Here is a 111,815-nt window from a genome sequence, read left to right on the forward strand (position 1 = left end):
CCAGGCGCGGACGTACAAGCCCTGCGCCGTGGGGCACTGGCGCAGGGCATGAGCAGCCTGCGCATGGCCGGCATCGAGAAAGTGAAGGCCGGGCTGACCACGATGACGGAGGTGTTGCGGGTCACGCCAGGGGATTCAGAAACAAATCCTTTGTTTGTTGGGCCATGAAACCGTCCTTATCCGTGACCAGACCGTTACAATCGGCCTAATGTCATTCACTGACACCTTCAGATAGGGAATCGCTATGCAGATCGGAACCGTACTGCTTCTTTTCGTGGGCTTGGCCATCGCCATCCTGTTCATGGGGTTCAAAGTGGTGCCCCAGGGCTACCAATGGACCGTCGAGCGTTTCGGCCGCTACACCAACACCCTCAAGCCCGGCCTGAATATCATCATCCCGGTCATGGACCGCATCGGTCGCAAGATCAACGTGATGGAAAGCGTGCTGGATATCCCGCCTCAAGAAGTCATCACCGCCGACAATGCCACCGTGCAGATCGATGCCGTGTGCTTCTTCCAGGTGGTCAACACCGCCCAGGCCGCCTATGAGGTCAACAACCTCGAACATGCTATCCGCAACCTGCTGCAGACCAATATCCGTACCGTACTCGGCTCCATGGAACTGGACGCCATGCTGAGCCAGCGTGACGGCATCAACGAAAAACTCCTGCGCACCGTGGATGAAGCCACTGCGCCATGGGGCATCAAGATCACCCGTATCGAGATCAAGGATATCAGCCCGCCTGCCGACCTGATGGCCGCCATGTCCGGCCAAATGAAAGCCGAACGGATCAAGCGTGCACAGATCCTCGAAGCCGAAGGCCTGCGGGCGTCGGCGATCCTGACAGCGGAAGGCAAAAAGCAGGCGCAAATCCTTGAAGCCGAAGGCAGCCGCCAGGCAGCGTTCCTGGAATCCGAGGCCCGCGAGCGCCAGGCCGAAGCCGAAGCGCGGGCGACACAAGTGGTGTCCGAAGCCATTGCGTCGGGCAACGTGCAAGCGGTGAACTACTTCGTCGCGCAAAAATACATCGACGCCCTGGGCAAACTCGCCTCGGCCAACAACAGCAAGGTCATCCTGATGCCGCTGGAAGCCAGCCAGGTGATTGGCGCCGTGGGCGGTATCGGCGAAATCGTCAAGGCAACCTTCGGCAACCAGAAAGGCTGAGGCCAACACCATGTGGGACTTTTTGCTGCATTTGTCGTTTTGGGACTGGTTAGCCCTGGGCACCGTGCTGTTGATTCTCGAGGTGTTCGGTGCCGGAGGCTACCTGCTCTGGATGGGCATCGCCGCCGCAGCCGTGGGCGTGATCAAGTTCCTGTTCCCGCCGCTGGGGCTGGAATGGCAACTGCTGCTGTTTGCGGTGTTGTCGATACTGACCGCCGTGTACTGGTGGAAACGCCAACGCAGCAGTGCCAAGGCCAGCGATCAACCGGGGTTGAACGAGCGCGGTTCAGAGTTGGTCGGGCGCACTTTCGTGGTGCATCAAGCCATTGTGGATGGCCGCGGCAAGGTCAAAGTCGGCGATGGCGTGTGGATGGTCACCGGTGCAGACGCCCCCGTGGGCGCTCAAGTCCGCGTGGTTGGGCAGGATGGGGTGATTTTAAAGGTTGAAACTGTTTAGTCAGTGATGGAACTGGATCGGGTTAACTACAATCAAAACGTACAGATAACCCACCGGAGTCACCCATCATGCGTCTCAAATATGCTGTCGCAACCCTCGCTGTGCTTTCCCTACCTGTCGGCTCAGCCATGGCCGATAGCTTCTGGCGTAATGTCATCTCGTCGGGCGCCACCACTGGCTCGACTTACCTGACGTTCAAGGACCACAAGCTGGTGGTCGCCGCCCAGGACGACGCAGGCAGCTTCGTCGCCAGCGACGGCGGCATTCGCGGCCCGTACCTGGAAGCGGCCATGCAGAAGGTCCGCGCCGACAACCCTGGCCTCCAAGCCACCGACATGGAACTGGCTAACGCCATCCTGGCGAAGAATGCTGTAACCGAGTAACAACTGCCCTCATAAAAAATGCCGCTTTTTCAAGCGGCATTTTTTTGCCTGCTGCATGACGAATCGTTCATGGATGACAGGCTATATTCAGTCTCAGCGTGCAACCATGCCCTACTGACACGTCTATTTTTCATTGCCTACCTGAAACGGATGCCTTCTTCGTCATGAGCCAACAGCCCTTCCTGCCGTTTTCCAAACCGACCATTGATGAAGCCACCATCGCGGCGGTCGGCGATGTTCTGCGTTCCGGCTGGATCACCAGCGGGCCAAAGGTGCAGGCGTTCGAAGCACAGTTGTCAGACTATTTTGGCGGACGTCCGGTGCGCACCTTCAACTCGGGCACCTGCACCATGGAGATCGCCTTGCGCATCGCCGGGATCGGGCCTGGGGATGAAGTCATCACCACACCAATCTCCTGGGTTGCCACGGCCAACGTGATTCTCGAAGTGGGTGCCACTCCCGTCTTCGCCGACATCGACCCGGTGACGCGCAATATCGACCTGGCCCAGGTGGAAGCCGCCATTACTCCGCGCACCAAGGCGATCATCCCGGTCTACCTGGCCGGCTTGCCCCTGGATATGCCGATGCTCTACGCGCTGGCCAACAAGTACAACCTGCGCATTGTCGAAGATGCTGCCCAGGCCCTGGGGTCCAGCTGGGATGGAGAACGCATCGGCGCAACTGGCGACTTCGTGTCCTTCAGCTTCCAGGCGAACAAGAACATCACGTCGTCCGAAGGCGGCTGCCTGGTGTTGAACAATGCCGAGGAGGCCCGTCTGGCAGAGAAGTACCGCCTGCAAGGCGTCACCCGCAGCGGCTTCGATGGCCTGGATGTGGATGTGCTGGGTGGCAAGTTCAACATGACCGACATTGCCGCCGCCATCGGCCTGGGGCAATTTGCGCACATCGAGAAGATCACCGCCCATCGTCAGAATCTGGCACGGCACTACTTCAAATGCTTCGGCAGCAATTTCGAAGCCCAATACGGCGCGCAACTGCCGCCGGCCGACTTCGAAAACAGCAACTGGCACCTGTTCCAACTGGTATTGCCGGAGCGCCAGGATGGCCTGCCAGCCCGTGCGACGTTCATGGAGCAGATGCAGGCCCACGGCGTGGGTATCGGCTATCACTACCCGCCGATCCACCTGCTGAGCCTCTATCGGGCACAGGGTTTCAAGGAAGGCATGTTCCCGGTGGCCGAACGTGTTGGGCGTTTGATCGTGTCGTTGCCGATGTTCACGGCGATGACGGAGGCGGATGTGGAGCGGGCTGTAGCGGCGGTTAAAGCCGTACTGAAAAAAGACTGATCACAACAAATCAGCTGTGGGAGCTGGCTTGCCTGCGATGCTGGCACCTCGGTGTATCGGTGATACCCAGGTGATCCAATCGCAGGCGAGCCAGCTCCCACATTGAGGTGTGCTGTTGCAGCTGTTGCGTTTATTCGCCGATGACGGCTTTGTAGCCGGCGGCATCCAGCAGTTTGTCCAGCTCGGCCTTGTCGCTTGGCTTGAGCTTGAAGATCCAGGCGCCGTACGGGTCAGAGTTCAACAGCTCAGGACTGCCACCCAATTCTTCGTTGACGGCAAGTACTTCGCCCGCAATCGGCGAGTAAATATCCGAAGCGGCCTTGACCGACTCCACCACGCCCGCCTGGTCTTGAGCGGCAAACACCTTGCCCACTTCGGTCAGTTCAACAAACACCACATCACCCAAAGCTTCCTGTGCATGGTCGGAGATCCCGACGGTCACGGTGCCGTCAGCTTCCAGACGGGCCCATTCGTGACTTTCGGCAAAACGCAGGTCGGCAGGGATATTGCTCATAGTCTGTGTCCTCAAGATGAAATGTCAGCGGCCATTGGCCTGCCGGAATTGGTTAGATCAGGGTTTTGCCATGACGCACGAAGGTCGGCTTGACCACTCGAACCGGATACCACTTGCCGCGGATTTCCACTTCGGCCCGGTCGGCAGTCGCCGTCGGCACACGCGCCAGCGCAATGGATTTGCTTAGCGTAGGCGAGAAACTACCACTGGTGATCTCTCCTTCGCCAACATTGGCGATACGAACCACTTGGTGAGCACGCAGCACACCACGCTCTTCAAGGACGAGCCCGACCAGTTTGAACTGCACGCCGGCTGCTTTTTCTGCTTCCAGCGCAGCGCGGCCAATGAAGTTACGCTCGACAGGTTCCCAGGCGATGCTCCAGGCCATGTTGGCCGCCAGCGGCGAGACGGCCTGGTGAATATCCTGGCCATACAGGTTCATGCCGGCCTCCAGGCGCAAGGTATCGCGCGCACCGAGGCCGATGGGGGAAATGCCAGCGCCCACCAGGTCGTTGAAAAAGCCCGGTGCCTGATCGGCCGGCAGCACGATTTCGAGGCCGTCTTCGCCGGTATAGCCGGTGCGGGCGATATACCAGTCGCCATCGGCCCGGCCTTCGAACGGTTTGAGCTGATGGATCAGGATGCCACGGGACTGGGTCACCAGTTCGGCGATTTTCTGCCGGGCGTGGGGGCCTTGGATGGCGAGCATGGCCAACTCGGAGCGCTCATGCAGTTGCACTGAGTAGCTGCCCAGTTGCGCCTGCATCCAGGCCATGTCCTGATCGCGCGTGGCGGCGTTGACCACCAGGCGGTAACCGGTTTCGGTGCGGTAGACGATCATGTCGTCCACCACCCCGCCCTGCTCGTTGAGCATGGCGCTGTATAACGCACGGCCACAGCCGTGCAGTCGGTCGACATCATTGGCCAGCAGGTACTGGAGCCATTCCTTGGCCTGGGGGCCGGTGACATCGATCACGGTCATATGAGATACATCGAAGACCCCGCAGTCGCGTCGCACCTGGTGGTGTTCTTCAACTTGCGAGCCGTAATGCAAAGGCATATCCCAACCGCCAAAATCGACCATTTTCGCGCCGAGGGCGAGATGCAGGTCATACAGAGGCGTACGCTGTCCCATGGGTTTCTCCTTCCGGGCTTGGCGAAGGCGCGCAGAGCTGCCACGTGCGCCGAACACCTTGTACTACAAGGCCCGCAGCCACATACAGCAGGTCGATCCGAAAGACGGAGCGCACCGAATGCCGCGCATTGTAGCCTCAAGCCGTAGGACTGGCACCTAACCGATTTGCCGAGCCGAGCGACGAATCAGCCCGATGACCGGCAACAAGCCGACCAGCACAAGGGTCAGCGCCGGCAAAGACGCCCGTGCCCATTCGCCTTCACTGGTCATTTCAAAGATGCGGACCGCCAGGGTGTCCCAGCCAAACGGGCGCATCAGCAAGGTGGCCGGCATTTCCTTGAGCACATCCACGAACACCAGCAGCGCTGCGCTCAACGCGCCCGGCAGCAATAACGGCAGATACACTTTGCAAAACAGTCGTGGGCCGCTCACCCCAAGGCTGCGTGCCGCTTCGGGCAAAGACGGTCGGATTCGCGCCAGGCTGTTTTCCAGCGGCCCGTAAGCCACCGCCAGGAACCGCACCAGGTACGCCAGCACCAGTGCCGACAGGCTGCCCAGCAGCAAAGGCTTGCCCGCCCCGCCCAGCCAGCCGGAGAGCGGCACCACCAGCTCGCGGTCCAGATAGCTGAACGCCAGCATGATCGACACCGCCAGCACCGAGCCTGGCAAGGCATAGCCGACATTGGCCAGGCTGATACCAGAGCGAATCGCCCGGGTGGGCGCCAGACGGTTGGCAAAGGCCAGTATCAGCGCGACGCTAACGGTGATCAGGGCTGCGATACCGCCCAGGTAGAGGGTATGCACGATCAGCCCGGTGTAACGTTCATCTAGGTCGAAGCGGCCACGCTGCCAGAACCACGCCACCAGTTGCAGCATCGGAATCACGAACGCACAGGCGAAGACCAGGCCGCACCACGCACTGGCCGCCACGGCTTTGAACCCGCGCAAGTGGTACAACGCCTTGCCCCGCGGGCGCTCATTGCTCGGTCGACTGGCCCCGCGCGCACGTCGCTCGCCATACAGCACCAACATCACTACCAGCAGCAGCAGACTCGCCAGTTGCGCGGCACTGGACAGGCTGAAAAAGCCGTACCAGGTTTTATAGATAGCGGTGGTGAAGGTGTCGAAATTGAACACCGAGACCGCGCCAAAATCCGCGAGTGTCTCCATCAACGCCAAGGCCACACCAGCACCAATCGCTGGCCGCGCCATTGGCAATGCCACACGCCAGAACGCTTGCCATGGCGATTGCCCCAGCACCCGCGCCGCTTCCATCAAGCCTTTGCCCTGGGCCAGGAACGCGCTGCGCGCCAGCAGGTAGACATAGGGGTAGAACACCAGCACCAACACAATGACCACGCCGCTGGTAGAGCGTACCCGCGGCAAACGCAGCCCGGTGCCGAACCACTCGCGCAGCAGGGTTTGCACCGGACCGGCGAAATCCAGCAGGCCCACGAACACAAAGGCCAGCACATAGGCAGGGATTGCAAAGGGCAACATCAGTGCCCAATCGAGCCAGCGCCGCCCGGGGAACTCGCACAGGCTGGTCAGCCAGGCCAGGCTGACGCCCAGCAGCGTCACGCCCAGGCCGACACCGAGCACCAGGGTCAAGGTGTTGCCCAGCAAGCGGGGCATCTGAGTGTCCCAGAGGTGCGACCAGATCTGCGGGTCGATGCTTTGCCAGGACAGCAGCAGCACGCTCAGCGGCAACAGCACCAGGGCGGCGACGCTGAAAACCGGCAGGTACCAGCGACGTTGGGCGGGGTGGGCCAAGGAAAAGCTCTCAGAAAAATAAAGATGTTGAAGCGGCCACTAACCAATGTGGGAGCTGGCTTGCCTGCGATACAAGCACCCCGGTGTATCAGTGATACCGACGTGATGCAATCGCGGGCAAGCCAGCTCCCACAGTCGAGCGGCGCAGCTTCAGTTCCAGCCAGCGCGATCCATCAGGCGAATCGCTTCGGCCTGGCGCTTGCCTGCCACTTCCACTGGCAAGGTATCGGCCACGAACTTGCCCCAGGTCGCCACTTCCGCCGATGGCGGTACCGCCGGGTTGGCCGGGAACTCCTGGTTGACGTCGGCGAAGATCTTCTGCGCCTCAGGCGTGGTCATCCACTCCACCAGCGCCTTGGCCGCTTCCGGGTGTGGTGCGTGCTGGGTCAGGCCGATGCCGGAGAGGTTCACATGCACGCCGCGGTCGCCCTGGTTCGGCCAGAACAACTTCACTGCCAGGTCTGGCTTCTGCTTGTGCAGGCGACCGTAGTAATAGGTGTTGACGATACCCACGTCGCACTGCCCGGCGTTGATCGCCTCCAGCACGGCGATGTCATCGGAGAACACGTCGGTGGAGAGGTTATTCACCCAACCCTTGATGATTTCTTCGGTCTTGGCCGCGCCATGGGTCTCGATCAACGTGGCGGTCAGCGACTGGTTGTAGACTTTTTTCGCCGTGCGCAGGCACAGCCGGCCTTCCCACTGCTTGTCGGCCAGGGCTTCGTAGGTGGTCAGGTCGCCCGGTTTTACCCGGTCGGTGGAATAGGCGATCGTTCGCGCCCGCAGGCTCAAACCGGTCCAGGCGTGGGCCGATGAGCGATATTGCAGAGGAATGTTCTTGTCAATCACAGGAGAGGTGAACGGTTGCAGGATGCCCATCTGCTCTGCCTGCCAGAGGTTGCCGGCGTCAACGGTGAGCAGCAGGTCGGCGGTGGCGTTCTCGCCCTCGGCCTTGATGCGCTGCATCAACGGGGCTTCCTTGTCGGTGATGAACTTGACCTGTACGCCGGTCTTTTTGGTGTAGGCGTCGAACACAGGCTTGATCAGTTCGTCGATACGCGAGGAGTAGACCACGACTTCGTCGGCCGCCTGCACGGTGGTGCTGCCGATCAGGGTGAGTGCCAGGGCAGTCAGGAGGCGCTTGGGTGCCAACATGGGTGCGGTCTCTCATTTGCAAATGGAGGGCAAATGATAAGGACTCACATTTGGTAACGCTTGGTGGAGGCGTTACCAGATGTTGCACAGCCAGAATATGCGCCGGAGCTGACGGCCTCATCGCGGGCAAGCCCGGCTCCCACAGAGGGTTGTATTGTCAGTTCAGGGTTTGGCGAGTTCGGGGAGATCGCCAGTCAATCCGAGTGCCTGGCGCACAAACACGGCTTTGGCTTCGGGCATCTGGTCGACGATTTTCAAACCCGCGTTGCGCAACCAGCGCAGCGGCAGTTGATCGGCCTGGAACAAGCGCTCAAAGCCTTCCATCGCCGCCATCAGCGCCAGGTTATGGGGCATGCGGCGCCGCTCGTAACGGCTCAGCACTTTCACATCGGCCAGGCGCTCGCCGCGCTCGGTCGCCGCCAACAGCACTTCGGCCAGCACGGCTGCATCGAGGAAACCCAGGTTGACGCCCTGCCCCGCCAACGGGTGGATGACGTGAGCGGCGTCGCCGATCAATGCCAGGCCTTCGGCCACATAGCGTTTGGCATGGCGCTGGCGCAACGGTACGCACACACGCGGGTCAGCACTGAGCACGGTGCCCAGGCGCCCCTCGAAAGCACGCTCCAGCTCACGGCAGAAGCCTTCGTCATCCAGCGCCATCAAACGCTCGGATTCGGCGGGCGTGGTCGACCAGACTATCGAACACCAGTCTTCCTGCCCATCGCGCACCAGCGGCAGGAACGCCAGCGGACCGGTGTCGGTGAAGCGTTGCCACGCGGTACGCTGGTGCGGCTGACTGCTGCGCACGCTGGTGACGATGGCGTTATGCAGGTAATCCCATTCACGGGTAGGTGTACCGGTCAGGCGGCGTACGGCGGAGTTGGCACCGTCGGCAGCCACCACCAGCGGCGCGCGCAGCTTGCGGCCGTCGGCCAGGGTCAGCAACCAGTCATCGCCGGAGCGGCGCATCTGTTCCAGGCGCGCACTGGCCAGCAGGCCGAGGTCGCAGTCATGCAGGCGATCGAGCAAGGCATCCTGCACCACGCGGTTCTCGACGATATGCCCAAGCACCTCGGCATGCACACTGGCCGCCGAGAAGTGGATCTGCCCGGTGCCGCTGCCGTCCCATACCTGCATTTCGCCATAGGGGCTGGCACGCCGCTCTACGATACCGTCCCACACGCCCAGGCGCTCAAGAATGCGCTGGCTGGCCGCCGACAACGCGCTCACCCGCGGTTCAAACGCCGCAGCCGGGTCAAATGGCTTGACGCTCAACGGGCTGCCGTCGAGCAGCAGTACTTGCAAGCCACTGCCCTGCAACGCCAGCGCCAGGGCGCTTCCGACCATTCCGGCCCCGACAATCAGCACATCTGCGCGCATGTCCATATTCAAGCCTGTCTCGCTGGCGGCTTGCGCCGCACATAAAGGGTTTTGTCGACCCGCGCCACCAGAGTGCCGGAGCCGTCATGAATCTCGACTTTGAGGTGGGGCAGATATTTCTCGCCACCTTCAGTCTGGCGCCGGATCTGATCGAGCAAAGCGTCGTCGATGGAGAATTCGGCATACACCGGGCCTTTGCCCGGCGAGATGAAGTCGATACTCGCAGCCTTGTCCCACACGATGTAGTCGCGGCCCAGGTTCTCGATCAACAGCAACATGTAGAACGGATCGACCATCGAATACAGGCTGCCGCCAAATTGCGTACCGACGTAATTGCGGTTGTACCAACCCAGGCCCATGCGCACCTTGGCATGTCGGAAATCGGCACTCAATGCCTGCACCCGCACCCCGGCGCCGAGGTACGGCGGGTACAGGGTGAGGAACCAGCGCAACAGCCGCGCCTTGCCCACGCGTTGGGTTAGCCACTTACGCATCGGAACGCGTACCCAGGCCCATGGCCTGACGGGCGAACCAGCGTTTGGCCGGTGGTAACAGGTCGAGGCCAAGCAAGCCCATATTGCGGCCCAGCGCCATCAACGGTTGGGCACTGCCAAACAGGCGCGTGACCTGGTCGGAGAAGCCTACGGTGAGTTGCTGGTCCAGGCGCTGGCGCTCGCGATAGCCTTGCAAGGTCGCCAGGTCACCCGGCACAGCAGGCCCGGCCAATAGGGCTTCGGCCAAGGCATTGGCATCGCGCAGGGACAGGTTGAACCCCTGCCCGGCAATCGGGTGCAGGCTGTGGGCGGCATTGCCGAGGACCACCAGGTGCGAACGCACTTGCTCTTCGGCTTCCACCAGGGTCAACGGGTACAGGTGGCGGGCGCCCACTTGCTTGAGGGTGCCCAGGCGATACCCGAACACACCCTGAAGTTCGCTCAGGAAGCTACGCTCGTCGAGGCTGGCCAAGCGCTGGGCGTCCATGCCGATGCGGGTCCAGACCAGCGCGCAACGGTTGTCCGGCAGCGGCAGCAAGGCCATGGGGCCTTCATCGGTAAAGCGCTCGAACGCCTCGCCATTGTGCGCTTCGCTCGGCGTGATGTTGGCGATCAGCGCGCTCTGGTTGTAGGGCCGGGTTTTCACGCCGATGCCCAGCTGCTCACGCAAGCCGGAACGGCCGCCATCGGCCAGTACCGCAAGGTCGCATTCCAGCACGGTTTCATCGTTGAGGGTCAGGCGATAGCCATCGGGCAGAGGCTCCATGCGCGTGACTTCTGCCGGGCAACGCCAGCTCACCACGTCCTTGTCCAAGCCTTGCCACAGGCATTGGCCGAGCCAGGCGTTTTCCACCACATAACCCAGGGCTGGCACGCCCTCCTCCATCGCGGACAAACGCGCGGTGGAGAAGCGCCCACGGTCCGATACATGGATCTGCTTGATCGGCTCCGCCCGTCGGGAAATGGCCTGCCACAGGCCCAGACGCTGGTAAATCTGGCGCGCGCCAAACGACAGCGCGGAAGATCGCGCATCGTAGCTCGGCTGGTAGCTGTCGCCCGGTGCAAAGGGTTCGATCAGTACGATCTTCCAACCCCGAGCCTTGGCCCCGGCCTGCAATGCCAGGGCCAGGCTGGCCCCCACCAGGCCGCCGCCGACAATCGCCAGGTTGACCCGGCTCATCGGGCAGCCGCCATCAACGCTTCGATCTCGGCAACGGTCTTGGGCACACCGCCGGTCAGGATTTCACAGCCTTGCTTGGTCACTACCACGTCGTCCTCGATGCGCACGCCAATGCCACGCCATTTCTTTGCCACAGTCTGGTTGTCCGGGGAAATATAGATACCCGGCTCCACGGTCAAGGCCATGCCCACTTCCAGCACGCGCCATTCACCGCCCACTTTGTACTCGCCCACATCATGCACATCCATGCCCAGCCAGTGGCCGGCACGGTGCATGTAGAAGGCGCGGTAGGCTTCGCTGGCGATCAGTTCGTCAACGTCACCTTGCAACAACCCCAGCTTCACCAGGCCGGCGGTGATGACCTGCACGGTCGCCTCGTGGGCCTGGTTCCAATGTTTGTTCGGCGCGATCTGCTTGAAGGCGGCTTCCTGGGAGGCCAGCACAATCTCGTAGATCGCCTTTTGCTCGGGCGAAAACTTGCCGTTGACCGGCCAGGTACGGGTGATATCGCTGGCGTAGCAATCGATCTCACACCCGGCGTCGATCAGCACCAGGTCGCCGTCCTTGAGCACCGCGTCATTCTGCTGGTAATGCAGGATGCAGCTGTTGCGCCCAGCAGCGACGATGGAGCCATAGGCCGGCATCTTCGCGCCGCCTTTGCGAAACTCGTAATCCAGCTCGGCTTCCAGGCTGAACTCATGCAGGCCGGCACGACTGGCCTGCATCGCCCGCACATGGGCCGCACAGGAGATTCGCGCCGCCTCGCGCATCACCTTCACTTCTGCCGCCGATTTATACAGGCGCATATCGTGGAGCAAATGATCCAGGGCAACGAATTCGTTCGGCGGCTGGGCGCCCAGGTGTGCTTTGGAACGGATCACGTTGATCCACTCCATCACGTGCCGGTCGAACTCGGCATTGCTGCCCATGGCCGAGTACACGCGGTCGCGACCTTCGATCAGGCCGGGCAGGATGTCGTCGATATCGGTAATGGGGAAGGCGTCATCCGCGCCAAAGTCGCGAATCGCGCCCTCGGTGCCCGCACGCAGGCCGTCCCACAATTCGCGCTCGGCATTGCGCTCGCGGCAGAACAGCACGTACTCGCCGTGCTGGCGACCGGGCATCAGCACGATCACCGCTTCGGGCTCGGGGAAACCGCTCAGGTACTGGAAATCGCTGTCCTGGCGGTAAACATGCTCGACATCGCGGTTGCGGATGGCCACGGCGGCGGCCGGCAGGATCGCGATGCTGTTGGGTTCCATCTGCGCCATGAGCGCCTTGCGGCGCCGGGTGTATTCCGCTTTGGGGATATGGATCATGGGCAGATGGGTGTCCTTTCTCAGTGCAACGACGGCTTGGGAGCAGCGGGCTCAGCGGACTTGCGGGTCTCGGTGAACAGCAGCAGCGGCGCGACGCGCAGGTACTCCATGACTTCCATGTAGTCGCCTTCGCCGTCTTCGGATTCTTCCAGGGCATCTTGCACCTGGGAGATGGCCGCCAGGTCCTGCAGCACTTCCTTGGCGTCGGTGCTCAGCTCCAGGCCGCCGGCATTCACGCCGAAACCGTGGAGGAAACCCTGGCACCATTGGCCCAGCGCGGCAGCGCGATCGGCCAGCGGGGCGTCGTCGGTGGGCAGCAGCAGGACCACGGTGACGTCATCACCGGTCAGTTCGCCCTTGACCATTTCTTGCAGGCCGATCAATGCGTTGCGCACATTGTCGGTGGGTTCGGTTTCCAGCAGCTCGGCCACATCGGCCAGCCAGTTGTCGGCATCAAAGCCGACACCGGTGCAACTGCGGCCCAACAGCACGCCGTGCAGTTCAGCAGGCGAGCATGGATGGCCGCTGGCGCTCAGCAGTTTGGAAAAAGCATCGTACGGGGAGTTCTGAATGGGCATGGTGAGCTAGGCGCCAGACGGCGCAATGTCTAGAATGGAGCGCTGTATCCTAGCACCGGCAGACGCACCAAGACTATCGAGGGCGTCAGATCGTTTATCCTGCAGTTGCCATTCATCAGACAAATCCAGTGGAACCCAATGGAAGACACCGACCTGCAAGCGCTGATGGCCAGACTCGAACTGCTAATTGATCGGGTCGAGCAACTTAAGAGTCAAAACGGACTCCTATTAGCTCAGGAAAAGACCTGGCGCGAGGAACGCGCTCACCTCATTGAAAAAAACGAAATCGCCCGGCGTAAGGTCGAATCGATGATTTCGCGCCTGAAGGCCCTGGAGCAAGACTCATGAGTTCAAGCAATAGCGTTACCGTGCAGATCCTCGACAAAGAATATTCGATCATCTGCCCCCAGGAAGAACGCAGCAACCTGGTGAGCGCTGCCCGCTACCTGGACGGCAAGATGCGCGAAATCCGCAGCAGCGGCAAAGTGATCGGCGCCGACCGCATCGCCGTGATGGCCGCGCTGAATATCACCCATGACCTGCTGCATAAGCAGGAGCGCCCTGACGTACAGGCCAGCGGCTCGACGCGCGAGCAGGTGCGTGACCTGCTCGATCGCGTGGATCTGGTGCTTTCCACCGATTCAGACACACCCAAGGGCTGATTGCCGAGCAGGTTTAAGGTATACTCGCCCCACTCCCTGGCGTGTTTGCCAGTCGGCGATGTCCCTGAGCCGATTCGCACTACCCTGGAAGTTGCACGTTGGGCTGGTGTGCATGTCCGCTAGACGGAAAGCCTTAAAGCCTACTGCTTCTTCCACCTTGAACTTTCGGGTTCAAGGGCTAAGTCGACAGCGGCTCTGTCGGGGAGCCTGAATTCCCAAACTCAATGCCAGTCCCCGGACTGGCATTGTTTTATGAGCCGAAAAATCATGACCGAACCTGCGCCGCTTTCCCGTCCGCAACTTCGACGCATGTTGCGCAAGGCCCGCCGCGCGCTCACGCCAAGCGAGCAGCGCCAGGCCGCTCAGGGTCTGTACCGGCAACTGGCACAGCACCCGCTGTTTCGCCGGGCCAAACATATCTCTTTATATCTGCCCACGGACGGTGAAATCGATCCGCGCCTGCTGCTGCGTGCGGCCCAGCGTCGCGGCAAAGCCACTTACCTGCCGGTGCTCAGCGCCTGGCCGCGCACCAAGATGGTGTTCCAGCGCGTACGCCCTGGGGATAGGTTGTTGCCCAACCGCTTTCGCATCCTTGAGCCACGGGTCAATGCCCATCACCAGCGCCAAGTCTGGGCGCTGGACCTGGTATTGTTGCCGTTGGTGGGGTTCGATGATTTGGGTGGGCGCCTGGGCATGGGCGGCGGGTTCTACGATCGCAGCCTGGCCTATCTTGCCCGCCGCCAGAGCTGGCGCAAGCCAACGCTGCTGGGGCTGGCCCATGAATGCCAGAAAGTCGAACGCCTGGCGCAGGCAAGCTGGGATGTGCCGTTGGCGGGGACGGTGACTGATAAGCAGTGGTATGTCGCACAAACGCCGCTGGAAACAGCGGCGCCTTGGTGAATGCTTGAGTTAACGCTTGAACGGTTGTGGCTGCTGCTGAGCCAGTTCAACCGGTGCATCGGTCTTGTTCGACCACAGGCTCTGGGCATAACCGGTGGTCACGACGCCCAGACCAAACAAAATAACCAAAATCCATAGTAAATCCGGCTTACGTTGCATCGATTGCCCCCCTTTCAGGCACCTCGTACACGATGACAACAACGTTCCAAAGTAGTCCGTTGCAGCTGCGTCAAGCTTAAAAGCGCGCATTCTGCGGTAACGTGAACCAACACGCAAACCTTGACGCCAACCGACTGTCGGTTTGTCATGCAATTGCCCGACAACTTACCCAATGCCCTTTTCAGGAGCCCAACCATGGCCTACTGGCTGATGAAATCCGAGCCCGACGAACTCTCCATCAACGGCCTGGAAAAGCTCGGCGAAGCGCGCTGGGACGGGGTACGCAACTATCAGGCGCGCAACTTTTTGCGCGCCATGGCCGTGGGCGACGAGTTTTTTTTCTATCACTCCAGTTGCCCGGAGCCAGGGATTGCCGGCATCGGCAAAATCATCCGGGCCGCCTATCCGGACCCCACTGCGCTGGAACCAGAAAGCCACTATTTCGACGCCAAGGCCACCCCGGAGAAAAACCCGTGGAGCGCGATCGATGTCGCACATGTGCAAACCTTCTCCAAGGTGCTGGGGCTCGGCTATCTAAAACAGCAAACTGCACTGGCTGAAATGCCGCTGGTGCAAAAGGGCAGTCGGCTTTCGGTCATGGCGGTCACACCGGAGCAGTGGGCAGCGGTCCTCCAGTTGCTTTAATTGAAACTGGCTTCTTGCGGTGCCTGTCAGGGCCTCTTCGCGGGCAAGCCCGCTCCCACACTGGAAATGCGAACCCCTCTGGGAGCGGGCTTGCCCGCGATAGTCGCGCAGCGACTTACTGGATGATCAGGTTGTTGAACAGCAGGTCTTCTACCACTGGCTTGCCGGTTTCATCATTCATCACCTGCTGCGTTTGCTTCAACGCTTCCTGACGCAGCTTTTCCTTGCCTTCCACACTGCTCATGGTCTCGTTGGTCTGCTGGGTAAACAGCGCCACCAGTTGGTTGCGAATCAACGGGTCGTTGGCCTTGACCAACTTCGCCGCCTCATCACCGGTCACGCGCAGTGCAATGTCGGCCTTGTAGACCTTGAGCTTGGCGGTGCCATCCAGGCCGTAATTGCCCACGAACGGCGGGCTCAGGCTGATATAGCTGACCTTCGGCGCCTCGCCCTCTTTGGCCTCTTCGGCCTGGGCTGCCATCGGCAAGGTCAGGGCCAGCATCAACAGGATCCACGCTTTCACAGTTCATTCCTCGAATTCGGTTGCCGGGTAGCATAACGCTAGCAAGGCTGAGCACAAGCTTATGGGGGCTTATCAGGCGCGGGCATGCTCGTTGACCCACGGGCGTACCCTCCTACACTTATCGGCCACGACGCCAAAAGGAATAGTCCGATGAAAGCTGTGCTGTGCAAAGCCTTCGGCCCCGCCGAAACCCTGGTGCTGGAAGAGATCGCCGGCCCCGCGATCAAGAAGAACGAAATCCTGTTGGACGTGCACGCGGCCGGGGTGAATTTCCCGGACACGCTGATCATCGAAGGCAAATACCAGTTCAAGCCGCCCTTTCCGTTCTCACCCGGTGGTGAAGCGGCAGGCGTGGTCAGTGAAGTGGGTGAGAAAGTCAGCCATCTGAAAGTCGGTGACCGTGTGATGGCGCTGACCGGCTGGGGCAGCTTTGCCGAGCAGGTCGCGGTGCCCGGCTATAACGTGCTGCCGATCCCGCCGAGCATGGATTTCAACACCGCCGCCGCCTTCAGCATGACCTACGGCACCTCCATGCATGCGCTGAAACAACGCGCCAACCTGCAACCTGGCGAGACCCTGCTGGTGCTTGGCGCGTCCGGCGGCGTGGGCCTGGCCGCCGTGGAGATCGGCAAGGCCATGGGCGCCCGGGTGATTGCCGCCGCCAGCAGCGCCGACAAGCTCGCAGTGGCCAAGGCGGCCGGCGCCGATGAGCTGATCAACTACAGCGAAGCCAGCCTCAAGGATGAGGTCAAGCGCCTGACCGATGGCAATGGCGCTGACGTGATTTACGACCCGGTGGGGGGTGACCTGTTTGACCAGGCCATTCGTTCGATCGCCTGGAATGGGCGCCTGTTGGTGGTGGGTTTCGCCAGCGGGCGTATTCCTGAACTGCCGGTGAACCTGGCGTTGCTCAAGGGCGCAGCGGTGGTCGGGGTGTTCTGGGGTTCGTTTGCCCAGCGCCAACCGCAGGACAATGCAGCGAATTTCCAGCAGCTGTTCACCTGGTATGGCGAGGGCAAGCTCAAGCCGTTGGTGTCGCAGGTGTATCCGCTGGAACAGGCCGCCCAGGCGATCAATGATCTGGGACAGCGCAAGGCGGTGGGTAAAATAGTTGTCCAAACCCGATAACACACCTGAAATGCAATCCATGTGGGAGCTGGCTTGCCTGCGATAGCGGTGGGTCAGCTGCTACAGATGAAGCTGAAAGACCGTCATCGCAGGCAAGCCAGCTCCCACAGTAGTTACTTCGCGGTCTTAGGACCTAACCACGACCATCACTTATCTATAGGCGACATGTTCGTAAAAGAACATGCAATTGCTCTCGTTTCCTGTGTTTGCGGATAAGAGGCGATGCTATTTTCGGTAACGAAACTGTAACATTCGCATCCGCAGTCAAAACAAGAAATTTGGAGCTCTTGAATGTTTGCTTTCTTTCGTCCTGCCGCACACCAGGCGCCCCTGCCTGAAGAAAAAATAGACAGTACCTACCGACGGCTGCGCTGGCAGATCTTCGCGGGTATTTTCTTTGGTTACGCCGGCTACTACCTGCTGCGTAAAAACTTCTCCCTGGCCATGCCCTACCTGATCGACGAGGGTTACACCCGTGGTGAACTGGGCCTGGCAATGTCGGCGATCGCGATTGCCTACGGTTTGTCCAAGTTCCTGATGGGCCTGGTGTCCGACCGCTCCAACCCACGTTACTTCCTGCCCTTCGGCCTGCTGGTTTCGGCGGGGGTGATGTTCATTTTCGGTTTCGCGCCTTGGGCAACGTCCAGCGTGACCATGATGTTCATTTTGCTGTTCATCAACGGCTGGGCCCAGGGCATGGGCTGGCCGCCAAGTGGGCGGACCATGGTGCACTGGTGGTCGCAGAAAGAACGCGGCGGCGTGGTGTCCGTGTGGAACGTGGCGCATAACGTCGGCGGTGGCTTGATCGGCCCGCTGTTCCTGCTGGGCATGGCGTGGTTCAACGACTGGCATGCGGCGTTCTACGTGCCGGCCACCGTGGCCCTGGCGGTGGCGGCGTTTGCCTTCATCACCATGCGCGACACCCCGCAATCGGTGGGCCTGCCGCCTATCGAGCAGTACAAGAACGACTATCCGGAAGGTTACGACGCCAGCCACGAAGACGAATTCAGCGCCAAGGAAATCTTCGTCAAGTACGTGCTGCGCAACAAAATGCTCTGGTACATCGCCTTCGCCAACGTGTTCGTCTATCTGTTGCGTTACGGCGTACTGGACTGGGCGCCGACCTACTTGAAAGAAGCCAAGCACTTCACGGTCGATAAGTCGTCCTGGGCGTACTTCTTCTACGAGTGGGCAGGTATCCCGGGTACGCTGCTATGCGGCTGGATGTCGGACAAGATCTTCCGTGGCAACCGCGGCCTGACCGGCATCGTGTTCATGGCCCTGGTGACAGTGGCAACCCTGGTTTACTGGCTCAACCCGCCGGGCAACCCGATGATCGACATGATTGCGCTGTTCTCCATCGGCTTCCTGATCTACGGCCCGGTGATGCTGATCGGCCTGCAGGCACTGGAACTGGCTCCGAAGAAGGCCGCCGGTACCGCAGCAGGCTTCACCGGCTTGTTCGGTTACCTGGGCGGTTCGGTAGCGGCAAGTGCCGCCATGGGCTATACGGTTGACCATTTCGGCTGGGACGGCGGCTTTGTACTGCTGATCAGCGCCTGCGTACTGGCGATCGCGTTCCTGATCCCTACGCTGTGGCACACCAACAGTGTCAGCTCGGCGCGTTAACCGCCCAGGCAATCCTTGGCACAACGCTTGAGCCGCGCCTCCAGGTTTTTATCTGGCATGGCGTGGCTACGCAGGGCGTTCACGGTCTGCTCGACATAATCGCGAGTCGTACCGTAACGCCCGCAAGCGCTTTGCAGTACATGATTAAGCACGATATCGGGCAAGTTGCCGGCATAGCTGGGCAAATGCCGCTCCAACACAAACCCCAACGCCTGCACGGTGGTGCCATCTTCCAATCGGCAACTGAGCCAGTGCGGCCGGTACGAGGGGTAAGGCATCTCACGCTGCCACAGGGCGTAAAGCGAGGCCTCCAACTGGTCCTCCGGCAAGCGGTAGGCAAACCCGCTGCAGGAACCACCGCGATCCAACCCAAACACCAGCCCCGGCAGCTCCGGCGTACCGCGATGCTCGTGTGACCACAAATACAAGCCACGGTGATAACCGTGAACCCGTGCACGCACCCGCTCGGTCGACGAGCATTCAGGGCGCCAGATCAGCGAACCATACGCAAACAGCCACACCGGCCCACCCTTGTGCCGAGCCATGGTGGCTTGCATCGAGCTCATCAATTGTTCGTGAGTGAGTTGCGGCCCCAGATCGAGCCGCGGAGGGTAAGCCAATTGCAGAAGATCGGTTTCAATGGCGGTCATGGCGAAAAGCGGTGCGCCTCCTGTGTGTTACCAGTTGTAAGCGACTTTACCGTAATAGAACGCGCCGCTGTAACCGTACGGCGAAAAAGTGCTGTAGGCGAGGTTGCCGCCGCTGCTGGCGAAGGCGTTAACCTTCTCCGGGTACTTATCGGTGACGTTGTCGCCACCCAGGGTGAAGGTCCAGTTCTTCAACTTGTAATCCGCTGACAGGTCCAGCACCCAGGCGGCCTTGAAGGTCTGATCGTTGACCTTGTCCGTCTGATAACTGGTGAACTCACCATAGCGCACCAGGTTAGTGTGCAGCGCCCAATTACCGAAGGTGAAGTCATTGCCCAGGCTCAGCTTGTGCTGGGGCGTGGTATCGCCCAGCAAACCGATACGCTCGCGGCGGTCCACCCGCACCAGGTTGGCCCCCAGGCTGTCGAGAATCGCGGGGTTGGCTTTCACGTCGGTGACTTTGGTGTGGTTGTAGTTGTAGCCCACGGTACTGTTCCAGCGAATGCCGTTATCGAGCTGGTAGCGATAGTTGGCTACCAGATCGACGCCATCGGTGCTGGTGTCCGTGGCGTTGGTAAAGTAACGGGCCGTGGTGTAGTTGATATTGCCGACGCCATTGGCTTGCAGGTAGGCCACCGTGGCCGGGTTGAGATTGAGGTTGGACGACAGGCTGATGCGGTCGCGGATGTCGATGCGGTACACATCGAGCGTGACGGTCAGGTCATCGGCCGGCTCGAGCACCAGGCCGAGGCTGTAGTTGCGCGACTTTTCGGCCTTGAGGTCTTCGGCACCCAGCAGGCGCGCGACCTGACTGTTGGCCGGGAAAGTGCCGGCTTCCTGGATGGTGCTACCGATCAACTGCGATGAGGTGTAGGCAAAATTCTGCTGGGCCAGGGACGGCGCACGGAAACCGTTGGAGATGCTGCCGCGCAAGGCCACCTGGGGGGTGAAGTCATAGCGGGCCGACAGCGAGCCGCTGACGTTGGAACCAAAGTCACTGTAATCCTCATGGCGCACGGCAGCCGAGGCGCTGAGCTTTTCGGTGAAGTTGGTTTCCAGGTCCAGGTACTGCGCCCAGTTATGCCGCGTGCTGGTACCGGCATCGGCATCGCGGAAACCACCCAGGCCGGAGCTGCCGGTCTGGTAATAGGACGCGGGCTCGCCCGCCTCGATTTCATAGCCCTGATGCAGGTACTCACCGCCGAACGCCACAGAGACCGGATACGGCAGAAAGCCCACATCGAATTCACGGGACAGGTCCAGGCTGACTTGCTTCTGATCGTTGCTCAGTGTGCCGTTATTGAATTTACGCGGCGTCGCCAGGCCCAGTGAGGTGTTGATGGTTTCAGTCCCCAGTTCGTACTGGTTCTTGCCGTAGTTGGCCGACAAGTCGTAATGCCAGTCGTAGGCCAGCAGGCCGCGCAAGCCCACCACCAGCGAGGTGTCTTCCAGGTTGCCTTTGATCAGTGGCAGGTAGCCGTTGGGGTTGAGCGCCTTGATGTTGTTGGACGCGTTGCTTGCCCGGTAGAAGGCTGCCGTTTCACCGCGCCGCTTGCTGTAGCCACCGAAGGTGTAGAACTCGGCGGCGTCGTTGAAGGCATACTCCGAGTTGAACTGGAATTTGCCTTCATTGGTGGCCGGCTCACCTTGGCGGAACACACGCTGGCCGTAAGTAGTAGAGCCGATGCTGCCGGGGCGGTAGTCGTTGCCGGCGCGGTTGGTGTAATCGTTGTCGGCGCCTTCGGCAGACAGGTTGATAAAGCCATTGTCGCCCAATGCCAGGCCCGTATTACCGCTGACATTACGCTGGATGCCGTCACCCTTTTTGTACTCGCCAAACTTGCTGGAAACCGAGCCGCCATGGTCGGCGTGCTTGAGGATCACGTTGATCACCCCGGCGATCGCATCGGAGCCGTAACGGGCAGAAGCGCCGTCGCGCAGCACCTCGATATGGTCCACCGCCGACAGCGGGATGGCATTCAAGTCTGCCGGAGCCGAACCGCGCCCAACCGCACCGCCCAGATTGACGAAGGCACTGGTATGGCGACGCTTGCCGTTGACCAGTACCAATACCTGGTCCGGCGACAAGCCGCGCAACTGCGCCGGACGCACGAGTTCGGCGCCGTCCACCAGGCTTGGTCGGGGGAAGTTGATCGACGGAATCAGGCGCGCTAATACGGCACCCAGCTCATCGGAGCCGGTGCTGCGCAGGGTTTCACCGGAGATTACGTCGATTGGCGACAGCGATGCACTGGCGGTGCGCTCTTGGGCGCGGGTGCCGGTGACGATCACGGTGTCGAGTTTAGGTGCATCAACCGCAGAAGTTTCGTCTGCCAGAACTGGATTGAATTCCACAACGGTCAGCAAATTTGCCGACAAAATCGCCGTGTATAGCGCGTGTTTCCTGTAGCTGCCCATACCGCTCCCCTTTGAATCAAAAATAGAACTGCAATGCGCGAAGTTCGTACGATCGATCCGGCTGGCGGGCGGTGGCGGTCAGTATCTGGTTATGGTCGATGAAGTCGGTAGTCCGTTGCGATATAGCTTAAAGATATTCATCAACCAGAATAAATACCTTAAAAGAATAAGAAAAAGCATAAGCACACTCGCCCATTCGTCAGGATCCACGCGGCTAATCCCGGTACTTTCAGCCCCGGTTCAGCCTGGGCGGGTGCCAAGCCGTCAAACTGACGCGCCTATAACGACCCACTTAGCCGCTCATCAAACCGACTACCGAGGTCGCCCATGAAAAAATTCCGATTGCCTGGCCTGCTATTGCTTGCCCAGGCCACCACAGCACTGGCTAGCGAAACGCCAACGGTCACTGACGACAAAGGCTTCTGGTACGCCCAGACCAGCATCTACACCCGGCACTTTGCACCCGACCCGCAACACAACAACAAGCAGGACTTGATCGGCCTGGAGCGCAATGAGGCGTCGGGCCTGGTGTATGGCGGGGTGACCTTTCGCAACTCGTTCCGCCAACGCTCGTACTACGCCTATGCGGGCAAGCGCTATGACATGGCCGACTATCCGGTGTATGCGAAGTTGACCGGCGGGCTGATCCAGGGCTATCGCGGCGAGTATCGCGACAAGATCCCATTGAATCGTTTTGGCGTAGCGCCAGTGATCATTCCATCGGTGGGAACGCATTACGGGCCGGTGGCGGCTGAGCTGGTATTGCTCGGGTTCAACGCGGCAATGGTGACGACTGGAGTGCGCTTCTGACACAGCACGGTCGCGGGTGGGAGCTGGCTTGCCTGCTCCCACATTATTCAGCGCAAGGTGTTAGGGCCTTGGGGCGTAGGCAAACACGTCAGCGCGCATCCGGTGAGCATCCATACCGGCGTCGACCAATGCATCCAAGGTGCCATAAATCATCGCCGGTGAGCCGCTGGCGTAGACATGTACCGTGTTGAGGTCGGCAATGTCTTCGCACACCACTTCATGCAGCAAACCGCAGCGCCCTTCCCAGCCACACAGGTCGCTGACCACTTTGTGCAGGAACAGATTGGGCAATTGCAGCCACTGATTCCAGTGCTCGATCTGGTAGAAATCTTCCGGGCGCCGTACGCCCCAATACAGGTGCACCGGGTGCTTGAAGCCCGAAGCGCGGCAGTGCTCGATCAGGCTGTGCATCTGCGCCATACCGGTACCGGCGGCCATCAGCACCAGCGGCCCGTCCGGCAACTCGGCCAGGTGGGTGTCACCGAACGGCAGTTCCACACGAGCCATCTGGTTGCGCTGCAATTGTTCGATCAGGTTGCGCGCACTGTCTTCGCGCACCAGCACATGCAGCTCCAACTCACGCCCGGCATGGGGCGCAGAAGCCAGAGAAAACGCCGATTTTTCGCCGTTCTCCCGTTCGAGCATCAAGTATTGCCCGGCGTGGTAACGCACCGCCTTACCGGCCGGGGCGCGCAGGCGCACACGCCAGACATCGCCGCCGACTTCCACGCACTCGATCAATTGGCATGACAATTTGCGCAACGGCAACTCTCCTGGCGCCAGTACGCCATCCCACAACACAATGCAGTCTTCCAGGGGCTCGGCGATGCAGGTGTAGAACTCACCATGATCGCGCACTTCCCCGGCTTGGCGTACCCGGCCCTCCACCAGCAACGCCGCGCAGACATGGCACACGCCATTGCGACAGGCCTGAGGGCACTCATAGCCCAGGCGACGGGCGCCCTCGAGGATTCGCTCGCCAGGGGCCAGTTCCAGCACAGCACCGGAAGGTTGCAGGGTTACACGCATCAATCTATTCCCAATTCTTTCCAGATCGCATCGACCCGCGCCGTGACGGCTTCATCCTTGACGATCACCCGGCCCCACTCACGCGTGGTTTCGCCCGGCCATTTGTGCGTGGCATCCAGGCCCATCTTTGAGCCAAGGCCCGATACCGGCGACGCGAAGTCGAGGTAGTCGATAGGCGTGTTGTCGATCATCACCGTGTCGCGCTTGGGATCCATGCGCGTGGTGATGGCCCAGATCACGTCGTTCCAGTCCCGGGCATTGATGTCGTCGTCGGTGACGATAACGAACTTGGTGTACATGAACTGTCGCAAAAACGACCACACACCGAGCATTACCCGCTTGGCATGCCCCGGATACGACTTCTTCATGGTGACGATGGCCATGCGATACGAACAGCCCTCGGGCGGCAGGTAGAAGTCGGTGATCTCAGGGAATTGCTTTTGCAGGATCGGCACGAACACTTCGTTCAGCGCCACACCGAGGATGGCCGGCTCATCGGGCGGACGGCCTGTGTAGGTACTGTGGTAGATCGGCTTGACCCGATGGGTGATGCGCTCGACGGTGAACACCGGGAAGCTGTCGACTTCGTTGTAGTAACCGGTGTGGTCGCCGTACGGGCCTTCATCGGCCATTTCACCTGGGTGAATCACGCCTTCAAGGATGATTTCGGCGGTAGCCGGCACTTGCAGGTCGTTACCGCGGCACTTCACCAGCTCCGTGCGATTACCGCGCAACAAGCCGGCGAAGGCGTACTCGGAGAGGCTGTCAGGTACGGGAGTGACGGCACCGAGAATGGTCGCCGGGTCGGCACCCAGGGCCACGGACACCGGGAACGGCTTGCCGGGATGCTTCTCGCACCACTCACGGAAGTCGAGGGCGCCGCCACGGTGGCTGAGCCAGCGCATGATCACTTTGTTACGGCCAATGACTTGCTGACGGTAGATACCGAGGTTCTGGCGATCCTTGTTCGGGCCCTTGGTGACAGTCAGGCCCCAGGTGATCAACGGGCCGACGTCGCCGGGCCAGCAGGTTTGCACCGGGAGCATGGCCAGGTCGACATCATCGCCTTCAATGACCACTTCCTGGCACACCGCGTCCTTGACCACCTTGGGGGCCATGGCGATGATCTTGCGGAAGATCGGCAGTTTGGACCAGGCGTCCTTCAAGCCCTTGGGCGGCTCGGGCTCCTTGAGAAAGGCCAGCAGCTTGCCGATCTCGCGCAGTTCGCTGACAGACTCGGCGCCCATGCCAAAGGCCACGCGCTCGGGAGTGCCGAACAGGTTGCCCAGCACCGGGATATCAAAGCCGGTCGGGTTTTCGAACAACAGCGCCGGGCCCTTGTTGCGCAAGGTGCGGTCGCAAATCTCAGTCATTTCCAGCACCGGAGAAATCGGCATCTGGATACGTTTCAACTCTCCGCGCTGCTCAAGTTGCTGCACGAAATCCCGAAGATCCTTGAATTTCATTAACCATGCCACCCGTAAAATAGGCGTACATCCTACCTGCTCTGAGGGCGGCTGGCAGCTTAATTGGCCGTCAATCCACGTGATTGCAACGAACTGAACAACGGTTCCAGGAAGGCTTCGATGTGTCGCGCGCCGACGTCCGAAAGATGGTTATCGTCGGTATACAACGCGCGGCCATTGAGTTCGACCCGGCACAACCCATCGGCGCCGCACAGTAATGGCGCGGGGTCCAGCACCGCGACACCGCTGTCGGCAGCCGCCAATTCATCAAACAATTGCGTGATAAAGGCCTGGCGCTTCACATGCTCGGCCACGGCGAGCCCTTCACCGTCCACGGGCCGGTTCATCATGGCCAGGCGGCTGAGACGGTAAGGCACGATGATTTCCTGCAGCGGCACTTCCTTGACCAACCAGACCTTGTGGCCGGCAGCGCGCAAGTCCCGAATGCGCTCGCGCAGGCCCTGGGCAAAGCGTTGTTCGGCGACGGCACGCACATACTGGCCGGTGCCAGGATCTTTGAGTGCATGCTCCTTGTCACCGGACATTTGCCCATACACATACAGGCTCCAGCGGGCGGCCAACACCACATCGCTGAACGTCTGCTCGGCCATGGCCTTCTCGACGCGCCGGTTGAAATGCGCGCAGCGGGCAATATTTTCCAGGCCATCGAGGGGAATACAGCCGGCAAAACTGGCTTCGACCAGGCTGATATCGTGACGATCAGCGCCCTCTTTGAGTGCCGGTATCAGCGCGGTAGCGTGACTGTCACCCCATACCAACGCCGAAACCGATTGGTCTTTCGGGCCGAAATGGCAGAACAAGCGTTCATCGGGCGTATCTTTGTCGGCCATGCACGCCAGCAGGTCAGGGCTCCACTTCTTGGCCTGGGCAAAACGCAACGCCTGTTCGGACAAGCGCGAAGGCACGCCGTCAGCTTCGCGTATCGCAAGGCCAGTGAAGCCCAGCCCCAGAATGCCGACCATGGCTGACGCCAGAATCGCCTTACGCGAAGCCAGCAAACGTTTTTCCCGGAACGGCGTTTCCACGAAGCGCCAGGACAGATAGCCCAGCACCAGCGAAAGCAGCATCAGCCCCCCCAGTTCCAGCGCGCTCAAGCCATCCACCGCGGCGTAGTTGGCGTACACGAATACCGGCCAGTGCCAGAGGTACCAGGAATAAGAGATCAGCCCGATACCCACCATGATCCGCGTGCCCAACAGGCGAGCGACCCAAGTCTGTTGCTGGCCGTTGGCCCAGATCAACCCGACCACACCCAGCACAGGCAACAACGCAGTCGCGCCTGGGAACGGCGTTTTCGCGTCGTAGCCCAGCACAGCGATGAGGATCAATGCCAGGGAAGCCAGGCTGATCCCTTGCGCCAAGGCCCGCGACGCGCGCCACTCACGCTTGGGCTGCACCGCCAGCATCGCACCGGCCAGTAGCTCCCAGGCCCGCAGATGCAACAGGAAGAAAGCTTTCTGTGGCTCATGCTGAACCGCCCAGACGCTCATGCCAAACGACGCCAGCAGCACCGCGAACAATGCCAGGCGCCAGTGCTTCAAACGGCTGGAAAGCAAGGTCAACAGCAATGGGAAGAAAATATAGAACTGCTCTTCTACCGCCAATGACCAGGTATGCAACAGGGGTTTGATGTCTGATGAAGCATCGAAATAGCCGTGCTGGCGCGAGAACAACAGGTTCGAGGTAAAGGTCACCTGATAATGCGCAGACCGCCCCAACTCTTCATAGTCCTTGGGCGCCAACAGAAACCAACCCACTGCCAGTGTCGCCGCGATCATCACAAACAGGGCCGGCAAGATACGCCGGGCACGGCGAGCCCAGAAGTCGATGAAGCTGAAGCGTCCGGCTTGACGCTCACGCCAGATAATTGACGTAATCAGGAAGCCCGAGATGACGAAAAAGACGTCAACGCCAACAAAACCGCCAGTAATGCCAGGGACACCAAAGTGGAACAACACGACTGCAAGGACAGCGATGGCACGCAGGCCATCGATGTCTCTGCGGTAAGCAAGGGTGGTCATAAGAATGTGGTCAGTCTGCGACGAAAGGGATGAGCGAAGTCACGCGTCAATTTTTGTTACTTAACGGATACTTATGCCACAAAAATCGCAGAATCTCGACGCAAAAAAAATGGCCCCCCATTAAGGGCGCCATTTTTTTGGACCTGAAACGCTGTATTACTTGCGTTTCATCGACAGGAAGAACTCGTCGTTGGTCTTGGTGGTTTTCAGCTTGTCGATCAGAAACTCGATGGCAGCGACTTCGTCCATCGGGTGCAGCAGCTTGCGCAGGATCCACATACGCTGCAGTTCGTCGTCTGCGGTCAGCAGCTCTTCGCGGCGGGTGCCGGAGCGGTTGATGTTGATCGCAGGGAACACACGCTTTTCAGCGATGCGACGGTCCAAAGGCAGTTCCATGTTGCCGGTACCCTTGAACTCTTCGTAGATCACTTCGTCCATCTTCGAGCCGGTTTCAACCAGCGCGGTGGCGATAATGGTCAGCGAGCCGCCTTCTTCGATGTTGCGCGCAGCGCCGAAGAAACGCTTTGGTTTTTCCAGGGCGTGGGCATCGACACCACCGGTCAGCACCTTGCCGGAGCTCGGGATCACGGTGTTGTAGGCGCGGGCCAGACGGGTGATGGAGTCGAGCAGGATCACCACGTCTTTCTTGTGCTCGACCAGGCGCTTGGCCTTTTCGATCACCATTTCGGCAACCTGCACGTGGCGGGTTGGCGGCTCATCGAACGTCGAGGCAACCACTTCGCCGCGCACGGTGCGCTGCATCTCGGTCACTTCTTCCGGACGCTCATCGATCAACAGTACGATCAGGTGAACTTCAGGGTTGTTACGTGCGATGTTCGCTGCAATGTTCTGCAGCATGATCGTTTTACCGGCTTTCGGCGGTGCGACGATCAGGCCACGCTGGCCTTTGCCGATTGGAGCGCAGAGGTCAATCACACGACCGGTCAAGTCTTCGGTGGAGCCGTTACCGGCTTCCATCTTCATGCGCACGGTCGGGAACAGCGGCGTCAGGTTCTCGAAGAGAATCTTGTTTTTCGCGTTCTCGGGGCGATCGAAGTTGATCGTGTCGACCTTGAGCAGGGCGAAGTAACGCTCGCCTTCCTTCGGAGGACGGATCTTGCCAACGATGGTGTCACCGGTGCGCAAGTTGAAGCGACGGATCTGGCTCGGCGAGACGTAGATATCATCTGGGCCGGCGAGATAGGACGCATCTGCAGAGCGGAGGAAGCCGAAGCCGTCCTGGAGAATCTCCAGCACGCCATCACCGGAGATTTCCTCGCCGCTTTTCGCGTGCTTCTTGAGCAGGGAGAAAATCACGTCCTGCTTGCGCGAACGGGCCATATTTTCTATGCCCATTTCTTCGGCCAGTTGGAGCAGGTCGGTAATCGGCTTTTGCTTGAGTTCAGTCAGATTCATATAGGAATGACGTAATCATTTATGGAGGGGGGAAATTAAGCTTTTGGCTTAATGAGGCCGCGCCGCAGAGAAGGCGACAGGATCGCGTACTAATCGAAAAGGAATGCGTCGGCGACGGCTTGCAGGGGGCAGTGGAGAAACCACTGCGGGGCCGAATGTACCACCTGGATTTCGGAGCGTCTAGCCCTGTTTTACGAAAAAGCCCCGCAATTTGCGGGGCTTTTTTGACGACGCTTAGAGGCTCGCGTCGAGGAAAGCTTGCAACTGGGACTTCGACAGAGCACCCACTTTAGTCGCTTCGACATTGCCGTTCTTGAACAGCATCAGGGTCGGGATACCACGCACGCCATGCTTGGCCGGGGTGTCCTGGTTCTCGTCGATATTCAGCTTGGCAATGGTCAGCTTGCCTGCGTAGGTGGTTGCAATGTCGTCCAGGACCGGAGCGATCATTTTGCAAGGGCCGCACCATTCAGCCCAGTAGTCAACCAGCACCGGGCCGTCAGCCTTGAGGACTTCGGCTTCAAAGGTCGCGTCGGTGACGTGCTTGATAAGATCGCTGCTCATGGATGTCTCCGGATTGTAAGCAAAAAAAACGTTGCCCATCATAGCCGCCCTTCCCCTGTTCAGGAAGCCGCGTCTGATTGAGTCTTGCTATGAGGTTGAATGAGCGTGGGTATGACTCTGTCACGGCGTGGCGGGCGTCATGAACGCAATGCCCGTGCGCAACGCTGCATTACGTATATGTTCCTGCATGGTTTTCTGCGCCGCCGTACTGTTGCGGCGGGCCAGGGCGCGCAGGATTCTGCGATGTTCCTGCCAGGTTTCCATGGCCCGTTCCGGCCGGATGAACGGTAGCTTCTGACTTTCCAGAAACACCTCGGCGCTGGCGCTGAGGATGCTCACCATGGCCTGGTTACCGCTGGCCAGCAGAATACGCTGATGAAATTCGAAGTCCAGGCGGGCGGCCGCTTCGAAGTCGCCCGCCTTGAGCACTTTGCGCATGGCTTGGACGTTGTCTTGCAGGCTGTCCAGTGCATCGAGGGTCAGTGTCACTGCTGCCAACCCCGCCGCAAACCCCTCCAAGGCGTAGCGCAGCTGGAAGATATCCGGCGGCGTGGCCTGCGCCGCGAAGGGCCAGGCGAACCCCGGTGCCTCTTGCACGTCCTGCACGAACACGCCCTTGCCCGGCTGCACGTTGACCACGCCCAAAGCGCTGAGGGACGACAGCGCCTCACGCAACGACGCCCGGCTCACCCCCAATTGCAGGGCCAGGTCGCGCTGGGATGGCAGCGCGTCGCCCGGCCCAAAGCCTTGCTCCTTGATCAGTTTGCGGATGGCCTGCAAGGCCGCTTCCGGTACGGCTTGGGCAATGGAATTCATAAAAAGCTCAGGGTTCCCGATAGCGTGTGTGACCCGTTGTAAAACTATTCATAGCTGGCTGCAAGCCACGCCCCAAAGGCGCTCGCGGCTTTTTGCAAACGCTCGAAAAGGGTGCGGGAAACCTGACCACTGTTCAGACCAGTAAGACCACTGCACATCAACAAACATCAGCCTTGCAGACGATCCGAACGGTGCTGGCATGGGCTGTGCACTGGGCAAACTCAGAAAATTCCTTCGCCTTTTTCGGAGAGTTGCCATGACCAAGCGCTACAGCGCCCTGCTCACTGCCCTGTTTGCCAGCCTGATGCTGAGCCAGGCACCCGCCCAGGCGAGTGGTCTGGATGACATCGTCGCCCGTGGCACCCTGAAGGTTGCCGTCCCCCAGGACTTCCCGCCGTTTGGTTCGGTCGGCCCTGACATGCAACCCCGGGGCCTGGACATCGACACCGCCAAGCTGCTGGCCGACCAACTCAAGGTCAAGCTGGAACTGACGCCGGTCAACAGCACCAACCGCATACCGTTCCTCACCACTGGCAAAGTCGACCTGGTTATTTCCAGCCTGGGCAAGAACCCCGAGCGCGCAAAGGTCATCGACTTCTCCAACGCCTACGCGCCGTTCTACCTTGCCGTGTTTGGGCCGCCTGATGCCGCCATCGCCAGCCTCGACGACCTCAAGGGCAAGACCATCAGCGTGACCCGTGGCGCCATCGAAGACATCGAGCTGACCGCGGTAGCGCCCAAGGAAGCCACGATCAAGCGTTTTGAAGACAACAACTCCACCATCGCCGCCTACCTGGCCGGCCAGGTCGACCTGATCGCCAGTGGCAACGTGGTCATGGTGGCCATCAGCGAACGCAACCCCAAGCGCGTACCGGCACTGAAGGTGAAACTCAAGGATTCGCCGGTGTACGTAGGCGTGAACAAGAACGAGCCGGCGCTGCTGGAAAAGGTCAACCAGATCCTGGTGGCAGCCAAGGCTGACGGCAGCCTTGGGAAAAACGCGATGCAGTGGCTCAAAGAACCGCTGCCTGCCGACCTCTGACGCGGAGCTCAAAGATGGCCTATCAATTCGACTTTGTGCCGGTGCTGGCCAATACCGACCTGCTCCTGCGTGGCGCGCTGTTCACCCTTGAGCTGACGGCCATTGGCGCCATCCTCGGCGTGGCCCTGGGCACTGTCGGCGCCGTGGTACGGGCGTGGAAGATCCAACCGTTTGCGTGGGTCTTTGGTGTGTATGTCGAGTTGATCCGCAACACGCCGTTCCTGGTGCAACTGTTCTTCATCTTCTTCGGCCTGCCATCCCTCGGGTTGAAAATTACCGAGTGGCAAGCCGCCGTGCTGGCGATGGTGATCAACCTGGGGGCCTACTCCACCGAGATCATCCGTGCCGGCATCCAGGCCATCCCACGGGGGCAACTGGAGGCGGCCGCGGCACTGGCAATGACGCGCTTTGAAGCGTTTCGCCATGTGGTGCTGCTGCCGGCCCTGGGCAAGGTGTGGCCCGCCCTGAGCAGCCAGATCATCATCGTGATGCTCGGTTCGGCGGTGTGTTCGCAGATTGCGACTGAAGAATTGAGCTTTGCCGCCAACTTTATCCAGTCGCGTAATTTCCGTGCCTTTGAAACCTATGCCCTGACCACCCTGGTGTACCTGTGCATGGCGCTGATGATTCGCCAATTGCTCAACTGGATCGGCCGACGGTTTGTCATGAGGAACAGCCGATGAGTGATTTTTCGTTCTGGGACATTGTGCGCAACCTGCTGACCGGCCTGCAATGGACGCTGTTGCTGTCATTGGTGGCGTTTGTGGGCGGCGGCCTGATCGGCTTATTGGTGATGACCCTGCGCATCAGCCGCAAAGCGTTCCCACGCAATATGGCCCGCACCTATATCGAACTGTTCCAGGGCACGCCACTGCTGATGCAGCTGTTCCTGGTGTTTTTCGGCGTTGCCCTGCTTGGCGTGGACATATCGCCCTGGCTGGCAGCGGCAATTGCCTTGACCCTGTTTACCAGTGCCTACCTGGCTGAAATATGGCGCGGTTGCGTCGATTCCATTGCCCACGGCCAATGGGAAGCCTCGGCCAGCCTGGCCCTCAACCCGCTTGAACAACTGCGCTATGTGATCCTGCCCCAGGCGCTGCGCATTGCTGTCGCGCCGACGGTGGGCTTTTCGGTGCAGGTGGTCAAAGGCACCGCCGTGACCTCGATCATCGGCTTCACCGAACTGACCAAGACGGGCGGCATGCTCGCCAACGCCACCTTTGAACCCTTCATGGTCTACGGCCTGGTGGCCCTCGGTTACTTTTTGCTCTGTTACCCCTTGTCCCTCAGTGCGCGCTACCTGGAAAGGAGACTGCATGCCTCTGCTTAGAATTTCTGCCTTGCATAAGTATTACGGCGATCACCACGTACTCAAGGGCATCGACTTGACGGTGGACGAAGGCCAGGTGGTCGCGATCATCGGCCGCAGCGGCTCGGGCAAGTCCACCTTGCTGCGCACCCTCAATGGCCTGGAGTCGATCAACGACGGTGTAATCGAAGTCGATGGCGAATACCTCGACGCGGCCCGCGCCGACCTGCGCAGCCTGCGGCAGAAGGTCGGCATGGTGTCCCAGCAATTCAATCTGTTCCCGCACCTGACCGTGGGCGAGAACGTGATGCTGGCGCCGCAAGTGGTGCAGAAAGTGCCCAAGGCCAAGGCCGCCCAACTGGCCAGGCAGATGCTGGACCGGGTCGGGCTGGGCGAAAAATTCGACGCCTTTCCCGATCGCCTGTCCGGCGGCCAGCAACAGCGCGTCGCCATTGCCCGCGCCCTGGCCATGTCGCCCAAGGTGCTGCTGTGCGACGAGATCACTTCAGCCCTGGACCCCGAACTGGTCAATGAAGTGCTGAGCGTGGTGCGCCAACTGGCTCAGGACGGCATGACCCTGATCATGGTGACTCACGAAATGCGTTTTGCCCGTGAGGTCGGCGACAAGCTCGTGTTCATGCACCAGGGCAAGGTACATGAAACCGGTGACCCGAAGGTATTGTTCGCCAACCCGAAAACGGCCGAGCTGGCTAACTTCATTGGCTCGGTGGAACAGCCGGGCTAACCAGTTCGAAACGGCCCTGCCCTTCAAGGTGGGCCTGCGTGCGTACCATCAACGCGTCGAAGGGCAGTTCGGTGTCGATATCGACCTGGGCGGTGAGCCTGCGCCCTGTCACCGGCACACCTGAGACTCGCGCAATCAAGGCCTGGCCGGGTAACAACTGGCCGCTGGCCGACTCATCAGGTGCTTGAGCAGACGACCAGCCGACTGCTCGCCCGTCGACCTGGGCATGCTTGAGACGCAAGCGCAAACGCCCCTCACGACCAAACCGAAACCCTTGCCCATCGGCAGGCGCTGCGACAAAACGCAGGGCCATTGCCGCCGGCTCCGCGCAGAGCACGGTCATGCTGAACGTGCGGGTAGCCAGCACCACAGCGGCATTTTCAACCACTGCATCCCGGTATATCGGCCCATAGTCGATGCGCGACAGGCTCAGCGATAGCCGACAGTTTTCAGCTTGCGCATCAAGTGCTGCCAGCAACATGCATAACAGGGCCAAGGGCAGGCTTGCACGCTTAACCACCCTGGCACACCGCCGATACCGCTTCATAGAATTTGTCATTGTCAGGCTTGGCCTCGGGGTCGATGTGCAACAGGCAAGTGGAAGAGTCCGGCAATGAAACTTTCAGGCTTTGCGACTCGGAGACGTCGTTGAGGAAAATCATGCCCTCGCCCACCACACTGGTGATGAAGCGATTGCCCTTGCCCAAGACCGAGGCGCCCTGAGGCAATGGTCGGCCGTGCTGATCGTTGGCGGTTACCAGCATCCGGCGTACTTTCACCACGTCAAAATCCACGTTATTGAACGAGCCTCGGCCTGCCGCAAGGACCTGGGTGCCGTTTTTCAGGTCCACCCGTTTGGGCAAGGAAGGGGTCTGCACCTGGACGCGGCTGTTGGTGTAGGCCGGCAAGCCGGCGATTACCGCCTGGCCGCTGAAGTCGGTCCATACCGGGCCTTGTGGCGTCTCGACTTTCGCCGAGCCGATATCGCCGACCGAGACGATGCCGAACGTGTCCTGCACGCTGTAGGGCGAAAAGGTCAGCCCGCCTTCGTGAGCCACCGCACCACCCTGCCATTGGCCGGTGTAGCTGGTGCCCAGCGGGTCACGACTAACGCCCAGGCCCACTCGCGTATAGCGTGGCAACAAGTCCACTTGCCCACGCAACGATTGCTCCCTGGCCCGCATGTCACGCTCAACTCCCACTTCGTAGTTCACATACTCGTTGACCCGCTCGCTCAGTGCAGTGCCAGCGGTAAATTGCTCCCCACGGCGGCTGGTGTAGCTGCTCACACGGCGATCGCCGCCCAGCGGCACGCTGACCTGCAACCGCAGGGACACATCGTTATCCACGGCACGATCACGCCGGCTGCCTGTATAGGTGGCGTCACGGCCAGCCCGTGAACCCCCTACCTGTGAATCAGCGATCAGCGCCACATCGGCATGGCCAAACGACTTGTTCCATGAGGCAAACACATGCTCGCTGGTTTGCCCGCCAAATTGAGCGCTGCGGGTGTAATTCAAAGAAAATACGCCCAGCGTGGGGTCGGCCCAGCTCACGCCCGCGGTGTACTGGTTTTTAAAGTGGGAATCGAGATCATCGGCCCTGAGCGACTGGCCCACTTCAGTGACTTCACGGTAACCACGCGTCTGGGTAGTGGCGCTGAGGTTGACGTCGATATTGGCCCCGACCGGGCTGCTCAGTGACAGGCTGCTGCGTGAGCCGGACACGGCTTTCTGGCTGTCCCGGGACAGGTTATGGCGTGCGTTGACAGAAACCCGCTGGAAAAACACGCTGCTCAGGGAGCCCCCTGCCGCCCAATAGTCATCGGTACTCAACAAGCCAAAACCCGCAGACGAGTGGCTCCCCAGCCCCCAGGTACCACTGCCCATGGCGATCACCGGTGAAGGCCCTTCCTCACCCGCCGTTCTGCGCAACTCGCCCACCGACAAATAGTATCCAGGCGCCGCCGGGGTAGCCCCCGCGAACGATGCCGCCGGCACCACGAAACTGCGCTTGGCACCCCGCACGTCAATTACACTGACCTCAAGGTCGCTGGTGGTGTTAAGCAGGGGCAAGCCCGTCAGCCGGAACGGTCCTTCAGGCACCAACGTACTGTGGACCAACACACCGGACTGGCGTATTTCGACCCGCGATTGGCTTTGGGCCAAACCCTCGACCACTGCGTTATTGTCGCCTGCGGGTGTTCTGGCCTGCCCATCGGGGGAGAACTGCACGCCCGACAGTTGGATCCCGCCAAACAACGGGTTATTGCTGGAGATCTGGCCTGCCTGGAACGTCGACTGCAACCCGGCGATATCCCGCTGGGCATAAGCGTGCAAGTGTTCGGTACGGGTCTGGCCGTTGTCAGACACATAGAACTGACGGCTGCGGACAATCCAGTCGTCGAGGTTGAAGCCCGCCTCTGTATAAGCCGACACGAACCGGCTGGGCCCACTGCGCAAATGGCTGTCGTAACCCAGCACGTCATAGTTGAACAACGCTGCCGCGCCACCGTGGGAAAAATTCCCGCTTTCCCACTGGGATTCGCGCAAGGCCTGTGTCGGCACCACCAGTACCACTTCGTCGTTACCGGGGCGCAGCCGCACCATCGTCGCCGGGAATGCGCCGAGAAAGTCATGGCAGGCCCGGTCGGGCCTGGCGCCGGGCTGCAGGATTGTGCCGGGTTTAACCAGCCCGGCCTTCTCAAGTAAACCTGGGGTGAAACACAACTCACCCTGCGAACCAAACCGGGCATCCACCCGCCCAAGCGGGTTGCCATTGACCCGCAACCCCACCACCTGGACACCTTCGCGAAAGCGCGCCGCACTGCGAAAGTAATCGGCAACCTTGGGGTCTATGCCGTGGGTTGTGAGGGCCGCCAGGTCAAACCCTTCCCCGAGTTCCAGCGCGGTCGCCATACCAGGCAGACTCCAGAGCGCCGCAAAGCCGATGGATAACGTGGATCGACCGGGCCAGGCAGTACCGGCAATGTCGCGCCTCGAAGGAAGCCTCATGAACCGATCAACCTTCATCGGTGATGACCGGCGCTCGGTAGCTGTCTACCGAAAACCCGTAGACCGTGGCGGGCTGGATCTCTACTTGAGCCACATTGCCCAGAGTACCTTCGCCCTTCGCCACCAATGCCTCACCCGGCAAGATGTAAGTGCGCGGCAATGTCGCCAGTGTGCCTTGTGGCAGCAGCTGCACATCTGGCGCCAGGCGCACCACATAGGCGCTGTCGTTGTGGACGCTGAGCCGGTCCCCGACGCGCTTCCAGGTCAACAATTCCCACGGCGTATGGTGTCGCGGCAGGCCTTGGGGGTGCAGAATAAGCGGCAAATTCTGCCGCAGGGTGATGCCAATGGTCGCACCACCCGCAGCCCGCGCCTGGGGGATGCCCTCAAACGACACGCGCTTGAGCCGCTGGGTCTTGAGCGGCTGTTTCAGGGTGCTGATAAAACGCACCAGCTGGGTGTCGCCTGCCTCCACACGGGTAACTGGCGGTGTGACAATCAGTAGCGGCTCCAGGTCTTCAGGCACATTCTCAACTACGGAATGCAGCAGCGCGGGCCCCGCATCGGTGTTCTTGATACTCAGGGTGGCTTCGCCGTCCTCTTCATAAAGCACCACCACTGTTGTTTCCGGCAACATACCGTCGGCGGTGGCAACAGCACTAAAAAAAAGATGCCACAGCCATACACAACTTATTAAAAAACCACGCACTCAGTATTCCCCTCAACTCATGCCATTGACGATTGGCAATCGCGCAGCCATAGAAAAACAGCCAATAAGAAAGGGTTAGTTTCTTGATCGGCTGCTTTCAGTTATTTAGATGTAACTCAATACAAGCGTGGCGCGCCCATCAATGGAAATGTCGCGGCTTAAATCCAGATCCCGAGCCTTGTTGATTACCGCTTTCACCGCGAGCGTACCGGTCAATTGGCTGATAGCGGCAGGGGTAATCGTCGTGCCATTACGCCAAGAGTACTGGCTCGGCGACTGGGCCACTTTGCCATCGCTGTTGTACCAGGCCCCCAGGCCGCTGCGCATGATCGGAAACAGCGTTGTGCCGGAGGACCTGAGGTCCTTGAGAGTCACCGAATAGCCACCGGTACGCCGGGCGCCTACCATACCCAAACCATAGTTCTGTACTTCGGTGAAGCCCGCGCCGAGGATGCCCGTCACCTTGCTGCCCGCTTGCAGGTCGGTAAACGTGAGCCCGAACCTGGCAGGCGTGGTGCCGCAATTGATCACCAGCGAAGTGGTCCTCTCTTCGCGCGGGTTAAACGCTGTTTGGGACAATTCGCCCGAGCGAATCGTGCCGTAGTCGATGATGCCACTGCCCGCCAGGCTGAGGTTGCAGGCAGCAGGTGTAATGGTGCCCCTGACGACCAACTGCGCACTGGTGGTTGCCTGGGCATTGAGGGTTGCAGCCAGGCACACCATACCGACGGTTAATCCAATAATTTTTTTCATGCTCGTCCTGTCATTAGGAATTAACAGGCGTTCTTTATTTTGGTTTTAGCGACTCCGTCGCTCAACGCTTTATCTTCCGTAACACAAAACTATAAATAAATAACACCCAGGCAGAATTGCCGAATGACAGTCTGGCGCCTTGGTGCCTGGCAAAAAAATCAGACAACACGGTATTTGCTGTGGGCCCTATTAAATTAGGCAACGGCTTTAATCGATCAGCAAAGTAGTCCTCTGACTGAAATCGCATGATCTACAGCCCCGATCACTGTAAGCAATGTCATACACAACTTACGACGACATACAGTTAAAACGCCTCACGGTATCGGATTACCTATTCGTTTAAAGCTTGCGAAGCTGCCCTACACTTCCCAGAGATTTCCCTACAGACAGCATCGGTCCAATTACCGAAGCACAACGCGTTGGCGTCAGCGGTCGATCGTGGCACGATGGCAAGGTTATCGACCGAGATCCTCAAACCATGCCGCAATCCCAAGCCAAGAATCTGTCCTTGATCGCCGCCATCGACCTGGGCTCCAACAGCTTTCATATGGTCGTGGCCAAGGCCCAGAACGGTGAGATCCGCATCCTTGAGCGGCTCGGCGAAAAAGTGCAACTGGCCGCCGGGATCGACGACGAGCGCAAGCTCAATGAAGAATCCATGCAGCGCGGCCTCGATTGCCTCAAGCGTTTTGCGCAACTGATCAACGGCATGCCCCCTGGCGCAGTGCGTATCGTTGGCACCAATGCCTTGCGCGAGGCCCGCAACCGCAACGAGTTCATCCATCGCGCCGAGGAAATCCTCGGGCATCCGGTGGAGGTCATCTCGGGCCGTGAAGAGGCTCGCCTGATCTACCTCGGCGTGTCACACACACTGGCCGATACGCCCGGCAAACGCCTGGTGGCAGACATTGGCGGCGGTAGCACCGAGTTCATCATCGGCCAGCGTTTCGAACCGCTGCTGCGTGAAAGCCTGCAGATGGGATGCGTGAGTTTCACCCAGCGTTATTTCAAGGATGGCAAGATCACTCCGGCGCGCTATGCCCAGGCCTACACCGCAGCGCGTCTGGAAATCATGAGCATCGAACACGCCTTGCACCGACTGACCTGGGATGAAGCCATCGGCTCGTCCGGCACCATCCGTGCCATCGGCCTGGCCTTGAAAGCCGGTGGCCATGGCACCGGCGAGGTGAACGCCGAGGGCTTGGCGTGGCTCAAGCGCAAGTTGTTCAAGCTGGGGGATGCAGAGAAAATCGACTTCGATGGCATCAAGCCCGACCGCCGTGCGATTTTCCCTGCGGGCCTGGCAATTCTCGAAGCCATCTTCGACGCCCTCGAACTGCAACGCATGGACCACTGTGACGGCGCCCTGCGCGAAGGCGTGCTCTACGACCTGCTGGGCCGGCACCACCACGAAGACGTGCGCGAGCGCACCCTCAGCTCGCTGATGGAGCGTTATCACGTTGACCTGGAACAAGCCGCACGCGTGGAGCGCAAAGCCCTGCACGCGTTCGACCAGGTGGCCGAGGACTGGGACCTGGAAGACGGCGTCTGGCGCGAGTTACTCGGCTGGGCAGCCAAGGTGCATGAAGTCGGCCTGGACATCGCCCACTACCATTATCACAAGCACGGCGCCTACCTGATCGAACACTCGGACCTGGCCGGTTTCTCCCGGGAAGACCAACAGATGCTCGCGCTGCTGGTACGCGGCCATCGCCGTAATATTCCCAAGGACAAGTTTGCCGAATTCGGTAAAGACGGCATCAAGCTGATCCGCCTGTGCGCGCTGCTGCGCTTTGCGATCCTGTTCCACCACATCCGCGGCACCCAGGAAATGCCCCAGGTCAAACTGCACGCCGATGGCGATAGCCTGGAAGTGATGTTCCCCAAAGGCTGGCTGGATGAAAATCAGCTGACCCAGGCGGACTTCGCCCAGGAAGCGGAATGGCTGACACGGGTGGGGTTCAGCCTGAACCTGCGCTAAAGCCCACTGCAAAACAAATGTGGGAGCGGGCTTGCCCGCGAATGCAGTGGATCAGTCACCAGATGCATTGACTGACACACCGCATTCGCGAGCAAGCCCGCTCCCACATGGAGTTGCGTATGCCTGGGCTAGTTCACCGTCAGAATCGGGCTACCCAACTTCTCCAATAATGTCGCCTGCGCGCTGCGCGGGTTCTGGTTGCCGGTCGGGGTGTTACGCACGTAGCGACCATCCGACTGCAGGCTCCAGCTGTGGGTGTTGTCGGTGAGGTAGCTTTCCAGCTCCTTCTTGACCCGCATGATCAGCTTCTTGCCTTCCACCGGGAAGCAGGTCTCAACGCGCTTGTCGAGGTTGCGCTCCATCCAGTCGGCACTGGAGAGGAACATCTGTTCTTCGCCGCCGTTAAGGAAGTAGAACACGCGGGTGTGCTCCAGGAAGCGGCCGATGATCGAGCGCACATGGATGTTATGCGACACGCCCACAATGCCGGGGCGCAGGCAGCACATGCCACGTACCACCAGGTCGATGCGCACACCGGACTGGCTGGCCTTGTACAGAGCACGGATGATCTTCGGATCGGTCAGCGAGTTGAACTTGGCGATGATGTGCGCCGGCTTGCCATCGAGGGCAAACTGGGTCTCGCGGGCAATCATGTCGAGCATGCCCTTCTTGAGCGTGAACGGCGCGTGCAACAGCTTCTTCATGCGTAGGGTCTTGCCCATGCCGATCAACTGGCTGAACAACTTGCCGACGTCTTCGCACAGCGCGTCGTCGGACGTCAGCAAGCTGTAGTCGGTGTAGAGCTTGGCGTTGCCGGCGTGATAGTTACCGGTACCCAAGTGGGCGTAGCGCACGATCTCACCGGCTTCACGGCGCAGGATCAGCATCATCTTGGCGTGGGTCTTGAAGCCGACCACGCCGTAGATCACCACCGCACCGGCCGCTTGCAGACGGCTGGCCAGTTGCAGGTTGGACTCTTCGTCGAAACGCGCACGCAACTCGATCACCGCAGTGACTTCTTTGCCATTACGCGCCGCATCCACCAGCGCATCGACGATTTCCGAGTTCGCGCCGCTGCGGTACAGGGTCTGGCGCACGGCCAGGACGTGCGGGTCCTTGGCAGCCTGGCGCAGCAGGTCGACCACCGGGGTGAACGACTCGAAAGGGTGCAGCAGCAGGATGTCCTGCTTGCTCACCACGCTGAAGATGTTCTCGCTGTTTTGCAAAAGTTTCGGGATCTGCGGCGTGAACGGCTTGTATTGCAGCTCCGGGTGGCTGTCCAGGCCGGTAATGCTGAACAGGCGCGTGAGGTTCACAGGGCCGTTGACCTGGTACAGCTCCGATTCTGCCAAGTTGAACTGTTTGAGCAGGTAGTCCGACAGATGTTTCGGGCAGGTGTCCGCCACTTCCAGGCGCACCGCATCGCCATAGCGCCGTGAGAACAGTTCGCCGCGCAGGGCACGTGCCAGGTCTTCAACGTCTTCGGAGTCCAGCGCCAGGTCGGCGTTACGGGTCAGGCGGAACTGGTAGCAGCCCTTGACCTTCATGCCCTGGAACAGGTCGTCGGCGTGCGCGTGAATCATCGATGACAGGAATACATAGTTGTCGCCAGCGCCCCCTACCTCTTCCGGTACCTTGATGATCCGAGGCAACAGACGCGGCGCCGGGATGATCGCCAGGCCCGAATCGCGGCCGAAAGCGTCGATACCTTCGAGTTCGACGATGAAGTTGAGGCTCTTGTTCACCAGCAAGGGGAACGGGTGCGTCGGGTCGAGGCCGATAGGCGTGATGATCGGCGAAATCTCGTCCCGGAAGTAACGGCGCACCCAGGTCTTGATCTTGGCGGTCCAGTGACGACGACGAATGAAGCGGACTTGGTGCTTTTCCAGCTCCGGCAGCAGGATGTCGTTGAGGATCGCATACTGGCGGTCTACATGGCCGTGCACCAGCTCACTGATACGCGCCAGGGCCTGGTGCGGTTGCAGGCCATCGGCACCGGCTTGTTCACGGGCAAAGGTGATCTGCTTCTTGAGGCCGGCAACACGGATCTCGAAGAACTCGTCCAGGTTACTGGAGAAGATCAGCAGGAATTTCAGCCGCTCCAGCAAGGGGTAGGACTCATCCAGCGCCTGCTCAAGCACGCGGATGTTGAATTGCAGTTGTGACAACTCGCGGTGGATGTACAGGCTGCTGTCATCCAGGTTGGTGACCACGGCCACCGGCGCCGGCGCAGGCGCTTCGGCCACCACCGCAGGCGGTGCGGGCTCCAGCTCCGGCGGGGTCTGGGCGACTTGTTCAACCACCGGGTGAGCGTCTTTTACGGCAACTTCTGAGAGTCCTTCGGTATTCATCGAGTGTTCCTGTGAGGGCTATTGTTGCTCTCTAAGCAATTGGGCGGCGCGGGCGGCGAAGTAGGTCAGAATGCCATCAGCGCCGGCACGTTTAAAGGCAGTCAGGGATTCGAGGATCACCCCTTCACTCAACCAACCATTCTGGATGGCCGCCATGTGCATGGCGTATTCACCGCTGACCTGATAGACAAAGGTCGGCACTTTGAATTCCTCTTTGACCCGGTAAAGAATGTCAAGGTAGGGCATCCCCGGCTTGACCATCACCATATCGGCGCCTTCGGCCAGGTCGGCAGCCACCTCGTGCAGGGCTTCCTGGCTGTTGGCCGGGTCCATCTGATACGAGGCCTTGTTGGCCTTGCCCAGGTTCAGCGCCGAGCCTACCGCATCGCGGAATGGGCCGTAGTAGGCGCTGGCGTATTTGGCCGAGTAGGCCATGATCCGCACATTGACGTGACCGGCCAGCTCAAGGGCTTCGCGAATCGCCTGGATGCGCCCGTCCATCATGTCCGACGGTGCAACCACCTGGGCGCCCACAGCCGCGTGTGATAACGCCTGCTTGACCAGTGCATCGACGGTGATGTCGTTCTGCACATAACCGTCTTCGTCAAGAATGCCATCCTGGCCGTGGGTGGTGAACGGGTCCAGGGCCACGTCAGTGATCACCCCAAGCTCCGGGAAGCGCTCGCGCAAGGCACGGGTGGCGCGCTGGGCAATCCCGTCGGGGTTCCAGGCTTCAGCGGCGTCCAGGGACTTGAGTTCCGCCGGGGTCACCGGAAACAGCGCCAGCGCCGGAATGCCCAACTCGACCCAATTCGCCGCTTCTTCAAGCAACAAATCAATGGTCAGACGCTCCACACCCGGCATCGACGCCACCGCTTCCCGGCGATTTTCGCCGTCGAGCACGAAAACCGGCAGGATCAGATCATTCGTGGTCAGTACATTTTCACGTACCAGGCGACGAGAAAAATCATCACGACGATTGCGACGCAGACGGGTGGCAGGGAACAGGCGATTGGCAGGGGTAAAGCTCACGACAGACTCCTGAGCCCGTGTTTACGGGCGAGCGTTGCAGTTATAAGCGGCCATTATGACGAATGAATGACAGTTGTGCTTATCGACGCGACCTGTAGTCCCATTCGTCATTTGCATAGGAATTGTTCACTTCGTGACACATCTCGATACTTTCATGAATCTTCGTGAAGGCGTAGGCTGCGCGTTCATTTCGCCAGCACCCTAGACCATGCTTCAACAATTTCTGCATGACTTCGGCTACTTTGCCCTCTTTCTCGGCACGTTCTTCGAAGGCGAGACCATCCTTGTACTCGCAGGCTTCCTGGCGTTCCGTGGCTACATGGATATCAACCTGGTGGTGGTCGTTGCCTTTTTTGGCAGCTACGCCGGCGACCAGCTCTGGTACTACATGGGGCGCAAGCACGGCCGCAAGTTGCTGGCGCGCAAGCCGCGCTGGCAATTGATGGGCGACAAGGCGCTGGAACATATCCGCAAGCATCCGGATATCTGGGTATTGAGTTTCCGCTTCGTCTACGGCTTGCGCACGGTGATGCCCGTGGCGATTGGCCTGTCCGGCTATCCACCGTTGCGCTACCTGGTCCTCAACGGTATTGGCGCGGCGATCTGGGCCGCGGCACTGGGGGCGGCGGCCTACCACTTTGGCGCGGTGCTGGAAGGGATGCTCGGCAGCGTCAAGAAATACGAGCTGTGGGTACTGGGCGCCTTGCTGGTGCTGGGCTTTGGCCTGTGGCTGCGCCGTCGCTTCAAGAATGCCCGCATCGCCCGCCAAGCCTGTGCCGAGGCCAAGGCTCGGCTGGCTAACGAGCCAGCCCCAATCGAAACGCCTAAGACACCCACCGAGTAAGCCGGCTTCTGCAACAGTAGAGGCCGATGAGGCTGAGCAGGCTGTAGCTCGCCAGGCCCAGCCAGCCCAGGTTGCTGGCGGGCCACAACCCTGCCAGCGGCGCCAGCCATACCAAGGGAACATTCAGCACCAGGCGCGCCAGCTCGGCCTTCAGTGCCCATGGGCGATTCTCCAGCGCAACCCCCAGGGTAAACAATCCCAGTGCCATTGCGCCCCAACCGAGGACCAGCGCCGAGGTGGGCGAGCCCTCACCCACATTCATCAGATAGCTGCCAAACCCCACATAAGCCGCAAACTGCAAGGCGATGTAGACCTGTTGGCGCATGTCCAGTGGCACCTCGAATTTGCGGAACTGGCTCAGGTCCGGCTTGGCCATCGGGTACTTGGCCTTGACGTCCGCCGGCCGCCAACCGGTGCGCATGAACCAGATGCGCAGCTTGTCCCACCAACGCTCAGTACGCCTGGCGTCGCTCCAGAGCTGCGCATAAAACTGCAGGTTGGCCCACAGCGGATTCCAACTGGCCAGGGGTGTGGTTACGCCGAAAATCACCGGTTCGTTATCGTCTTCCTCTTGGAAGGTGCCGAACAGCCGGTCCCAAATAATGAACACCCCGCCGTAGTTGCGATCCATGTAGAGAGCGTTCTGTGCATGGTGGGCCCGATGATTGGACGGTGTGACGAAAAACCATTCGACCCAGCCGAGCTTGGGAACATGGCGTGTATGGACCCAGAATTGATACAGCAGGTTGAGCGACGCTACGCTGATAAACACCACCAGCGGCACACCAACCACCGCCAGGGGCAAGTAGAAGATCCAACTCAGCAGGAAACCGGTGCTGGTCTGGCGCAAGGCAGTGCTGAGGTTGTAGTCCTCGCTCTGGTGATGCACCGAATGCGCGGCCCACAGGATGTTGCGTTCATGCCCCATGCGGTGCAGCCAGTAGTAGCAGAAATCATAAAACACAAAAGCGAATACCCAGGTCCAGACGCTCTGGGTCGGCAACTCGAACAACGCCAGGTGCTTGAGGGCGAAGGCGTAGGTCAGCAGGCCCACACCCTTGGTGAGCAAGCCGGTGGTGGTGGACAGCACACCGGTGCTGAGGCTGTTGATGGCATCCGCCACTCGGTAGTTGCGCGCGCCGCGCCAACGGTCGGCCAGCAACTCCACCACAATCAGGGCGATAAAAAACGGTACTGCGTAAGGCACGAAGTCCATGGGCTAGTCCGGTCTATTTTTGTTACATCAAGATTAGGTGCAGCGACGTGAGATCCCATTGGCAACAGGTTACAAATTAGTAGACATTTAACGCCATGAATCAGGAGAAATGCCCATGAGCAAAAAGATTGCAGTGATCCTTTCCGGCTGTGGCGTGTACGACGGCGCAGAGATCCATGAAAGCGTGATCACCCTGCTGCGCCTGGACCAGCGCGGCGCTCAAGTGGAATGCTTTGCACCCGACGTTGCGCAGTTGCACGTGATCAACCACCTCACGGGCGAAGAAATGCCCGAGTCGCGCAACGTGCTGGTGGAATCCGCGCGTATCGCCCGCGGCGCCGTGAAGGATATAGGCCAAGCCAACGCCGCAGACTTTGACGCGCTGATCGTGCCGGGCGGGTTTGGTGCGGCCAAGAACCTGTCGAACTTTGCCGTGGAAGGCGCCGGTTGCAGCATCAACCCTCAGGTGCTGGCACTGGCTGAAGCCTTTGCCGAAGCGGGCAAGCCGGTGGGGTTGATCTGCATTTCGCCGGCCCTGGCCGCCAAGATCTACGGCCCTGGCGTGACCTGCACCATCGGCAACGATGCCAGCACCGCCGCAGCCCTGGACAAGATGGGCGCCACCCACCTCGAATGCACCGTGGAGGACATCGTCGAAGACCAGGCGCGCAAGCTGGTGAGTACGCCGGCCTACATGCTGGGCAAGAACATCAGCGAGGTGGCGTCAGGCATCAACAAGCTGGTGGATCGGGTGTTGGAGTTGACTCACGAGAACGACTGACGCTCTCTTTCTGTAGGAGCGAGCTTGCTCGCTCCTACAGTGGTTTCATCAAGCGGGTAAGGATTCGGTCCAGCGCATTGGCAAACGCCTGCTTGTCCTTTTCGCTGTGGGGCGGTGGGCCGCCGCCCATCTGGCCTTGCTCGCGCAGGTCGGTAAACAGGTTACGCACCGCCAACCGCTCGCTCATGTTCGCTGGGCTGAATTCCTTGCCACGCGGGTCAAGGGCCGTCACGCCCTTCTTCACCAGGCGGTCGGCCAAGGGCACGTCGCTGCAAATCACCAGTTCGCCGGGCACGGCGTGCTCCACCAGGTAATCATCGGCGGCATCCGGCCCGCTGGGCACCACGATCAGCTTCACACAGGCAAAGCTCGGTTTGATCTGGCTTTGACCTGCCACCAGCACCACCTCAAACTGGCGCTTGAGGGCGAACTTCACCACTTGGTCCTTGGCCGCCCGAGGGCAGGCATCGGCGTCGATCCACACGCGCATGCTACGCCGCCACCCGGCGCTTTTCGGTCAGGCGGCTACGGCCATACAACACCACAATCGCCAGGATCGCCACGGCCTGTGCCCCCAACGAGTACGCATCGGCGTGGATGCCCAGCCAGTCGAAGTCAAAGAACGCCACCGGCCGCGTGCCGAAGATGCCTGCTTCCTGCAAGGCTTTCACACCGTGCCCGGCAAACACCACCGACAGCGCACACAGCAGCGCGGCGTTGATACCGAAGAACAGCGCCAGCGGCAACTTCGCCGAACCGCGCAGGATCACCCAGGCCAGGCCCACCAGCAGCACCAACGCCGTGGCACCACCGGCCAGCACCGCGTTGTGCCCGGCAGGGCCGGCTTGCAGCCACAGGGTTTCGTAGAACAGGATGACTTCGAACAGTTCGCGGTACACCGAGAAGAACGCCAGCACGGCAAAACCGAAACGCCCACCGCCGCCCACCAGGCTGCTCTTGATGTAGTCCTGCCAGGCCGCCGCGTGCCGCCGGTCGTGCATCCACACGCCGAGCCACAGCACCATCACACTGGCAAACAACGCCGTGCAGCCTTCAAGCAACTCACGCTGGGCACCGCTGACGTCAATGACATAGGCCGCCAAAGCCCAGGTACCCAAGCCTGCCAACAGCGCCAGGCCCCAGCCGACGTTGACGCTGCGCACCGCCGATTGCTGGCCGGTGTTACGCAGAAAGGCGAGGATCGCTGCCAGCACCAGAATCGCTTCCAGGCCTTCGCGCAGCAGGATCAGCAAGCCGGAGATATAGCTCAACGACCAGCTCAGGCCATCGCCGCCCAGCAAACCGGCCGATTCAGTGAGTTTGCCTTTGGCCAAGTCCAAGCGCTGCTGCACCTGCTCGATAGGCAAGCCGTCCTGCAACGATTGCCGATAGGCCATCAGGGCCTTCTCGGTGTCTTTGCGCACATTGGCATCGACGTTATCCAGGGAGCTTTCCACCAGTTCGAAGCCTTCCAGATAGGCCGCGACGGATAGATCGTAAGCCTGCTCATGGTCGCCGTTGCGGAAGGCCGCGAGGCTCTTGTCCAGGGTGGCGGCGGTGTAGTCGAGCAACTGCGCAGGGCCACGCTGAACCTGCGGCGGTTGGGCACGTTGAGCGCGGAATGTCGCGGCAGCGCCAGGGCCGTCAGCGGCGAGCACTTCATTGGGGTTCTGGCGGGCCAGGTCGGCAAGGTTGAATGTCTGCTCGCCTTTGGCGGCGGCCGGGTCGGCCGTGAAGCCGGCGATATAGGTTGCCAGGTCCCAGCGCTGGCGGTCGTCCAATTGGTCAGCGAACGACGGCATGTCGGTGCCCTCCACGCCCAGGCCGAGGGTGTTGTAGATCGCGTAGAGGCTCAGGCGATCCAGGCGCGTGGCATCGCGCAGGTTAGCGGGTGGTGGCGTCATGCCCATGCCTGCGGGGCCATCGCCGGCACCTGCTGTGCCGTGGCACACCGAACAATGCTGGGCGTAGAGCGGCGCGCCGCGCGTCGGGTCCGGCGTGATGGCCGGGGCCTGGCTGACTTCATACGCCACGGCCAGCTTGGCACCCAATTGACGGGCCTGGCGGGCAACGCTTGCGCCATCCTGGTGGGCAGTGACCGCGGCCAGCAGTTCATCAACGCCCTTTATCAGCTCGGCGCGCTCGGGTTTGTCTGGCAAATCCGCCACCAGCCCCTGCAACACCCCGAGAAATTCCACTTGTTCACGGTATTCCGAGTCATCCACCACCTTGCCCGCCTCCACCGTGGGTGGGTAGTCGGCGCCAATGTAGTCCAGCAAATGCAGGGCTTGCGGCGCGCCCTCGGCGGTCGCGGCCAACAGATTGAAGCTGCACGACAGCAACGCCGGCAACAGCAGCCAGGCGAGAAAGCGGAAAGGGGCGGTCATGAATGAATCTCAAGTGGAAATACGAAGTAACACTATTGTTGAGCTTTAATGGATTCGACTCAAGGTGTTATTTCATATCACCCTAAAACCAATGTGGGAGCGGGCTTGCTCGCGAACGCGGTGCTTCAGTCACTATTTTCTTTGACTGATACCGTATTCGCGAGCAAGCCCGCTCCCACATTTTTGAGCCAGTCGCTTGGTCAGGCCGTGGCGCGATGCAGGCTCGCCAGGAAACCGGCAGCGCCGACAAACAAGCCAGCAAAGGTGCGGTTTACGCGTTTCTGTTGTTTGGGCGTACGCAACAGGCGCAAGACTTTCGACGCCAACCCTGTATAGCCCGCCATCACGATCATATCGACGCTGATCATAGTGGCACCGAGGATCAGGTACTGGATCAACAACGGCGCCTGCGGGTTCACGAACTGCGGCAGCACCGCCAGCATAAACACCAGCGCCTTGGGATTGCTGGCGTTAACCAGGAAGCCGCGGAACATCATCGCCATCGGTTTGCCGATCGGGCGCACGGCGGCGTCATCGGTCATGTCCATGGGCAGGGCACGCCATTGTTTGATGGCCAGATACACGAGGTAGGCCACGCCAAACCATTTGATCGCATAGAACGCAGTAGACGAGGCCGCCAGAATGGCACCCAAACCACCGGCGACCACCGCAATCTGCATCGCCAGGCCCAGTTGCAGACCGATGGCGTTCCAGTAGCCACGCGCAAAACCGTATTGCAGGCCGCTGGACATCGAGGCGATGGCACCGGCGCCAGGAGAAAGGGAGATGATCCAACTGGCCAGGAAAAAGGCCAGCCATGTATCGAGAGCCATTGCACACCTCGTAAGGGAGTTAGCGGTTGTGCCTTAAGCTAACTCCAGCGACTAAAGGCTGGCTATAGATTTCTGTAGGAGCGAGCTTGCTCGCGCCTACAGGATATTAGTGCCAGAGCCGGGCCAACGGCGTACCGAACGCTGGAAGAACAGACTATTGGGCACCTGCACCATCGCGCTGTTGGTCCCGGCTTCCTCGACTTCGATCAGCGTGGTGTAGAGCAAGTTGATCGCCACGACCCGGCCCTTCACGCCCGGTTTGTCGACGGTGTCCACCAACTCGACGATATCACCGAGGCGAAACGGCCCGACCGTGAAGATCAGGATCGCGCACAGCAGGTTCGACAGCACCGACCACATGGCGAAGAACGCCACGGCCGCCACCGCGACAAACCCCGACAGGGCCGTCCACAACACCGTGGCAGACACACCCAGGCGGCCCAGCACAAAGATCAGCGCACTGCCCATGATCAGCCAGCGCAAGCCGCCCCGCAGGGGCATCAGCAATTGCGGCGGGAACGGGTAGCGCTCACCCAGGCGCGTAAGGCCTTTTGCGACGAAGCGCTGAGCCAGGTAGCCAGCCAGCAGGATCAGCAGGATTTGCACGCCGATCCAGATGGGTTCGATCCATTGCACCGGTACCGGTAATTGCAACGCCTCCATCAGGACAGCGCCTCCAGCTCCGCTTGCAGGGTTTCGAGCAATTCGAGGGCCTCCATCCAGGTTTCCTCCAACTGCCCCTCGCGCACCTTGAGCTTGGCCTGTTCGGCCAGCAGGTCACGCAGCTCGTCCTTGCGCGCCGCCTCGTACACGGCGCTGTCGCCCAGGCTGGCTTCGATCTTGGCCAGGCGCTCATGCACCTTGCCCAGTTCGGCTTCCAGCTTGTCGGCCTCACGCTTGTGCGGCGCCAACTGCTGGCGCAGCGCGGCGGCGGCCTGGCGCTGGGCTTTCTTGTCGGTCTTGTCCGGGTTGACCGGCGTGTTGCTGGCCGGCGCATTGCGCAGGCGGTACTCCGTCAGCCAGCGCGCGTAGTCGTCCAGGTCGCCATCGAACTCTTCGACCTTACCGTCGGCCACCAGCAGGAAGTTGTCGGTGGTGCTCTTGAGCAGGTGACGGTCGTGAGACACCACCAATACCGCACCGCTGAACTCCTGCAGGGCCATGGTCAGCGCCAGGCGCATTTCCAGGTCCAAGTGGTTGGTCGGCTCGTCGAGCAGCAACAGGTTCGGGCGATCCCACGCGATCAGGGCCAGGGCCAGTCGGGCTTTTTCGCCACCGGAAAAATTCAGCACAGGTTCGTCAATGCGCGCGCCACGGAAGTCGAAACCGCCAAGGAAGTCGCGCAGGGTCTGCTCGCGCTCGGTCGGCGCCAGGCGTTGCAGGTGCAACAACGGGCTTGCCTTGGCGTCCAGCGAGTCCAGTTGATGCTGGGCGAAGTAACCCACCACCGTGTTCTCGCCACGAGTGAGGCGACCGGCCAGCGGCTCAAGCTCACCCGAAAGGTTCTTGATCAGTGTCGACTTGCCTGCGCCGTTCGGGCCGAGCAAACCGATGCGTGCGCCCGGCGTGAGCTGCAGCTTGACCTTCTCAAGGATGGTTTTGTCGCCATAGCCAAGGCGAGCGTCCGAGAGGTCCAACAGCGGGCTGGAGATCTTCACCGACTCACGGAAGACAAAGTCGAACGGCGAATCGACGTGGGCCGCCGACAGCTCTTCCATGCGTTCCAGGGCCTTGATCCGGCTCTGGGCCTGGCGGGCCTTGGTAGCCTGGGCCTTGAACCTTGCGATGTAGCTTTCCATGTGCGCACGTTGCGCCTGTTGCTTTTCAAAGGCCTGTTGCTGCTGGGCCAGGCGTTCGGCGCGGGCGCGTTCGAACGCGGTATAGCCGCCACGGTAAAGGGTGATTTTCTTCTGTTCGACATGGGCGATGTTATCGACCACGGCGTCGAGGAAATCCCGGTCGTGGGAGATCAGCAGCAAGGTGCCCTGGTAACTCTTGAGGAAATCTTCCAGCCACAGGATCGCATCGAGGTCCAAGTGGTTGGTCGGTTCGTCGAGCAGCAGCAGGTCAGAGGGGCACATCAGCGCTTGAGCCAGGTTCAGGCGCATGCGCCAGCCACCGGAGAAGTCGGCGACCGGGCGGTCCATCTGTTCGTTGGTAAACCCAAGGCCAGCGAGCATCTTGCGAGCGCGAGCGTCGGCCGTGTAGCCGTCGGCGCTGTCCAGCTCCGAGTGCAGGCGCGCCTGGGCGGCACCGTCCTGGGCTTTTTCGGCCTCAGCCAGGTCGTGTTGCACCTGGCGCAGGCGCAGGTCGCCATCGAGCACGTAGTCGATGGCGATACGGTCCAGGGTGTCGATCTCCTGGCGCATATGGGCAATGCGCCAGTCGGCAGGCAGCAGGCAGTCCCCGGAATCCGGGGTCAGCTCCCCCAGCAACAGGGCGAACAACGTGGATTTGCCGGCGCCGTTGGCACCGATCAGGCCGGCTTTGTGACCGGCGTGCAGGGTCAGCTCGGCGTCTTCAAGAAGACGTTGCGGGCCACGCTGTAATGTTAGGCTTTGAAGTCGGATCATAATGGCGGCGGAGTCTACCAGCTTCGTTGGCCGCTGGCTTGGGTGTGAATATGTGCGCTGACCTGTGGAGCTTTGCCCTTTCGACCTATGCCCGCCCAGGCGTGGAGGCCGCGTGCCTGCGCTTGCAGGAGCAAGGGGCAGACGTGTGCCTGTTGTTGTGTGGTGCTTGGCTGGAGCAACGAGGTGTGGCGTACAAGCCCGAACGCGTTCAGGCACTGCAACAGATGGCTCATCCGTGGCGGGTGCAGGTAGTCGAACCGCTACGACAAGTGCGCGTGCAATGGCGAGCCTTGGCCCAGCAGGATGCGCAATTGGCATCGCTGCGCGAGCAGATCAAGACACTGGAGCTGGAGGCCGAAAGAACGTTGCTGGCGCGCTTGGAAGCGCTGGCGCAGACATGGCCGATCAATGAGGTGGTGGATCAGCAAGACTGGCTTGAAGGCCTGGCGACCGAAGCCGCCAACCTTGACCACGACGTGCTGCTGCAATTGCGCGTCATGGCCACCAACACTTAGGAAGCGCTGGTTGGGGTGGTGCTTGGCGCTACCGGTGCAGGGGTGCTGCTGGCCGATGCAGTTGGAGCGGTGGCTGCTGCCGGGGTGGCAGTGGGTGCTGCTGGAGCGGCTGGCTTTGCGGGCGCTGGCTTGGCGGCTGGCTTCACGGCTGGTTTAGCAGCCGCAGGTTTAGCGGCTGGCTTGGCAGCCGGTTTGACAGCAGCGGTTTTAGCGGCTGGTTTGGCAGCAGCGGTTTTAGCGACTGGCTTGGCAGCTGGTTTGGCAGCAGCAGGTTTAGCGGCTGGCTTCGCGGCTGGTTTGGCAGCAGCAGGTTTAGCGGCTGGCTTCGCGGCTGGTTTGGCAGCAGCGGTTTTAGCGACTGGCTTGGGAGCTGGTTTGGCAGCAGCGGTTTTAGCGACTGGCTTGGCAGCTGGTTTGGCGGCAGCAGCTTTAGCAGCTGGCTTCGCGGCTGGTTTGGCAGCAGCAGTTTTAGCAGCTGGCTTCGCGGCTGGTTTGGCGGCAGCAGTTTTAGCAGCTGGCTTCGCCGCTGGTTTGGCAGCAGCAGTTTTAGCAGCTGGCTTCGCGGCTGGTTTGGCAGCAGCCGTTCTAGCAGTTGGCTTCGCGGCTGGTTTGGCAGCAGCGGTTTTAGCGACTGGCTTGGCAGCTGGTTTGGCGACAGCAGTTTTAGCAGCTGGCTTCGCGGCTGGTTTGGCAGCAGCGGTTTTAGCGGCTGGCTTGGCAGCTGGTTTGGCAGCAGCAGTTTTAGCAGTTGGCTTGGCGGCTACTTTTGCAGGCGTACGAGCACCCAGTGCTTTAGCTACGGCTTCCTTCACACGGCCAACACCTTGGGCCAGTTTCAGGCTTTCTTGAGCGTCTTTTTTGAGTTGGGAAATGTAGCTGCGGGTTTCGGCTTGGCGATCCTTGAGAGCATCCAGCAGCTCTTCAAGTTCTTTGACCGCGCCTTTGGCTTTGGCTTGTGCCTTGGACTTGCCGGCAGTGGCGGCGTCTTGCAGTTTGGTGCGGGATTTGTGCAGCTTTTCTTGCGCTTTACCGCGTTGCTTTTCCAGTTTGGCGAGCAGCTTTTCTGCATCAGCCAAGGCTTGGGAGCACGCGCTTTCCAGATGTTCGAGCAGGCTGCCCGAAAGTTGTTGGAGCAAGTGCAACGGGGTATTTACAGGCTTCTGTTTGGCCGACATGGTTTACCTCCTGGCTGACGTGGGTGCGGCTCATACTAGCCCTCTGCTCTTACCGCCGCTAGGGCATGTTGACAGTATCCTTTGCGTTGCGTTGCAGCGTGCGAAAATTCTTATCGATATAACGGAAAACCGCGCCACTTTTTACGCACTCGCACTGGCATAATCCGTCGCACTTTCGCCGGGAGAATGCCCATGTCGCGTTACCTTTTTCTAGTGTTCGGCTTGGCGATCTGCGTGGCCGATGCAAGCGAGCAACCCTCGTCAAACACCACCGCCGCAACCCCGCACGATCTTGCCTATAGCCTGGGCGCAAGCCTTGGCGAACGGTTGCGCCAGGAAGTCCCCGACCTGCAGATACAGGCCCTGCTCGACGGACTCAAGCAAGCCTACCAAGGCAAGCCACTGGCGCTGGATAACGCGCGCATCGAACAGATCCTCGCGCAGCACGAAACGCAGAACGCCGCCGACGCCCAACGACCTCAAAGCGAAAAAGCACTCGCTGCCGAGCAGCAATTTCTCTCAAGGGAAAAAGCCGCAGCCGGCGTTCGTCAGTTGGCCGATGGGATCCTGCTCACCGAGCTGACACCCGGCACTGGCAACAAGCCGTTGGCCAGCGATGAAGTGCAGGTTAAATACGTGGGCCGACTGCCTGATGGAACTGTCTTCGACAAAAGTACGCAACCGCAATGGTTTCGCCTCAACAGCGTGATCAGCGGTTGGAGCAGTGCATTACAACAGATGCCGGTGGGTGCGAAATGGCGTCTGGTGATTCCTTCAGCCCAGGCCTATGGCGCAGACGGCGCAGGTGAGTTGATCCCCCCCCTATACGCCGCTGGTGTTCGAGATCGAACTAATCGGCACTCGCCACTGACCCATAAAAAAACGGTGCGACATGCGCACCGTTTTTCTTACCTCGCCACCAGCTTCAAGCCTGGGTGGCGGGTTCTTCCTTATGAGCGTTGTGCAGCACTTCGATCAAGCAATCTTCCAGCTCGAAACGCTCATGCAACAGCGCCCCCAACTCTTTGAATTTTTCCGCGACACATTTCCCGGCATCACACAGGTCGGTGAACGCCAGCAGCTTTTCAGTGATCACATCGATGCGCGGATAAAGCGTCTCAGCCAACTCCAGGCCACGCTGATCATCGAAGGCTTCGGCCTCCTTGGTCAGTTGCTCGTAGACGCCGAAATGGCCGGCAGACACGTAGTCCACCAACACCTCACAGAACTCCTGCAACGGCTTGCGATTCTCGCCCAACGCTTCGGGCTTGGCGCCGAGAGCATCAAAGGCCCGAACCAGTTCGTGACGTGCCTTCAACCAGCTGTCGATCAGCTTGTGCACCCCACCCCAGCGTTCCTGAGCATTCTGACAACTTTCCAACATGATGATCTCTCTTCCCTATTGGGGCGCCGCAGCTCTGTACCTGCGCAACACTTCAAGGATGAAGCAGCAGACGGACAAGGCCGCGTCTGACAAGCGGTTTGGATAACGCGTGCGGGCCAGATTATGCCCGCATGACTATGGCTTCAAGGTACGCAGGAGAGAATGTTCATACAAGTGTTTAATCCGCTCCTACAATCTGAGTCTCGTTTTCAAGGTGTTGCGAGGCGCAAATGCCTGCCGAACAACAGCCGTGACACCTGCATGAACCCCAGGATCAGCATCGCCACAAAAAACAGCAGGCTCCACTCAGGCAGGCTCAAGTCAAACAGCGTCCAGTTGATTTCAACGCAATCGACCGTGCCATTGAACACCGAGCGCGTTGCCTGCCAGACAGACAGGTTTTCAAGCATGTCCTGCAGGCTGGGCCAGCAATCCCCCACCTGGCTTGCCGGCCTGTTCTGCAACAGGACTTGCCGGCCTGCGGTGATGGCGCCCAGCAACGCACAGCCCATGCTCGCCAACCCATAAAGACAAAGGCCGGAACGCCCAGGTTTGTGAAGCGCGGCAATCAGGTTGATCAAGGCAAAAGACGCGAGGAACAGGCGTTGTACCTGGCATAGAAAACAAGGTCGTAGCAGCGCACCGTATTGAAGGTAGTAAGACGCGCCCAACGTCAGCGCACCCGCCATGAACGCCAGGAAAAACAAAGAGCGTAAAGGGGCCAGAGACATTGTTTATCCGCACTGCAAGAGATAGGTCGCTACGGTAGAGGAAAGGCCCGACCCCTTTCAATACGCCCTAGAGCGGACTTTTCCTCGAAAACATAAGGACATCCCGCCACGGGCCCGAGGAAAATCAGCCAAGACAAGTAGGAATTAGTAACAAAGCCAGTTAAGCCGAGGGGTTGCAGGGTTTGAAGGGTTGGGTGTCAGATCGGTCCTAGCCAACCCATCCACCCTTTCCTACTTCAAACTCGCGCAGGCACTGGCAGCGGCGAGGACAGCAGACGATTGTCGAGCAACCCCAAGCCCTCCTGAAACAGCTGGTTGCTGCGCTCGGTATCGCCCAATTGGGCCAGCAGGCGAGCCAATTCGGCGCAGGCTTCGGGATTGCGCTGTACTTGCAGGCTGCTTTCCAGATAATCCCGCGCCTTGCCCCACAGACTGTTTTGCAGGCACAGACGACCCAGCGTCAGCAGCAGGCTGGCATCGCCTGGATGGTCCTTGAGCCAGCCTTCGGCAAACTTCAGTTGCCGCGCAGGATCACTGCCGCGCAGCAGGCCATACAACCGGATCAGGTGACTGTCATAACCGCGTTTAAGGGCGCCACGCAGCACTTCTTCGGCCTTGGCATCTGCGCCCAATCGACGCAGTTGGTCGGCATACGCCAATACCAGTTGTGGCTGTTGGCGCTGGGCTGCGGTCAGTTGCTCCCATGCGCGCTCCAGAGACTGCAACCCTGCTTCGCCTTGCTCTTCACGCTGGGCCGCCAGGCTCAGACTCTCGCCCCAGGCGCGACGCTCCAGCTCGGCCAGCTCATTGGCGGGCAAGACTTTGTCCTTGCGCAGCTCAGGCAGCAGGCGAATCACAGACGACCAATCGCCACGCTGCTGATGCAGACGTTGCAACTGTCGCAGTACTTGCGCGTTATGCGGATGACGCTCATGCATCGCCTGAAGAGTGACCAGTGCGCCTTCCGTATCGCCACGGTCCATCTGCAACTGCGCATGGCTCAGTGCAATGGCCAGTTCGGCCTGGGGCTGGCGTTCCAACGCACGCTCCAGCAAGCCGTCGGATTCCTCATAACGGCCCTGTTCATTGGCCGCACGGGCGGCACCGATGTAATACAGCAGGGGTTGGCGCTCTGCTTCGGCGGCGCGGTGCAGGTGGCGTTCGGCGCTGGCCCAGCGGCCCTCGGCGAGGTCCATCTGGCCTTGCTCGATAGCGATCTGCACACGACGGCTGCGGTTGCGTCGTGACCAGGGGTTGACCACGCCACCGGATGTGCTGACCAGGCTCCATAACACGCGGATCAGGTAAATCGCCAGGCCAATGGCGAACACCGCCACCAATGTCGCCCACAGGCTTGATTCGTAATGCAGCAGGTGAGGATAAGTAATCAACACGTAGCCGGTGTGTTTCGAAATGCCCACACCCAGGGCCAGCGCGAGCGCAATCGCGAGCACCAGGATCACATAGAAACGCTTCATCAGCTCTACTCCTGGGTCGCCGGTTTGCCAGCCGAAGCCTTGGCTTCGTCGGCAGACTGATGACGGCGTTCAAGGTACGCCTGCACAGCAGCCAGGCTCGCAGCCAGGTCAGGCGTGACCACCGACACCGCCTTGGGCTCAAGCTCGGCAATACGCGCCAGCATCGCCTTGCTCTGCGGGTTGTCCTGGTTGAAGTTGTCCTGCAATACGCTGCGCGCTTCTCCCAACGAGCGGCTGTACACCGCCGCCTCGCCGTTAAGCGCAGCCCATTGGGCTTGCTCCAGCGCCAGGCTCAAGGCCAGCCGCACTTGGTTCAGGCCTTGGCCTGCCAACAAGGGACGGATGTTGTCATCCGGGTTGAAGTCGATGCGGAAATAACGGGAGATCTGCTCCCACCACTGGCTCAACTGGTTCTGCGTATCGCTGGTGGGACGCCCCTGGGAAGCAGGCTCCGTGAGCTGATACTCCGGGGCAATCGCCGCCAGTTGCACCACCTGGTCACGCAAGGCAGCCAATTGCAGGTACAGGCCGGTACGGTCCGGTTGCTCGGTGCTGCGCAGCGCGGCCAGGCTCTTGGCCAATTGCTCCCGTGCAGCGAAAGCCCCTGGGTCGCTTTGCTCGCGAAGAATTTCGTCGGCCCCCTGCACCAGCGACTGGGCGCTGTTGATGTCTTGCAAGGCGGACAAACGCAAGCTGGCCAGACGGATCAGATGCTCGGCCTCTGCCAGGCGCCAGTCCTTGCGGCTGGCACCCAACACGGTTTCCAGACGCTGGTTGAGACGCTGCTGATCACCCTGCAACTGAGTGACCAGGCGGCGACGCTCTTCCAGCTCATCCGCACCCGGCAACTGCGCCAGGCGGGCGGCCAGCTGTTGCTGGCCTTGCTTGAGGCTCTGGGACTGGTCATCCAGGGTCTGCACCTGGCCCAGTTGGTGCTGGCTGCTGGCTTGCAGGGCACGGACCTGCCAGATCCCCCAGCCGCCGGCGGCTACGCCCGCAGCGCCCAACAGCAAGGCGACGACTGCCAGGCCATTGCCACGGCGTGGCGCGCTGACCGGTGTCTCGACCGGCGCATCAAGCGCGGGCTGAGCTTCATCTTTAGGCAAGGCTGTTTCGCTCACGTATCCGTCCTTTGCGTATCAGAGAGTGGGAACGGGATAGCTCCCTAACGCCACTAACAAAGCCGCGGCACTCGCGCCGCGACAATCCACAACTTTTTCTGCACCCGCGGCCCGCGCCATTTCATATACACGCGGGCTGGGCACGAACAACGGCAGCTGTGCCACCTCTGGCCAATCGGGGCCGGCTAACGCGTGCAGGTGTAAAAAACCCTGCCCACTGCTGACCACCAGGCCGTTCAAGCGTTCCAACTGGATGCGTTGCATCAACGCGCCCTTCTCATACACCGGAAGAAAACGCCGATACAATTCCAGGTAATCGACACTAGCACCTTGCTCGCGTAAACGCTCTGCCAGCAACTCACGCCCGCCCTCGCCGCGCAGGATCAACACCCGGGCACCCGGCGCTGCAATAGCCTCGCGCAAGGCGGGCAGTTCAAGCAAGGCCTCGCTGTCATCGCCCGTGGCGGGAAAGTGAACGTTGAGGCCATGATCGGCCAATATCTGGGCCGTGGCCGCGCCGACACTGAACCAGGGCATTGGCGGCACACTGCCCCCCAACCGCAGCAACGCCAGGCGCGCAGCCGGCTTGCTCACCACGATGACGGCGCGATAGCGCGGCAGCGCGCCGAACACCGCGTGTTGCTCTGCGGTCACCGGCAAGGCTTCAGTCTCCAGCAAAGGCAGGCAGTTGCTGTGAATACCGCTCTGGGCTAATAACGCCGCCAGGGCCGTCGACTCCTCGGCAGGCCGCGTCAGCAGCACTCGCCAGTCGGTCACTGCGGGCCGGCCTCGCCATAGACTTTTTGCAAAATGGTACCCGCGCCTTTTTCCAGCAACGCTTCGGCGACCTGAATCCCCAAGGCCGTGGCATCACGTTGCGGCCCACGTACCTCGGCGGTCAGCAGGTTACCGCCGTCCGGATCACCAACCAGGCCACGCAGCCACAGGTTCTCACCCTCGAGTACGGCATAGCAGGCGATGGGCACCTGGCAGCCACCGTTGAGGTGTTTGTTCAAGGCACGCTCGGCGGTGACGCGCACTTCGGTGTCTGCGTGATCGAGAGGTTTTAGCAGCGCATGAATTTCGCTGTCGGCGGTGCGGCATTCGATTCCGACTGCGCCCTGCCCGCCAGCGGGCAGGCTGTCTTCGACGCTGATGGCCGAGGTGATGCGGTCTTCAAAGCCCAGGCGGATCAAGCCGGCAGCGGCGAGGATGATCGCGTCGTATTCGCCGGCGTCGAGCTTGGCCAGGCGCGTGTTGACGTTGCCACGCAAAAAGCGGATCTGCAGGTCGGGACGCCGCGTCAGCAACTGGGCCTGGCGACGCAGGCTGGAGGTGCCAACGATACTGCCCAGCGGCAATTCGTCCAGGGACGCGAAGGTGTTGGAAACGAAGGCGTCGCGCGGGTCTTCGCGCTCGCAGATACAAAAAAGGCCCAGGCCTTCAGGGAAGTCCATGGGCACGTCTTTCATCGAATGCACGGCGATGTCGGCTTCGTTGTCCAGCAGCGCAGTTTCCAACTCCTTGACGAACAGGCCCTTGCCGCCGATTTTCGACAATGGCGAGTCCAGCAGCTTGTCGCCGCGACTGACCATGGGCACCAGGGAGACCTTGAGGCCGGGATGGGCCTGTTCAAGGCGTGCTTTGACGTATTCGGCCTGCCACAAGGCCAAGGCGCTTTTACGGGTGGCGATGCGGATTTCGCGAGAGGACATGGATCAATCCGTACTGAATAGATACGGCGGATAATAACAGCTCAGGCAAATACGCTTTGATTTGAATCAGCAAGTGCGGGGCCTCCCTGGCCACGTCGCACCGGGATAAGGAATGCAGACCGCGCCGCAACCCTTGGGCTAAAGCTGCTGCATCATCTTGCGCACGCCAGCGACATGGCGTCGGCTGACGATCAACGCATCGCCATTGAGCCCCTTCAGGAATAGCTGAAAGTGCCCCAGGGGCGTGCGCTGCAGGCGCTCGATGCGTTCACGGGCGACCAGCGCGTTGCGATGAATGCGCACGAAACGCTCGCCAAACTCGTCTTCAAGCGCCTTGAGCGGTTCATCAAGCAACACTTCACCGGTCTCGTGGCGCAAGGTCACGTATTTGTGATCGGCAATAAAGTAAACCACCTGGCCGAGTGGGATCAGCTCGATGCCCTTGCGGGTACGTGCGCTGATATGGCTGCGTGGCCCGTTACCACTTTGCGCAGCCGGTTGCGTCAAGGCAGCCAGTTGGGCGCGGCTGGGACGCTCGGCTTTTTTCAAGGCTTTGAGCAAGGCTTCGGCAGTGGCCGGCTTGACGAGAAAACTGACACCGCTGTCTTCCAGCGCTTGTGCAGAAAACTCATCCTGCGCCGCACACAACACCACGGCGGGCGGCGATTCGCGTTCGCTCAAGCGGGCGGCGACCTGCAGGCCATCAAAGCCCGGCATGCGGATATCGAGCAGCACTACATCCGGCTTGTGGCTGTCGATCAGCGTCAACGCCTCTTCGCCGCTGGTGGCGCTCGGTTCAAGGACTGTATAACCCTCGAGTTCACTGACCAGACGGCTCAGTCGCTCGCGGGCTTGGGGTTCGTCATCAACGATCAGGACATTCATATTGCGCTGGATTCCTGCGTGAGTCTCGCACAAGGATAGCGTAGACAGGTGCGGTGACTGACGTCACAGCGATCCACGCTAAGACTAGCGCGAGCGGCAAAAAGTGCCCTGAGAATGGCACCCAAATTTACCCGGACCTGTTCAATAGCGCCCAAGACCCGCTGCCTTCGGGCATCGTCGTAGGGTTCACTGATAAACAATCCGAATACCCCCCTGTTTAATGGATAGTCTGGTTATGACCGCATCACCCGACTTTGGTGCATTCACACACTATCAGTCCAACTGTAGACGCTCACTGAGGCGACATTGCTCAATCGTCAAATATCGTTTCAATAAGTACCTGCCCCCAGTCTCGTCCCGGATGCGGTCGGCGGCAAGGCACTTAGCCATCTCTTACACAAATAAAATTGCCGATCACCCGCAGCACCGCCTCCACGGGCAACCCTGTTATGATCGCCGGCACACCTTCATGCCTCTTTTAAGCAGATCACGAGCGAATCCATGAGCACCGACAAGACCAACCAGTCCTGGGGCGGCCGCTTCAGTGAACCCGTCGACGCCTTCGTCGCGCGCTTCACCGCCTCCGTCACCTTCGATCAACGCCTGTACCGCCACGACATCATGGGCTCCATCGCCCACGCCACGATGCTGGCCAAGGTCGGCGTGCTGACCGACGCCGAGCGTGACAGCATCATCGACGGCCTGACCACCATCCGCGGTGAGATCGAGGCAGGGACGTTCGACTGGCGCGTCGACCTGGAAGACGTGCACATGAACATCGAGGCACGCCTGACCGATCGCATCGGCGTGACCGGCAAAAAATTGCACACTGGCCGTAGCCGTAACGATCAGGTCGCCACCGATATCCGCCTGTGGCTGCGCGATGAGATCGACCTGATCCTGGGCGAAATCACCCGCCTGCAAAAAGGTTTGCTGGAGCAGGCCGAGCGTGAATCGGACACCATCATGCCCGGCTTCACTCACCTGCAGACCGCACAGCCTGTGACCTTCGGCCACCACCTGCTGGCCTGGTTCGAAATGCTCAGCCGCGACTACGAGCGCCTGGTCGATTGCCGCAAGCGTGCCAACCGCATGCCGCTGGGCAGCGCTGCACTGGCCGGCACCACTTACCCGATTGACCGTGAGTACACCGCACAGCTGCTGGGCTTTGACGCCGTGGGCGGCAACTCCCTGGACGGCGTGTCGGACCGGGACTTCGCCATCGAATTCTGCGCCGCCGCCAGCATCGCGATGATGCATCTGTCGCGCTTCTCCGAAGAGCTGGTGCTATGGACCAGCGCGCAATTCCAGTTCATAGACCTGCCGGACCGCTTCTGCACCGGCAGCTCGATCATGCCGCAAAAGAAAAATCCCGACGTGCCAGAGTTGGTGCGTGGCAAGAGCGGCCGTGTATTTGGTGCACTGATGGGCCTGCTGACCCTGATGAAAGGCCAACCATTGGCCTACAACAAGGACAACCAGGAAGACAAGGAACCGCTCTTCGACGCCGCCGATACCCTGCGCGACTCGTTGCGTGCCTTTGCCGACATGATTCCGGCGATCAAGCCCAAGCATACGATCATGCGTGAAGCGGCCCTGCGCGGGTTCTCTACCGCGACCGACCTGGCGGACTACCTGGTGCGCCGGGGCCTGCCGTTCCGTGACTGCCACGAAATTGTCGGCCACGCCGTGAAGTACGGTGTGGACACCGGCAAGGACTTGGCGGAAATGAGCCTGGAAGAACTGCGCCAGTTCAGCGACCAGATCGAGCAGGATGTGTTTGCCGTGCTGACCCTGGAAGGCTCGGTGAATGCCCGTAATCATGTGGGCGGCACTGCGCCGGCACAGGTCAAGGCGGCGGTCGTGCGCGGCCAGCAATTGCTCGCCAGCCGCTAAAATTGTGGGAGGGGGCTTGCTCCCGAAGACGGTGTATCAGACAAGAAAATCTTAGCTGACCCACCGCCTTCGGGAGCAAGCCCCCTCCCACATTGGTTATTTCTTGGCCGCAATCATCGCCATGAATGCCGGCATCGCCGCCTGCCTGTCCGCCTCTACCTTCTGCGCATTGGGCATCCCATTCAGGCGCGCCAACAAGGCTTTCGCCTTCGGCAACGGCTCCAGCAGATCCAGCCCAAACAGCTTCTCGCCCACACCGCAGGCCAGGTTCAGGCTGTACATGAAATACAGGTCCGCAAGGGTGAAGCTCTCCCCCGCCACATAAGGCGCGAACTTCCCGTGCCGGCCTAAGGTACCTACTCCAAGCAGCAGCTCGGCCCTGGACTTCTCCTTGATCGCCTCCGGCACCGCCATGCCGAAAAAAGCCTCGGCGAAACACGCCCGCGCAGGCAGTTCGATGTACAGCTCGATCTCACGGCACAGCGCCAGCACCTGAGCCCGCGCAAACGGGTCGGCGGGCAACAGCGCCGGACCTTCCTGGGTCTGTTCGAGGTATTCGAGAATGACGCTGGTTTCGTTGATGAACCCCTGCTTCACACCCAGCACCGGCACTTTGCCGCGGGGGCTTACCGCCAAGGCTTCGGGAGTTTGCCCAGCATAAAAAGGCACCTCTTCGAAGGGCAGTCCTTTCTCCAATAGCGCCAGCTTGACCATGTTGTAGTAGTTGCTGACCGAAAATCCGTAAAGCTTGAGCATCGCAAAGCCTCCAGGCCGGGTGTGGGGTTGGCTGCAAGAGTTATAGATCCTCGAGGGCACCCTGACCAGCAGCATCACCCACCTGAATGGGGGTAGACTGACGCCCTTTCCTTGAGGAGCCTGCCATGAGCGAGCCGACCGATATCGACAACGACGAAGAAGAATTCACCGAGACCACGCTGATCGAAGCCATCGAGAACCAGATCGAGAGCGATAACCCGCCAGCGGCCAAGGCTACGTTCAACAAACTGACCCTGGTGGGTTACGAGCGCGAAGATATCCTGAATCTGATGGCTCACGTGCTGGCGTTCGAGATCGACGCCATGCTCGAAGATGACCGCGCCTTCAATACCGAGTGGTATGAAACGGCACTGCGGGCACTGCCCGAGCTGCCGCCGGAAAAGGAATAACCCCGGCACGCAGCAACACGCTGGACAGTTCGGCAAAGTGCGTTCACCTTATGGCCTGCTAGCCTCTAATAAATTTTAGAAAGTCTGGAGTCCTTATGTCGTATACCCCTGAGTTGGTTGCCGAACTGGAAATCCTTGTACTCTTCCCCTTGGACAGCACCAAGGAAGGCTTGAAAGTCCATCAGACTGCCGCCCCTACTGCCATCGCCGCTGCCAAGCGCCTCCATGCCAAAGGGCTGATTGACCAACCGGACGGGGGCTACCTGACGAGCCTTGGCCGGGACGCTGCCGAGCAAGCCCAAACCCTGCTGACCATCCTGACCACTGCCAACACCAAAGAAGCCGCCTGATACTTGATACCGCCCATGGAGTCCGCCGCCTGCGGATTCCGCGGGTGTTGCTGCGCGGCATACGAAATTCTGACGCCAAAAAGCCACTTCCCTCTAAAACTCCTACGCTACTGTCTGTAAACTCCTGCATGGCCGCCCGCGTCGGGCTGCGAGCCACCGAGTTCGACATGACCCGCACCCATGAAATCCGCCCCGATCTGGACGAAGGCATCGACCGTAAGGTGCTGACCCAACTGCGCGCGCGTTTCATGACCCTCAATCAAGGCCGCATGGCCCGGGCCGTCGAGGGGCTGACGCCACGCCAGCAAAGCGTGCTGGCTTTGTTGCCGCTGTTTTTCCACGTCAATCATCCGCTGTTGCCGGGCTATGTCTCCAGTAACACACCGGCTGGCCTGTCGAATTTCGAACCGGACGCCCAGGCCTTGGCCGATGCCCAACGCCTGACCCGCTCGTTCTCCTATAAACCGCGCCATGGCAACCCGCCTACGCCGATCCACGGTTTGTTCCTGATGGGCAGCCTTGGCACGCTGGCGCAGGCCGATCAAAGCGATATGGACGTGTGGGTATGCCACGCTCCCGACCTGAGCGAGACCGAGCTGGCCGAGCTGCGCAAAAAGTGCCAACTGCTGGAAACCTGGGCCTTGAGCATGGGCGCCGAGGCGCATTTCTTCCTGATCGACCCGACGCGCTTTGTGTTGGGTGATCGCGATACGCCACTGAGTTCCGACGACTGCGGCACCACCCAGCACTACCTGCTGCTGGATGAGTTCTATCGCACCGCGATCTGGCTGGCCGGGCGCACCCCCATCTGGTGGCTGGTACCGGTCTACGAAGAAAACCGCTACGCCGAATTTACTCACGCCCTGGTGTCCAAGCGCTTCATCCGCGCCGATGAAACCCTCGACCTCGGCCATCTGGCTCATATTCCTCCGGGGGAGTTTATTGGCGCCGGGCTGTGGCAACTGTTCAAGGGCATCGAGTCGCCCTATAAATCGGTGCTCAAGCTGCTGCTGACCGAGGTCTACGCCAGCGAACACCCGAAGGTGCAATGCCTGAGCCTGCGCTTCAAACAGGCGGTGTTCAGCCATCAGGTAGACCTGGATGAGCTGGACCCGTACATCATGGTCTACCGCCGCATCGAGGAATACCTCAAGGCCCGCAACGAGCTGGAGCGCCTGGAACTGGTGCGCCGCAGCCTGTACCTGAAGGTCAACCGCAAGCTCAGCGCCGGCCAGCGCACCGCCGGTTGGCAACGGCAGCTGCTGGAACGCCTGGCGCATGAGTGGGGCTGGGACACGCGCCAACTGGCCCTGCTGGACAGCCGCAGCCAATGGAAAGTGCGCCAGGTAGCCTCCGAGCGCCGTGCTCTGGTCAATGAGTTGAACTACAGCTACCGCTTCCTCACCCAGTTCACCCGCAGCGAACACACCGCCAGCGCGGTCAATAAACGCGAACTCAATGTACTGGGCCGCCGCTTGTATGCGGCGTTCGAGCGCAAGGCCGGCAAGGTCGAGTTCATCAACCCCGGCATCGCCCCGGACCTGGCCGAAGACACTTTGACCCTGGTGCAGTCGCCCAACCGCAAGGAGCCGGGCCAGCACCATTGGGGCCTGTATAACGGCAACCTTACCGCTCTGGAGTGGGAACACTTCGCCCCGATCAAACGCAGCCGCGACCTGCTGGAAATGCTCACCTGGTGCCATCGCAACGGCGTGATCGACAGCAGCACCCGCCTGGCGCTGCACCCCGGCACCAGCGACATGACCGAGTTCGAGCTGTTCAACCTATTGGGCAGCCTGCAACAGACCATCGCCCTGCCCCTGTCCAGTGTCGATGAGAGCCGCTTGCTGCGCCCGGCAGTGCCGGAAGAGGTGCTGCTGTTGATCAACGTTGGGGTTGACCCGCTCAAACATCATCGCGACCTGAATATCCTGATGACCACAGAGCGCACCGACTCCCTGAGCTATGCCGGCGTGCGCGACAATCTGGTGCTGACCCTGGACCAGGTCACGCTCAACAGCTGGAACGAAGTGATGGTCAGCCGCTATGACGGCCCCCACGCCCTGCTCGACTGCCTGCGCGACTACCTCAACCAACTGCCCTCGAACCATCTGCCACGCCTGCGAGTGCGTTGTTTTTGTCACAACCGGGCACAGTTCATTGCCCAGCGGGTGGAAGAGGTATTCGACACCGCGCAGCATCTGCTGCTCGGCCAGGGCAATCATCGCTACCTGCTCCAGGTGCAGCAGCATTATCACGTCATGGAACTGGTACCGGGCCAGGCCACCCATGTGTCACTGCCGACCCAGGACGCGCTGATCGCCTACCTCAGCGAGGAGCTGGTCAGCTATAGCCCGTGGCACCTGGACGCCATGGCCTTGGAAGACCACGACCTGGCGCTGCTGCTGCCCATGGGCCAAGCCGAGTGTGTGCAGGTGTTCTACCGCGTTAATGAAGGCTTCGCCGACGTCTACGTGCTCGACGAATTCAACGCGCTCTGGCAACAGCGCTTGCCATTTCATGATGAGCAAAGCCTGTTGGCGCCGTTGCAGCGCTTTTTGCAATCGATCCTGTATCGCCGCGAAGCACTATCGTCCCTGGACACCCAGCAACCCGCGGGCGAGATACAGATCCTGTATTACCAACTGTTGCCATCGGGCAGCGGCCGTGCGCGGGGCGTTGAGCCAAGGCCGGCCCCGCAAGACCCGGCCAACAAGGCGTTTTATGACGTGCAGGCCATTATCGGCAAAGGCACGCCAGGCCACGTAGGGATCACCCTGTACTGCAATCAGCGGGAGTTTTCCGAACTGGAATTTGGCGACCAGCTGTTTACGGTGGTCGCCCGGGAGATCGTCGGGCAACGTCGGGAAACCGAGCGTTACCGCTGCTATATCACTGATCTGGATCTGTCGGGGCTGCTCGGTGATGTGCAAAGCCCAAGCAATCTGTACCTGCGCTATAAAGCCGAACTGGAACAGTCACTCAATGCGGCCTTGAATCAGGTTTAGAGCGGGAAGGCGCCGCCATCTTTGGGCTGGCCTTCGACGCTGAGCAATTCCAGCTTCAAGGTCTTGCCGCCTGGCGCCGGCCAGTCGATGTGCTGGCCCACTTGCAGGCCGAGCAATGCGCTGCCCACGGGTGCCATGATCGAAATCTTGCCTTCGTCGGCGTTCGCGTGCTTGGGGTAGACCAGCGTCAGGTGATAGTCCTTGCCGCTGCTTTGCTCACGGCAATGCACGCTGGAGTTCATGGTCACGACACCCGCAGGCACTTCATCGTGACCAACCACGTCTTCGGCGCGGTCGAGTTCGGCTTGCAACGCTCGGGCGCCGGGAAACTCGTCGCCCAAGCGGTCGATCAGTTGCTCCAGACGCTGCACGTCAAGACGGGTAAGAATGATGGACGGTGCGGTGGTCATGATTCAGGCAGACTCCTTTTTTCTGCACAAAAAAGCAAAACCCCGCCAGGAAAAGGCGGGGTTCTCACGGACCTCGATGAATGGAGGTGTATCCGGACACTACCACAGCGACACAAATAAACAAGACGCCGTCAGGCGCTCGCCTTGCGCTGTTCAGCCTCGGCGCAGATCACCCGGCGCCGCGCATCGTCGGCAGAGCGCCATTCCCGGATGTCTTCCACGTGGCGGAAGCAGCCCAGGCAGACTTTCTGCTCGTCCAGGCGACACAAACTGATACAAGGTGACGGCACTGCCGGGCTGACATTGCTAAACAGCGGCTTGGGCGGGCGTACGGTTGCAGGCTCACTCACCATCAGACCTCGTCGAAATCCAGCTCGACGCCGGTGTATTCCTGGACCAGTCGGGTGAGCATCTCACCCAGCAACTCTTCACTCTTGTCGCACTGCCATTTGCCGCTTTCTTCATCGTAGTCGAAGTGAACGCCACCGGAGCGCGCCGCCAGCCACAGCTGACGCAGAGGCTCCTGGCGACTGAAGATCAATTGCGGGCCAGTCTCGAACTTGACGGTCAGCACACCGGCCGAGTTTTCCAGATCCACATCCAGGTCGCTGTCGTCGAAAATATCTTCCAGCTTCTCCTGGGTGGCATCCACCAGGTCGTGAAAACGGGCTTCGGTCAAACTCATTGTGGCAACCTCAAAAGTGTCTGGTTTTGCTCAAGCGCCGCACGATACGGGCGAGCCTCGCCGATTGCAAAGGATACTGATTTCATCACGGATGACGGTACGAAATATCCCCAGGCATCGTAGCCTGCTTCCCTACTGTCTCGGCAAACCCCCGCCGGACGGGTGTTGCGGCGCATAGGCAAGCTGGCGGGTGGTCGGTATACTCGGGCGCAATTAATGCATATTCAAGGATTTCGCCATGAAGCGCCTGATCTCTTCCCTTGCTGCGCTCGTCGCGGTCGCTTGCCTCGTTAGTGCCTGTGGCCAGAAAGGCCCGTTGTACCTGCCGGATGACAGCAAAGATCCAAACGAACAGGCGCAATCGTCGCAAAAGCCGTCAAAAGCCCATAAGCACGACACCTACTAAGTTAAGGGAAACTTATGGACGCTTTTAACTACCGGGACGGCGAGCTGTTCGCGGAAGGCGTGGCCTTGTCCGCGATTGCCCAGCGCTTCGGCACCCCGACCTATGTGTACTCGCGTGCGCATATCGAAGCCCAATACCGCTCGTTCACCGACGCCCTCGACGGCGTGCCGCACCTGGTGTGCTACGCAGTCAAGGCCAACTCCAACCTGGGTGTACTCAATGTCCTGGCGCGTCTTGGCGCTGGTTTTGACATCGTGTCCCGTGGCGAGCTGGAACGCGTACTGGCCGCCGGTGGCCAGGCGGACAAAATCGTCTTCTCCGGCGTCGGCAAGAGCCGCGAAGACATGCGCCACGCCCTGGAAGTCGGCGTGCATTGCTTCAACGTCGAATCCACCGACGAACTGGAGCGCCTGCAAGTCGTTGCCGCCGAAATGGGCGTTCGCGCGCCGATCTCCCTGCGCGTCAACCCGGATGTCGACGCCGGCACCCACCCGTACATCTCCACCGGTCTCAAAGAGAACAAGTTCGGCATTGCCATCGCCGACGCCGAGGACGTGTACATCCGCGCAGCCCAACTGCCGAACCTGGAAGTGCTGGGCGTCGACTGCCATATCGGCTCGCAACTGACCACCCTGCCACCGTTCCTGGATGCCCTCGACCGCCTGCTGGCCTTGATCGACCGCCTCGGCGAGTGCGGCATCTACCTGCACCACATCGACCTCGGTGGTGGCGTGGGCGTGCGTTATCGCGATGAAGAGCCGCCACTGATTGCCGACTATATCCAGGCCGTGCGCGAACGCATCGAAGGCCGCGACCTGACGCTGATGTTCGAGCCGGGCCGCTACATCGTCGCCAACGCTGGCGTGTTGCTGACCCAGGTCGAGTACCTCAAGCATACCGAACACAAGGATTTCGCCATCGTCGATGCGGCGATGAACGACCTGATCCGCCCGGCGCTGTACCAGGCCTGGATGGATGTCACCGCCGTGACGCCGCGCACAAGCGAAGCCCGCGCCTATGACATCGTCGGGCCCATCTGCGAGACCGGCGACTTCCTCGCCAAGGATCGTGAGTTGGCGCTTGAGGAAGGTGATCTGCTGGCCGTGCATTCGGCCGGTGCCTACGGGTTTGTCATGAGTTCCAACTACAACACCCGCGGGCGTACCGCCGAGGTGCTGGTGGACGGTGATCAAGCATTTGAAGTGCGTCGCCGCGAGACGGTAGCCGAGTTGTATGCTGGCGAAAGCCTGCTGCCGGAGTAAGCCATGCTGCTGCGTTTTACCAAGATGCACGGGCTGGGTAATGATTTCATGGTCCTCGACCTGGTCAGCCAGCACGCGCACATCCTGCCCAAGCACGCCAAACAGTGGGGTGATCGCCACACCGGGATCGGTTTCGACCAGTTGCTGCTGGTCGAGGCGCCGAGCAACCCGGAGGTGGATTTCCGCTACCGGATCTTCAACTCCGACGGTTCCGAAGTGGAACAGTGCGGCAACGGCGCGCGCTGCTTTGCGCGCTTTGTGCTCGACAAGCGTCTGACTGCCAAACGCCAGATTCGCGTCGAAACCAAAGGCGGCGTGATCGAACTGGACATCCGCAACGATGGCCAGATCAGCGTCAACATGGGCGCCCCACGCCTGGTGCCGGCGGATATTCCGTTCCAGGCCAGCGAGCAGGCCACCAGTTATGCACTGGATGTAGACGGCAAGACCGTCGACATCGCCGCCGTGTCCATGGGCAACCCTCATGCAGTGCTGCGGGTCACCGACATCAATAACGCCCCCGTGCACGAACTGGGGCCGAAGATCGAACATCACCCGCGCTTTCCGGCAAGGGCCAATGTGGGCTTCCTGCAGGTGATCGACCGCAACCGTGCGCAATTGCGCGTATGGGAACGCGGCGTCGGCGAAACCCAGGCTTGCGGCACCGGTGCTTGCGCCGCTGCCGTGGCTGCGATCAGCCAGGGGTGGATGGATTCGCCGCTGTTGATCGACCTGCCCGGCGGACGTTTGTCCATCGAATGGGCAGGCCCTGGCCACCCGGTGATGATGACCGGGCCGGCCTCGCGCGTATACGAAGGACAGGTCCGTCTATGAGTGAGCCAAGCTAATGACCGATAAGCCTCAAGTACCCGCACACGCTACCCCGAGTGAAAGCCTGGAGGCCGCTGCTGTCGCGGCGTACCTTGAGGCTAACCCGGACTTCTTCGTCGAGCACGAAGAACTGCTGCCGGCCCTGCGCATCCCTCACCAGCGCGGCGATACCGTATCGCTGGTGGAGCGGCAGATGAAGATCCTGCGCGAGCGTAATATTGAAATGCGCCACCGGCTCTCGCATCTGATGGACGTGGCCCGCGACAACGACCGCTTGTTCGACAAGACCCGCCGCCTGATTCTGACCCTGATGGATGCCACCAGCCTGGAAGAAACGGTGATCGCCGTGGAAGACAGCCTGCGTGAGGATTTCCAGGTTCCCTTCGTCAGCCTGATCCTGTTCAGCGACAACCCGATGCCGGTGGGCCGCTGGGTCACAGGTGGCGAAGCGCAGACGGCCATCGGCGGCCTGCTGTCCGAAGGCAAGACCGTCAGCGGCACCTTGCGCGAGCATGAGCTGGACTTCCTGTTTGGCGCCGAACAGCGCAAGCAGATCGGCTCTACGGCCGTCATCGCCCTCAGCCATCAAGGCTTGCACGGGGTACTGGCCATCGCCAGCCGCGACCCGGCGCACTACAAAAGCTCGGTGGGCACGTTGTTCCTGACCTATATCGCCGAAGTGCTGGGCCGCGTCCTGCCACGCCACACCACCACCCTGCGCGCGGTGCGCTGATCATGGAGCGGCAACTGGACGCTTACTGCGCTCACCTGCGCAATGAGCGCCAGGTGTCGTCCCACACGCTGGAAGCTTATCGGCGGGACTTGAACAAGGTCCTGGCCTATTGCGAAAAGCAGCACGTCAGCAGCTGGAAGGCCCTGGATATCCAGGCCCTGCGCAGCCTGATCGCCCGGTTGCACCAACAGGGCCAATCCTCCCGCAGCCTGTCTCGCCTGCTGTCGGCGGTGCGCGGCCTCTATCACTACCTCAATCGCGAAGGGCTGTGCGACCACGACCCGGCCAATGGCCTGTCACCGCCCAAAGGCGAACGGCGCCTGCCCAAGACCCTGGACACAGACCGAGCCCTGCAATTGCTCGACGGTGCCGTCGAGGATGACTTCCTGGCCCATCGCGACCAGGCAATCCTCGAGCTGTTCTATTCCTCGGGCCTGCGCCTGTCGGAGCTGACGGGCCTGAACCTCGACCAGTTGGACCTCGCCGATGGCCTGGTGCAAGTGCTCGGCAAAGGCAGCAAGACGCGCGTACTGCCCGTGGGCAGGAAAGCCCGCGAAGCCTTGCAGCTATGGCTGCCGCTACGCCTTCTGACCAACCCGGCAGACGATGCCGTGTTTGTCAGCCAGCAAGGCCGGCGCCTGGGGCCGCGGGCGATTCAACTGCGGGTCAAGGCTGCCGGCGAGCGCGAGCTGGGGCAGAATCTGCACCCGCACATGTTGCGTCATTCCTTTGCCAGCCACCTGCTCGAATCCTCCCAGGACCTGCGCGCCGTGCAGGAGCTGCTCGGGCACTCGGATATCAAGACCACGCAAATCTACACCCACCTCGACTTCCAGCACCTGGCAACGGTGTACGACAGCGCCCATCCACGGGCCAAACGCATCAAGGGCGGCGACTCATGAGTATCAAGCTGATCACCTTCGACCTGGACGACACCCTCTGGGACAACGTACCTGTCATCATCAGCGCCGAAGCGTCGATGCGTGAATGGCTGGCGACCCACGCGTCCAAGGTCGGCGACCTGCCCCTTGAGCATTTTGCCAGCCTGCGCCAGCAGGTGCTGCAGCGTCATCCCGAACTCAAACACCGTATCAGCCTGCTGCGCCACCGCGTGTTGATGCATGCGTTCGAGGAGGCCGGTTATCCCCAACCTGAGGCCACAGAGATGGCGGATGTCTGCTTCGAAGCGTTCATCCACGCACGCCACCAACTCACCGTGTTTCCGGAAGCCGAGCCGATGCTCAAGGCGCTGCGCCAGCACTTCCTGCTCGGCGTGATCACCAATGGCAATGCCGATGTGCAGCGTGTGGGCCTGGCGGACTACTTTCACTTTGCCCTGCGCGCTGAAGATATCGGCATCGCCAAGCCGGACGCACGGCTGTTTCATGAAGCACTGCAACGTGGCGGTGTGGACGCCAGCGCGGCAGTGCATGTGGGCGATCATCCTGGGGATGACATCGCCGGCGCGCAGCAGGCGGGACTGCGGGCAGTGTGGTTCAACCCCACGGGCAAGGCCTGGGAGGGTGACAAGCGCCCGGATGCGCAGATTCGCAGCCTGACGGAGTTGCCGCCACTGCTGAGTCGCTGGAGCTAACACTGGCCCCAATGTGGGAGCTGGCTTGCCTGCTCCCACAGGGTATTGCAGCAAACCGGTAAATTGCTCCAGGCATGAAAAAGCCCGCAGCGACGGCGGGCTTTTTCTTACAAGCAGAAGGCAGACCTCAGATAGGTCGGCTTCCGTACTTGTTATCCGGCTTCTTCGGTGGATCAGCCACCACGTTGGCCTCGACTTCCTGCACTTTGCCGCCTTTAGCGAGGAATTCTTCCATCGCACGGGCCAGGGCATCGCGCTCTTTGTTCTTGGCTTCAACGCTCGGCAACTCGTCTACCGACACAGCCGCCTTGGCTTTGCCTTTGGCTTTGGGAGCCGCGTCATCGCCAACACTGTCATCGACGTCCTCAGCAACGTCTTCGGCCGCAACTTCAAGACCGTCTTCGGTGTCGTCTTCATCACCTACTTCGAGGTCGTCTTGTTCCAGATCATCGTCGCTCATGTTCTACCTCATGACTTGCGAAAAGCAGATTAGTTATAGCCCAGCTTCACCCTCTGTCGAGGTTGCCGGAAAAAAATCAACATCCACTGAATCACCAGTGGCTTATGCCCCTTCACCGTGCAAGGTGGCGAGGACTTTACGAGCACCGCCATGATCACGGTGCTCGCCCAGATAAACACCTTGCCAGGTCCCTATCGCCAAGCGGCCGGCCTTGACCGGCAAACTCAGCTGGCAGCCCAGCAGACTGGCCTTGAAGTGCGCCGGCAGATCATCCGGACCTTCGTCGTTATGTTCAAACCCTGCGCGACCTTGTGGCACCAGCAGGTTGAAAAAACGCTCGAAGTCACGGCGAACCGCCGGGTCGGCATTCTCGTTGACGGTCAACGAGGCCGAGGTGTGCTGCAGCCACAAATGCAACAGGCCCACACGGCACGCCTTCAATTCAGGCAAGCCGGCAAGCAACTCGTCCGTTACCAAGTGAAAGCCCCGGGGCTTGGCCCGCAGGGTAATCAGGGTCTGTTGCCACATACAGTTCTCCGCCCATCGGCGCGCATTCTAGCGCGCTCTGGGAAAAAACAAAGTGCCGAATACGCCTTCATGCCTGTAAGACATTTGCACCCTTAAAAGTGCTGTGTGGATCCCATCACAAAGTCGATAAAAAACCCATGCGCCTTTAGCCACAGACAAACGCCAGGCAAAAAAATGCCCGGCAAGCCGGGCATGTTTTTTTCGCCTGGTTACAAGTTGTAGCCGCGCTCGTTATGTTGCGCCAGGTCGAGGCCAACCGCCTCTTCTTCCTCGGTGACACGCAGGCCCATGACCATGTCGAGCACCTTGAGGATGACGTAGGTCACGATCGCCGTGTAGATCACGGTAAAGCCCACGCCTTTGCACTGGATCCAGACTTGGGCTGCGATGTCCGTCACGGTGCCGAAGCCGCCCAGCGCCGGGGCAGCGAACACACCGGTAAGGATCGCACCGACAATGCCGCCGATACCGTGCACGCCGAAAGCGTCCAGGGAGTCGTCATAACCCAGCTTGCGCTTGAGGCTGGTCGCGCAGAAGAAGCACACCACACCGGCGACCAGGCCAATCACCAGGGCGCCCATCGGGCCCACGGTGCCCGCCGCTGGCGTCACGGCGACGAGGCCGGCGACCACGCCCGAGGCGATACCCAGTGCGCTGGGCTTGCCGTGGGTGATCCACTCGGCAAACATCCAGCCCAGGGCCGCAGCTGCTGTAGCGATTTGAGTTACCAGCATCGCCATGCCCGCGGTGCCGTTGGCCGCCGCGGCGGAACCGGCGTTGAAGCCAAACCAGCCAATCCACAGCATGGCCGCGCCCACCAGGGTATAGCCCAGGTTATGCGGGGCCATCGGCGTGGTCGGGAAGCCTTTGCGCTTGCCGAGCACGATGCACGCCACCAGGCCAGCCACACCCGCGTTGATGTGCACAACGGTGCCGCCAGCGAAGTCCAGCACGCCCCAGTCCCACATCAGGCCGCCGTTGCCGCTCCAGACCATGTGCGCAATCGGCGCGTAGACCAGGGTGAACCAGATAGCCATGAAGATCAGCATCGCGGAGAACTTCATACGCTCAGCGAAAGCACCGACGATCAGCGCCGGGGTAATGATGGCAAAGGTCATCTGGAAGGTAATGAACACGGCCTCCGGAAACAGCGCCGCCGGCCCGGTGATGCTGGCCGGGGTAACACCCGCCAGGAACGCCTTGCCCATGCCGCCGAAGAAGGAATTGAAGTTGACCACGCCTTGTTCCATACCGGTGGTATCGAACGCGATGCTGTAGCCGTAGACGACCCAGAGGATGCTGATCAGGCCAGTGATGGCGAAGCACTGCATCATCACCGACAGAATATTCTTGGAGCGGACCATGCCGCCGTAGAACAGCGCCAGGCCAGGGATGGTCATGAACAGCACCAGCGCGGTGGCAGTGAGCATCCAGGCGGTGTCGCCGGAATTGAGGACTGGAGCAGCCACTTCATCTGCCGCCATGGCCAGGCTTGGCATTACGATGGACAGCAGGGCTCCGAGCCCTGCGAATTTACGCAGAGTCATATTGTTTTCTCCTGGGGCGTTGGGGTTTGGCGGCTTAGATTGCGTCGGTATCGGTTTCGCCGGTACGGATGCGAATAGCCTGTTCCAGATTGACCACGAAGATCTTGCCGTCACCGATCTTGCCGGTGTTGGCCGCCTTGGTTATCGCCTCGATAACCCGATCAAGATCCTTGTCGTCAATGGCGACATCGATCTTCACCTTCGGCAGGAAATCGACCACGTATTCCGCGCCGCGATACAGCTCGGTATGACCCTTCTGCCGACCGAAGCCCTTGACCTCAGTAACGGTAATGCCCTGCACGCCGATCTCGGACAGTGACTCGCGAACATCGTCCAACTTGAACGGCTTGATGATGGCAGTGACTAGCTTCATGAAAACTCTCTCCCGAATTTGGTGGACTTGCCCCAGGAAAACAAACCCGTCTCAAGTCTAAGCGCAGTGCCTGGCTTTGTAACGCATCGTCGCCTCGGCATTTGCCGTCGCGACGCCAGCGAACCACTGGTGACGAGCCCTGTACCCCGGATCCGTCGGCGCACTGCATTCGTCACAGCGACTGCATCAGTGCATGGGTCATGATCGTCTAAGCAGAAACCTTGCCAGCTCCGTAAAAACCACTGAAATCAATCCATTGCCCGCTTGTGCCCACCTACGGGGCGCCTGCGCGACAGCATTGCGCATCAAAACAGTGCGCGGCCGCCCGCCCCAATGCGCGAAAACCGTGCGCAACAGAGCGTGAAAATGACTATAGACGCTGCGTGATACACTGCCGGCCAACTGTTTTCCGGAATATGTCCAATGCTCGCGCCCAAAGACTTCCTCGACGCCCTGAGCGGCCACGCCTCTCGCCTGTTCAGCGGCGACACCCCACTGCCCCGCAATGAAATCGAAAGCCAGTTCAAGGCTTTGCTACAGAGTGGTTTCAGCAAGCTCGACCTGGTCAGCCGAGAAGAGTTTGACAGCCAGATGGTGGTGCTGGCTCGTACACGTGCGCGGCTGGAGAGCCTGGAGGCGAAGGTGGCTGAACTTGAAGCCCGGTTGACGCCACCTTCTGCTGAGTGAACGCGATTGTTGTGGGAGCTGGCTTGCCTGCTCCCACACTTGTTTTGCGTTGCCGCCCGGATACGTTCTGTAAAACCTCCCCCGCCCCGCTCCATCCCACCTCGTCTACCCTTGAAAAAACCGCAGGAAGCGGCCCTCCCATTCAAGGAACGAGCATGTCCCTCGCCATTGTCCACAGCCGCGCACAGGTCGGTGTGGAAGCCCCAGCCGTCACTGTCGAAGTGCATATGGCCAATGGCCTGCCGTCTCTCACCTTGGTGGGTTTGCCCGAAACCGCAGTGAAGGAAAGCAAGGACCGCGTGCGCAGTGCCATCCTCAACTCGGCGCTGCAATATCCGGCCCGGCGCATCACGCTCAACCTCGCGCCCGCCGACCTGCCCAAGGACGGCGGGCGTTTTGATCTGGCGATTGCCCTCGGCATCCTGGCGGCCAGTGTGCAAGTGCCGGCCTTGATGCTCGATGACGTGGAGTGCCTTGGGGAATTGGCGCTGTCCGGCGAGGTGCGCGCGGTGAAGGGGGTATTGCCGGCCGCGCTGGCGGCGCGCAAGGCCGGGCGCACCGTGATAGTGCCGCGCGCCAACGCCGAAGAGGCGTGCCTGGCATCGGGGTTGAAGGTGATTGCGGTGGACCACCTGCTGCAAGTGGTGGCGCACCTGAATGGGCACGTGCCGATTGAGCCCTACAGGTCCGACGGCTTGCTGTACGTGAACAAGCCTTACCCAGACCTGCGTGAAGTGCAGGGCCAACTCGCGGCCAAGCGAGCATTGCTGATCGCGGCGGCGGGCGCGCATAACCTGCTTTTCAGCGGGCCACCGGGCACCGGCAAGACGTTATTGGCCAGCCGGCTACCGGGCTTGCTGCCGCCGTTGAGCGAGCAGGAAGCACTGGAAGTGGCCGCGATCCAATCCGTGGTCAGCCTGGCACCGCTGAGCCATTGGCCAAACCGCCCGTTTCGCCAGCCGCACCACTCGGCATCCGGGCCGGCGCTGGTGGGGGGCGGCTCGAAGCCACAACCGGGGGAAATCACCCTGGCCCATCACGGGGTGTTATTCCTGGATGAGCTGCCAGAGTTCGATCGCAAGGTACTGGAGGTCCTGCGCGAACCATTGGAGTCGGGGCATATCGTGATCTCCCGAGCCCGAGACCGGGTGAGCTTCCCGGCTCGCTTTCAACTGGTCGCGGCGATGAATCCCTGCCCCTGCGGCTACATGGGCGAACCCAGCGGGCGTTGCCGGTGTACGCCGGAGCAGATCCAGCGTTATCGCAACAAGCTATCCGGCCCTTTGCTGGACCGGATTGATTTGCACCTGACCGTCGCGCGGGAGGCCACTGCGCTGAGCCCCACTCAACCGGCGGGCGATACAACGGCCGATGCCTCGGTGCGGGTAGCCGAAGCACGCGAGCGTCAACAGCAACGCCAGGGGTGTGCCAATGCTTTTCTCGACCTGCCGGGGCTGCGCCAGCACTGCAAGCTGCCAAAGGTCGACGAGGGTTGGCTAGAGACCGCCTGCGAGCGACTGACACTGTCACTGCGGGCGGCCCATCGGCTGCTGAAGGTGGCGCGCACCCTGGCGGACCTGGACCAGATGGACGCCATCACCCGTGATCATCTGAAGGAGGCCTTGCAATACCGCCCAGCATCTCTCAGTTGAGCCTCCCACAATTTGATTGGCGGTGCCTCAACGAAACCGATCCACCTCATGACGCAAGCCTGCCGCCAAGGTCTCCAGCTCCTTGGCGGTAACCGCCAGGTTGGACACCACTTCACGCTGCTCGCTGTTGGCCAGCGCAATGCTCTGCAGGTTGCTGCTGAGCAAGGTCGCGGTGCTGCTCTGTTCCTGGGTGGCGGTGGTGATCGCCGCGAACTGCTGGCCGGCCGAGCGGCTTTGCTCGTCGATACGCGCCAGGGCCGAGGCCACGTCAGCGTTGCGCGACAAGCCTTCCTGCATCAGCGCATTGCCGTGTTCCATGGTGCTGATGGCGTTGCCGGTTTCCTGCTGGATGCTCTGGATCATGCCGGAGATTTCATCGGTGGCCTGGCGGGTGCGCGAAGCCAAATTGCGCACTTCGTCGGCGACCACGGCAAAACCACGGCCTTGCTCACCGGCGCGGGCGGCTTCGATGGCGGCGTTGAGCGCCAGCAGGTTGGTCTGTTCGGCGATGGCGGTAATCACGCCGACGATCCCGCCGATTTCCTGGGAACGCTGGCCCAGGGTGTTGATCACTGCAGCGGTGCTGTTCAGCGCAGTGGCGATATGTTCCAGGGACGATGACGCTTCTTGCATCGAGGTGCGGCCGATACGGGTTTGCTGGGCATTCTCTTGGGCCAGGCGCTCGGTGTTGCCCATGTTGTCGGCAATGTTCAGCGAGGTAGCACTGAACTCTTCCACCGCACCGGCCATGCTGGTGATCTCGCCGGACTGCTGCTCCATGCCTTCGTAGGCACCACCGGATAGGCCCGACAACGCCTGTGCGCGGCTGTTGACCTGTTCGGCCGCGGTACGGATATGCGACACCATGGTCGACAGCGCTTCACCCATCTGGTTGAAACTGCGCGCCAACTGGCCGATTTCGTCATGGCTGGAAACGTTGAGGCGCGCACTCAAATCGCCCGCGCCCAGCGCCTGGGCCTGGCGCACCAGCTCGCTCAATGGCGCCAGCTTGCTGCGCAACAGCCACACCGTGGCGCCCACTGCCAGCAACATCGCCAACACACTGCCGATCACCAGGCGGATGCCGACTTCCCAGGTCACTGCGCGAATCTCAGCCTTGGGCATGCTCGCTACCACCGCCCAAGGGCCGCCTTCGAACGGCACCGATACGCTATAGAAATCTTCGTTCTTGTCGCTCCAGAAACGGCCTGCGCCCGGCTTTTTCGCCAGGTCGAGCATCACGGCAATCGCCTGATCCGGCGCTTGCACGCCAGCCGGCGGCACCAGCCAGTGCTTTTGCTCATCGAGCAGCGCGAGGGAGCCGGTCTGACCGATACGGAAGCGCTTGAGGTTTTCAAACTGGGCGTTCTGAGCATCGGTGTAATCGAAACCGATGAACAGCACGGCGATGACCTGGCCACTGCTGTCACGCACGGGGCTGTATTGGGTCATGTAGGAGCGGTCGAACAACACGGCACGGCCGATGTAGGTCTGGCCGCCCACAACGCGCTGGTAGGCCGCGCCCTGACGGTCGAGCACGGTGCCAATGGCGCGATTGCCATCCTGCTTGGTCAGGGAGGTGCTGACGCGGATAAAGTCGTCGCCGCTGCGCACGAATACCGTGGCCACGCCGCCGGACATCTGCTTGAACTCATCCACCTCTTCGAAGTTGTTATTCAATACCTCGTTGCCCAGGTAGAGGCTTGGCGTCTGCACGCCGGCCACGGCCACGGGCTGGTCCGCACGTACACTCAAGCCGGCGCCGAAGCGCTTTTCAAACAGCCCGCTCAAACGCTGGGTGCTTTCGCGCAAGGTGCTGTGGAAGGTGTTGAGTTGGTCGGCGAGCAGACGCGCCTCGCTGGCCAGGTGTTCCTCGCGGGTGGCGAGGTTGGCGGAGTCGAGGGTACGCAAGGCAAAGACCGTACTGCCGCTGATGACGACAGCGAGAATCACGGCGAGTGCAAGGCCTAACTGGGAGGCAATCCGGGCACGAGGTTGAGACATGACAGCTCCTGGCCGAGGCCAGGATCATCCTGATCTCATAGCGCTGCTCGGCAAATTATCTAGTGGGAAACGTTGATGCACGATGGTTCCAACCTCCTTCTTCGGCGGCATTTGGCAATACTTGAGCGAATCACAGGGGTATCCCGCAAACGATTGCACACCCGGTCCGGCCCTACTCAATCGAGGCGTTCAACCTGGGGCAATTCCATCGCCTTGACTTCGCCCTGAAGAAATTCCGCCAGCCGTCGCAAACGCTCCCCGCCCGGGCGAGTTTTCGGCCACACCAGGTAGTAGCTTTCCCCACTGGCGACCGCCGTGGGCCACGGCAGGCTCAAGCGTCCCTGCGCCACGTCTTCGGCCACCATCAGCAAGTCACCCATGGAGACGCCATAGCCCCGCGCCGCAGCGATCATGCCCAGCTCGAGCGTGTCGAACACCTGCCCACCCTTGAGTGAAACGTGAGATGACAACCCCATGCGCTGCAGCCAGTAACGCCAGTCGCGGCGGTCCGGGGTCGGGTGCAGCAGTTCGGCGGTTGCCAGCCGCGTCACGTCCCAGGGACCGTCGTCCAACAGATTCGGCGCTCCCACCGGGATCAGCATTTCCGCAAACAGATAACTGGCCTCCCAGTCCGCCGGAAAGTGCCCGTTGCTGAGCAACACTGCACAGTCGAACGGCTCTTGGTTAAAGTCCACTTCATCGATGCTCATCCACGCACTGGTGAGCTGTACCTCATTGCCTGGCTGCAATGCGCGGAAGCGACTCAACCGCGCCAGCAGCCAGCGCATGGTCAAGGTGGACGGCGCCTTCATACGCAGGATGTCATCTTCGGCATTCAAGGTATGGCAAGCACGCTCCAGGGCAGCGAAGCCTTCCCGTACGCCAGGCAGCAACAACCGCGCCGCTTCCGTGAGCTGCAATGTGCGACCGCTGCGCTGGAACAATCGGCAGGCGAAATAATCTTCGAGCGTACGGATATGCCGGCTGATCGCACTTTGGGTAATCGACAACTCCTCAGCCGCGCGGGTAAAGGAGTGGTGCCGGGAGGCGGCTTCAAATGCCCGCAAGGCATAAAGAGGAGGAAGACGACGGGACATTCTGAAAGCTCCGACTGCGCAATCTGGAAACCCTACCAGAATCGCTCAAGCATGAGTTTTAATCATGCCAACGATCGCTTTTATCCTTTTGTGCAATGCGCTGAATGCGCCGAGAATCAACCCTTCCCCACCTTCCTGACTATTCGAGTGTGATGATCATGCAACATCCGGCACGTACCGAACTCTGGGCCATTCTGCGGCTGTCGGGGCCGTTGATTGCCTCACAGTTGGCGCACATGCTGATGGTGCTGACCGACACCCTGATGATGGCGCGCCTGAGCCCCGAGGCCTTGGCAGGCGGCGGCCTGGGCGCGGCGAGCTATTCGTTCGTGGCGATCTTCTGCATCGGCGTGATCGCAGCCGTGGGCACCCTGGTCGCCATTCGCCATGGCGCGGGCGATATCGACGGCGCCACCCGCCTGACCCAGGCCGGGCTGTGGCTGGCGTGGTTGATGGCGCTGGCGGCGGCGTTGCTGTTATGGAACTTGAAGCCGGTACTGCTGATGTTCGGCCAGACCGAAACCAACGTGCAAGCAGCCGGGCAATTTCTGACGATCCTGCCCTTTGCCCTGCCCGGCTACCTGAGCTTCATGGCCCTGCGCGGCTTTACCAGCGCCATCGGCAAGGCCACTCCGGTGATGGTGATCAGCCTGTGCGGCACCGTGGTCAACTACCTGCTCAACCATGCCTTGATCGAAGGCATGTTCGGCCTGCCGAAACTGGGCCTGATGGGCATCGGCCTGGTGACTGCCATCGTCGCCAATGGCATGGCGCTGGCATTGATGTGGTACATCCGCAGCAACCGGGCCTACGCCGCTTACCCGCTGGGCACCGGCCTGCTGCGCCTGAATACCCATTACCTGCGCGAGCTGTGGCGCCTGGGCCTGCCGATTGGCGGCACCTATGCGGTAGAGGTCGGGTTGTTTGCCTTTGCGGCGTTGTGCATGGGCACCATGGGCAGCACGCAGTTGGCGGCGCACCAGATCGCCCTGCAGATTGTCTCGGTGGCCTTCATGGTGCCGGCGGGGATGTCCTACGCGGTGACCATGCGCATCGGCCAGCATTACGGCGCCGGGCAGTTGCTGATGGCACGCCTGGCCGGGCGAGTCGGCATAGGATTCGGGGCCATGGTGATGTTGGGATTCGCAGCAGTGCTGTGGCTGTTTTCCGACCCACTGATCGGGCTGTTCCTCGACCATGACGACCCGGCGTTCCATGACGTCATCGTCCTGGCGGTGAGCCTGCTGGCCGTCGCCGCCTGGTTCGAATTGTTCGACGGTGTGCAGACCATCGCCATGGGTTGTATCCGGGGTTTGAAGGACGCCAAGACCACCTTCCTGGTGGGGCTGGGTTGCTATTGGCTGATTGGCGCACCGTCGGCCTGGTTGATGGCGTTCACCCTGGGCTGGGGGCCCACCGGCGTCTGGTGGGGCCTGGCACTGGGCCTGGCGTGTGCGGCGGTGAGCCTGACCTGGGCGTTTGAGGCGAAGATGAAGCGGATGATTCGGCAGGAGCCAGATGCTCCTGTTGGTTTCCAAGCGGCACTGCCTGACTAGCGAGTGCACGCGGTCCATGTGGGAGCTGGCTTGCCTGCTCCCACATTTGAACCACTTTGAAGGCTTAGCCCAACAGCGCCTGCTGGCTTTGACCAAACAGCAGATATTCCACCAGCTCCGGCAACGGCAACGGCTTGCTGATCAGGTAACCCTGGACCTGATCGCACCCAAACAAGCGCAAAAGTTCAAGTTGCTCAGGGGTTTCCACGCCTTCGGCGACCACTTCCAGATTGAGGTTGTGGGCCAGGTTGATCATGGCGTGCACCAGCTTGCGGTTTTCTTCGCGCTCTTCCATGCCGCCGACAAAGCTCTTGTCGATCTTCAACAAGGCAATCGGCAGGCTGTTGAGGTGCACAAACGACGAAAAACCGGTGCCGAAGTCATCCAGGGAAAACCGCACACCCAGCCGGCCAAGGGCGTCCATGGTCTGCTTGACCAGGTCGCTGCGGCGCATCACGGCGGTTTCGGTCAATTCGAACTCCAGCCATTGCGCTTCCACGCCGCGCTCGGCAATCAGGCGGCTGAGGGTAGACAGCAACTGACTGTCCTGGAACTGGCGAAACGACAGGTTGACCGCCATGTGCAGCGGCGGCAGGCCGCGTTCACGCAGGTCTTGCATGTCGCGCAGGGCTCGGGAGATGACCCAGTAGCCCAATGGCACGATCAAGCCACTCTGTTCGGCCAGCGGCACGAACTCGCTGGGCGGCAACAAGCCGCGCTCGCCGTGACGCCAGCGCACCAGGGCTTCGAGGCCAACGATATGACCGTCGTCCAGGTCCAGGCGCGGCTGGTAATGCAGCTCCAACTCATCGCGACGCAAAGCCCGGCGCAGTTCACTTTCCAGGTCGGCCAGGCTGCGGGCGTTGCGGTTGATGCGCTCATTGAAGATATGGAAGGTGCAGCCCTGGGTACTTTTGGCCTGCTGCATGGCGATATGGGCGTGCCACATCAACGGGTCGGCGCCAGCGCGGGCTCGAGCATGGGCCATACCCAGGCTGCAACCAATCAACAGGCTTTCACCATCCACCCAGTAGGGCTCGGCCATCACTTCGGTGATGCGCTCGGCCATCCACTCGGCGCGCTGAGGCGCCCGGCGGGTATCGATCAACAAGGCAAACTCATCGCTGCCCAGGCGCGCCAGTTGGTCCCCGGCTTCGAGCTGGCTCTTGAGCCGCGACACCACTTGCAGGATCAACCGGTCGCCCGCCTGATGGCCGAGGGCATCGTTGGCATGACGAAAATTGTCTAGGTCCAGATGACCGAGGGCCAGGCCACGGCCGTCATTGTCGGCCAAGCGTGCAGCGAGCAAGGTCTGGAAGCCCTGACGGTTGGCAATACCGGTGAGCGGGTCCTGCTCGGCCAGGCGCTGCAAGGTATTCTCCAGCACGCCGCGCTCGCGCACATGGCGCAGGCAGCGGCGCAATGTGTCGGCGTCCAATGCCTCCAGCACCAACCAATCGCTGACACCCAGCGGCGACACCAGTGGCTCCTGCTCCAGCAGCAATACACACGGCAGGCTGCACCGGCCAGGGCCTGGCTGCAGGCTGGGCGTGGTCAATAACACAGCACCCTGGTCGTCATCGAACAGGCGGCTTACCGAGTCCCAGTTGGGCGCACTGATCAGCACAGCCCCTTCGCCCATCGGCGCCAGGCACTCGCGCAACAACGCTGCCCACTCAGGCTCATCGGCCAGCAGCAGCAAACGCAAGGGTTCGACAGGCGTAGACACGCTAACTCCCTAGACTCTGCAAAATTTCATTAGCGGTGCCATTATGACGTGCGGCCTGACAATGACAAAGGATGACAAATGATAGGTGTTATCAAATACGCAGACTGTAAATAATCGTCTCGGATATTCCTCCACATCCTGCGGCAAAGTAGCAAAACCGGCAAATTTAGATCGAGTGGTACGTCACACCGTCGTTCTATGGCAGCAGAATCTTTCCAGCCTGTTAAAATGCCCGCCCTTTTGAACAACGACCCCTAAAATTCCGTATGTCCCGACTCAATCCCCGGCAGCAAGAAGCCGTGAACTACGTCGACGGCCCTCTATTGGTGCTCGCCGGTGCAGGCTCCGGCAAGACCAGCGTGATCACGCGCAAGATCGCGCACTTGATCCAGAACTGCGGCATCCGCGCCCAGTACATCGTCGCCATGACCTTCACCAACAAGGCGGCACGGGAAATGAAAGAGCGGGTCGGCACCCTGCTCAAAGGCGGCGAAGGCCGCGGCCTCACCGTGTGCACCTTCCACAACCTGGGCCTGAACATCATCCGCAAGGAGCATGTGCGACTGGGCTACAAGCCCGGCTTCTCGATCTTCGACGAGACCGACGTCAAGGCCCTGATGACCGACATCATGCAGAAGGAATACGCGGGCGACGACGGCGTAGACGAAATCAAGAACATGATCGGCTCGTGGAAAAACGACCTGATCCTGCCCGCCGAAGCCCTGGAGGCCGCACGCAACCCCAAGGAGCAGACCGCCGCCATCGTCTACACCCACTATCAGCGTACGCTCAAGGCGTTCAACGCGGTGGACTTCGACGACCTGATCCTGCTGCCGGTCAAGCTGTTCCAAGAGCACAAGGACATCCTGGAGAAGTGGCAAAACAAGGTGCGCTACCTGCTGGTGGACGAATATCAGGACACCAACGCCAGCCAATACCTGCTGGTGAAGTTGCTGATCGGTACGCGCAACCAGTTCACCGTAGTGGGCGACGACGACCAGTCGATCTACGCTTGGCGCGGCGCCCGCCCGGAAAACCTGATGCTGCTCAAGGAAGACTACCCCTCCTTGAAAGTGGTGATGCTGGAGCAGAACTACCGCTCCACCAGCCGCATCCTGCGCTGCGCCAACGTGCTGATCTCCAACAACCCCCACGAGTTTGAAAAACAACTGTGGAGCGAGATGGGCCATGGCGACGAGATCCGTGTGATCCGCTGCCGCAACGAAGACGCCGAAGCCGAGCGCGTGGCCGTGGAAATCCTCAGCCTGCACTTGCGCACCGACCGGCCCTACAGCGACTTTGCGATCCTGTATCGCGGCAACTACCAGGCCAAGCTGATCGAGCTGAAATTGCAGCATCACCAGGTGCCGTATCGCCTGTCGGGCGGCAACAGCTTTTTCGGACGCCAGGAAGTCAAAGACCTGATGGCCTACTTCCGGCTGATCGTGAACCCGGACGACGACAACGCCTTCCTGCGCGTGATCAACGTGCCACGCCGGGAAATCGGCTCCACCACCCTGGAAAAGCTCGGTAACTACGCCACCGAACGCAAGATTTCCATGTATGCCGCCACCGACGAAATAGGCCTGGGCGAACACCTGGATACGCGCTTCACCGATCGCCTGTCGCGCTTCAAGCGTTTCATGGACAAGGTGCGCGAGCAGTGCGCCGGCGAAGACCCGATCAGCGCCTTGCGCAGCATGGTCATGGACATCGACTATGAAAACTGGCTGCGCACCAACAGTTCCAGCGACAAGGCCGCGGATTACCGCATGGGCAACGTCTGGTTCCTGATTGAAGCGCTGAAGAACACCCTGGAAAAAGACGAAGACGGCGAGATGACCGTCGAGGACGCCATCGGCAAGCTGGTGTTGCGCGACATGCTCGAGCGCCAGCAAGAAGAGGAAGACGGCGCCGAAGGCGTGCAGATGATGACCTTGCATGCCTCCAAGGGGCTGGAATTTCCCTACGTGTTCATCATGGGCATGGAAGAGGAAATCCTCCCGCACCGCTCCAGCATCGAAGCCGACACCATCGAGGAAGAACGCCGCCTGGCCTACGTGGGCATTACCCGCGCACGTCAGACCCTGGCCTTCACCTTTGCCGCCAAGCGCAAGCAATACGGTGAAATCATCGATTGTGCCCCCAGCCGGTTCCTGGATGAACTGCCGCCGGACGATCTGGCCTGGGAAGGCAATGACGACACGCCCACCGAGGTGAAGGCCGTTCGCGGCAACACCGCCTTGGCGGACATACGCGCGATGTTAAAGCGCTAGAATCGACTACTTTTTAATCTACTTTCGGCGCACAACGCGCCATTAGAGGAAGCTTTCCGTGGAAGCACTGCACAAGAAAATTCGCGAAGAAGGCATCGTGCTTTCCGATCAGGTCCTCAAGGTTGACGCCTTTCTGAACCACCAGATCGACCCGGCACTGATGAAACTGATCGGCGACGAGTTCGCCGCACTGTTCAAGGATTCGGGCATCACCAAGATCGTCACCATCGAAGCGTCGGGCATTGCCCCGGCGATCATGACCGGGCTGAACCTGGGTGTGCCGGTGATCTTCGCCCGCAAGCAGCAGTCGTTGACCCTCACGGAAAACCTGCTGTCGGCCACGGTGTATTCCTTCACCAAGAAAACCGAAAGCACCGTGGCGATCTCCCCGCGCCACCTGACCAGCAGCGACCGCGTGCTGGTGATCGATGACTTTTTGGCCAACGGCAAGGCGTCCCAGGCGCTGATCTCGATCATCAAGCAGGCCGGCGCGACCGTCGCCGGTTTGGGCATCGTGATCGAGAAGTCGTTCCAGGGTGGGCGTGCAGAACTGGATGCACAGGGTTATCGGGTTGAGTCGCTGGCGCGGGTGAAGTCGCTGGCCGGTGGTGTCGTGACCTTTATCGAGTAATCACTGTGTGGGAGCTGGCTTGCCTGCGATAGCGGTGTGTCAGTCGACAGAGATGTCGACTGACAGGCCCTCATCGCAGGCAAGCCAGCTCCCACATTAGCTTTTGCGTTGCGCTGTCAGTGGGCGGTGGCCTGCAGTCCGGCCAGCAGCAAGCGTTGATACAGGTCTTCCTTGATGCCCTCCGGCTTATCCAAGCGCATCCGCTGCAAATGCTCGGGAAACGCCTCCGGCTCCGGCGCGTCGAGTGCCGCCTTGCCCAACTCCAGAATTTCCGTGAGCTTGAATTTGCTCTTGAGCCAGTTCAGCGCTCGTAACAAATCCCGCTCTTCATTCGTGAAGTCGCTGCCCAGGGGGTATTCCGGGAACAGGCGACGATGCCTGGCCTGAATCGCCTGAAGCCGCTCTGGCGTGTTGTCGGCAAAACGCGGATCCAACTGGAAATCCTTGGGCAGTTTGCCGGCCTTTTGCGCCTGCTCAATCAAGTCGTGCTGGAACCTTGAGTCAGTGATGTTCAGCAACGCTTCGATCACCTTGGCATCCGTCTGACCGCGCAAGTCGGCAATACCGTATTCGGTAATGACGATATCCCGCAGGTGCCGGGGAATGGTGCAGTGGCCGTACTCCCAGACAATATTGGAACTGACCTCACCCGCCGACTCACGCCAGCTGCGCAAAATCAGGATTGAGCGTGCACCTTCCAGCGCATGCCCCTGGGCCACGAAATTGTATTGCCCGCCCACACCACTGAGCACGCGACCGTCTTCCAACTGATCAGCCACGCCAGCACCGAGCAAGGTGACCATGATGGCGCTGTTGATAAACCGAGCATCCAGGCGCTGCAGGCGCTTGAGTTCTTCCTGCCCGTACAGCTCGTTGATGTAGCTGATGCGGGTCATGTTGAATGCCTGGCGCTTGGCATGGGTCATTTCCTGCAGGCGCTGGTAAAAACTGCGCGGTCCCAGGAAGAAACCGCCATGAATCGACACGCCATCAGGTTGCGCCGCGTCGTCCAGGGTGCCCGCGTTGGCCTGCATCTGGGTCGCCACATCCGGGTAGACCTTGCGCCGCACGATCCCGGCATCGGCCAATACCAGCAGGCCGTTGACGAACATCTCGCTGCAACCGTAAAGGCCACGGGCAAACGGCTCAACGCCGCCTTCGCGGCTGATCAACGGTGCCCACTGGTACACATCCAAGTCGGTGAGCAACAGGCGATAGGCTTCGTTGTCGGCCTGGCGCGCCAGCAGGGCAGCCGTCAGGGCATCGCCCATGGAGCCGATGCCAATCTGCAACGTACCGCCATCACGCACCAGGGTGCTGGCATGCAGGCCGATAAAATGATCCTGAAAGCCCACCGGCATATTCGGGGTGGAGAACAACGTGGTGCTGTCTTTTTCATCCAGCAGGTAGTCGAACTCATCCATGCCCAACTCGGCATCGCCAGGCATGTAGGGCAAATCGCTATGGACCTGGCCGACGACCAGGATGGTCTCCCCGGCCGCGCGGCGCTTGGCGATCATGGGCAGCAGGTCGAGAGTGATATCCGGGTTGCAGCTCAGGCTCAGGCGGTCGGGATGCTCGCTGCTACTGGCAACCAATTGCGCCACCAGGTTCAGGCCGGCGGCATTGATGTCGCGGGCCGCATGGCTGTAGTTGCTGCTGACGTAATCCTGCTGCGCCGCGGCGCTGTGGAGCAGGCTACCGGGCTGCATGAAGAATTGCTGCACACGGATATTCTTCGGCAGGCTGCCCCTGTGCAGGTCCGCGAGGAAATCCAGTTCGGGGTAGTCGCCAAACACCCGTTCGATGAAGGGTTCGAGAAAGCGCTTTTGAAGACCATCACCCTGCGTAGGCCGACCCAGGCTCAGCGCGGTATAAAGCGTCAGCGCCCGTTCGGGCAACTTTGCGATACGCCGGTACAGGGCGTTGACGAACAGGTTGGGCTTGCCCAGCCCCAGCGGCATGCCCATGTGGATATGCGCCGGCAGGCGCTCCAGTACGTCGTCAACTGCTTGCTCGATTGAACACAACTGCACCATCCGACTGCTCCCGAACATTCCATGAATTAGGGGTTGGACCGAGCTTGCCGGGTCTTTGCTGCAATGAACAGCCTGAATACCAAATCGCGGGCACAAAAAAGCCGCTCGTAAGCGGCATTTTTGACGAAGATCGACCGATTACAGCCCGGACATCTTCTTGATCGCACCCTTGAGGTCGTCGTCCGAGCAATCAGCGCAGGTGCCTTTGGGCGGCATGGCGTTGATACCGGTGATGGCCTTTGCCAGGATGCCATCGAGGCCACCTTGATGGTCGGCGCGCTCTTTCCATGCGGCGGTGTCGCCAATTTTTGGCGCACCCAAAAGGCCGCTGCCGTGGCACGCGTTACAGTGCTTGGCGATGATATCATCGGGGGTTTTCGCGCCGCCGCCGCCGGCTGCCACGGCAACTTCCATGCCCTTGCATTCCTGGCCCTGGACGCAAACCTGGCCCACAGGCTCCAGGCGCTTGGCAATGTCATCATTGGTCGCAGCTTGAGCGCTGACAGCCCATAGGGCCAGTACGGTTGCTGGTGCAGCCAGCATTTTCATAATTAGGTTCACGCGTTCACCCTCAATGGTGGCTATTCACGCCTGCGGCCACGGTTTCGCAGGCGGCGAAAGTATAACGGTTAGCCCGCCTGGCCGAAACAACCCTATTAAATAAAGGGAGATTCGGCCTCACGGTGTACAGCTGCGGGAACCTCTGCAACGCTGGCAGGGCGCCTCTATTCTTAAAAGTTCGCGGGTGTGGCTGCGCTGATTAGTCGCGCCGGCACGTCGAACGGATTGCGAAAACGATGAGGCCTGGTGCTTTCAAAGTAGTAGCTATCGCCCGCTTCGAGCACAAAAGTTTCAAGGCCGACCACCAATTCCAGGCGCCCTTCCACCAGAATTCCGGTTTCTTCGCCTTCATGAGTGAGCATTTCTTCGCCCGTGTCGGCACCCGGAGGGTAGATTTCATTGAGAAATGCGATGGCCCGGCTTGGGCGCGCCCGGCCCACCAGTTTCATGGTGACGGCACCGTCAGAGATGTCGATCAGCTCATTGGCTTTATAGACGATCTGCGTCGGTATTTCCTGGAGGACTTCTTCGGAAAAGAACTCGACCATGGACATGGGGATACCGCCCAGCACCTTGCGCAGGGAGCTGATCGAGGGGCTGACGCTGTTTTTCTCGATCATCGAAATGGTGCTGTTGGTGACGCCCGCACGCTTGGCGAGCTCACGCTGGGAAAGACCTTTGAGTTTACGGATGGATTGCAGTCGTTCGCCGACGTCCAATGCAGGAGCCTCCTAGGATTCAGGCTTTGTTGTAATTGAGCGTTATCATGGCGACAGCGTTCAGTATTTACAACACTTGGGCCTAAATCCCGGCGTGCTCGGTTCGTTGCCGGCGGCTAAGCGCCGCTATAGAGCCTTGGCACTCGGCGCAGATTGCAGAAAATCTGATAAGGGATGGTCTCGGCGGCCACGGCCACATCGCTGGCGAGGATGTGCTTGCCCCACAGCTCTACGGTGGAACCAAGGCCCGCCTGGGGCAAGTCGGTGAGGTCGACACACAGCATGTCCATGGACACGCGCCCCAGCAGCCGGCTGCGCTGGCCAGCGACCAGCACCGGTGTGCCGGTAGGCGCATGGCGCGGGTAACCGTCGGCATAGCCCATGGCAACCACGCCGATGCGCATCGGCTTGGGCGTGACGAACCTGGCGCCATAGCCCACCGGCTCACCGGCTGGCAACTCGCGCACGCAGATGACTTTGGATTCCAGGGTCATCACCGGCTGCAAGCGCGCGGCGAGGGCCTGGTCTTCGCCAAAGGGCGTTGCGCCGTAAAGCATGATACCGGGGCGCACCCAGTCGCTGGACACGCTCGGCCAGCCCAATACAGACGGTGAGTTGCGCAGGCTGACCTCAGCCGCCAGCCCCTGACGCGCCGCCTCAAACACCGTTACTTGTTCGTTGCTGCTGACGCAATCGAGCTCATCGGCGCGGGCAAAATGACTCATCAGCACGATTTTCGCCACTTTGCCACTCGCCAGCAGGCGCTGATACGCTTCCTGGTAATCCTTGGGGTGCAGGCCCACACGGTGCATGCCCGAGTCCAGCTTCAGCCACACTGTCAGCGGCTTGCTCAAACGAGCTTGCTCGATGGCTTCCAACTGCCACAACGAATGCACCACGCACCACAAATCCTGCTCGATGATCAGCGGCAGCTCGTCGGCCTCGAAAAAACCTTCCAGCAGCAACACCGGCGCACGAATGCCGGCGGCGCGCAGTTCCAGCGCTTCCTCGATGCACGCCACGGCAAACCCGTCGGCTTGCGCCTCCAGTGCCTGGGCCACGGGCACCGCGCCATGACCGTAGGCATCCGCCTTGATCACGGCAAGGGCCTTGGCCCCGGTGACTTCTCGGGCCAATTGGTAGTTATGGCGCAGGGCTTGGAGATCGATCAGGGCACGGGCTGGACGCATGTCGGCAGGCTTCTAGGCAGCAAAGTCAATAAAAAAACCGGTGCAGACCAACGACGTCGGCACCGGGAGAGGGATCTTTGTTAAGGCAGCGCGGCCACGACAGACAGCTCTACCAGTATCTCGGGTTCGCACAGCTTAGCTTGCACAGTGGCGCGGGCCGGGGCGACGCCTTTGGGCAGCCACTTGTCCCACACCGCGTTCATGCCGGCGAAGTCGGCGTCGATGTCTTTCAGGTAGATCGTCACCGACAGCAACCTGGACTTGTCAGTACCGGCCAAGTCCAGCAAGCGCTCGATATTGACCAGGGTTTCACGGGTTTGCTGTTCAATCCCGGCGCTCATGTCGTCGCCTACCTGCCCTGCCAGGTACACGGTACCGCTGTGGACAACGATCTGGCTCATGCGCTCATTGGTGAGCTGGCGCTGGATTGACATGTTGTGCGGACTCCTGGTGGTTGCCATAACGGGAAATATCGAGGCCTGCGGCGCTGATCTGCGGCGTTTTCTTCGCCATCAGGTCGGCCAGCAAGCGACCCGAACCACAGGCCATGGTCCAACCGAGGGTACCGTGGCCTGTATTCAGGAACAGGTTCTTGAACGGCGTGGCACCCACAATCGGCGTGCCGTCTGGGGTGGTCGGGCGCAGGCCGGTCCAGAAACTGGCTTGGGCCAGATCGCCGCCCTGAGGATAAAGGTCGTTGACGATCATCTCCAGGGTTTCACGTCGCCGCGGGTTCAGCGACAGGTCAAAACCGGCTATTTCAGCCATGCCACCGACGCGAATACGGTTGTCGAAACGGGTGATCGCGACTTTGTAGGTTTCATCGAGAATGGTCGAGGTCGGCGCCATTGCCGGGTTAGTGATCGGCACGGTCAGCGAGTAGCCCTTGAGCGGGTACACCGGCGCCTTGATGCCCAATGGCTTGAGTAACTTGGGCGAGTAACTGCCGAGGGCCAGTACATAGCGGTCGGCGGTTTCCAGCTTGCCGTCGATCAGCACACCGTTGATGCGGTCGCCTGCGTAGTCCAGGCGCTGGATGTCTTGTTCGAAGCGGAATTCCACGCCCAATTGTTTGCACATGTCGACCAGGCGCGTGGTGAATATCTGGCAATCGCCCGTCTGGTCGTTGGGCAGGCGCAAGGCACCCGCGAGGATATCGGTGACGCTGCCCAGAGCCGGTTCAACCCGGGCAATGCCGGCGCGGTCGAGCAATTCGAACGGCACACCGGACTCTTTCAGCACGGCGATGTCCTTGGCGGCGCCATCGAGCTGGGCCTGGGTGCGGAACAGTTGGGTAGTCCCGAGGCTGCGCCCTTCGTAGGCAATGCCGGTCTCGGCGCGCAATTCGTCGAGGCAGTCGCGGCTGTACTCGGACAGGCGCACCATGCGTTCCTTGTTCACCGCGTAGCGGCTGGCCGTGCAGTTGCGCAGCATCTGCGCCATCCACAGGTATTGGTCGATATCAGCAGTGGCCTTGATTGCCAACGGCGCGTGGCGTTGCAACAGCCACTTGATCGCCTTGAGTGGCACACCCGGCGCGGCCCAGGGCGAAGCATACCCAGGGGAGACCTGGCCGGCGTTGGCGAAACTGGTTTCCATGGCAGCGGCAGGCTGACGATCAACCACCACGACATCAAAGCCGGCCCGCGCCAAATAATAGGCACTGGTCACCCCAATGACGCCGCTACCCAAGACCAGAACGCGCATTTTTATATCCTCATCGCGGGCTTGGCCGCTGACGTGTGTTATTCGAGCAATGATGAGCGCAGTGTAAAAAACAATCGACAGTGCATTTCACTATATAAATGCCTATATTTGGCGACAATTCTTGGCAAAAACCCTTTTGACAGAGGCGTATCCCCTATGCGTACCAACACCCAGACCAAACGGGAGCTGGACAAGATCGACCGCAATATCCTGCGCATCCTGCAAACCGACGGGCGCATCTCGTTCACGGAGCTGGGGGAAAAGGTCGGGCTGTCCACCACGCCCTGCACCGAGCGCGTGCGGCGCCTGGAGCGCGAAGGGATCATCATGGGCTACAACGCACGGCTCAATCCCCAGCATTTGAAGGGAAGTTTGCTGGTATTTGTCGAGATCAGCCTGGATTACAAGTCGGGTGACACCTTTGAAGAATTTCGCCGAGCCGTGCTGAAACTGCCTCACGTGCTGGAGTGCCATCTAGTGTCGGGTGATTTCGACTACCTGGTGAAAGCGCGAATCTCGGAGATGGCTTCGTACCGCAAATTGCTGGGCGATATCCTGCTCAAACTCCCCCATGTGCGCGAATCCAAGAGCTATATCGTGATGGAAGAGGTGAAAGAAAGCCTGAACCTGCCGATCCCTGACTGACCCACTGACACAACACGGTCAAATGTGGGAGCTGGCTTGCCTGCTCCCTTGGTTTTAACCGAATACATCCGCTAGACCAACACCTGCCGGGTACTCGCCATGTACTCATGAATCTGCTTCTCCACCCGCGGATGAATCAGCTCCACTGGCCGGCGGCCATTAGGGCACGGCAAGGTCTTGGTGGTGCCGAACAGGCGACAGATCAGCGGCCGCTCGTCATACACCGTGCAACCCTTGGGCCCCAGGTGCACGCAGTTCAGCTCGTCCATCGCCGCCTCTTGCTCGGCAGCGGTCTTGCGCGGCAGGCGCGACATTTCCTCGGGCGAGGTGGTCACCGGCCCACAGCAGTCGTGGCAACCGGGGACGCACTCGAACGAAGGGATCTGGCGACGCAGCGCGCTGATTTTCTGACTGTTGCAACTCATCGAAACCCATACCGAACGGCGAATAGACGTGGATTCTGACGCAAAACGCCCCGCGCAGACAGCGTCGTGCGACCACTGTATCCTGCGTCAAATTTTCCAGACAGGGAGGTTCCCCATGACCGCCAGCGCCCGGCACACCGCTTCCTACTACGCCGCCAGCAGCGTGCCGCAACCGGATTACCCGACGCTGACCGGTGAGGTAAACGCCGATGTCTGTGTGATCGGCGGGGGGTTCTCCGGGCTCAACACCGCCTTGGAATTGGCCGAGCGCGGCTTTCGCGTGGTGTTGCTGGAGGCGCGCAAAATCGGTTGGGGCGCCAGCGGGCGCAATGGCGGCCAGTTGATTCGCGGTGTCGGCCACGGGCTGGATCAGTTCACCCAGGTGATCGGCAGCGACGGCGTGCGCCAAATGAAGCTGATGGGCCTGGAAGCCGTGGAGATCGTGCGCGAGCGTGTGGAGCGCTTCCAGATCCCCTGTGACCTGACTTGGGGCTACTGCGACCTGGCCAATAAACCCCGCGACCTGCAGGGCCTGGCCGAGGATGCCGAAGAGCTGCGCAGCCTGGGTTACCGCCACGAAGTGCGCCTGTTGCAAGCCAGCGAGATGGGCACCGTAATCGGCTCTGAGCGCTATGTAGGCGGCATGATCGATATGGGTTCCGGCCATCTGCACCCGCTGAACCTGGCACTGGGTGAGGCTGCCGTTGCCCAGCAGTTGGGCGTGGCGCTGTACGAGCAATCCCAAGTGACCCGTATCGACTATGGCCATGAGGTCAAGGTGCACACCGCCCAAGGCACTGTGCGCGCCAAGACCCTGGTACTGGCCTGCAACGCCTACCTGAACGGGCTCAACCCGCAACTGAGCGGCAAGGTGTTGCCCGCCGGCAGCTACATCATTGCCACCGAGCCCTTGAGCGAGGCGCAAGCCACCAGCCTGTTACCGCAGAACATGGCCGTGTGTGACCAGCGCGTGACGGTGGATTACTTCCGCCTGTCCGCCGACCGTCGCCTGTTGTTCGGCGGCGCCTGCCACTACTCCGGTCGAGACCCCAAGGACATCGGCGCCTACATGCGGCCGAAGATGCTGCAGGTATTCCCCCAATTGGCAGACGTGAAAATCGACTACCAATGGGGCGGCATGATCGGCATCGGCGCCAACCGCCTGCCGCAGATTGGCCGCCTGGCCGATCAACCCAACGTGTATTACGCCCAGGCCTATGCCGGCCATGGCCTCAACGCCACGCACCTGGCGGGCAAGCTGCTGGCCGAGGCCATCAGCGGCCAGCAACAGGGGCGCTTCGATCTGTTCGCTCAGGTGCCACACATCACCTTCCCCGGCGGCAAACACCTGCGTTCGCCGTTGCTGGCACTGGGGATGCTCTGGCACCGCCTCAAAGAACTGCTCTGATCAATCGCGCCAGAAGGGTTTCAAACCCTCACGGCGCGCCTGCTCGGCGGTCAGCCCGATGTCGCGTAACTGCTCGCGGCTCAGGTCCAGCAGGGCCTTGCGCGTATGGCGACGGCGCCAGAACAGATGCCAGCGGCCAGGCGCCGGGGCAGTGAGCGCCTGCTCCTGCCCCGCTTCCAGTTCCTGACTGCGTAACGCCAGCCGTACATCGCTCATGCCGCTCATTTGACTGCCCCTCATTGGCCTGTTGCCTTGAGTGACCAGCATGCGCGGGCGGCCAGAACCATTACAGATTCAGCCAACTTTTATTAGATCCACACAGATACTCCCTATGCGTGGCTGAATCCTGTATTTTCCCTTTATCTGTACTGGTCCCTCGGGAGCGACCACCATGACTCTTTACGTCAACCTCGCCGAATTGCTCGGCACCCGCATTGAGCAGGGCTTCTATCGTCCGGGCGATCGACTGCCCTCGGTGCGGGCCTTGAGTGTGGAACATGGGGTGAGCCTGAGCACCGTGCAGCAGGCGTATCGGTTGCTCGAAGACAACGGCCTGGCGATGCCCAAGCCCAAGTCGGGCTATTTTGTTCCGGTGGGCCGTGAACTGCCGGCACTGCCCGAGATTGGCCGCCCGGCCCAACGCCCAGTGGAAATCTCCCAGTGGGACCTGGTGCTGGAACTGATTCGTGCGGTGCCGCGCAAAGACGTCATACAGATGGGTCGGGGCATGCCGGATGTATTGTCGCCCACCTTGAAGCCGCTGCTGCGTAGCCTCGCCCGTGTCAGCCGGCGCCAAGACCTGCCGGGGCTGTATTACGACAATATCCTCGGCTGTATGGAACTGCGTGAGCAAATCGCCCGGCTGTCATTGGACTCCGGTTGCCAACTGAGCGCCGAAGACATCGTGATCACCACCGGTTGCCACGAAGCCCTCTCCGCGAGCATTCACGCCATTTGTGAGCCTGGCGATATCGTCGCGGTGGATTCGCCCAGCTTCCACGGTGCCATGCAGACCCTCAAGGGCCTGGGCATGAAAGCCCTGGAAATCCCCACCGACCCGCTCACCGGCATCAGCCTGGAGGCCTTGGAACTGGCGCTGGAACAGTGGCCGATCAAAGTCATCCAGCTCACCCCAAACTGCAACAACCCCTTGGGCTACATCATGCCGGAAGCGCGCAAACGCGCCTTGCTGACCCTGGCCCAGCGCTTTGACGTGGCGATTATCGAAGACGATGTGTATGGCGAACTGGCCTACAGCTACCCACGCCCGCGCACCATCAAATCCTTCGATGAAGACGGGCGTGTGCTGCTGTGCAGCTCGTTCTCCAAAACCCTGGCGCCCGGTCTGCGCATTGGCTGGGTCGCACCGGGACGCTATCTGGAACGGGTGCTGCACATGAAATACATCAGCACCGGTTCTACGGCTACACAGCCGCAGATTGCCATTGCAGAATTCCTCAAAGGCGGTCATTTCGAGCCGCATTTACGCAGGATGCGTACCCAATACCAACGTAATCGCGACTTGATGCTGGATTGGGTCAGCCGTTATTTTCCCGCTGGTACGCGTGCCAGCCGGCCCCAGGGCAGCTTTATGTTATGGATCGAGCTGCCGGAGGGCTTCGACACCTTGAAGCTCAACCGCGTGCTGGTGGAACAAGGCGTACAGGTGGCGGTAGGCAGTATCTTCTCCGCTTCCGGCAAGTACCGTAACTGCTTGCGCATGAACTACGCTGCCAAGCCAACAGCGCAGATTGAAGAGGCCGTGCGCAAGGTAGGTGCTGCCGCTGGCAAGATGCTGGAAGAGACGGCGGACTGACCTTTCCCGAGCAATTGCCGTCATATGCCACAACCGCCCTGACCTGGAAGCAGTTTCCTTGATGATTCGACGGCTTTTACCGTTTTGCCTGCTGGCCGCTCTGGCCCTGGGCGGCTGCGCCACGGTCGACACCCCGCGCATCCCCAGCGATGCCCTGCCGGCGAAGGACTCCTCGTTCGGTCGCTCGATCCAGGCCCAGGCCGCCCCCTACCAAGGGCGCTCGGGCTTTCGTTTGCTGCCCAACAGCAGTGAAGCCTTCATGGCCCGCGCCGAGTTGATCCGCAACGCCCAGACCAGCCTCGACTTGCAGTACTACATCGTGCACGACGGCATCAGCACACGCATGCTTGTGGACGAACTGCTCAAGGCCGCCGACCGCGGGGTGCGCGTACGCATTCTGCTGGACGACACCACCAGCGATGGCCTCGACCAGATCATCGCCACCCTCGCCGCCCATCCCAAGGTGCAGATACGCCTGTTCAACCCGCTGCACCTGGGGCGCAGCACCGGCGTTACACGCGCCATGGGCCGTGTATTCAACCTGTCACTGCAACACCGGCGCATGCATAACAAGCTGTGGCTGGCCGATAACAGCGTGGCCATCGTTGGCGGGCGCAACCTGGGCGACGAGTATTTCGACGCCGAACCCAACCTGAATTTCACCGACATCGACATGCTCAGCGTCGGGCCGGTAGCCGAGCAATTGGGTCACAGCTTCGACCAGTACTGGAACAGCGCCCTGAGCAAGCCTATCGATGACTTCGTCTCGAACAAACCCTCCAAGGTCGACCTCGCCGTCGCCCGCGGGCGCCTTGAAGCCTCCCTGGCTCAGTCCCGTCAGCAGAACCATGCGCTGTATAACCGCCTGCGCACGTACCAGACCCAGCCCCGCATGGACATCTGGCGCCGCGAGTTGATCTGGGCCTGGAACCAGGCGCTGTGGGACGCACCGAGCAAGGTACTGGCCAAGGCCGACCCCGACCCGCGACTGTTGCTGACCACCCAGCTGGCGCCAGAGCTGGCGGGGGTCAGCCATGAGCTGATCATGATTTCGGCTTACTTCGTACCGGGCCAACCTGGGCTGGTCTACCTCACAGGGCGTGCCGATGCGGGTGTTTCGGTGCGCCTGCTGACCAATGCCCTCGAAGCCACCGACGTACCGGCCGTGCACGGCGGTTATGCGCCGTATCGCAAGGCGCTGCTGGAGCACGGAGTAAAGCTCTATGAGTTGCGCCGGCAACCGGGCGACCCCAGCGCAAGCAGCGGCCCGCACCTGTTTCGGCATGGCAGCTGGCGCGGCTCGGACTCCAGCCTGCACAGCAAGGCGATGATTTTCGATCGAGAAAAGTCGTTTATCGGCTCATTCAATTTCGACCCGCGCTCAGTGCTGTGGAACACCGAAGTCGGCGTACTGGTGGACAGCCCCGAACTGGCCGAACACGTGCGCAACCTGGCGCTGGAAGGTATGGCGCCAGCGTTGAGCTATGAGGCCAAACTGCAGGACGGCCAAGTGGTGTGGGTGACAGAAGACAACGGCCAGATGCACACTCTGACGCGCGAACCGGGCAGTTGGTGGCGGCGGTTCAACGCCTGGTTCGCCACCAGTGTTGGCCTGGAACGCATGCTCTAAAACCCCTGCGGATCACCTGTGGGAGCCGGGCTTGCCCGCGATAGCGGTGTGCCAGACAACAAATCAGCTGGCTGACAAACCGTCATCGCAGGCAAGCCAGCTCCCACATTGGCCGCGTTTAAAGGTCAGGCCGGCTGCGTAGCGCCGAAAGCCCCCTGGCGCAGCAACAGCACCACCAACCCCAGCGCCCCGGCAGCCATCAACAGCGGCAGCGCATGCCCGTTGATCCACTGGCTGCCCGCTCCTGCCACCAGCGGCCCGATCAGGCAGCCAATGCCCCACAGCTGCGCCACGTGAGCGTTGGCACGCACCAACGCATCGTCGCGGTAGCGCTCGCCAATCAAAATCAGCGACAAGGTGAACAACCCGCCGGCACTGGCGCCGAACAGCACCCACACCGGCCAGATCAGCAAGGTGTGCATCAATAACGGCACCGCCAGGCTCGACGCCAGCAACAGCAGTGCACAGGCCAGAAACAGAGTGCGTCGCGGCAGGTAGTCGGCCAGCGCGCCAATGGGCAATTGCAGCAACGCATCGCCCACCACCACCGTGCTGACCATCGCCAAGGCGATCTCAGCGGTAAAACCCTGTTGCAGGCAGTACACCGGCAACAACGTCAGAACCATCGCTTCGAAGGCAGCAAACAACGCCACGGCCCAGGCAATCGCCGGCAGGCCTAGGCAAAAGCGCCACAGGTCGCCAAAGGTCACGCTGAACGAATCCGCCGTCGGCGCGCCGGTACGTCCCAGCAACAGCAGCGGCGCCAGCACCAAAAGGCCCGCGCCGACCCAGAAGCCGTAGTCATGGTCGGTGCCAATCAGGCCCAACAGCAACGGCCCCGACAGTTGGCTCAAGGCATAACTGCAGCCGTAGAGCGCCACCAGGCGGCCACGCCACTGCTCGACCACCAATTGGTTGATCCAGCTTTCACCCAGGATAAATACGATGGTCAGGATCACCCCGATCATCAGCCTGAGCACCAGCCACACCGGGTAGCTGGGCAGGATCGCCAGCAAGCCGATGGACACCGCACCGGCCCACAGGCACAGGCGCATCAGGTTGGCAGTGCCGAGCCAGGACGCCATGCGGCTGGAGACCTTGGCGCCCAGCAGGACGCCGAATGCCGGCATCGCCGCCATCACGCCAATGGCGAAACTGCCATAACCCCAACCTTCAAGACGCAGGGATACCAACGGCATGCTGACACCCAGGGCCAGGCCAACGCTGAGTACCGAGGCCAGCACGGCGAAATATGTCGCCCAACGCATTGCCACGCTCCTGTGGATAATTCTGCTTCGCAAAACGAAATGTAGGAGCGAGCTTATGTGGGAGCTGGCTTGCCTGCGATACAGACGCCTCGGTGTGTCAGCCACACCTCAGTGATGCTATCGCAGGCAAGCCAGTTCCCACACAGGCTCGCTCCTACAGGGGATCAGCAGTGTTGCTTAGAGCTTGATCCAGGTCGCCTTCAGCTCGGTGTACTTGTCGAATGCATGCAGCGACTTGTCGCGGCCATTACCCGACTGCTTGAAACCACCGAACGGTGCGGTCATGTCGCCGCCGTCGTACTGGTTAACCCACACGCTGCCGGCGCGCAGAGCCTTGGCCGTCAGGTGTGCCTTGGAGATATCCGCCGTCCACACCGCCGCAGCCAGGCCGTATTGGGTGTCGTTGGCGATGGCGATGGCTTCTTCGGCGCTGTCGAAAGTGATCACCGACAGGACCGGGCCAAAGATCTCTTCCTGGGCGATCTTCATGGCATTGGTCACGCCGTCGAAAATCGTCGGCTCGACGTAGGTGCCGCCGGACTCTTCCAGGGTGCGCTTGCCACCCGCGACCAGCTTGGCGCCGTCGGCGTGGCCGGCTTCAATGTACGAAAGCACGGTGTTCATCTGCTGCGTATCCACCAACGCACCCACAGTGGTGGCTGGGTCCAGTGGATTGCCGGGTTTCCAGCCCTTGAGGGCCTCGATCACCAGCGGCAGGAAGGTGTCTTTGATCGAACGCTCGACCAGCAGGCGCGAGCCGGCAGTGCAGACTTCGCCCTGGTTGAAGGCAATGGCGCTGGCGGCGGATTCGGCCGCCGCTTGCAGGTTCGGCGCGTCGGCAAACACGATGTTCGGGCTCTTGCCACCGGCTTCCAGCCATACACGCTTCATGTTCGACTCGCCGGAGCGGATCAACAGTTGCTTGGCGATCTTGGTGGAGCCCGTGAACACCAGGGTATCGACGTCCATGTGCACCGCCAGGGCGTTACCCACGGTGTGGCCATAGCCAGGCAGCACGTTGAACACGCCTTTTGGAATACCAGCCTCAACGGCCAACGCGGCGATGCGGATGGCGGTGAGCGGGGATTTTTCGGACGGCTTCAGGATGACAGAGTTGCCGGTGGACAGCGCCGGGCCGAGTTTCCAGCACGCCATCATCAACGGGAAGTTCCACGGCACGATGGCGCCAACAACACCGACGGGCTCGCGGGTCACCAGGCCCAGTTGATCGTGGGGCGTGGCGGCGACTTCGTCGTAGATCTTGTCGATCGCCTCGCCGCTCCAGCTCAGGGCTTGCGCCGCGCCGGGGACGTCGATGTTCAGGGAATCGCTGATGGGCTTGCCCATATCCAGGGTTTCAAGCAGCGCCAGCTCTTCGGCGTTGGCCTTGAGCAGCGCGGCGAAACGGATCATGACGGACTTGCGCTTGGCCGGTGCCAGGCGCGACCACACGCCGGAATTGAAAGTGGCACGCGCATTTTCCACGGCGCGCTGGGCATCGCTGGCATCACAGCTGGCGACAGTGGCCAGCAAGCGCCCATCCACCGGGCTGATGCATTCGAAGGTGTCACCGGAAACGGCGGCGGTGTATTCGCCATTGATATAGGCGCGGCCTTCGATCTTCAGAGCCTTGGCGCGTTGTTCCCAGTCGGCACGGGTCAGGGTGGTCATACGAGTGTCCTCCTCTTATTGAATACAAGGGCCTGGGAGGTTTATCCCGGCGCCATCACGAATGCTTGCCCGACCAGCCTGCTGTTCGGCTCAAGGCAGCTGCCACCCTAAACCAGCGGCTGGGGATGTTTCAATATATTTGACATAACGGCGGCAAACGCCCTTGCGATGTTCATTTTAATAAACATAGACTTTGGACTCTCCAACCGCAGGCCAGACGGGAAATGCACATGAGCATCCAGGACATCGTCGATTTCAGCCAAGCCAACACCGCCCCCGAACGCTACCGCCCTGCCGCCGAGAAAATCCTCAAGGGCGATCCCGAGCAGACACTCTACAACCACTACAACAGCCCATGCGGCCAGATGAACGCCGGCGTCTGGGAAGGTGAAGTGGGCCAGTGGAAGGTCAACTACACCGAGCATGAGTACTGCGAGATCGTGCAAGGCGTGTCGGTGTTGCGTGATGCCGAGGGGAATGCCAAGACCCTGCGGGCAGGCGATCGCTTTGTGATCCCTGCCGGTTTCAGCGGTACCTGGGAAGTGCTGGAAGCGTGCCGCAAGATCTACGTGGTGTTTGAAGAGAAAGCCTGATCATTGGTTGATCGACAACGGGACGCTAAGCGTCCGAGACGGCATTCCCACGCAGAGCGTGGGAACGATCAGCAGAGCGTGGGAACGATCAGGCAAAAAAAAGCCCGCATCGTGAGATACGGGCTTTTTTTCACAAGGAGGAAAATCAATTACTTGATTTTGCCTTCTTTGTAGATCACGTGCTTGCGAACGCGCGGGTCGAACATTTTCTTTTCGAGCTTGTCCGGGGTAGTACGCTTGTTCTTGTCGGTAGTGTAGAAGTGACCAGTACCGGCGCTAGAGATCATTCGAATCAATTCACGCATGATAGAGCTCCTTAGATCTTGCCAGCGGCGCGGATTTCGGCCAGCACGACAGTGATGCCACGCTTGTCGATAATACGCATGCCTTTAGCAGATACGCGCAGACGCACGAAACGTTTCTCTTCTTCAACCCAGAAGCGGTGATGCTGCAGGTTCGGCAGGAAACGACGACGGGTTTTGTTATTTGCGTGGGAAATGTTATTCCCAGTCACCGGACCCTTACCGGTAACTTGACAGACTCTCGACATGCCTCAGCCCTCTAAAACCACATGCCCAACCCGGCATGGGTTGGCCGCTTAATCTCTCAGTCATTTGGCGCCAGGCGCCGCGTTTCTTTAGGGTCTTACCGGCTACACCTACAGTGAAGGAACCGGGCCCCTAGAAAAGAGCGCTGCTTTATACCAGAAAGACCCCAGTGCAACAACAACCTGTGTACTTTTAGCAGCGTAAATCTTGGCCACAAGTGCCTGAACCGCTGCCAGGAGGGGCCGCTGTAACAGCCGACCGCTCGTCGCACAGAATGATTTACAACGCCTGCGGTCACAGGGAAGTGCACGGCGAAACACGCTGAGGCGCCATCAAAACAGCATTTTGGCCAAAAGCACAGGCAAAAATGGGCTAGTCATTTATCAATCAGACCTCTACGGTAGGCTTTTTCCAGACTGCACTCGCAGATGGGCCTTCGATCTGCACAGGAAACCGAATATGCGCCTCGCTGCCCTACCGCTATTGCTTGCCCCTCTCTTTATTGCGCCGATGGCCGTTGCGGCCACCAACTTGAGCGTATGCACCGAGGCCAGCCCCGAAGGCTTCGATGTGGTGCAGTACAACTCACTGACCACCACCAACGCCTCGGCCGACGTGCTGATGAACCGTTTAGTGGAATTCGACGCGGCCAGTGGCAAGTTGGTACCGAGCCTTGCAGACAGCTGGGAAGTGTCGCCCGATGGGCTGACGTACACCTTCAAACTGCACCCCGATGTGAAATTCCATCGCACCAGTTATTTCAGCCCAAGCCGCACCTTGACCGCCGAAGACGTGCGCTTCAGCTTCGAGCGCATGCTCGACCCGGCCAACCCGTGGCACAAGATCGCCCAGAGCGGCTTTCCTCACGCCCAATCCCTGCAATTGCCCACACTGGTCAAGAAAATCGACGCCCTTGACCCACTGACCGTGCGCTTCACCCTCGACCATGCCGACTCCACCTTCTTACCAGCACTGAGCATGGGCTTTGCCTCGATCTATCCGGCTGAATATGCCGATAAATTGCTCAAGGCCGGCACACCCGAGAAGCTCAACAGCCAGCCAATCGGCACCGGCCCGTTTGTGTTCGTGCGTTTCCAGAAAGATGCCGTGGTGCGTTACAAGGCCAACCCGGACTACTTCGCCGGCAAACCGGCGGTGGATAACCTGATTTTCGCCATCACCCCGGACGCCAACGTACGCCTGCAGAAGCTGCACCGCGATGAATGCCAGATCGCCCTGTCACCCAAGCCCCTGGATGTGGGCGAGGCCGAAAAAGACTCGGCGCTGAAGGTGGAAAAAACCGCCGCCTTCATGACCGCGTTCGTCGCCATCAACAGCCAGCACCCACCGCTGGACAAGCCCGAAGTGCGCCAGGCGATCAACCTGGCCTTTGATAAGGGCAGCTACCTCAAGGCCGTGTTCGAAGGCACCGCCGAAGCAGCCAACGGTGTCTACCCGCCGAACACCTGGAGCTATGCCAAGGAGTTGCCAGGCTACCCGCAGGACCTCGCCAAAGCCAAGGCGCTGCTGGGCCGCGCCGGGCTCAAGGACGGCTTCAAGACCACAATATGGACCCGCCCTACGGGCAGCCTGCTGAACCCCAACCCAAACCTCGGCGCCCAACTGTTGCAGGCCGACCTGGCCAAGGTTGGCATCCAGGCCGAGATTCGCGTGATCGAATGGGGCGAGTTGATCCGCCGCGCCAAGGCCGGCGAGCACGACTTGCTGTTCATGGGCTGGGCCGGCGACAACGGCGACCCGGATAACTTCCTGACGCCGCAGTTCTCATGCGCAGCGGTGAAGTCCGGCACCAACTTTGCCCGCTATTGCGACCCCACCCTGGATAAGTTGATCAGCGCGGGCAAAACCACCAGTGAGCAAGGTGTGCGCAGCAAGCTGTATCAGCAGGCCCAGGCGCAGATCCAGCAACAGGCGCTGTGGCTGCCACTGGCGCATCCGACGGCGTTTGCCTTGACCCGCAAGAACATCCAGGGGTACCAGGTAAGCCCGTTCGGGCGCCAGGACTATTCGAAAGTCAGCCTCAAGCCCTAAGGCACACTCCCACCTGTAGGAGCGAACTTGCTCGCTCCTACAGAGGCAGGGCCGTTACAGCCAACCGTATTCAGCCATCGACAGCGGGTCGCCATCGCCCACGATGATATGGTCCAGCACCCGCACATCCACCACGTCCAGCGCCTTCTGCAGCAGCTTGGTCAATTTTCGATCAGCCGCGCTGGGCTCCGCGCTCCCCGACGGGTGGTTGTGGCACAGGATCAACGCCGCCGCGTTGTACGCCAAGGCGCGCTTGACCACTTGTCGCGGATAGACAATCGCAGCGTCGATGGTGCCCTGGGAAATGACCTCGAACCCCAGCACCCGATGCTTTGAGTCCAGAAACAGGCAGCCGAATATCTCATGGGGCTCATGGCGCAGCAGCGCCTTGAGGTACTCGCGCACGGCCAACGGGCTCTCCAGCACCGAGTCAGCCCGCAAGCGCTCAGCCAAGTGGCGCCGGGACATTTCCAGCACCGCCTGCAGTTGGGCGAACTTCGCCGGGCCCAGCCCCAGATGCTGGCTGAACAACGTCTGGCTGGCCTCCAGTAACGGGCGCAGGCCACCGAATTGCGCCAACAGATGGCGCGCCAGATCCACCGCACTTCGGCCGGCAACCCCCGTACGCAGGAAAATCGCCAACAGCTCGGCATCGGACAGGCTCGCTGCGCCGCCTTCCAATAATTTCTCCCGCGGACGCTCCGCCACGGGCCAATCACGAATACTCATCCCACCTCCCTGTATCTGCTCCGCTGTTGCCCGGCGGGCGCTGTGTTATCGTAGGACCCTCTTTTTTGCCGGCGATTTCACCTGGGGAGGGGTCATCGCAGGCGTCACTGAACTGGCATCACTGAACTGGAAAGGCAAACCAATGCAGCGTCTGTATCGGAAACGCATCGTTCTCGGCGTCGGCGGCGGCATTGCCGCCTACAAGAGCGCAGAGTTGGTTCGCAGGCTCCTGGACCAGGGCGCCGAAGTGCGCGTGGTCATGACCCGTGGTGGCAGTGAGTTCATCACCCCGCTGACCATGCAAGCCCTGTCCGGTCACCCGGTTCACCTCGACCTGCTGGACCCGGCAGCAGAAGCCGCCATGGGCCATATCGAACTGGCCAAATGGGCCGACCTGGTGCTGATCGCCCCGGCCACTGCCGACCTGATCGCCCGCCTGGCCCAGGGCATTGCCGATGACCTGCTCACCACCCTGGTATTGGCCACCGACGCCACCGTCGCTATCGCTCCGGCCATGAACCAGGCCATGTGGCGCGACCCGGCCACCCAAGCCAATACCCAACTCCTGCAAACCCGCGGCCTCAAGGTGTTCGGCCCGGCGTCCGGCAGCCAGGCCTGCGGCGACGTCGGCCTGGGCCGCATGCTCGAAGCCACGGACCTCGCACAATGCGCCGCCGAGTGCTTCCAGCACCTGGCCCTGACCGGCAAGCACGTGCTGATCACCGCTGGCCCAACCCAGGAAAACATCGACCCGGTCCGCTACATCACCAACCATAGCTCAGGAAAAATGGGCTTCGCGTTGGCAGAAGCCGCGGTCGAGGCAGGCGCACGGGTCACACTGATCACAGGTCCCGTGCATCTGCCGACCCCTGATCGCGTCACGCGGATCGACGTAGTCAGCGCCCGGGACATGTTGGCGGCCTGCGAAGCCGCCATTCCCTGCGACCTGTTTATCGCCTCGGCAGCGGTTGCGGATTACCGCCCGGAGGTCGTGGCCCCGCAGAAGCTCAAGAAAGACCCTACGAGCGGCGACGGCCTGCTCCTGCAAATGGTGCGTAACCCGGACATCCTGGCCACCATCGCAACCCGTCCAGACCGTCCGTTCAGCGTCGGTTTCGCTGCCGAGACCGAGCACCTGCTGGACTACGCCGCACGCAAACTGAAAGACAAAAACCTCGACCTGATCGTTGCCAATGATGTCGCCAACCCGAGCATCGGCTTCAACAGCGAGGAAAATGCGTGCAGCGTGATCGACCGCGAACTGCACGCCACCCTTTTCGCCCAGACCAGCAAGGGCAAGATTGCCCGCCAACTGATCTCTTTTATCGCCCAACGGCTGAACCAGGTTTAATGTCCATGCACGCTTTGCAAGCCAAGATTCTCGACCCACGCCTCGGCAACGAATTCCCTCTGCCGGCGTACGCCACGCCGGGTTCCGCCGGCCTGGACCTGCGCGCCATGCTCAAAGAGGACACCGTCCTTGAGCCGGGCCAAACCATCCTGATTCCCACTGGCCTGTCGATCTATGTCGGCGATCCTGGCTTGGCGGCGCTGATCCTGCCGCGCTCCGGCCTGGGTCACAAACATGGCATCGTGCTCGGCAACTTGGTCGGCCTGATCGACTCCGACTACCAGGGCGAGTTGATGGTGTCGTGCTGGAACCGTGGCCAGACTGCTTTCAACATCGCCGTCGGCGAGCGCATCGCCCAACTGGTATTGGTGCCGGTGGTGCAGGCGCATTTTGAATTGGTGCAGGAATTCGACGAAACCCAACGCGGCGCAGGCGGTTTTGGGCACTCCGGCAGTCACTGACTAAGCTGAACGTGGCCGGATGCAATCGTCCGGCCACGCGCCACCGCCCGGCTTTTCAGGATGAAGAATGCGCGGAAATAATCATCGAGATTTCTCTAATGAAATCAAAGGACTACGTAAAAATAATGCTAGCGCCGAAGCGCCGATGGCATTTTTACACCACGAACTCTCTGCCGAAAACGCCGTCATACCCTTCAGTTTGAGCCTGCCGGCCAGCCACATCAGGCCCGCCTTGCCCCCTTTCAGATGGAGTTTCCCCCGCGATGAGTACCGCAGCCCGCGTAGCCCCGACCTTTCCCGACAGCATTTTTCGCGCCTATGACATCCGTGGTGTGGTCCCCAAGACCCTGACCGCCGAAACCGCCTACTGGATCGGCCGCGCCATCGGCTCCCAGAGTCTGGCCCAAGGCGAACCCAACGTTTCGGTAGGCCGTGACGGCCGCTTGTCTGGCCCGGAGCTGGTCGAGCAACTGATCCAGGGCCTGGCTGACAGCGGCTGCCACGTCAGCGACGTCGGTCTGGTGCCAACCCCCGCGCTGTACTACGCCGCCAACGTACTGGCGGGCAAATCCGGGGTCATGCTTACCGGCAGCCACAACCCGTCGGACTACAACGGCTTCAAGATCGTCATCGCTGGCGACACCCTGGCCAATGAGCAGATCCAGGCCCTGCACACCCGCCTGAAGACCAACGACCTGACCCGCGGCACAGGGACCATCACCAAGGTTGACATCCTGCAACGCTACTCCGATGAAATCACCCGTGACGTCAAGCTCGCCCGCCGCTTGAAAGTCGTGGTGGACTGCGGCAACGGCGCAGCGGGTGTGATTGCCCCGCAATTGCTCGAAGCCCTGAACTGCGAAGTGATCCCACTGTTCTGCGAAGTGGACGGCAACTTCCCCAACCATCACCCAGACCCGGGCAAACCGGAAAACCTGGTGGACCTGATTGCCAAGGTCAAGGAAACAGGCGCCGACGTCGGCCTGGCCTTCGATGGCGACGGCGACCGTGTGGGCGTGGTGACCGAAACCGGCGAGATCGTGTTCCCGGACCGCCTGTTGATGCTGTTTGCTCGAGACGTGGTTGCGCGCAATGCCAACGCCGAGATCATCTTCGATGTGAAATGCACGCGTCGCCTGACGCCATTGATCAAGGAATACGGTGGTCGCCCGCTAATGTGGAAGACCGGTCACTCGTTGATCAAAAAGAAAATGAAGGAAACCGGCGCGCTGTTGGCCGGTGAAATGAGCGGTCACGTGTTCTTCAAAGAACGTTGGTTCGGGTTTGACGATGGTATCTACAGTGCCGCTCGCCTGCTGGAGATCCTCAGCAAGGAGAAATCCACGGCCGAAGAGCTGTTTCAGACCTTCCCGAATGATATTTCTACGCCAGAGATCAATATCCATGTGACCGAGGAGAGCAAATTCAGCATCATTGACGCATTGCACGATGCGCAATGGGGTGAAGGCGCCAACCTGACCACCATTGATGGTGTGCGAGTCGATTACGCCAAAGGCTGGGGCCTGGTTCGCGCGTCCAACACCACACCGGTGCTGGTCCTGCGTTTCGAGGCGGATACCGAGGCTGAGTTGCAGCGCATCAAGGACGTGTTCCACGCCCAGTTGAAACGTGTTGCCCCTGATCTCCAATTACCGTTCTGATTTTTTGCCCGGAGCCCTGAATGACCCTCGAACGCGAAGCCGCTGCCAACACCGCCAAGGTCCTGTCCGAAGCGTTGCCTTATATTCGACGCTACGTCGGCAAGACGCTGGTGATCAAGTACGGCGGCAATGCCATGGAAAGCGATGAGCTGAAAACCGGCTTTGCGCGCGACATCGTGCTGATGAAGGCCGTAGGGATCAACCCCGTGGTCGTCCACGGCGGCGGCCCGCAAATCGGCGACCTGCTCAAGCGGTTGTCCATCGAGAGTCACTTCATCGATGGCATGCGCGTCACTGACGCGCAAACCATGGACGTGGTGGAAATGGTCCTCGGCGGCCAGGTCAACAAAGACATCGTCAACCTGATCAACCGCCACGGCGGCAGCGCCATCGGCCTGACCGGCAAGGATGCGGAACTGATCCGCGCCAAGAAACTGACCGTGACCCGCAAGACGCCGGAGATGACCCAGCCGGAAATCATCGACATCGGCCAGGTGGGCGAAGTCATCGGCATCAACACCGATTTGCTCAACCTGCTGGTCAAGGGCGACTTCATCCCGGTAATTGCGCCGATCGGCGTGGGTGCTAATGGCGAGTCCTATAACATCAACGCCGATCTGGTAGCCGGTAAGGTGGCGGAAGCACTGAAGGCTGAAAAGCTGATGCTGCTGACCAACATCGCCGGCTTGATGGACAAGGAAGGCAAGGTACTGACCGGCTTGACTACCCAGCAGGTAGACGACCTGATCGCCGACGGCACCATCTACGGCGGCATGTTGCCGAAGATCCGTTGCGCACTGGAAGCGGTGCAGGGCGGCGTCGGCAGCTCGCTGATCCTGGATGGCCGCGTGCCAAATGCAATCCTGCTGGAAATCTTCACCGATACTGGTGTGGGCACGCTGATCAGTAACCGCAAGCGTCCTTAACCGCTGCAAAGCAAAAAGCCCCGCTCAATCGAATTGAGCGGGGCTTTTTGTTTGTACACAGTTCAAATGTGGGCGCTGGCTTGCCTGCGATGACGGCAGTACATTCTAAAATGCACCGCCTGACACACCGCTATCGCGGGCAAGCCCGCTCCCACAGGATTCAGTGTCAGACGCCGAACTGCTCGCGGTAGGCACGCACCGCCGGCAAATGCTGCTTGAGCTGCGGGTCATCTTCCAGGAACTGCAACACCTGGTTCAACGACACGATGCTCACCACCGGAATGCCGAAGTCACGCTCCACTTCCTGGATCGCCGACAACTCACCGTTGCCGCGTTCCTGACGGTTCAAGGCGATCAGTACACCGGCAGCCTTGGCGCCGTCCTGGGAAGCGATGATCTGCATCACTTCACGGATAGCAGTACCCGCGGTGATCACGTCATCGATGATCAGCACCTCGCCGGTCAATGGCGCGCCGACCAGGCTGCCACCTTCACCATGGGCCTTGGCTTCCTTACGGTTGAAACACCACGGCAAGTCCTGCCCGTGATGCTCCGCCAGCGCTACCGCCGTCGCCGCTGCCAGGGGAATACCCTTGTAGGCCGGGCCAAAGAGTACGTCGAAGGAAATACCGCTCTCAACGATGGCTGCCGCATAGAAACGGCCCAGCTGAGCCAGGGCCGAACCTGAGTTGAACAGGCCCGCATTGAAGAAGTACGGGCTGGTGCGCCCGGACTTGAGGGTGAACTCACCGAAGCGTAAAACGCCGCGATCGATGGCAAAACGAATGAAATCGCGCTGATACGCCTGCATGAAAAAAGCCTCAGATACCACGGATTTAGCTAATTGGGTGGACGGCGTGTATCATACACGCACGCGATTTTTGGGGCCATTTATGCGGATCATCAGTGTGAACGTTAATGGTATTCAGGCTGCAGTCGAGCGTGGTTTGCTCAGTTGGCTGCAAGCACAGAATGCCGACGTCATCTGCCTGCAGGACACCCGTGCCTCCGCCTTTGAACTGGACGACCCAGCCTTCCAACTGGATGGCTACTTCCTTTATGCCTGCGATGCCGAAGTGCCCACCCAAGGTGGCGTGGCTTTGTACTCGCGGTTGCAACCCAAGGCGGTCATCAGCGGCCTCGGCTTCGAGACAGCCGACCGCTACGGGCGTTACCTGCAAGCCGATTTCGACAAGGTCAGCATCGCGACCTTGCTGCTTCCTTCCGGGCAGAACGGCGATGAAGACTTGAACCAGAAATTCAAGC

The 111,815-nt window shown here is 60.7% G+C and carries 109 protein-coding genes, 1 other RNA gene and 2 pseudogenes (2 of these 112 running past the window's edge); 48 read left to right on the forward strand and 64 right to left on the reverse strand.

The annotated features are described in order from the left end of the window. The 5 genes from AB9N64_RS16395 to AB9N64_RS16415 form a co-directional block, all read left to right on the forward strand. Window positions 1–168: the 3' portion of a GspE/PulE family protein gene (locus AB9N64_RS16395; protein WP_371359531.1), read on the forward strand. 1,524 nt of this gene lie to the left of the window's left edge; 168 of the gene's 1,692 nt are visible here — the last part of the coding sequence; the start codon falls outside the window, past its left edge; its stop codon occupies window positions 166–168. A 76-nt stretch (window positions 169–244) separates the two neighbouring features. Then, entirely contained in the window at window positions 245–1,165 is a 921-nt protein-coding gene (locus AB9N64_RS16400; RefSeq protein ID WP_003195285.1) for an SPFH domain-containing protein, read from the forward strand. Between the two features lie 10 nt (window positions 1,166–1,175). After that, entirely contained in the window at window positions 1,176–1,622 is a 447-nt protein-coding gene (locus tag AB9N64_RS16405; RefSeq protein WP_014720400.1) for an NfeD family protein, read from the forward strand. A 68-nt stretch (window positions 1,623–1,690) separates the two neighbouring features. Then, window positions 1,691–2,005: a DUF2388 domain-containing protein gene (locus AB9N64_RS16410; RefSeq protein ID WP_003176799.1), complete on the forward strand. Its 315-nt coding sequence runs from the start codon at window positions 1,691–1,693 to the stop codon at window positions 2,003–2,005. A 164-nt stretch (window positions 2,006–2,169) separates the two neighbouring features. Continuing rightward, on the forward strand, window positions 2,170–3,312 hold the full coding sequence (locus AB9N64_RS16415) for a DegT/DnrJ/EryC1/StrS aminotransferase family protein (protein ID WP_014720401.1): 1,143 nt from the start codon (window positions 2,170–2,172) through the stop codon (window positions 3,310–3,312). Between the two features lie 130 nt (window positions 3,313–3,442). Here AB9N64_RS16415 and gcvH read toward each other — a convergent pair whose 3' ends face one another. The 9 genes from gcvH to AB9N64_RS16460 form a co-directional block, all read right to left on the reverse strand. Beyond that, on the reverse strand, window positions 3,443–3,826 hold the full coding sequence (gcvH, locus tag AB9N64_RS16420) for a glycine cleavage system protein GcvH (protein WP_014720402.1): 384 nt from the start codon (window positions 3,824–3,826) through the stop codon (window positions 3,443–3,445). 52 nt (window positions 3,827–3,878) lie between these two features. Continuing rightward, the gene (gcvT, locus tag AB9N64_RS16425; RefSeq protein ID WP_003195295.1) at window positions 3,879–4,961 is read right to left on the reverse strand and encodes a glycine cleavage system aminomethyltransferase GcvT; all 1,083 of its coding nucleotides are present in this window, start codon (window positions 4,959–4,961) and stop codon (window positions 3,879–3,881) included. A gap of 156 nt (window positions 4,962–5,117) precedes the next feature. After that, entirely contained in the window at window positions 5,118–6,734 is a 1,617-nt protein-coding gene (locus tag AB9N64_RS16430; protein ID WP_130174993.1) for an iron ABC transporter permease, read from the reverse strand. 150 nt (window positions 6,735–6,884) lie between these two features. Further along, a complete protein-coding gene (locus AB9N64_RS16435) occupies window positions 6,885–7,889 on the reverse strand; it encodes an extracellular solute-binding protein (protein ID WP_014720404.1) in 1,005 nt (334 codons plus the stop codon). A gap of 162 nt (window positions 7,890–8,051) precedes the next feature. Further along, complete coding sequence (locus AB9N64_RS16440) at window positions 8,052–9,269, reverse strand: 2-octaprenyl-3-methyl-6-methoxy-1,4-benzoquinol hydroxylase (RefSeq protein ID WP_193385115.1); 1,218 nt, start codon at window positions 9,267–9,269, stop codon at window positions 8,052–8,054. 8 nt (window positions 9,270–9,277) lie between these two features. After that, window positions 9,278–9,763, reverse strand: coding sequence for a DUF4442 domain-containing protein (locus tag AB9N64_RS16445; protein WP_019817788.1), 486 nt, complete (start codon window positions 9,761–9,763; stop codon window positions 9,278–9,280). Continuing rightward, window positions 9,756–10,943, reverse strand: a complete 1,188-nt coding sequence (gene ubiH / locus AB9N64_RS16450; RefSeq protein ID WP_019817789.1) for a 2-octaprenyl-6-methoxyphenyl hydroxylase — start codon at window positions 10,941–10,943, stop codon at window positions 9,756–9,758. Before ubiH ends, AB9N64_RS16445 begins: the two co-directional genes overlap by 8 nt. Next, entirely contained in the window at window positions 10,940–12,262 is a 1,323-nt protein-coding gene (gene pepP / locus AB9N64_RS16455; RefSeq protein WP_014720408.1) for a Xaa-Pro aminopeptidase, read from the reverse strand. The genes ubiH and pepP overlap by 4 nt, the downstream gene beginning before the upstream one ends. Window positions 12,263–12,282: 20 nt before the next feature. After that, window positions 12,283–12,840: a YecA family protein gene (locus AB9N64_RS16460; protein WP_014720409.1), complete on the reverse strand. Its 558-nt coding sequence runs from the start codon at window positions 12,838–12,840 to the stop codon at window positions 12,283–12,285. Between the two features lie 138 nt (window positions 12,841–12,978). Here AB9N64_RS16460 and AB9N64_RS16465 point away from each other — a divergent pair, with 138 nt between their 5' ends. The 4 genes from AB9N64_RS16465 to AB9N64_RS16480 all read left to right on the forward strand — a co-directional run bounded on the left by AB9N64_RS16465 (window position 12,979) and on the right by AB9N64_RS16480 (window position 14,402). Further along, window positions 12,979–13,188: a TIGR02449 family protein gene (locus AB9N64_RS16465; RefSeq protein WP_003177365.1), complete on the forward strand. Its 210-nt coding sequence runs from the start codon at window positions 12,979–12,981 to the stop codon at window positions 13,186–13,188. Further along, window positions 13,185–13,502: a cell division protein ZapA gene (locus tag AB9N64_RS16470; protein WP_014720410.1), complete on the forward strand. Its 318-nt coding sequence runs from the start codon at window positions 13,185–13,187 to the stop codon at window positions 13,500–13,502. The genes AB9N64_RS16465 and AB9N64_RS16470 overlap by 4 nt, the downstream gene beginning before the upstream one ends. 30 nt (window positions 13,503–13,532) lie before the next feature. Next, window positions 13,533–13,711, forward strand: a non-coding RNA gene (gene ssrS / locus AB9N64_RS16475) — 6S RNA. Between the two features lie 58 nt (window positions 13,712–13,769). Next, window positions 13,770–14,402: a 5-formyltetrahydrofolate cyclo-ligase gene (locus tag AB9N64_RS16480; RefSeq protein WP_020301815.1), complete on the forward strand. Its 633-nt coding sequence runs from the start codon at window positions 13,770–13,772 to the stop codon at window positions 14,400–14,402. 9 nt (window positions 14,403–14,411) lie between these two features. Here the strand turns inward: AB9N64_RS16480 and AB9N64_RS16485 are convergent, their stop codons facing one another. After that, window positions 14,412–14,561: a hypothetical protein gene (locus AB9N64_RS16485; RefSeq protein WP_010207387.1), complete on the reverse strand. Its 150-nt coding sequence runs from the start codon at window positions 14,559–14,561 to the stop codon at window positions 14,412–14,414. A 195-nt stretch (window positions 14,562–14,756) separates the two neighbouring features. Here AB9N64_RS16485 and AB9N64_RS16490 point away from each other — a divergent pair, with 195 nt between their 5' ends. Then, window positions 14,757–15,206, forward strand: coding sequence for an EVE domain-containing protein (locus AB9N64_RS16490; protein ID WP_014720412.1), 450 nt, complete (start codon window positions 14,757–14,759; stop codon window positions 15,204–15,206). A gap of 115 nt (window positions 15,207–15,321) precedes the next feature. On the opposite strand, the gene AB9N64_RS16495 is transcribed toward AB9N64_RS16490, so the two are convergent. Beyond that, window positions 15,322–15,729, reverse strand: a complete 408-nt coding sequence (locus tag AB9N64_RS16495) for a flagellar basal body-associated protein FliL (protein ID WP_014720413.1) — start codon at window positions 15,727–15,729, stop codon at window positions 15,322–15,324. A gap of 150 nt (window positions 15,730–15,879) precedes the next feature. Here AB9N64_RS16495 and AB9N64_RS16500 point away from each other — a divergent pair, with 150 nt between their 5' ends. Further along, window positions 15,880–16,857 carry an NADPH:quinone oxidoreductase family protein gene (locus AB9N64_RS16500; RefSeq protein ID WP_014720414.1) on the forward strand — a complete coding sequence of 326 codons (978 nt, stop codon included), beginning with the start codon at window positions 15,880–15,882 and terminating at the stop codon, window positions 16,855–16,857. Window positions 16,858–17,148: 291 nt separating this feature from the next. Further along, entirely contained in the window at window positions 17,149–18,486 is a 1,338-nt protein-coding gene (gene glpT / locus AB9N64_RS16505) for a glycerol-3-phosphate transporter (protein WP_014720415.1), read from the forward strand. Here glpT and AB9N64_RS16510 read toward each other — a convergent pair. Next, on the reverse strand, window positions 18,483–19,136 hold the full coding sequence (locus AB9N64_RS16510; protein WP_201914034.1) for a gamma-glutamylcyclotransferase: 654 nt from the start codon (window positions 19,134–19,136) through the stop codon (window positions 18,483–18,485). The genes glpT and AB9N64_RS16510 overlap by 4 nt on opposite strands. 27 nt (window positions 19,137–19,163) lie before the next feature. Then, on the reverse strand, window positions 19,164–21,551 hold the full coding sequence (locus tag AB9N64_RS16515) for a TonB-dependent receptor plug domain-containing protein (RefSeq protein WP_371359532.1): 2,388 nt from the start codon (window positions 21,549–21,551) through the stop codon (window positions 19,164–19,166). A gap of 327 nt (window positions 21,552–21,878) precedes the next feature. Here AB9N64_RS16515 and AB9N64_RS16520 point away from each other — a divergent pair, with 327 nt between their 5' ends. Further along, the gene (locus AB9N64_RS16520; RefSeq protein WP_014720418.1) at window positions 21,879–22,361 is read left to right on the forward strand and encodes a hypothetical protein; all 483 of its coding nucleotides are present in this window, start codon (window positions 21,879–21,881) and stop codon (window positions 22,359–22,361) included. Window positions 22,362–22,421: 60 nt separating this feature from the next. Here AB9N64_RS16520 and AB9N64_RS16525 read toward each other — a convergent pair whose 3' ends face one another. The 6 genes from AB9N64_RS16525 to AB9N64_RS16550 form a co-directional block, all read right to left on the reverse strand. Then, the gene (locus AB9N64_RS16525) at window positions 22,422–23,390 is read right to left on the reverse strand and encodes a CDP-6-deoxy-delta-3,4-glucoseen reductase (RefSeq protein ID WP_060766870.1); all 969 of its coding nucleotides are present in this window, start codon (window positions 23,388–23,390) and stop codon (window positions 22,422–22,424) included. Further along, a complete protein-coding gene (gene ubiD / locus AB9N64_RS16530; RefSeq protein ID WP_003195329.1) occupies window positions 23,390–24,856 on the reverse strand; it encodes a 4-hydroxy-3-polyprenylbenzoate decarboxylase in 1,467 nt (488 codons plus the stop codon). The genes AB9N64_RS16525 and ubiD overlap by 1 nt, the downstream gene beginning before the upstream one ends. 59 nt (window positions 24,857–24,915) lie before the next feature. Beyond that, window positions 24,916–26,898 (reverse strand): acyltransferase family protein, encoded by a 1,983-nt coding sequence (locus AB9N64_RS16535; RefSeq protein ID WP_020301811.1) that lies wholly within the window; start codon window positions 26,896–26,898, stop codon window positions 24,916–24,918. A 156-nt stretch (window positions 26,899–27,054) separates the two neighbouring features. After that, window positions 27,055–28,314 (reverse strand): transcription termination factor Rho, encoded by a 1,260-nt coding sequence (gene rho, locus AB9N64_RS16540; protein ID WP_003176825.1) that lies wholly within the window; start codon window positions 28,312–28,314, stop codon window positions 27,055–27,057. Between the two features lie 234 nt (window positions 28,315–28,548). After that, on the reverse strand, window positions 28,549–28,878 hold the full coding sequence (trxA, locus tag AB9N64_RS16545) for a thioredoxin TrxA (RefSeq protein ID WP_014720421.1): 330 nt from the start codon (window positions 28,876–28,878) through the stop codon (window positions 28,549–28,551). Between the two features lie 120 nt (window positions 28,879–28,998). Next, a complete protein-coding gene (locus AB9N64_RS16550) occupies window positions 28,999–29,694 on the reverse strand; it encodes a FadR/GntR family transcriptional regulator (RefSeq protein ID WP_014720422.1) in 696 nt (231 codons plus the stop codon). 256 nt (window positions 29,695–29,950) lie between these two features. On the opposite strand from AB9N64_RS16550, the gene AB9N64_RS16555 reads away from it, so the two are divergent. The 4 genes from AB9N64_RS16555 to AB9N64_RS16570 are packed head-to-tail and all read left to right on the forward strand — an operon-like array spanning window position 29,951 to window position 32,790. After that, the gene (locus AB9N64_RS16555) at window positions 29,951–30,736 is read left to right on the forward strand and encodes a transporter substrate-binding domain-containing protein (protein WP_014720423.1); all 786 of its coding nucleotides are present in this window, start codon (window positions 29,951–29,953) and stop codon (window positions 30,734–30,736) included. A 14-nt stretch (window positions 30,737–30,750) separates the two neighbouring features. Continuing rightward, window positions 30,751–31,419, forward strand: coding sequence for an amino acid ABC transporter permease (locus AB9N64_RS16560; protein ID WP_014720424.1), 669 nt, complete (start codon window positions 30,751–30,753; stop codon window positions 31,417–31,419). After that, a complete protein-coding gene (locus tag AB9N64_RS16565; RefSeq protein ID WP_032894590.1) occupies window positions 31,416–32,066 on the forward strand; it encodes an amino acid ABC transporter permease in 651 nt (216 codons plus the stop codon). The genes AB9N64_RS16560 and AB9N64_RS16565 overlap by 4 nt, the downstream gene beginning before the upstream one ends. Then, complete coding sequence (locus AB9N64_RS16570; RefSeq protein WP_371359533.1) at window positions 32,053–32,790, forward strand: amino acid ABC transporter ATP-binding protein; 738 nt, start codon at window positions 32,053–32,055, stop codon at window positions 32,788–32,790. The genes AB9N64_RS16565 and AB9N64_RS16570 overlap by 14 nt, the downstream gene beginning before the upstream one ends. On the opposite strand, the gene AB9N64_RS16575 is transcribed toward AB9N64_RS16570, so the two are convergent. The 4 genes from AB9N64_RS16575 to AB9N64_RS16590 all read right to left on the reverse strand — a co-directional run bounded on the left by AB9N64_RS16575 (window position 32,762) and on the right by AB9N64_RS16590 (window position 37,266). Next, window positions 32,762–33,337: a hypothetical protein gene (locus tag AB9N64_RS16575; protein WP_156890624.1), complete on the reverse strand. Its 576-nt coding sequence runs from the start codon at window positions 33,335–33,337 to the stop codon at window positions 32,762–32,764. The genes AB9N64_RS16570 and AB9N64_RS16575 overlap by 29 nt on opposite strands. Continuing rightward, window positions 33,303–35,804, reverse strand: coding sequence for a fimbria/pilus outer membrane usher protein (locus tag AB9N64_RS16580; RefSeq protein ID WP_371359534.1), 2,502 nt, complete (start codon window positions 35,802–35,804; stop codon window positions 33,303–33,305). The genes AB9N64_RS16575 and AB9N64_RS16580 overlap by 35 nt, the downstream gene beginning before the upstream one ends. Window positions 35,805–35,811: 7 nt before the next feature. Further along, window positions 35,812–36,441, reverse strand: a complete 630-nt coding sequence (locus AB9N64_RS16585; protein ID WP_014720429.1) for a fimbria/pilus chaperone family protein — start codon at window positions 36,439–36,441, stop codon at window positions 35,812–35,814. A gap of 177 nt (window positions 36,442–36,618) precedes the next feature. Next, window positions 36,619–37,266, reverse strand: coding sequence for a DUF1120 domain-containing protein (locus tag AB9N64_RS16590; RefSeq protein WP_371359535.1), 648 nt, complete (start codon window positions 37,264–37,266; stop codon window positions 36,619–36,621). A 478-nt stretch (window positions 37,267–37,744) separates the two neighbouring features. On the opposite strand from AB9N64_RS16590, the gene ppx reads away from it, so the two are divergent. Continuing rightward, a complete protein-coding gene (ppx, locus tag AB9N64_RS16595) occupies window positions 37,745–39,247 on the forward strand; it encodes an exopolyphosphatase (RefSeq protein ID WP_003195352.1) in 1,503 nt (500 codons plus the stop codon). Between the two features lie 128 nt (window positions 39,248–39,375). Here the strand turns inward: ppx and ppk1 are convergent, their stop codons facing one another. Both ppk1 and hemB read right to left on the reverse strand, forming a co-directional pair. Then, window positions 39,376–41,598 carry a polyphosphate kinase 1 gene (ppk1, locus tag AB9N64_RS16600; RefSeq protein WP_014720431.1) on the reverse strand — a complete coding sequence of 741 codons (2,223 nt, stop codon included), beginning with the start codon at window positions 41,596–41,598 and terminating at the stop codon, window positions 39,376–39,378. An 18-nt stretch (window positions 41,599–41,616) separates the two neighbouring features. Further along, a complete protein-coding gene (hemB, locus tag AB9N64_RS16605) occupies window positions 41,617–42,630 on the reverse strand; it encodes a porphobilinogen synthase (RefSeq protein ID WP_371359536.1) in 1,014 nt (337 codons plus the stop codon). Between the two features lie 208 nt (window positions 42,631–42,838). Between hemB and AB9N64_RS16610 the strand changes: the two genes are divergently transcribed. Continuing rightward, window positions 42,839–43,474: a DedA family protein gene (locus tag AB9N64_RS16610; protein ID WP_014720433.1), complete on the forward strand. Its 636-nt coding sequence runs from the start codon at window positions 42,839–42,841 to the stop codon at window positions 43,472–43,474. Here AB9N64_RS16610 and AB9N64_RS16615 read toward each other — a convergent pair. After that, window positions 43,455–44,690: a sterol desaturase family protein gene (locus tag AB9N64_RS16615; RefSeq protein ID WP_102665823.1), complete on the reverse strand. Its 1,236-nt coding sequence runs from the start codon at window positions 44,688–44,690 to the stop codon at window positions 43,455–43,457. The two genes, AB9N64_RS16610 and AB9N64_RS16615, sit on opposite strands and share 20 nt — an antisense overlap. A gap of 115 nt (window positions 44,691–44,805) precedes the next feature. Between AB9N64_RS16615 and elbB the strand changes: the two genes are divergently transcribed. After that, window positions 44,806–45,471, forward strand: a complete 666-nt coding sequence (gene elbB, locus AB9N64_RS16620) for an isoprenoid biosynthesis glyoxalase ElbB (RefSeq protein WP_032902239.1) — start codon at window positions 44,806–44,808, stop codon at window positions 45,469–45,471. Between the two features lie 34 nt (window positions 45,472–45,505). On the opposite strand, the gene AB9N64_RS16625 is transcribed toward elbB, so the two are convergent. The 5 genes from AB9N64_RS16625 to abc-f form a co-directional block, all read right to left on the reverse strand. Next, on the reverse strand, window positions 45,506–45,961 hold the full coding sequence (locus tag AB9N64_RS16625) for a YaiI/YqxD family protein (protein ID WP_014720436.1): 456 nt from the start codon (window positions 45,959–45,961) through the stop codon (window positions 45,506–45,508). Between the two features lies 1 nt (window position 45,962). After that, window positions 45,963–47,858: an FTR1 family protein gene (locus AB9N64_RS16630; RefSeq protein WP_371359537.1), complete on the reverse strand. Its 1,896-nt coding sequence runs from the start codon at window positions 47,856–47,858 to the stop codon at window positions 45,963–45,965. Between the two features lie 200 nt (window positions 47,859–48,058). After that, the gene (locus tag AB9N64_RS16635) at window positions 48,059–48,691 is read right to left on the reverse strand and encodes a LysE family transporter (protein WP_060766877.1); all 633 of its coding nucleotides are present in this window, start codon (window positions 48,689–48,691) and stop codon (window positions 48,059–48,061) included. Between the two features lie 96 nt (window positions 48,692–48,787). Beyond that, complete coding sequence (locus AB9N64_RS16640) at window positions 48,788–49,354, reverse strand: mechanosensitive ion channel family protein (protein ID WP_003195372.1); 567 nt, start codon at window positions 49,352–49,354, stop codon at window positions 48,788–48,790. After that, the gene (abc-f, locus tag AB9N64_RS16645; RefSeq protein WP_014720438.1) at window positions 49,354–51,264 is read right to left on the reverse strand and encodes a ribosomal protection-like ABC-F family protein; all 1,911 of its coding nucleotides are present in this window, start codon (window positions 51,262–51,264) and stop codon (window positions 49,354–49,356) included. Before abc-f ends, AB9N64_RS16640 begins: the two co-directional genes overlap by 1 nt. Window positions 51,265–51,314: 50 nt before the next feature. Here abc-f and AB9N64_RS16650 point away from each other — a divergent pair, with 50 nt between their 5' ends. Next, window positions 51,315–51,779, forward strand: coding sequence for a TIGR02444 family protein (locus tag AB9N64_RS16650; protein ID WP_371359538.1), 465 nt, complete (start codon window positions 51,315–51,317; stop codon window positions 51,777–51,779). Here AB9N64_RS16650 and AB9N64_RS16655 read toward each other — a convergent pair. After that, window positions 51,776–52,954, reverse strand: coding sequence for an AlgP family protein (locus AB9N64_RS16655; protein ID WP_371359539.1), 1,179 nt, complete (start codon window positions 52,952–52,954; stop codon window positions 51,776–51,778). The two genes, AB9N64_RS16650 and AB9N64_RS16655, sit on opposite strands and share 4 nt — an antisense overlap. A 192-nt stretch (window positions 52,955–53,146) precedes the next feature. On the opposite strand from AB9N64_RS16655, the pseudogene AB9N64_RS16660 reads away from it, so the two are divergent. Beyond that, window positions 53,147–53,825, forward strand: a pseudogene (locus AB9N64_RS16660) (FKBP-type peptidyl-prolyl cis-trans isomerase). Between the two features lie 54 nt (window positions 53,826–53,879). Here AB9N64_RS16660 and AB9N64_RS16665 read toward each other — a convergent pair. The 7 genes from AB9N64_RS16665 to AB9N64_RS16695 form a co-directional block, all read right to left on the reverse strand. Continuing rightward, on the reverse strand, window positions 53,880–54,338 hold the full coding sequence (locus AB9N64_RS16665; RefSeq protein ID WP_014720442.1) for an Rsd/AlgQ family anti-sigma factor: 459 nt from the start codon (window positions 54,336–54,338) through the stop codon (window positions 53,880–53,882). A 209-nt stretch (window positions 54,339–54,547) separates the two neighbouring features. Next, entirely contained in the window at window positions 54,548–55,069 is a 522-nt protein-coding gene (locus AB9N64_RS16670; protein ID WP_236466493.1) for a disulfide bond formation protein B, read from the reverse strand. A 236-nt stretch (window positions 55,070–55,305) separates the two neighbouring features. Further along, entirely contained in the window at window positions 55,306–56,547 is a 1,242-nt protein-coding gene (locus AB9N64_RS16675) for a heme biosynthesis protein HemY (protein ID WP_201914022.1), read from the reverse strand. Window positions 56,548–56,552: 5 nt separating this feature from the next. Then, complete coding sequence (locus AB9N64_RS16680) at window positions 56,553–57,668, reverse strand: uroporphyrinogen-III C-methyltransferase (RefSeq protein ID WP_014720445.1); 1,116 nt, start codon at window positions 57,666–57,668, stop codon at window positions 56,553–56,555. Between the two features lie 18 nt (window positions 57,669–57,686). Next, a complete protein-coding gene (locus AB9N64_RS16685; protein WP_014720446.1) occupies window positions 57,687–58,445 on the reverse strand; it encodes a uroporphyrinogen-III synthase in 759 nt (252 codons plus the stop codon). Continuing rightward, window positions 58,442–59,383 carry a hydroxymethylbilane synthase gene (gene hemC / locus AB9N64_RS16690; protein ID WP_019819816.1) on the reverse strand — a complete coding sequence of 314 codons (942 nt, stop codon included), beginning with the start codon at window positions 59,381–59,383 and terminating at the stop codon, window positions 58,442–58,444. The genes AB9N64_RS16685 and hemC overlap by 4 nt, the downstream gene beginning before the upstream one ends. 138 nt (window positions 59,384–59,521) lie before the next feature. Continuing rightward, the gene (locus AB9N64_RS16695; RefSeq protein ID WP_003195394.1) at window positions 59,522–60,268 is read right to left on the reverse strand and encodes a LytTR family DNA-binding domain-containing protein; all 747 of its coding nucleotides are present in this window, start codon (window positions 60,266–60,268) and stop codon (window positions 59,522–59,524) included. Between the two features lie 501 nt (window positions 60,269–60,769). Here AB9N64_RS16695 and argH point away from each other — a divergent pair. Then, the gene (gene argH, locus AB9N64_RS16700) at window positions 60,770–62,164 is read left to right on the forward strand and encodes an argininosuccinate lyase (RefSeq protein WP_014720448.1); all 1,395 of its coding nucleotides are present in this window, start codon (window positions 60,770–60,772) and stop codon (window positions 62,162–62,164) included. A 96-nt stretch (window positions 62,165–62,260) separates the two neighbouring features. Here argH and AB9N64_RS16705 read toward each other — a convergent pair whose 3' ends face one another. Beyond that, window positions 62,261–62,920, reverse strand: a complete 660-nt coding sequence (locus AB9N64_RS16705; RefSeq protein ID WP_014720449.1) for a glutathione S-transferase family protein — start codon at window positions 62,918–62,920, stop codon at window positions 62,261–62,263. Between the two features lie 125 nt (window positions 62,921–63,045). On the opposite strand from AB9N64_RS16705, the gene AB9N64_RS16710 reads away from it, so the two are divergent. The 3 genes from AB9N64_RS16710 to AB9N64_RS16720 all read left to right on the forward strand — a co-directional run bounded on the left by AB9N64_RS16710 (window position 63,046) and on the right by AB9N64_RS16720 (window position 66,688). Further along, window positions 63,046–63,330, forward strand: a complete 285-nt coding sequence (locus AB9N64_RS16710) for a hypothetical protein (RefSeq protein ID WP_014720450.1) — start codon at window positions 63,046–63,048, stop codon at window positions 63,328–63,330. A gap of 95 nt (window positions 63,331–63,425) precedes the next feature. Then, window positions 63,426–63,680: a TIGR02647 family protein gene (locus AB9N64_RS16715; protein WP_014720451.1), complete on the forward strand. Its 255-nt coding sequence runs from the start codon at window positions 63,426–63,428 to the stop codon at window positions 63,678–63,680. Between the two features lie 167 nt (window positions 63,681–63,847). Beyond that, the gene (locus AB9N64_RS16720; RefSeq protein WP_122300680.1) at window positions 63,848–66,688 is read left to right on the forward strand and encodes a class I adenylate cyclase; all 2,841 of its coding nucleotides are present in this window, start codon (window positions 63,848–63,850) and stop codon (window positions 66,686–66,688) included. Here AB9N64_RS16720 and rnk read toward each other — a convergent pair. From rnk to cyaY, 3 genes are all read right to left on the reverse strand, one after another. Continuing rightward, window positions 66,685–67,098: a nucleoside diphosphate kinase regulator gene (gene rnk, locus AB9N64_RS16725; RefSeq protein ID WP_014720453.1), complete on the reverse strand. Its 414-nt coding sequence runs from the start codon at window positions 67,096–67,098 to the stop codon at window positions 66,685–66,687. The genes AB9N64_RS16720 and rnk overlap by 4 nt on opposite strands. Window positions 67,099–67,229: 131 nt before the next feature. Further along, entirely contained in the window at window positions 67,230–67,448 is a 219-nt protein-coding gene (locus tag AB9N64_RS16730) for a DUF1289 domain-containing protein (protein WP_032873896.1), read from the reverse strand. 2 nt (window positions 67,449–67,450) lie between these two features. Beyond that, the gene (gene cyaY, locus AB9N64_RS16735; RefSeq protein WP_014720455.1) at window positions 67,451–67,783 is read right to left on the reverse strand and encodes an iron donor protein CyaY; all 333 of its coding nucleotides are present in this window, start codon (window positions 67,781–67,783) and stop codon (window positions 67,451–67,453) included. Between the two features lie 238 nt (window positions 67,784–68,021). On the opposite strand from cyaY, the gene AB9N64_RS16740 reads away from it, so the two are divergent. Genes AB9N64_RS16740 through AB9N64_RS16765 form a run of 6 tightly spaced genes read left to right on the forward strand, consistent with a single transcriptional unit; the run spans window position 68,022 to window position 72,609 of the window. Beyond that, a complete protein-coding gene (locus AB9N64_RS16740) occupies window positions 68,022–68,189 on the forward strand; it encodes a lipoprotein (RefSeq protein ID WP_003195417.1) in 168 nt (55 codons plus the stop codon). 14 nt (window positions 68,190–68,203) lie between these two features. Continuing rightward, window positions 68,204–69,451 carry a diaminopimelate decarboxylase gene (lysA, locus tag AB9N64_RS16745; protein ID WP_371359540.1) on the forward strand — a complete coding sequence of 416 codons (1,248 nt, stop codon included), beginning with the start codon at window positions 68,204–68,206 and terminating at the stop codon, window positions 69,449–69,451. A gap of 3 nt (window positions 69,452–69,454) precedes the next feature. Further along, window positions 69,455–70,285 carry a diaminopimelate epimerase gene (gene dapF / locus AB9N64_RS16750; RefSeq protein ID WP_014720457.1) on the forward strand — a complete coding sequence of 277 codons (831 nt, stop codon included), beginning with the start codon at window positions 69,455–69,457 and terminating at the stop codon, window positions 70,283–70,285. A gap of 13 nt (window positions 70,286–70,298) precedes the next feature. Then, on the forward strand, window positions 70,299–71,015 hold the full coding sequence (locus AB9N64_RS16755; protein WP_014720458.1) for a DUF484 family protein: 717 nt from the start codon (window positions 70,299–70,301) through the stop codon (window positions 71,013–71,015). Window positions 71,016–71,017: 2 nt separating this feature from the next. Further along, complete coding sequence (gene xerC, locus AB9N64_RS16760; RefSeq protein WP_014720459.1) at window positions 71,018–71,917, forward strand: tyrosine recombinase XerC; 900 nt, start codon at window positions 71,018–71,020, stop codon at window positions 71,915–71,917. Next, a complete protein-coding gene (locus AB9N64_RS16765; RefSeq protein WP_014720460.1) occupies window positions 71,914–72,609 on the forward strand; it encodes an HAD family hydrolase in 696 nt (231 codons plus the stop codon). The genes xerC and AB9N64_RS16765 overlap by 4 nt, the downstream gene beginning before the upstream one ends. Before the next feature lie 127 nt (window positions 72,610–72,736). Here the strand turns inward: AB9N64_RS16765 and sutA are convergent, their stop codons facing one another. The 4 genes from sutA to glnK all read right to left on the reverse strand — a co-directional run bounded on the left by sutA (window position 72,737) and on the right by glnK (window position 75,517). Further along, entirely contained in the window at window positions 72,737–73,069 is a 333-nt protein-coding gene (gene sutA, locus AB9N64_RS16770) for a transcriptional regulator SutA (protein WP_014720461.1), read from the reverse strand. A 102-nt stretch (window positions 73,070–73,171) separates the two neighbouring features. Continuing rightward, window positions 73,172–73,597 carry a secondary thiamine-phosphate synthase enzyme YjbQ gene (locus tag AB9N64_RS16775; RefSeq protein WP_003195429.1) on the reverse strand — a complete coding sequence of 142 codons (426 nt, stop codon included), beginning with the start codon at window positions 73,595–73,597 and terminating at the stop codon, window positions 73,172–73,174. Between the two features lie 209 nt (window positions 73,598–73,806). Next, on the reverse strand, window positions 73,807–75,144 hold the full coding sequence (locus tag AB9N64_RS16780; RefSeq protein ID WP_020302863.1) for an ammonium transporter: 1,338 nt from the start codon (window positions 75,142–75,144) through the stop codon (window positions 73,807–73,809). Between the two features lie 34 nt (window positions 75,145–75,178). Next, window positions 75,179–75,517, reverse strand: coding sequence for a P-II family nitrogen regulator (glnK, locus tag AB9N64_RS16785; RefSeq protein ID WP_002555808.1), 339 nt, complete (start codon window positions 75,515–75,517; stop codon window positions 75,179–75,181). A 423-nt stretch (window positions 75,518–75,940) separates the two neighbouring features. Here glnK and AB9N64_RS16790 point away from each other — a divergent pair, with 423 nt between their 5' ends. Together AB9N64_RS16790 and AB9N64_RS16795 are read left to right on the forward strand one after the other, a co-directional pair. Then, a complete protein-coding gene (locus AB9N64_RS16790) occupies window positions 75,941–76,204 on the forward strand; it encodes an accessory factor UbiK family protein (RefSeq protein WP_003195432.1) in 264 nt (87 codons plus the stop codon). Window positions 76,205–76,359: 155 nt separating this feature from the next. Beyond that, entirely contained in the window at window positions 76,360–77,856 is a 1,497-nt protein-coding gene (locus AB9N64_RS16795; RefSeq protein ID WP_019819814.1) for a YifB family Mg chelatase-like AAA ATPase, read from the forward strand. Between the two features lie 27 nt (window positions 77,857–77,883). On the opposite strand, the gene AB9N64_RS16800 is transcribed toward AB9N64_RS16795, so the two are convergent. Next, window positions 77,884–79,860: a methyl-accepting chemotaxis protein gene (locus AB9N64_RS16800; protein ID WP_014720464.1), complete on the reverse strand. Its 1,977-nt coding sequence runs from the start codon at window positions 79,858–79,860 to the stop codon at window positions 77,884–77,886. 176 nt (window positions 79,861–80,036) lie between these two features. Then, entirely contained in the window at window positions 80,037–80,957 is a 921-nt protein-coding gene (locus tag AB9N64_RS16805; RefSeq protein WP_014720465.1) for a LysR substrate-binding domain-containing protein, read from the reverse strand. Between the two features lie 152 nt (window positions 80,958–81,109). On the opposite strand from AB9N64_RS16805, the gene AB9N64_RS16810 reads away from it, so the two are divergent. Beyond that, entirely contained in the window at window positions 81,110–82,513 is a 1,404-nt protein-coding gene (locus tag AB9N64_RS16810; RefSeq protein ID WP_019819813.1) for a NorM family multidrug efflux MATE transporter, read from the forward strand. A 64-nt stretch (window positions 82,514–82,577) separates the two neighbouring features. Here AB9N64_RS16810 and AB9N64_RS16815 read toward each other — a convergent pair whose 3' ends face one another. Beyond that, window positions 82,578–84,242, reverse strand: a complete 1,665-nt coding sequence (locus tag AB9N64_RS16815) for a bifunctional diguanylate cyclase/phosphodiesterase (RefSeq protein ID WP_020302860.1) — start codon at window positions 84,240–84,242, stop codon at window positions 82,578–82,580. 266 nt (window positions 84,243–84,508) lie between these two features. Here AB9N64_RS16815 and rep point away from each other — a divergent pair, with 266 nt between their 5' ends. Then, the gene (gene rep / locus AB9N64_RS16820) at window positions 84,509–86,518 is read left to right on the forward strand and encodes a DNA helicase Rep (protein WP_371359545.1); all 2,010 of its coding nucleotides are present in this window, start codon (window positions 84,509–84,511) and stop codon (window positions 86,516–86,518) included. Window positions 86,519–86,576: 58 nt separating this feature from the next. Next, on the forward strand, window positions 86,577–87,149 hold the full coding sequence (locus AB9N64_RS16825) for a xanthine phosphoribosyltransferase (RefSeq protein WP_003195447.1): 573 nt from the start codon (window positions 86,577–86,579) through the stop codon (window positions 87,147–87,149). Between the two features lie 116 nt (window positions 87,150–87,265). On the opposite strand, the gene AB9N64_RS16830 is transcribed toward AB9N64_RS16825, so the two are convergent. The 6 genes from AB9N64_RS16830 to dadA form a co-directional block, all read right to left on the reverse strand. After that, window positions 87,266–89,188, reverse strand: coding sequence for an acetyl-CoA hydrolase/transferase C-terminal domain-containing protein (locus tag AB9N64_RS16830; RefSeq protein WP_014720468.1), 1,923 nt, complete (start codon window positions 89,186–89,188; stop codon window positions 87,266–87,268). A 138-nt stretch (window positions 89,189–89,326) separates the two neighbouring features. Next, window positions 89,327–89,737 (reverse strand): cytochrome c5 family protein, encoded by a 411-nt coding sequence (locus tag AB9N64_RS16835; RefSeq protein WP_019819811.1) that lies wholly within the window; start codon window positions 89,735–89,737, stop codon window positions 89,327–89,329. Window positions 89,738–89,919: 182 nt separating this feature from the next. Beyond that, complete coding sequence (locus AB9N64_RS16840) at window positions 89,920–90,468, reverse strand: cupin domain-containing protein (RefSeq protein ID WP_014720470.1); 549 nt, start codon at window positions 90,466–90,468, stop codon at window positions 89,920–89,922. A gap of 116 nt (window positions 90,469–90,584) precedes the next feature. Further along, complete coding sequence (alr, locus tag AB9N64_RS16845; RefSeq protein WP_137270699.1) at window positions 90,585–91,658, reverse strand: alanine racemase; 1,074 nt, start codon at window positions 91,656–91,658, stop codon at window positions 90,585–90,587. Window positions 91,659–91,738: 80 nt separating this feature from the next. Further along, window positions 91,739–92,092, reverse strand: a complete 354-nt coding sequence (locus AB9N64_RS16850) for a RidA family protein (protein ID WP_014720472.1) — start codon at window positions 92,090–92,092, stop codon at window positions 91,739–91,741. Beyond that, window positions 92,064–93,365, reverse strand: coding sequence for a D-amino acid dehydrogenase (gene dadA / locus AB9N64_RS16855; protein WP_014720473.1), 1,302 nt, complete (start codon window positions 93,363–93,365; stop codon window positions 92,064–92,066). Before dadA ends, AB9N64_RS16850 begins: the two co-directional genes overlap by 29 nt. Window positions 93,366–93,521: 156 nt before the next feature. Here dadA and AB9N64_RS16860 point away from each other — a divergent pair, with 156 nt between their 5' ends. Further along, entirely contained in the window at window positions 93,522–94,010 is a 489-nt protein-coding gene (locus AB9N64_RS16860) for an Lrp/AsnC ligand binding domain-containing protein (RefSeq protein WP_003176896.1), read from the forward strand. 71 nt (window positions 94,011–94,081) lie between these two features. Here AB9N64_RS16860 and AB9N64_RS16865 read toward each other — a convergent pair whose 3' ends face one another. Further along, window positions 94,082–94,435, reverse strand: coding sequence for a YkgJ family cysteine cluster protein (locus AB9N64_RS16865; RefSeq protein ID WP_003195461.1), 354 nt, complete (start codon window positions 94,433–94,435; stop codon window positions 94,082–94,084). Window positions 94,436–94,550: 115 nt separating this feature from the next. Here AB9N64_RS16865 and AB9N64_RS16870 point away from each other — a divergent pair, with 115 nt between their 5' ends. Next, window positions 94,551–95,843: an FAD-binding oxidoreductase gene (locus tag AB9N64_RS16870; protein WP_038451997.1), complete on the forward strand. Its 1,293-nt coding sequence runs from the start codon at window positions 94,551–94,553 to the stop codon at window positions 95,841–95,843. Here the strand turns inward: AB9N64_RS16870 and AB9N64_RS16875 are convergent, their stop codons facing one another. Beyond that, a complete protein-coding gene (locus AB9N64_RS16875; RefSeq protein WP_032901894.1) occupies window positions 95,844–96,068 on the reverse strand; it encodes a DUF1127 domain-containing protein in 225 nt (74 codons plus the stop codon). It lies immediately after the preceding gene. A gap of 166 nt (window positions 96,069–96,234) precedes the next feature. On the opposite strand from AB9N64_RS16875, the gene AB9N64_RS16880 reads away from it, so the two are divergent. Next, a complete protein-coding gene (locus tag AB9N64_RS16880) occupies window positions 96,235–97,659 on the forward strand; it encodes a PLP-dependent aminotransferase family protein (RefSeq protein WP_003195467.1) in 1,425 nt (474 codons plus the stop codon). A 61-nt stretch (window positions 97,660–97,720) separates the two neighbouring features. Next, window positions 97,721–99,289, forward strand: a complete 1,569-nt coding sequence (locus tag AB9N64_RS16885) for a phospholipase D family protein (RefSeq protein ID WP_038451999.1) — start codon at window positions 97,721–97,723, stop codon at window positions 99,287–99,289. A 125-nt stretch (window positions 99,290–99,414) separates the two neighbouring features. On the opposite strand, the gene AB9N64_RS16890 is transcribed toward AB9N64_RS16885, so the two are convergent. Continuing rightward, on the reverse strand, window positions 99,415–100,557 hold the full coding sequence (locus AB9N64_RS16890) for an MFS transporter (protein ID WP_371359549.1): 1,143 nt from the start codon (window positions 100,555–100,557) through the stop codon (window positions 99,415–99,417). Window positions 100,558–100,734: 177 nt separating this feature from the next. After that, window positions 100,735–102,228: an aldehyde dehydrogenase gene (locus AB9N64_RS16895; RefSeq protein WP_003195472.1), complete on the reverse strand. Its 1,494-nt coding sequence runs from the start codon at window positions 102,226–102,228 to the stop codon at window positions 100,735–100,737. A gap of 230 nt (window positions 102,229–102,458) precedes the next feature. Between AB9N64_RS16895 and AB9N64_RS16900 the strand changes: the two genes are divergently transcribed. Continuing rightward, window positions 102,459–102,821, forward strand: coding sequence for a cupin domain-containing protein (locus AB9N64_RS16900; RefSeq protein ID WP_014720478.1), 363 nt, complete (start codon window positions 102,459–102,461; stop codon window positions 102,819–102,821). A 149-nt stretch (window positions 102,822–102,970) separates the two neighbouring features. On the opposite strand, the gene rpmG is transcribed toward AB9N64_RS16900, so the two are convergent. After that, window positions 102,971–103,126 carry a 50S ribosomal protein L33 gene (gene rpmG / locus AB9N64_RS16905; protein WP_003176906.1) on the reverse strand — a complete coding sequence of 52 codons (156 nt, stop codon included), beginning with the start codon at window positions 103,124–103,126 and terminating at the stop codon, window positions 102,971–102,973. A gap of 11 nt (window positions 103,127–103,137) precedes the next feature. Then, window positions 103,138–103,371: a 50S ribosomal protein L28 gene (gene rpmB / locus AB9N64_RS16910; RefSeq protein ID WP_003176907.1), complete on the reverse strand. Its 234-nt coding sequence runs from the start codon at window positions 103,369–103,371 to the stop codon at window positions 103,138–103,140. Between the two features lie 457 nt (window positions 103,372–103,828). Between rpmB and AB9N64_RS16915 the strand changes: the two genes are divergently transcribed. Continuing rightward, the gene (locus tag AB9N64_RS16915) at window positions 103,829–105,421 is read left to right on the forward strand and encodes an ABC transporter substrate-binding protein (protein WP_014720479.1); all 1,593 of its coding nucleotides are present in this window, start codon (window positions 103,829–103,831) and stop codon (window positions 105,419–105,421) included. Window positions 105,422–105,475: 54 nt separating this feature from the next. Here the strand turns inward: AB9N64_RS16915 and radC are convergent, their stop codons facing one another. Beyond that, window positions 105,476–106,150, reverse strand: a complete 675-nt coding sequence (gene radC, locus AB9N64_RS16920; protein WP_014720480.1) for a DNA repair protein RadC — start codon at window positions 106,148–106,150, stop codon at window positions 105,476–105,478. Window positions 106,151–106,292: 142 nt separating this feature from the next. On the opposite strand from radC, the gene coaBC reads away from it, so the two are divergent. The 4 genes and pseudogenes from coaBC to argB all read left to right on the forward strand — a co-directional run bounded on the left by coaBC (window position 106,293) and on the right by argB (window position 110,549). Then, window positions 106,293–107,501, forward strand: coding sequence for a bifunctional phosphopantothenoylcysteine decarboxylase/phosphopantothenate--cysteine ligase CoaBC (gene coaBC / locus AB9N64_RS16925; protein WP_003195481.1), 1,209 nt, complete (start codon window positions 106,293–106,295; stop codon window positions 107,499–107,501). Window positions 107,502–107,506: 5 nt separating this feature from the next. Next, a complete protein-coding gene (gene dut / locus AB9N64_RS16930) occupies window positions 107,507–107,962 on the forward strand; it encodes a dUTP diphosphatase (protein WP_014720481.1) in 456 nt (151 codons plus the stop codon). A 254-nt stretch (window positions 107,963–108,216) separates the two neighbouring features. Next, window positions 108,217–109,623: pseudogene (locus tag AB9N64_RS16935) on the forward strand (phosphomannomutase/phosphoglucomutase); the annotation flags it as partial. A gap of 20 nt (window positions 109,624–109,643) precedes the next feature. Next, complete coding sequence (argB, locus tag AB9N64_RS16940) at window positions 109,644–110,549, forward strand: acetylglutamate kinase (RefSeq protein WP_003213275.1); 906 nt, start codon at window positions 109,644–109,646, stop codon at window positions 110,547–110,549. 166 nt (window positions 110,550–110,715) lie between these two features. Here the strand turns inward: argB and pyrE are convergent, their stop codons facing one another. Beyond that, window positions 110,716–111,360, reverse strand: a complete 645-nt coding sequence (gene pyrE / locus AB9N64_RS16945; RefSeq protein ID WP_014720483.1) for an orotate phosphoribosyltransferase — start codon at window positions 111,358–111,360, stop codon at window positions 110,716–110,718. A gap of 82 nt (window positions 111,361–111,442) precedes the next feature. Between pyrE and AB9N64_RS16950 the strand changes: the two genes are divergently transcribed. Next, window positions 111,443–111,815, forward strand: partial view of an exodeoxyribonuclease III gene (locus tag AB9N64_RS16950; RefSeq protein ID WP_003195493.1) — the beginning only. The gene runs 407 nt beyond the window's last position; 373 of the gene's 780 nt are visible here — the first part of the coding sequence; its start codon is at window positions 111,443–111,445; its stop codon lies off the right edge, out of view.

This window comes from Pseudomonas sp. KT_2_4, assembly GCF_041410225.1.
GTDB classification, from domain to species: Bacteria; Pseudomonadota; Gammaproteobacteria; order Pseudomonadales; family Pseudomonadaceae; genus Aquipseudomonas; species Aquipseudomonas paracarnis.

Excerpts from the sequence above, each read along its gene's own strand:
- AB9N64_RS16400 (WP_003195285.1), top strand. The coding sequence starts at position 245 with ATGCAGATCGGAACCGTACTGCTTCTTTTCGTGGGCTTGGCCATCGCC.
- AB9N64_RS16405 (WP_014720400.1), top strand. The coding sequence starts at position 1,176 with ATGTGGGACTTTTTGCTGCATTTGTCGTTTTGGGACTGGTTAGCCCTG.
- AB9N64_RS16410 (WP_003176799.1), top strand. The coding sequence starts at position 1,691 with ATGCGTCTCAAATATGCTGTCGCAACCCTCGCTGTGCTTTCCCTACCT.
- AB9N64_RS16415 (WP_014720401.1), top strand. The coding sequence starts at position 2,170 with ATGAGCCAACAGCCCTTCCTGCCGTTTTCCAAACCGACCATTGATGAA.
- gcvH (WP_014720402.1), bottom strand. The coding sequence starts at position 3,826 with ATGAGCAATATCCCTGCCGACCTGCGTTTTGCCGAAAGTCACGAATGG.
- gcvT (WP_003195295.1), bottom strand. The coding sequence starts at position 4,961 with ATGGGACAGCGTACGCCTCTGTATGACCTGCATCTCGCCCTCGGCGCG.
- AB9N64_RS16435 (WP_014720404.1), bottom strand. The coding sequence starts at position 7,889 with ATGTTGGCACCCAAGCGCCTCCTGACTGCCCTGGCACTCACCCTGATC.
- AB9N64_RS16440 (WP_193385115.1), bottom strand. The coding sequence starts at position 9,269 with ATGCGCGCAGATGTGCTGATTGTCGGGGCCGGAATGGTCGGAAGCGCC.
- AB9N64_RS16445 (WP_019817788.1), bottom strand. The coding sequence starts at position 9,763 with ATGCGTAAGTGGCTAACCCAACGCGTGGGCAAGGCGCGGCTGTTGCGC.
- ubiH (WP_019817789.1), bottom strand. The coding sequence starts at position 10,943 with ATGAGCCGGGTCAACCTGGCGATTGTCGGCGGCGGCCTGGTGGGGGCC.
- pepP (WP_014720408.1), bottom strand. The coding sequence starts at position 12,262 with ATGATCCATATCCCCAAAGCGGAATACACCCGGCGCCGCAAGGCGCTC.
- AB9N64_RS16460 (WP_014720409.1), bottom strand. The coding sequence starts at position 12,840 with ATGCCCATTCAGAACTCCCCGTACGATGCTTTTTCCAAACTGCTGAGC.
- AB9N64_RS16465 (WP_003177365.1), top strand. The coding sequence starts at position 12,979 with ATGGAAGACACCGACCTGCAAGCGCTGATGGCCAGACTCGAACTGCTA.
- AB9N64_RS16470 (WP_014720410.1), top strand. The coding sequence starts at position 13,185 with ATGAGTTCAAGCAATAGCGTTACCGTGCAGATCCTCGACAAAGAATAT.
- AB9N64_RS16480 (WP_020301815.1), top strand. The coding sequence starts at position 13,770 with ATGACCGAACCTGCGCCGCTTTCCCGTCCGCAACTTCGACGCATGTTG.
- AB9N64_RS16485 (WP_010207387.1), bottom strand. The coding sequence starts at position 14,561 with ATGCAACGTAAGCCGGATTTACTATGGATTTTGGTTATTTTGTTTGGT.
- AB9N64_RS16490 (WP_014720412.1), top strand. The coding sequence starts at position 14,757 with ATGGCCTACTGGCTGATGAAATCCGAGCCCGACGAACTCTCCATCAAC.
- AB9N64_RS16500 (WP_014720414.1), top strand. The coding sequence starts at position 15,880 with ATGAAAGCTGTGCTGTGCAAAGCCTTCGGCCCCGCCGAAACCCTGGTG.
- glpT (WP_014720415.1), top strand. The coding sequence starts at position 17,149 with ATGTTTGCTTTCTTTCGTCCTGCCGCACACCAGGCGCCCCTGCCTGAA.
- AB9N64_RS16510 (WP_201914034.1), bottom strand. The coding sequence starts at position 19,136 with ATGACCGCCATTGAAACCGATCTTCTGCAATTGGCTTACCCTCCGCGG.
- AB9N64_RS16515 (WP_371359532.1), bottom strand. The coding sequence starts at position 21,551 with ATGGGCAGCTACAGGAAACACGCGCTATACACGGCGATTTTGTCGGCA.
- AB9N64_RS16520 (WP_014720418.1), top strand. The coding sequence starts at position 21,879 with ATGAAAAAATTCCGATTGCCTGGCCTGCTATTGCTTGCCCAGGCCACC.
- AB9N64_RS16525 (WP_060766870.1), bottom strand. The coding sequence starts at position 23,390 with ATGCGTGTAACCCTGCAACCTTCCGGTGCTGTGCTGGAACTGGCCCCT.
- ubiD (WP_003195329.1), bottom strand. The coding sequence starts at position 24,856 with ATGAAATTCAAGGATCTTCGGGATTTCGTGCAGCAACTTGAGCAGCGC.
- AB9N64_RS16535 (WP_020301811.1), bottom strand. The coding sequence starts at position 26,898 with ATGACCACCCTTGCTTACCGCAGAGACATCGATGGCCTGCGTGCCATC.
- rho (WP_003176825.1), bottom strand. The coding sequence starts at position 28,314 with ATGAATCTGACTGAACTCAAGCAAAAGCCGATTACCGACCTGCTCCAA.
- trxA (WP_014720421.1), bottom strand. The coding sequence starts at position 28,878 with ATGAGCAGCGATCTTATCAAGCACGTCACCGACGCGACCTTTGAAGCC.
- AB9N64_RS16550 (WP_014720422.1), bottom strand. The coding sequence starts at position 29,694 with ATGAATTCCATTGCCCAAGCCGTACCGGAAGCGGCCTTGCAGGCCATC.
- AB9N64_RS16555 (WP_014720423.1), top strand. The coding sequence starts at position 29,951 with ATGACCAAGCGCTACAGCGCCCTGCTCACTGCCCTGTTTGCCAGCCTG.
- AB9N64_RS16560 (WP_014720424.1), top strand. The coding sequence starts at position 30,751 with ATGGCCTATCAATTCGACTTTGTGCCGGTGCTGGCCAATACCGACCTG.
- AB9N64_RS16565 (WP_032894590.1), top strand. The coding sequence starts at position 31,416 with ATGAGTGATTTTTCGTTCTGGGACATTGTGCGCAACCTGCTGACCGGC.
- AB9N64_RS16570 (WP_371359533.1), top strand. The coding sequence starts at position 32,053 with ATGCCTCTGCTTAGAATTTCTGCCTTGCATAAGTATTACGGCGATCAC.
- AB9N64_RS16575 (WP_156890624.1), bottom strand. The coding sequence starts at position 33,337 with ATGAAGCGGTATCGGCGGTGTGCCAGGGTGGTTAAGCGTGCAAGCCTG.
- AB9N64_RS16580 (WP_371359534.1), bottom strand. The coding sequence starts at position 35,804 with ATGAGGCTTCCTTCGAGGCGCGACATTGCCGGTACTGCCTGGCCCGGT.
- AB9N64_RS16585 (WP_014720429.1), bottom strand. The coding sequence starts at position 36,441 with ATGTTGCCGGAAACAACAGTGGTGGTGCTTTATGAAGAGGACGGCGAA.
- AB9N64_RS16590 (WP_371359535.1), bottom strand. The coding sequence starts at position 37,266 with ATGAAAAAAATTATTGGATTAACCGTCGGTATGGTGTGCCTGGCTGCA.
- ppx (WP_003195352.1), top strand. The coding sequence starts at position 37,745 with ATGCCGCAATCCCAAGCCAAGAATCTGTCCTTGATCGCCGCCATCGAC.
- ppk1 (WP_014720431.1), bottom strand. The coding sequence starts at position 41,598 with ATGAATACCGAAGGACTCTCAGAAGTTGCCGTAAAAGACGCTCACCCG.
- AB9N64_RS16610 (WP_014720433.1), top strand. The coding sequence starts at position 42,839 with ATGCTTCAACAATTTCTGCATGACTTCGGCTACTTTGCCCTCTTTCTC.
- AB9N64_RS16615 (WP_102665823.1), bottom strand. The coding sequence starts at position 44,690 with ATGGACTTCGTGCCTTACGCAGTACCGTTTTTTATCGCCCTGATTGTG.
- elbB (WP_032902239.1), top strand. The coding sequence starts at position 44,806 with ATGAGCAAAAAGATTGCAGTGATCCTTTCCGGCTGTGGCGTGTACGAC.
- AB9N64_RS16625 (WP_014720436.1), bottom strand. The coding sequence starts at position 45,961 with ATGCGCGTGTGGATCGACGCCGATGCCTGCCCTCGGGCGGCCAAGGAC.
- AB9N64_RS16630 (WP_371359537.1), bottom strand. The coding sequence starts at position 47,858 with ATGACCGCCCCTTTCCGCTTTCTCGCCTGGCTGCTGTTGCCGGCGTTG.
- AB9N64_RS16635 (WP_060766877.1), bottom strand. The coding sequence starts at position 48,691 with ATGGCTCTCGATACATGGCTGGCCTTTTTCCTGGCCAGTTGGATCATC.
- AB9N64_RS16640 (WP_003195372.1), bottom strand. The coding sequence starts at position 49,354 with ATGGAGGCGTTGCAATTACCGGTACCGGTGCAATGGATCGAACCCATC.
- abc-f (WP_014720438.1), bottom strand. The coding sequence starts at position 51,264 with ATGATCCGACTTCAAAGCCTAACATTACAGCGTGGCCCGCAACGTCTT.
- AB9N64_RS16650 (WP_371359538.1), top strand. The coding sequence starts at position 51,315 with ATGTGCGCTGACCTGTGGAGCTTTGCCCTTTCGACCTATGCCCGCCCA.
- AB9N64_RS16655 (WP_371359539.1), bottom strand. The coding sequence starts at position 52,954 with ATGTCGGCCAAACAGAAGCCTGTAAATACCCCGTTGCACTTGCTCCAA.
- AB9N64_RS16665 (WP_014720442.1), bottom strand. The coding sequence starts at position 54,338 with ATGTTGGAAAGTTGTCAGAATGCTCAGGAACGCTGGGGTGGGGTGCAC.
- AB9N64_RS16670 (WP_236466493.1), bottom strand. The coding sequence starts at position 55,069 with ATGTCTCTGGCCCCTTTACGCTCTTTGTTTTTCCTGGCGTTCATGGCG.
- AB9N64_RS16675 (WP_201914022.1), bottom strand. The coding sequence starts at position 56,547 with ATGAAGCGTTTCTATGTGATCCTGGTGCTCGCGATTGCGCTCGCGCTG.
- hemC (WP_019819816.1), bottom strand. The coding sequence starts at position 59,383 with ATGTCCTCTCGCGAAATCCGCATCGCCACCCGTAAAAGCGCCTTGGCC.
- AB9N64_RS16695 (WP_003195394.1), bottom strand. The coding sequence starts at position 60,268 with ATGAATGTCCTGATCGTTGATGACGAACCCCAAGCCCGCGAGCGACTG.
- argH (WP_014720448.1), top strand. The coding sequence starts at position 60,770 with ATGAGCACCGACAAGACCAACCAGTCCTGGGGCGGCCGCTTCAGTGAA.
- AB9N64_RS16705 (WP_014720449.1), bottom strand. The coding sequence starts at position 62,920 with ATGCTCAAGCTTTACGGATTTTCGGTCAGCAACTACTACAACATGGTC.
- AB9N64_RS16710 (WP_014720450.1), top strand. The coding sequence starts at position 63,046 with ATGAGCGAGCCGACCGATATCGACAACGACGAAGAAGAATTCACCGAG.
- AB9N64_RS16715 (WP_014720451.1), top strand. The coding sequence starts at position 63,426 with ATGTCGTATACCCCTGAGTTGGTTGCCGAACTGGAAATCCTTGTACTC.
- AB9N64_RS16720 (WP_122300680.1), top strand. The coding sequence starts at position 63,848 with ATGACCCGCACCCATGAAATCCGCCCCGATCTGGACGAAGGCATCGAC.
- rnk (WP_014720453.1), bottom strand. The coding sequence starts at position 67,098 with ATGACCACCGCACCGTCCATCATTCTTACCCGTCTTGACGTGCAGCGT.
- cyaY (WP_014720455.1), bottom strand. The coding sequence starts at position 67,783 with ATGAGTTTGACCGAAGCCCGTTTTCACGACCTGGTGGATGCCACCCAG.
- AB9N64_RS16740 (WP_003195417.1), top strand. The coding sequence starts at position 68,022 with ATGAAGCGCCTGATCTCTTCCCTTGCTGCGCTCGTCGCGGTCGCTTGC.
- lysA (WP_371359540.1), top strand. The coding sequence starts at position 68,204 with ATGGACGCTTTTAACTACCGGGACGGCGAGCTGTTCGCGGAAGGCGTG.
- dapF (WP_014720457.1), top strand. The coding sequence starts at position 69,455 with ATGCTGCTGCGTTTTACCAAGATGCACGGGCTGGGTAATGATTTCATG.
- AB9N64_RS16755 (WP_014720458.1), top strand. The coding sequence starts at position 70,299 with ATGACCGATAAGCCTCAAGTACCCGCACACGCTACCCCGAGTGAAAGC.
- xerC (WP_014720459.1), top strand. The coding sequence starts at position 71,018 with ATGGAGCGGCAACTGGACGCTTACTGCGCTCACCTGCGCAATGAGCGC.
- AB9N64_RS16765 (WP_014720460.1), top strand. The coding sequence starts at position 71,914 with ATGAGTATCAAGCTGATCACCTTCGACCTGGACGACACCCTCTGGGAC.
- sutA (WP_014720461.1), bottom strand. The coding sequence starts at position 73,069 with ATGAGCGACGATGATCTGGAACAAGACGACCTCGAAGTAGGTGATGAA.
- AB9N64_RS16775 (WP_003195429.1), bottom strand. The coding sequence starts at position 73,597 with ATGTGGCAACAGACCCTGATTACCCTGCGGGCCAAGCCCCGGGGCTTT.
- AB9N64_RS16780 (WP_020302863.1), bottom strand. The coding sequence starts at position 75,144 with ATGACTCTGCGTAAATTCGCAGGGCTCGGAGCCCTGCTGTCCATCGTA.
- glnK (WP_002555808.1), bottom strand. The coding sequence starts at position 75,517 with ATGAAGCTAGTCACTGCCATCATCAAGCCGTTCAAGTTGGACGATGTT.
- AB9N64_RS16790 (WP_003195432.1), top strand. The coding sequence starts at position 75,941 with ATGCTCGCGCCCAAAGACTTCCTCGACGCCCTGAGCGGCCACGCCTCT.
- AB9N64_RS16795 (WP_019819814.1), top strand. The coding sequence starts at position 76,360 with ATGTCCCTCGCCATTGTCCACAGCCGCGCACAGGTCGGTGTGGAAGCC.
- AB9N64_RS16800 (WP_014720464.1), bottom strand. The coding sequence starts at position 79,860 with ATGTCTCAACCTCGTGCCCGGATTGCCTCCCAGTTAGGCCTTGCACTC.
- AB9N64_RS16805 (WP_014720465.1), bottom strand. The coding sequence starts at position 80,957 with ATGTCCCGTCGTCTTCCTCCTCTTTATGCCTTGCGGGCATTTGAAGCC.
- AB9N64_RS16810 (WP_019819813.1), top strand. The coding sequence starts at position 81,110 with ATGATCATGCAACATCCGGCACGTACCGAACTCTGGGCCATTCTGCGG.
- rep (WP_371359545.1), top strand. The coding sequence starts at position 84,509 with ATGTCCCGACTCAATCCCCGGCAGCAAGAAGCCGTGAACTACGTCGAC.
- AB9N64_RS16830 (WP_014720468.1), bottom strand. The coding sequence starts at position 89,188 with ATGGTGCAGTTGTGTTCAATCGAGCAAGCAGTTGACGACGTACTGGAG.
- AB9N64_RS16835 (WP_019819811.1), bottom strand. The coding sequence starts at position 89,737 with ATGAAAATGCTGGCTGCACCAGCAACCGTACTGGCCCTATGGGCTGTC.
- alr (WP_137270699.1), bottom strand. The coding sequence starts at position 91,658 with ATGCGTCCAGCCCGTGCCCTGATCGATCTCCAAGCCCTGCGCCATAAC.
- AB9N64_RS16850 (WP_014720472.1), bottom strand. The coding sequence starts at position 92,092 with ATGTCAATCCAGCGCCAGCTCACCAATGAGCGCATGAGCCAGATCGTT.
- dadA (WP_014720473.1), bottom strand. The coding sequence starts at position 93,365 with ATGCGCGTTCTGGTCTTGGGTAGCGGCGTCATTGGGGTGACCAGTGCC.
- AB9N64_RS16860 (WP_003176896.1), top strand. The coding sequence starts at position 93,522 with ATGCGTACCAACACCCAGACCAAACGGGAGCTGGACAAGATCGACCGC.
- AB9N64_RS16865 (WP_003195461.1), bottom strand. The coding sequence starts at position 94,435 with ATGAGTTGCAACAGTCAGAAAATCAGCGCGCTGCGTCGCCAGATCCCT.
- AB9N64_RS16870 (WP_038451997.1), top strand. The coding sequence starts at position 94,551 with ATGACCGCCAGCGCCCGGCACACCGCTTCCTACTACGCCGCCAGCAGC.
- AB9N64_RS16875 (WP_032901894.1), bottom strand. The coding sequence starts at position 96,068 with ATGAGCGGCATGAGCGATGTACGGCTGGCGTTACGCAGTCAGGAACTG.
- AB9N64_RS16880 (WP_003195467.1), top strand. The coding sequence starts at position 96,235 with ATGACTCTTTACGTCAACCTCGCCGAATTGCTCGGCACCCGCATTGAG.
- AB9N64_RS16885 (WP_038451999.1), top strand. The coding sequence starts at position 97,721 with ATGATTCGACGGCTTTTACCGTTTTGCCTGCTGGCCGCTCTGGCCCTG.
- AB9N64_RS16890 (WP_371359549.1), bottom strand. The coding sequence starts at position 100,557 with ATGCGTTGGGCGACATATTTCGCCGTGCTGGCCTCGGTACTCAGCGTT.
- AB9N64_RS16895 (WP_003195472.1), bottom strand. The coding sequence starts at position 102,228 with ATGACCACCCTGACCCGTGCCGACTGGGAACAACGCGCCAAGGCTCTG.
- AB9N64_RS16900 (WP_014720478.1), top strand. The coding sequence starts at position 102,459 with ATGAGCATCCAGGACATCGTCGATTTCAGCCAAGCCAACACCGCCCCC.
- rpmG (WP_003176906.1), bottom strand. The coding sequence starts at position 103,126 with ATGCGTGAATTGATTCGAATGATCTCTAGCGCCGGTACTGGTCACTTC.
- rpmB (WP_003176907.1), bottom strand. The coding sequence starts at position 103,371 with ATGTCGAGAGTCTGTCAAGTTACCGGTAAGGGTCCGGTGACTGGGAAT.
- AB9N64_RS16915 (WP_014720479.1), top strand. The coding sequence starts at position 103,829 with ATGCGCCTCGCTGCCCTACCGCTATTGCTTGCCCCTCTCTTTATTGCG.
- radC (WP_014720480.1), bottom strand. The coding sequence starts at position 106,150 with ATGAGTATTCGTGATTGGCCCGTGGCGGAGCGTCCGCGGGAGAAATTA.
- coaBC (WP_003195481.1), top strand. The coding sequence starts at position 106,293 with ATGCAGCGTCTGTATCGGAAACGCATCGTTCTCGGCGTCGGCGGCGGC.
- dut (WP_014720481.1), top strand. The coding sequence starts at position 107,507 with ATGCACGCTTTGCAAGCCAAGATTCTCGACCCACGCCTCGGCAACGAA.
- argB (WP_003213275.1), top strand. The coding sequence starts at position 109,644 with ATGACCCTCGAACGCGAAGCCGCTGCCAACACCGCCAAGGTCCTGTCC.
- pyrE (WP_014720483.1), bottom strand. The coding sequence starts at position 111,360 with ATGCAGGCGTATCAGCGCGATTTCATTCGTTTTGCCATCGATCGCGGC.